This is a genomic window from Sulfitobacter sp. EhC04 (assembly GCF_001650875.1).
Taxonomy (GTDB): domain Bacteria; phylum Pseudomonadota; class Alphaproteobacteria; order Rhodobacterales; family Rhodobacteraceae; genus Sulfitobacter.
Genome location: NZ_LXYI01000045.1, coordinates 1 through 114,294, shown reverse-complemented (window position 1 = coordinate 114,294; position 114,294 = coordinate 1). Strand labels below are relative to the sequence as shown.

The window sequence follows — 114,294 nt, the reverse complement described above, 5'->3', positions numbered from 1 at the left end:
GTGCAGGGCAAGTTGTCGTGATTGATCCCGGAGGGCAAGATGGCAATTGTAGAGACCCGACGTCACGACGCAGTGATGCACCTGACGATGAACGCGCCGGAACGGCTGAATGCGCTGTCCGACGAAATGCTGGCCGCGCTGATGGAAATGCTGGATGCCTGCGCCGCGGACCCCGACACGCGGGTGATCACCCTGGCCGGCACCGGCAAGGGGTTCTGCGCGGGCCACGACCTGCGCCAGATGACCGCCATGCGGCAGGCAGAAGATGGCGGGGCCGCGGGTTTCAGCGATCTGTTCGAACGATGCAGCAGGTTGATGGCGCGCATCCAGTCGATGCCGCAGCCGGTCATCGCGCAGGTTCACGGCATTGCCACCGCTGCCGGGTGCCAGTTGGTCGCCACCTGCGATCTGGCCGTCGCCGCCGCAGACACGCGCTTTGGCGTCAATGGCGTGAACATCGGGCTGTTCTGTTCCACCCCCATGGTGGCGCTGAGCCGCAATATCCCGCGCAAGCAGGCCTTTGAGATGCTGACCACGGGCGAATTCATCGACGCCAGCCGCGCCCGTGAAATCGGGTTGGTCAACCGCGTGGTTCCGCCGGAACAGCTGGCCGATGAAACCGCAGCCCTTGCCAATCAGATCGCCGGAAAACTGGGCGCCGCCGTCAGGATCGGCAAACAGGCGTTTTACGCGCAATTGCAGATGCCTGTGGCCGACGCCTATGCCTATACCGGCGAGGTGATGGCAGAGAACATGCTGCGCGCCGACACCGCCGAGGGGATCGACGCCTTTCTCGGCAAACGCGATCCGAACTGGGATCAGTGAATGTTTCCCGTGGTGCAGGCCCTTGTTTTCGCAGGTTTGGCTGGAAATGACCGGTGGTTTTGGGCAAATTGCCCGCAAAGGTTTTGAGGGGAAGAGGGTGCGCGGCGCGCTGACGGCAGTATTTATAGGCTTTCTGGCACAACCGGCGCTGGCAGATCCCCTGCCCGCACCCGTCACTGACGCCGACTTTCCCAGCTTTCCGATGGAACAGATCCTGCTGGGCCGGGACCTGTTTTTTGACCCCGTGCTGTCGGGCAACCGCAACATCGCCTGCGCGACCTGCCACCATCCGACGCTGGGCACGTCGGACGGCATGTCGCTGTCGATTGGCGAAGGCGGGCTTGGCCTGGGTGCCCAACGCAAGGCCACTGAGGACAACCGCCCGCATGCGCGCATCCCGCGCAATGCGCCTGCCCTGTTCAACATCGGTGCGCGGGAATTCACCGTGATGTTCCACGATGGCCGGGTGGAGCTGAGCAATGACGCCATATTTGGCATCCGCATGCCCGAGGGGCGGACACTGGAAAAACCCATGCCCTCCGCGCTGGCCGCGCAGGCAATGCTGCCGATCCTGTCGGCGGATGAAATGTCGGGCCAGGCGGGCGAAAACGACGTGGCCACCGCCGTGGACGCGGGCCGCATCCATGGCAGCGACGGGGCATGGGCCATTCTGGCCGCGCGCATCGCCGCGATCCCTGCCTATCGCGACCGCTTTGCCGCGCAGGGCGTGCAGGAACCGCACATCACCGATATTGCCCAGGCGCTGGCGGCCTTCATCACCAATGAATTCCGCGCCATCAACAGCCCCTTTGACCGCCACCTGCGCGATGGCACGCCGCTGGCACCCGCGCAGAAGGCCGGGATGGACCTGTTTTATGGCAAGGCCCGTTGCAGCACCTGCCACAGCGGTCCTTTCCAGACCGATCACGGATTTCACGCCATCGGCATGCCCCAGTTCGGACCGGGCAAGAACACCGACAGCGCCTATGCCCAATATGCGGACCTGGGCCGCGGCATGGTCACCGGCGTTGCGGCGGATTATTACCGCTTTCGCACCCCATCCCTGCGCAATGTCGCGCTGACAGCCCCCTATGGCCACAACGGGGCCTATGCCCGGCTGGAAGACATCCTGCACCACCACATGGATGCCCTGGCGGGGCTGACCGGCTATGACCGCAGCGCGGCATTGTTGCCGGGCGGGGCGCAGCAACAGGATTTTGTCGCCCTGGATGACACCGAGGAGATGATCCGAATCGCCGCCGCCATCGAAATCCAAGATGTTGCCCTGACCGAAGGCGAAATTGCGGAGCTTCTGAGCTTTCTCGACGCGCTGACGGACGAGCGCGCGGCCCTTGGTGCCCTGGGTGCCCCCGATGCCGTGCCCTCCGGTCTGCCGATGGACAGCCAGTAGAGGCTGTTCTGCCCCCGAAGACTGTTTCCGAAATGTCGCTGAATTGTTGACGGATTTTCTGCTTTCAAATCTGGCGTAATTAGGGCATAAATCAGACAGCATCCGAGGATGTGTACATATTTGGGTCGCCGTCGGCGGAAGGTCCCTCCAGGTCAGCCTCTCACTGACCGGCCATTCCCGCAGCGGCGACCCCAAATCAACGAACTCCCCAGAAATTTCCCCCGCCGCGAATGCTTGCCTGTCGCGCCGCGCTGCCCTACATCGCTGTCATGACACAGACACTTCATATCGTGGGCGGCGGCATGGCCGGGTCCGAGGCCGCCTGGCAGGCCGCAAACGCAGGCATCGACGTGGTCCTGCACGAGATGCGGCCCAAAGTTGGCACATTCGCGCATCAGACCGGCCTGTTGGGCGAGATGGTCTGCTCAAACTCCTTCCGCTCGGATGATGATGAACAGAACGCGGTCGGCCTGCTGCATTGGGAAATGCGCGCGGCGGGCGGGTTGATCATGGCCTGCGCCGACAGCAACAAACTGCCTGCGGGTGGTGCCCTGGCGGTGGACCGCGACCCCTTTGCCCAATCGGTGACAGATGCGCTGATGGCGCACCCGCGTGTGACGGTGGAATATGGCGAAATCACTGAATTGCCGAGTGAGGGGCATTGGATCATCGCCACCGGGCCGCTGACCTCCGGCAAACTGGCCGATGCTATCGCACAGCGCACCGGGGCCGAGGCGCTGGCGTTTTTCGATGCCATTGCGCCCATCGTCTATTTCGACAGCATCGACATGTCCAAGGCCTGGATGCAATCGCGCTATGACAAGGGCGAGACCGAAGAAGAACGGACCGCCTACCTCAACTGCCCGATGGACAAGGCGCAATACGACGCCTTCATCGACGCCCTGCTGGAGGCCGACAAGACCGAGTTCCGCGAGGGCGAGACGGCAGGCTATTTCGATGGCTGCCTGCCGATTGAAGTGATGGCCGAACGCGGCCGCGAAACCCTGCGCCACGGCCCGATGAAGCCCGTGGGCCTGACCAATCCGCACCAGCCCGAAGTCAAGGCGCATGCGGTGGTACAGCTGCGCCGCGACAACAAACTGGGCACGCTCTATAACATCGTGGGCTTCCAGACCAAGATGAAATACGGCGCACAAGCAACGGTTTTCAAAACAATTCCGGGGCTAGAGAATGCCAGCTTTGCGCGGCTTGGCGGGATTCACCGCAATTCATTCATCAATTCGCCCACCTTGCTGGACAACCAGATGCGCCTGCGCAGCCAGCCCAACATCCGCTTTGCCGGGCAGATCACCGGTGTCGAAGGCTATGTGGAAAGCGCCGCCATGGGGCTGCTGGCCGGGCGCATGGCCACGGCGGAAATTCAGGGCACCGATGTCGCACCGCCCCCCGACACCACCGCCATGGGTGCGCTGGTCACCCACATCACCGGCGGTGCCGAGGCCAAGACGTTTCAGCCGATGAACGTGAACTTTGGCCTGTTCCCCCCGGTCGAGGGGCTGCGCGGTGGCAGGCGGGGCCGCAAGGACAGGTACAAGGCCTATACCGACCGCGCCAAGGCCGACTGGCAAGGCTGGCTGGACAGGATCGCTGTCCCGGCATAACCTGCGTGCATGACAGGATTTCTCGACAAGGCTTACGGGACCAAGGATACAGCTGCCACGCGCCGGCTCTATGACGATTGGGCTGCGAGTTACGATGCCGAGATTGCCGAAAACGGCTATGCCACGCCGGGCCGCTGCGCCGCTGCGCTGGCCGGGTTCACCACGGATAAAACCGTCCCCATTCTGGATTTCGGATGTGGCACGGGCCTGTCCGGCCTTGCGCTGAAACTGGCCGGTTTTACCGTGATCGACGGGCTGGACCTCTCCGCCGACATGCTGGCCGAAGCGCGCAAAAAGGGCATTTACCGCGACCTTTCGGTTGTAGCGGGTACAGGCGCACCGCCCATTCCGAAAGGTCAGTACAGCGCCATTGCGGCCATCGGCGTGATCGGGGTCGGCGCGGCCCCAATCCATGTGCTGGACGACCTGATGCGCGCGCTGCCACGGGGCGGGAAATGCGTTTTCTCCTTTAATGACCATGCCTTGCAGGACCCTGTTCACGAGGCACGGGTGATGGAATGGACCGATTGCGGTGCCGCACGGCTGCTGTTTCGCGAACATGGCGACCACCTGCCCGGCATCGGCGTGAAGTCCAACGTATATGTGCTTGAAAAAGCGTGACTTTCAGAACCCGTTTTGCACCATCGCCCACCGGGCCACTGCACCTGGGCCACGCCTATTCCGCGATTCTGGCGCATGACATGGCGCGGGCGGCGGGTGGAGATTTCCTGCTGCGCCTCGAAAACACCGACCGTGAGCGCAGCAAGGCCAAGTGGGAGGCGCTGATCCTTGAGGATCTTGCCTGGCTTGGCCTGACCTGGACGGAACCGGTGTTGCGGCAGTCCGACAATCTCGACAGCTATGAAGAGCCGCTTGCACGTCTGCGGGAGATGGGACTGCTCTACCCCTGTAACTGTTCGCGCAAGGACATCCGTGCCGCCACCACCGCGCCGCAGGAAGGGGCGTTGCCCGATGTCTATCCCGGCACCTGCAAACACCGCGATGTCGGCTCCTGGCAGCCCGGTGACGCGCTCCGTTTGCATATGGACCGGGCGCTGGCGTGTTTTGGCGGCAATCTTCCCGGCTTTTCCGAAGATGGCGAAAAAAACGCCGGGTTTCACCGGATCGAGGCTGAATCCGCCCTGTCGCAGGTTGGCGATGTGGTGCTGTATCGCAAGGACGACGCGGTCATCGCCTATTTCCTCGCCTCGGCGCTGGATGATGTCGCACAGCAGATCACCCATGTTGTCCGTGGCGAGGATCTGTTTGATTTCACCCAGATCCAGGTCCTGTTGCTGGCATTGCTGGACCTGCCGGTTCCGGATTATCACCACCATAAACTGATCCGCGACGAAACCGGCAGACGTCTGGCCAAGCGTGACGATGCGCGGGCCATTTCCCTGTTCCGTGCGGATGGCGCAACACCCGAAGATATTCGTGAAATGGTAAGGCTTTAGAGGCAGGTCCTAACCCGGAAGGCTGCGCCAGGGCTTGGGCATGATCACCCAGCGACCATTGAGGTAGATCAGCCCGTCAAAGGCCAGACCCAGCGTGTCGCCGCTGGTCACGAATTTGAACCGCACAATCGGCACATCGACTTTAAAGTATTGCAGTACATCCTTGTAACCACCGGGAAATTCATTCAGCACCGGGCGTTTCTCTGCCAGTGCGCGGGTTGTGGTGTGGACCACGATGATGTCGTTGTGGTCGGGTTTTGGCCCAAAGGCGGTGCCGGGGCCGATCTGGCTGCTCAGGTCCGCCCATAGCGCGGAGCCAAGCGGCTCGGCATAGACCGCGCGCACGTCCGCCTCTGTCGGCAGCAGTGCCTGGGTCAACGCGAGGTAGTTCGCACCCGGCTCAAAATACTGCATCAAAAGCGCGCGCGCCTCGGCCTCGCTGCCCGGTGCCGGGCCTGCGGAGGGCACGGGTGCAGCGGCGGCGGGTTTGCTGTTGGCGGACACGATATCAAGCAGGCTGGCCCCCGCATTCGCCTGACAGGCCTTTGCGATATTGCCCAGCAGCACCCCGTTGTTCTGCGAATCGACCGGGCGGACATTGTCGGCGTTGGCCGCGAGATAGCCAAAGGTCCAGGCGGCGATCATAACCTGCTCTGCTTCCGTGGCGCCGCCCAAAAGTATCGAACAATCCGCGCGCGGGTCGAACCCTTCTGCCTGCGCGGCACCCGCCAGCCCCGCGATCAGGCCAACAACGACCCACTTTCCGGCAATTCTGTAAAACATGACTTTCCCCCCAAATGACTGCGGCAAAGGCTACAACAGCTTGGCGGGTGTGCAAAACTCAAAGTGGCGCAGAAAGCTCGACTGTCTCGCCGTCCCGGACCGCACGGTAAAAACAGCTGCGCCGCCCGGTGTGGCAGGCAGGCCCGGTCTGGCGAACCAGCACCAGCAGGCAATCGCTGTCACAGTCGAAACGAAAATCCACCAGCTCCTGCACATGGCCGCTGGTGTCGCCCTTGACCCAGAATTCCTGCCGCGACCGGCTCCAATAGGTGACGCGCCCGGTTTCAAGCGTCTGGCGGATGCTGTCGGCACTCATCCAGGCCATCATCAGCACCTCGCCGGTCTCGGCCTCCTGCGCGATGGCGGGGATCAGCCCGGCATCGTTGAAAACCAGTTGATCGGGACTAAAGGACATGGGGACCTCACGTAAAATTTTTTGCATCTTCGGCTTGGGCGTTTATGTAGGGATCAGGCGGCAAAGGGAACAGCATGTCGGACGAAACAGACCTGATCAAACTCTACTCGGCGCGGATACTGGCGCTGGCGTCAGAGATCCCGCACCTTGGCAGGCTTGATGCGCCCGACACCACGGTCAAGCGCCGCTCGCCGCTCTGTGGGTCGACCGTGACGGTAGATGTCGTGATGCAGGATGGCCGGGTGGCCGCATTTGGTCAGGATGTGAAGGCCTGCGCGCTGGGACAGGCCGCTGCCGCCGTGACAGGTGCTGCGGCCATCGGCGCCACGCCGGCGCAATTGATCAAGGCCCGCAACCAGTTGCGCGCGATGCTGAAAGAAGCGGGCCCGGTGCCCGATGCCCCCTTTGACGGGTTCCAAGTGCTGACCCCGGCCACCGGCTACAAGAACCGCCATGCCTCCATCCTGCTGGCCATCGAAGCACTGTCCGAAGCGGCTGAAACTGCAGATGCCGGCGCGAAAATTAACGGATTGTAAGTCAGTTTCTGCAAAGTCAGGGAAAAGGGTTTCACTGGCCGGAGCATGACATGACAGCGCACATGCGCCTCGATGCAGATACACAAATGGATTCATTGGCGGTTGCTGCTGCCGCTTTGGGGTACGAGATTGTCGATATCTCCGGGTTTCTCGACCTTGTGGCGGAACACGGGGCATCGCAGAAGAACGCATTGCGCGGCCTTGATCAGAATGCCAACGAAATGGCCGCCGCCAACAGCGACGCGACCCGGCTGGTCGAAGGGTTGAGCGAAACCTCAAATCGCGCTCTTGAAACGGTCAAGTCCTCGGTGACCCTGGTCCGTGACGTCGGCACCAAGACACGCAGCGTCGCAGGCTGGGTCGAAGAGGTCCATGCGCGGTCAGGCGGTGTGTCCATCACCCTGGCGGCGGTAAAGGCGAACAACAGCCAGATCGCGACCATCGCAACTCAGGTCAACACACTTGCCATCAATGCCAAGATTGAAGCGGCACGTGCCGGTGACGCCGGGCGCGGATTTGCCGTGGTGGCCGAAGCGATCAATGATCTTTCGCAAAAAACCAGCCTGGCGGCCAAGCAGATTTCAGACAATATCGAAACGCTGACAGACTGGATTGCCAAGCTCGGCAAGGAGGCTGAATCTGTCGCAAGCGACGCCCGTGAAGTGCTGGAACGGTCGGCCGAGACCGACAGCGCGCTGAGCCAGATGGAGGAAACCATCATCAGGGAACATGGGCAAAGCGCGGAAATCGCGGCGAACACCAGCCGGGCGAAAGAGGCGGTCGAGAAACTCCGCCCCGCGGTCGCAGACATCAGCGAGACGGTGCGCGGCACCTCTGCCAGCATCGAAAAGACCAAGGAACGGATGCACAATCTGATCGAGGCGTCGGAAAAGATCGTGCAGGTGTCGGCGGCACTGGGGGGCGCATCCGTCGATGCCCCCTTTATCACCTATGTCACACAGATGGCCCGCGACATCTCCGGGGCGCTGGATGCATCGGTGGCAAATGGCACCATTGGGCTGGATCAGTTGTTTGATCGCCAATACCAGCCGATCCATGGCAGCAACCCGCCCCAGATGACAACCCGCGCGACAACATTCCTGGATGGTGTTTTGCCCGCATTTCAGGAGCCCGCGCTGAAATTCGACCCCAAGGTCGTGTTTTGCGCGGCGGTCGATGTGAACGGCTATCTGCCAACCCATAACAAGAAATTCTCGCAGCCGCAGGGCAAGGACGTGGTGTGGAACACTGCCAATTGTCGCAACCGCCGGATATTTGACGACAGGGTCGGGCTGAAAGCCGGGCGGAACACGGAGCCCTTTCTGCTTCAGGTGTATCGCCGTGACATGGGTGGCGGCAACTTTGTCCTGATGAAAGACCTCTCTGCCCCGCTGTGGGTCGGCGGCCGCCATTGGGGTGGCCTGCGCCTGGCCTATCGTTATGATTAAGTCGCCCCGCCCTAAACTTGAATCGCCAATACCCTGCCGCGCTGCGCGCTCTCGGGACATTGGCGAAGTGATATGCCTCAGGTTAAAGGCGGGTCGCTGAAAAGGCAGGTGCGAAATTTCTGCGTGATCCGCCCCTGTCCTGAAACATTCCTTGTCCCGAAACATTCGTTGTCCTGAAACATCATCACACAAAAAAAGCGCCGCACATCCAAAGGGATGGCGGCGCAAGGATCGCGTTACTCGCGTGGGACCCGGAGACATTCGACGGGGCGGCAAACCCCTGGGCTGAACGAGGCAGGCAGAGCCCCCAGCCGCATCAATTGGGACGGATGCGTCGAACGCCCGGCGCGAGAGCGCAGGCAGAAATCAAACAAATGACGGCAGGTGCAATCCGACAACCAGCATGACAACCAATGCTGCCGCACCAACGGCATCCTGCAGCAACGTATCCTGGGACCGTGTCGCGATGGATTTGAGTGTCTTGAGTATTGTCATCGGAGCCTCCGTATCTGTTGCTCCTTTGTTCTCATGTAATTAACCGCCTGTAAAGAACTTTTTGAGAACATTTGCGAACAAAATGGGACAAAAGGCGCTAACCCACTGAAATCAAACGAATGGCCTCATCCTGCCGCATCAGCCACAGAAGAACACGCGCGGCCCTGCCCCTGTCCGTTTCAAGGGTGGGATCCTCTGCCAGCAATTTGCGCGCGTCCGATTGCGCCACAGCCATCAACCCGGCCTGTCGTTCCAGGTCGGCCACACGAAAGCGCGGCACCCCGGATTGTGCCGTGCCGATCAGATCGCCGGTGCCGCGCATCTTAAGATCGGTTTCCGCGATGACAAACCCGTCCTCGGTCTCGCGCAGAACCTCAAGGCGCTTGCGCCCGGTCTCGCTGAGGGGTTGCTGGAACATCAGCAGGCAGGTCGATGCGCCCTGCCCGCGTCCGACGCGCCCGCGCAGCTGGTGCAATTGCGCCAGCCCGAATGTTTCGGCCCGTTCGACCACCATGATGGTGGCATTGGGCACGTCCACGCCCACCTCGATCACCGTTGTGGCCACCAGCACCTGAGTTTCCCCCTGCTGAAAGGCGCGCATCGCCGCGTCCTTGTCCGCCGGGGGCATCTGGCCATGCACCAGCCCCACGATCCCCTCGCCCAAGGCGGCGCGCAGGCGCTTGAACCGCTCTTCCGCCGCGATCAGGTCGCTGACCTCGCTTTCCTCGACCAGCGGGCACACCCAATAACATTGGCGACCCTCGGCAATCGCCGCGCGCAGGCGGTCCACCACCTGATCCATCCGGTCGGTGCTGACCAGCGCGGTCTTGATCGGTTGGCGTCCGGGCGGCTTTTCATCCAGCACGGAGACATCCATATCGCCATATTGGGCCAGCGCCAGCGACCGCGGAATCGGCGTTGCCGTCATCACCAGCACATCCGCCTGCCGCCCCTTTTGCCCCAGTTCAAGGCGCTGGCGCACGCCGAACCGGTGCTGTTCATCCACCACTGCCAGGCGCAGATCGGCAAAGCTCACGTCGGCCTGAAACACCGCATGGGTGCCAACCAGCACCTGTATCGCGCCGCTGGCAAGCGCGGCCAGCTTGGCCTGCCGCTCTGCCCCCTTGTCCCGGCCGGTCAGAATTTCCAGCACCACGCCGGCCTCTTCGGCCAATGGCTGCAATCCTTGCAGATGCTGCCGGGCCAGAATCTCTGTCGGGGCCATCAGCACGCCCTGGCCGCCCGCCTCGACTGCGCCCAGCAGGGCCAGGAAGGCGACCAGCGTCTTGCCCGCGCCGACATCGCCCTGCAACAGACGGTTCATCCGCTGCGGGCTGGCCATATCGGCGGCAATCTGGGCAACCGCGCGGGTCTGCGCCCCGGTGGGCGCAAAGGGCAGCGATGCCAGAACGCGGGCCTGCAGATGACCGTCACCCCTGGTTTCGCGGCCCTTCTTGCGGCGTTCCTTTTGCCGCGCGAGGGCAAGGGTGATCTGGTGGGCGAAAAGCTCATCATAGGCCAGACGCGCCCGCGCCGGGGCGGTGATCGCCAGATCACCCAGCGTTTCGGGCGCGTGGGCCGTCGCAACCGCCGTCCTGAAATCGGGCCAGACTTCCTGCGCCTTCTGGCCGGGGTCGATCCATTCGGCCAGATCGGGGGTGCGCGCCAATGCGGCGCGAGTCGCCTTGAACATCAGTTTCTGGGTGATGCCACCGGTCAGCGGATAGACCGGCTCGAACGCCGGGATGTCCGCCGCCGCCTCCTCCGGCACCGCGAAATCGGGGTGGACCATCTGGGGGATTCCGTCGAAAAGCTCCACCCGGCCCGAGACGATGCGCCGCGCGCCGGGCGGCAATTGGCGTTTCCAGTAATCGCCCCGCGCATGGAAAAACACGAGCTGAAAGCTGGTTTCCGCGTCCTCGACGTGAATGCGATAGGCCCCGCCCTTGGTCCTTGCGGCGTGATGGGCACCAATTGTCACGGCCACGGTCAGCACGGCGGGCAGATGCGCGTCCCTGACCGTTGTGCGCAGGCTGCGGTCAATGCCGGAATAGGGCAGCGTAAACAGCAGGTCCCGCGGCGCAATCACACCCAACTGCCCCAGGGTCTGCGCGGTCTTGGGGCCCACGCCCTCCAGCGTCTCAAGCCCCGCAAAAAGCGGGAACAGCGTTTCGGGCCTGCCCTTCATGAAACGCCGATCAGGGCCAGCCAGCCATCCTCGTCCAGGGTTTCGATCCCCAGTTCCGCCGCCTTTTTCGCCTTGGAACCGGCACCGGGACCGGCCACCAGGATATCGGTCTTGGCGCTGACGGACCCGGCCACCTTGGCCCCCAGCCGTTCGGCGCGGGCCTTGGCCTCTGCCCGTGTCATTTTCTCAAGGCTGCCGGTAAACACCACGGTTTTGCCCGCCACCGGGCTGCCGGAGGTGTCGGCGCGCCTGGCCTCGGCCACGGTCAGATGGTCCACCAAACGGTTGATGGAGGCACGCTCGCGCTCTTGCGCGAAGGTGTTGACCAGCGATCCGGCCATGACCGCGCCCACGCCGTCAATACCGATCAGGTCGTCCCATGCCGCACCGGTCTGACCGGCGGCGGCATCCATCGCGGCCTCCAGGTCATCCCAGGTGCCGTAATGCAGCGCGATCAGGTTCGATGCCGCCTCGCCCACATGGCGGATGCCCAGGGAGAACAGCAACCGGGAAAACGGGATATTGCGTTTATCCTCAATCGCCTGAAACAGGTTTGTCGCTGATCTTTCGCCCCAGCCTTCGCGGTTCTTGAGTTGTTGCACGCCCGACCCATAGCGGTCCTGCAGGGTAAAAATGTCGGCGGGTTCCGCGATCCAGCCGTCGGTATAGAATTGTTCGACCTGTTTCGCGCCCAGCCCTTCAATGTCAAAAGCCGCGCGGGAGACGAAATGTTTCAGTTTCTCCACCGCCTGGGCGGGACAGATCAAGCCGCCGGTGCAGCGCCGGACCGCATCGCCCGGCTCGCGCAGCGCGTCAGAGCCGCATTCGGGACAGCTGGCGGGAAAGACGTATGGCTGGCTGTCCTCGGGGCGTTTGGACAGGTCCACATCCGCCACCTTGGGGATCACATCGCCCGCGCGGTAAACCTGCACCCAGTCGCCGATGCGAATATCCTTGCCGCCGCGAATTTCCGTGCCCTTGCTGTCCAGACCCTTGATGTAGTCCTCGTTATGCAACGTCGCGTTTGAGACGACGACGCCGCCCACCGTCACCGGATGCAGCCGCGCCACCGGCGACAGCGCGCCGGTGCGGCCAACCTGAATGTCGATCCCCTCCAGCCGGGTCCAGGCAAGTTCCGCAGGAAATTTATGGGCGGTGGCCCAGCGGGGGGTTGTGGAGCGGAACCCCAGCCGCTCCTGCAGGTCCAGGTCGTTCACCTTGTAGACCACGCCGTCGATATCATAGCCCAGCGTGGCGCGCTGCGCTTCGATCATGGCGTAATGGTCGAGCATGTCCTGCGGGCCGTCGCAGAGGGCGGTCAGCGGATTGGTCGAGAACCCCAGTTCCTTCAAGCGCTCGATCGCCCCCATCTGGGTGTCGGCAAGCGGGGTGCTGAGCGCGCCCCAGGCATAGGCAAAGAACCGCAGCGGGCGCGATTTGGTGATGCCGGCGTCCAGCTGCCGCAGCGATCCGGCGGCGGCGTTGCGCGGGTTGGCAAAGGGTTTGGCCCCCGCTGCGACCTGGCGTTCATTGAGCGCCTCGAAATCCGCGTGGCTCATATAGACTTCGCCGCGCACTTCCAGCAGGTCCGGCGCGCCGTCGATCCGGGCGGGTATGTCGTCGATGGTGCGGGCATTTGCGGTGACGTTTTCCCCCACCGTGCCGTCGCCGCGTGTGGCCGCCTGCACCAGCGCACCGTTTTCATAGCGTAGCGACAGGGACAGCCCGTCGATCTTGGGCTCAGCGGTATAGCGCAGCGGTGCCGCTTCCCCCAACCCGAGGTATTTCCTGATCCGACCATCAAATTCCATCACATCGGCCGCCTCAAAGGCATTCGAAAGCGACAGCATCGACACCGCGTGGGTGATCTTGGAGAATCCTTCCGCCGGGGCCGCGCCAACCTGCTCTGACGGGCTGTCATCCCGTTTCAGATGGGGGAATCGCGCTTCAATCGCGGCGTTGCGCCGCTTGAGCCGGTCGTATTCTGCGTCAGACAGTTCCGGCGCATCCGCGCCGTGGTAATCGGTGTTTGCCGCCGCAAGGGTCCGGGCCAGTTCCGCAAGTGCCGCGCGCGCCTGGTCCTCTGTCAGCGTTTCGATTTCAGATGTCAAAAGACCCGCCTCCCGAACGTCACCATACCCGCTTTAGATATGTTGCCCGGATTGGCAGGTCTAGCTCATTTTCAGCCGATTGGAGTCAGCCGGTGGCGGCCAGGTTCATCTCTGCCGGTTCGGGGTCGCGCAGGACATAACCCCTGCCCCAGACCGTTTCGATATAGCTTTGCCCGCCTGTCGCAGCACTCAGTTTCTTGCGCAGTTTGCAGATGAAAACGTCGATGATCTTCAGCTCCGGCTCATCCATGCCACCATAGAGATGGTTCAGGAACATCTCCTTGGTCAGGGTTGTCCCCTTGCGCAGGGACAGCAGTTCGAACATCTGATATTCCTTGCCGGTCAGATGCACGGCCTGGCCGTTCACGCTGACGGTCTTGGCATCCAGGTTCACCGCGATCTGGCCGGTTTCGATCACAGACTGTGAATGCCCCTTTGAGCGGCGGATGATCGCATGAATGCGCGCCACCAGTTCCTCGCGATGAAACGGTTTGGTCAAATAGTCATCTGCGCCAAAACCAAAGCCCTTGATCTTGTTTTCCGTATCGTCGGAGCCGGACAGGATCAGGATCGGAGTCTCGATCCGGCTGACGCGCAACTGACGCAAGACTTCGTGGCCATTCATGTCCGGCAGGTCGAGGTCCAGCAGGATCAGATCGTAGTCATAGAGTTTGGCGAGGTCGATGCCCTCTTCACCCAGATCGGTGGCATAGACATTCAGATTGGCATGAGTCAGCATCAGCTCGATGCTGCGTGAGGTCGTTGGGTCATCTTCTACAAGCAGTACACGCATTACAATCTCCGGCTCTCTGACTGGTACTTCCGGAATAGATCGTGAACAAGAAAGGTTAACCACCCGTTACCGTTTGCCCAAGTTTACAACGAACAACCTAAAGTTGTCTATACTTTTGCAGCGCTGTCGTCTTCAACGCGGCCTCCCCATGGTCCGTCACGGCGCGCAGCCATTCAATGAACTCTTCTTCGCTCAACTGGTAGCGCTCCAGCGCCTCTTCCTGCGTGATCAGCCCGTATACAACGCCCCGCACCACCGCCGCCTTGCGTGATGCCACCCAGCGGCGGGTGGTGGACGCGGGCAGATCAGCGCGCGACAGGACCGTCCCATCGGCCAGTGTGACCGAGCGCGGTCCATGGACTTTCTTGAGGTACATCAGTTCATTCCGTCGTTGCACCCGTCCAATCTGTCGTTTCGACCTTAACGCGGGATGAAGCTGCCCCTTGTGAGTAGGTTGCATTTTCCTATATTCGCAATGAAACCCCCGGAGAAAACGATGCCCCTTGACCAGACACCGCCCCTGAACTCGCTTGGCTTTGCCAAGGCACCCGCCGACACGCGGGTGGTCGTGGCCATGTCGGGTGGTGTGGACAGTTCGGTGGTCGCCGCGATGCTGGCCGAAGAAGGTTACGATGTGGTTGGCGTGACGCTGCAACTTTATGACCATGGCGCGGCTCTGGCCAAAAAGGGCGCCTGCTGTGCCGGTATCGACATCCACGACGCCCGCCGCGTGGCCGAGGACATGGGCTTTCCGCATTACGTGCTGGACTATGAAAACGTCTTCAAGGACGCGGTGATCGACGAATTCGCCGACAGCTACCTTGGCGGGGCCACGCCGGTGCCCTGCATTCGCTGCAACGAACGGGTGAAGTTCAAGGACCTGCTGGAAACGGCAAAGGATCTTGAGGCCGACTGCATGGCCACCGGTCACTATATCCAGCGCAAGATGGGCACAAACGGCCCCGAACTGCACGCCGCCGCCGACGCCAGCCGCGATCAAAGCTATTTCCTGTTCTCGACTACCCCGGAACAGCTTGCCTACCTGCGCTTTCCGCTGGGCCACCTGCCCAGCAAGGACGACACCCGCGCGCTGGCCGCCAAATACGGGCTCAGCGTGGCGATGAAACCTGACAGTCAGGACATCTGCTTTGTGCCCAACGGCGATTACGCCAGCGTGATCCGGAAGTTGCGGCCCGAAGCCGACGATCCCGGCAATATCGTGGACACGGACGGCACTGTGCTGGCCCGCCACGACGGCGTGATCAACTATACCATCGGCCAGCGCCGCGGCCTTGGCATCGGCGGCTTGGCCGATCCGCTCTACGTGGTCAAACTGGACGCAGAACGCAAGGAAGTGGTTGTAGGCCCCAAGGCGATGCTGGCCACCCGGACGGTGCCTGTGCGCGAAATCAACTGGCTGGGCGATGCGCCGCTGACATCCCGCGCCGAATGGCCGATCGCGGTGCGGGTCCGCTCGACCCGCCCGCCGCGCGACGCCATCCTGCGCCCGCTGTCGGACACAACAGCCGAGGTCGAACTGCTGACCCCGGAGGAAGGCGTGTCACCGGGTCAGGCCTGCGTGTTCTACGACCCCGACAGCAGCCGCATCTTCGGCGGCGGATGGATTCACAAGGGCTGACATTTCGGACATTTAACGATAATTTAAAAATATTGCCAAAAATCAAAGAATCAAACTATTGTCGGACGATCCTAGGGGGATCACGAATGAAGCCGAAGAAAAAAGTTATTTACAACAGCATGGACGATATTGAGAAAGACCCATCATTACGGGTATCAAGATTTCACTCGCTTCTGATAGTGGGATGTTTCGCCATTCTACTGATGGTGACTCAGGCAATGGCATTCTAAAAGAATGGCTGATTGCTGGTTTTTAGATTGGACGGCGTCCGCCAGCGCCCCGTGGTCTAGTGCTGTGATCAAGGGCGAAATTTTAGTCGAAGACGCAGATTTCTTGCGCAACGGTGACAGGCTCCCCAAAGTTGTCCAGTATTGGCGGCGAATAGATGGTGTATTTCTATATCAGCTTAATTTGTTAGACCAAGATTCCGACGAGGATCTAAGCGTCTCAGAGATGCTTAAGTTGGCGTCGCTCGTGAGCAGCCTGATAAAACGGAAGGAAGGACCGCAGAATGGAACTATTTCTGCGACCTTGGCAGAAATTGAATCGAGAACCGGCTCTTTTCCTACAATATCGGTCTCTCCGATAAAACTTCATTCAAGTTGTAACCTATCTGTTGAAAATGTGGCAGAGCATTTGGAGTCTGAGGAAAAACTCCTGTCTCTCTCGGCAAAGCCGATAGGCCGCAGACTGAAGTCACTTCATCCTGCACTCTATTTGATGCGACGACAGTTTGCTGGTGCCTTTGACAAGGCATATCAAGTTAAGATTCTACTTAAATCCCAAAGAGTTGAAAACCCACTCAATCGGCTTTCGCATAAGAGACCACGCTATCTTTTTCGGAAATACACATGGCACGCTCCGGTTTGCATCTATGCAACTTTCGTTCTAGTTTTGTCGCTTATTGATATTGGTAGATTTCTTCAACGGCTGAATGGTGCGCAGGCAAGCGTCAAGGATGTCGCTGAACAAGCATTTATTGAATTCGTAGATAAAGCGCTCGTTCTGGGGTTTCTTGTAACTTTCGCATTATTCGTGGTTGTTATTCTAATCCGCCGGGCGAAGACGCTGAAAGCAATTGACCGGTCTTTGACAGTTTTGCAATTGGGCAACATCTATTGTTCTGTCTTGACTGATATCGCAAAACGGGCAGGCAAGCCGCAGACTGATGCTGACTTCTCTTCAGCCATCGAAGCTTTACGGGATATGAAACGCATTGAAGTTGAAAAGCGAGCGCAGAATCTGGCCATTATGTTGCCGGCGGCAGCGATTTGCTGGGTGCCGCTGGCACATTACGCAAACGAAAACGTAAAGGTGTTGGCCCGTCTGGGTGAGATTATTAAGGAAGCTTTTACGTTACCATTCGTTTGAGAACCGCCCGCGCGGCGCGCAGGCCCGGTGCCTCGCCGCCTTTGCCCAGACGCTCCATCGTCAACGCCATGGCGGCCTTTTGCGCCTGTGGGTTTTCCAGCACCGCCTGCAAGCCTTCGGCAATCCCCTCTGCCGTGCAGTCGGGGCCCAGGTATTCCGGCACCACGCGGGTGTCGCTGACCAGATTGACCAGCGTCACCGTGTCGATCAGCGCAATCGCCTTGACGATGCGGAAGGTCAGCCAGTTCACCCGGTAGCCGATCACCATCGGCGTGGCTGCCGCCGCCAGTTCCAGCGAGACCGTGCCGGAGGCCGCCAGTGCCAGATCTGCCGCACGGAAGGCCGCGAGCTTGCGCGCCTTGCCATCCCCCCCATCGCGCGGGTCCAGCACCAGCGGGTCACCGGGCCAATCCGCCACCGCCGCGCGCACCTCATCGGCGACCGACACGGCGGCAGGCACAACAATGCGCATCTGCGGACGCCGCGCCAGAAGCAGCCCCAACGCATCGCCAAAGACCGGACCCAGCCGCGCCACCTCTGCCTTGCGGGACCCCGGCAGGACCAGAATGAAAGGCGCATCGCCGATCCCGCTTTCAGCGCGGAAGGCGGCGACCTCCGCATCCGTCGCAACAGGGTCGGAGACCACCGGATGGCCCACGAAATCGCATTCCATACCGGCCGCCTGCATCAGGGGCGGCTCGAAGGGCAGCAGCGCCAGCACATGGTCGATGTATTTCGCCATATGCGCCGCCCGTCCGGGCCGCCAGGCCCAGACCGAGGGGGCAACGTAATGCACCGTCCGGATATTGCTTTTCGCCTTCACCAGCTTTGCCACGCGCAGGGAAAAATCGGGGCTGTCGATGGTGATCATCACATCGGGCTGCATTTGCAACACCGCATCGGCGGTCTGGCGGATGCGCGCCTTGAGCGCGCGATACTTCGGCAGGATCTCGGCCAGCCCCATGATGCTGAGTTCGGCCATGTCGAACCGGCTTTGCAGCCCTTCAGCCGCCATCTCTGGCCCGCCGATCCCTTCAAAACTCACATCCGGGCGCAATGTCTTCAGCCCGGCCATCAGTGCCCCGCCCAACCTGTCGCCCGAGGGTTCACCGGCAAGGATAAAGACCTTCACTCCTCGCCCCCGCGCCGGGACCACAGGACAAGGCCGAATTCATCGGCCAGACGCACGCACTCCTCGCGGTCCAGAACAATCACATCGCCTGCATCCACGATCACCCCGGCCAGACCGGCGGCATGGGCCGCGCGCAGTGTCTCGGGGCCGATGGTGGGCATGTCGATCTCGCGGATCTGGCCGGTCTTGGGGCCCTTGCAGAGGATTGCGTTCATTTCTCGGGCGCGGGGTGGCAGGGTGTCCAGCAGATGCGCCGTGCCGCCCATGGCCTCGACGCCCAGAACCTGTTCCCCCCCGATGACACAGGCCTGACCGATATCGAGCGGGGCGAGCCCGGCCAAGACTGCCTCGCCGCGCGCGGCGTCGCGGCGCATCTGCGCGTCGGGCCATGCGTCGGACAACACCCCCGGCAGGGCAACAAGATCGGGCACCAGCATGTCGGCCCCCAGTACCTCGAACCCGGTCTGCTCGAAGATTTCCTTGATCACCTGCAAGGCGCCATTGTCCCCGGCGGCCAGCGCCTTTTGAAACATCGGGACCAGCGGCTGGGTTTCCGCGTCCAGCGCCCCCGGATCAAGCGTGGGCCGGTCCACGCCGCCGCAGAAACACACCTGCGTCACCCCGCGCTGGCCGAGTTCGATCAGCAGGGAGCCCAGCGTTTCCAGCCGGAAGGTCAAATCCACCGCCAGCATATCCGGCGGCGTGCCCTCCAGCGCGCAGATCAGCGGCGGCTGTGCCTGCGCTGCCACCACCTGCGCCGGCAGTCTGCCGCGTCCTGCTATCAGCGCCAGCGTCATTTTGGAGTCAGGAAATGGCGGTCCGTCTGGGCCGTGATGAAGTCGACGATCCGGCGCACATAATCGCTTTCGGTCTCTTCACCCAGGCGGACGGCACGGTCCTGAAAGGTGCCTTCACCCTGTGCCAGCATCTGATAGGCCGCCCTGAGCGCGGTGATATCGGCACGCGACACGCCCTTGCGTTTCAGACCGATCAGGTTCAGCCCCTCCAATTCGCCCTTGGGGGCCTGGACAAGGCCATAGGGGATCACGTCATTGGTGATTTTTGTCATCGCACCGATGATGGCACCACGGCCCAGGCGGACCCATTGATGCACACCGGAGAGACCGCCCAGAATAACGTCGTCCTCGACCACGCAATGCCCGGCAAGGCCCGAGTTGTTCACCATCACCACACGGTCCCCGACGATACAGTCATGGGCCACGTGACAACCCGCCATGAACAAGCCGTCATCACCGACCCGCGTGATGCCGCCGCCCGCGTCGGTCCCGCAGTTCATCGTCACATGTTCGCGGATGCGGTTACGCTCTCCGATCACAAGGGCCGTCTTTTCGCCGCGGAACTTCAGGTCCTGGGGGATCTCGCCGATCACCGCAAAGGGAAAGATCACCGTGCCTGCCCCGACCACGGTATTGCCGGTGACCACCACATGGCTTTTCAGGATCACATCCGCCTTCAACACAACCTCGGGGCCAACCACGCAAAACGGGCCGATCTGCACCGATGCGTCGATCTGCGCGCCGTCCTCGATGATGGCAGAAGGGTGAATGTTGCTCATGATGCGTCTTTCGGAAGATCGACCATCGCCATGAATTCGGCCTCGGCGGCCATCTCGCCATCTACTGTGGCAACCCCGGAGAAACGCCAGACCTTGCCACCCGGCTTGCCGCGCAATGTCTTGAGGTCCATGCGCAACACGTCGCCCGGCACCACCTTGCGGCGGAATTTGCATTTGTCGATCGACATGAAATAGATCAGCATGTCACGGTCCAGAATATCAAGCGCAACGCCCAGCATGACCCCTGCCGTCTGGGCCATCGCCTCGACAATGGTGACGCCCGGCATGATCGGTGTGCCGGGAAAGTGGCCCTGGAAATGCGGCTCGTTCATGGTGACATTCTTGTATCCGACAGCGGAGGCGGTTCCGTCGATCTCCTTTACCTTGTCCACCAGCAGAAATGGATAGCGGTGCGGCAGGATACGCTGAATCATCTGGATGTCAGCGCTTTGTTTTTCTTGGTTCATTTTACGTCCTTCGCGTCACGTACCGTACAGGGCTAGCAATTCTGTGGCACCGGGGCAATATCGGCTCAGCGGTCTTCCGCACCGGTTCCGTCACCCAATGTTTCATTCAGCAGTGCAATCGCCTCTTCGGTGATCTCGACCACGGTGGCGCTGGCAAAGACCGACCGCCGTTCAAGGATCACGGCGGCACCGGCCTCGCGCATCAATTGCTCGAACACGGGCGCTGCGGCCTGCTGGAACTTGACCCTTTCGGCGTCGAACTGGGCGCTCAGTTCACGAAATTTGGTATCCTGCGCGGTGCGCGTCTCCTGAACCTTGGCGTCAAACGCGTCCGCCAATACCCGGAAGGCCTCCGGCGTCATCTGTGCCCGTTTTTCGGTCAGCGCACGTTCTTCGGTCTCAAGCTGGGCTTCGATCTCACGGTTTTCGCTTTCGAGCGCCGAGAGCTTCTCGCGCTCCTCCGCCGCCACCCGCTGGCCGAAATCGCTTTGTTGAAAGACCCGCTCGGAATCAATTGTCAGGACCGGGCTGACAACGGATCCCCGGTCAGCGGCCACCGGACCCGCAGCCGACTGGGCGGCCAGGGGTGCGGCGCAGAAAAGCGCCAGCACCAGTGCCATGCAATGGGCCAAGCGCCCCATCGGATCAGAATTCCGTGCGCAGCGTGAATTCGAAGCTTTGTTCCTTGTCGAAGACTTCTTTCTTCAGCGCCTTGGAGAAGTTGAACTGCAACGGACCAACCGGCGTTTCCCAGAACAGCGAGACGCCGACCACATGCCGGAACGATCCGCTTTCCCCGACCACGGTGCCGCCGTTGTAGTTGACATCGCTCAGGTCCCAGAGGTTCCCGACGTCATAGAACAGACCGCCGGAAATGCCGTATTCCTCGGGCAGGCCAAGGGGGAATTCCACATCAAACCGCGCCGCCAGATAGAGGTTGCCCCCCAGCGGATCGTTTGCGGTGCCGCCGATGTCGCGCGGCCCGATGCCGCCCGTTTCAAAGCCGCGCATGATCGAAGGTGTCAGCAGAAAGCGGTCGGTCACGCGGTTGTTGCCGCTGCGCCAGGCCAAAGCCCCGCCTTCAAGTGAGGCGCGCAGGGTGATGTCTTCGTTGAAGACACGTTTTTCGCCCACGATCTTTGCCGTTGTCTTGATGAATTTGTTGTCACCGCCCAGGCCGGCAAAATCCTGGCCGAATTCCAGCAGGACACCGGAGGTCGGGTCCAGCCCCGACAGCCGCGTGTCGTAAGTGTAGGTATAGCCCAGCGAGGACGAGAACAGCGCACCCGAGGCGATGTCATCAGCAATGGTCAACCCATGTACCGGCACGTCGCGTGGCAGCATTTCAAGCTCTTCGGCGGTGTAGCGCACCTGCAACCTGCTGTTCTCCGACAGCGGGAAGGTCAGCGACGGTTTGATCAGCAGGCGGTTGGTATCATAGGAGGTAAAGGAGGAATCGGTTTCCGCATAGTCCAGCGTCAGACCAAAGGACAGATCGCGGCCCAGGAGCCTGGGTTCGACAAAAATCACGCCATAGCGGGTCGCGTCCTCGGCGGTCGAGACTGTCAGCGTCAGCCGCTGTCCCCGCCCGAGAAAGTTCTGTTCGGCAAAGCTGACCGCGACGCCAAGCCCATCGCTGCTGGAGAACGAACCACCGAAGTTGAGAGAGCCTGTGGGCTTCTCTTCGACGTCCACATCCACAACAACCTGCTCGCCGCTGCTGCCCTCGCGGGCGTTGACCTCGGCCGTCTCGAAATACCCCAGGGCGCGGATGCGTTCCGCCGACTGCCGGATTTCGCGCGGGTTGAAGGGGTCGCCTTCAACGCTGTCGAATTCGCGCCGGATGACCCGGTCAAGCGTCGTGGTGTTGCCTTCGATGTCGATCCGCTCGACAAAGACGCGCGGACCCTTGCTGAGCACATAGGTGACATTCAAGGTCAGATCACGATCGTTGCGGTCGATGCGCGGCTCAACCCGCATGAAGTCCACGCCATCGCGGATGGCCTGCCGTTCGATGCGAGCGATATCCGTCTCGATCAGGGTTGGTGAATAGACAACCCCTGACCGGATCTTGATGATATTGCGGTATTTCGCGGCGTCCACGCCGTTCATCTCCGAGACAACATTGACCTCACCGAACTTGAACTGCTGGCCTTCGGTGATGTTGTAGGAAACGAAATAGCCGTCACGCTCCTGGGTGAGCTCGCCGTTCACCGCCGTGGTGCGCATGTCCACATAGCCGCGCGACAGGTAGAAGTCGCGCAACAATTGCTTATCCGCTTCGACCCGGCCTTCGACAAAGGTGTCACGCTTGATCAGGCGGCGGAACAGGCCCGCTTGCTTGGTGCCCAGGACCTGACGCAACCGGCGGTCTGAATACTTGCGATTGCCGACAAAGCTCAGCCGTTCAATCTCGACGTTGTCGCCTTCGAAGATTTCAAACACGAGGTCGACGCGGTTCTGGTCGCGGCGAATGATGCGCGGCTGAACCCGTGCGGAAAGCCGGCCATCGTTGCTATAGGCTTCGGCGATGGCGGCGGCATCCGCCTCGGCCTGTGTCGGGTTGAAGACACGACGTTCCTCGGACCCGACAATCTGCGTCAGGACCTCGTCCTTGATCCGCCGGTTGCCCTCGAAGCTGACCCGGTTCAGCGTCGGCAGTTCCGTCACCGTGATGACCAATGTACCGCCGCGCGGCTCAATGGCCACGGTTTCGAACAATCCAGAGTTCTGCAAAGACTGATAGGCGTCGTTCAACTGGCCGCCACTGATCGGCTGACCGCGTCTGATTCCGGCCCGCGCGATGATGGCGCTGTCGCCGATCCGCTCGTTTCCGATGATCTCAACCGAATCGAAACGGTATTCCTGTGCGGTTAATTCCGCGGCTGGCGCCATCCAAGCTGCTGACAAAAGGGCATAAACCGATGCCCCCCGCAAAAACGCGCCGACACGCCCTGCCCTCGTCTGCTTGCCAGGACCACCGCCCTTAGTCCTCAGTCTCATGGTTCAAACCCAATTTTACGACATCATTAGAGACCTGAGTACGTAGATTATCCGCCTTTGTCAAAAGCACAGCGCCAAAAAATGCACCACATTATGCAGTGCATTTCAAAGTTGTAACATCATTCAGTGGTGGGGTGGTCCAGATCAAAGAGATCCGACATAGGCACCGGCTGCCAGAGCAAGCACAATCGTGCTGACATAAAGCGCACGGTCCCAGTTAAGGTCCATCAAAAGGCTCAGGCCGCGATAGGATCTTTGAATGGCTTGCATGGGGGCATTCCTTTGATTGTGCATGACACGTAACAAGTGAATATGACCGGAGTGGGACGAAATCTGGCTTTTTCATGGCAAGGGATTTTTTCAGGGCAACTGGGCTTTCAAGGGGAAATGGCTTTCCAGGGGCAATTCGAAATCTGACAGGAATAGCAAATGGCAAAACATGCATTGATACCGCCTCAGGTCCAGGCCGCCGCCGAGGCCTTGCAGATGTCCCCTGGCATCGTTTCCGGCAATCTGATCTTTCTCACCGGCACCACCGGTTCGGGCCCGGATGGCCAGATGCCCGCCTCCGCCGAAGCGCAGTTCCGGGCGGCTTTCGAAAAGATCGGCTTTGTTCTGGGCCATGCCGGTGTGGACCTGAACGCCGTGGTCGAGATGACCAGCTATCACATCGGTCTGCGCGACCACTTCGACCTTTTCGACAAGGTGCGGCGCGCGGTCTTTGCCGCGCCCTACCCGGCCTGGACGGCTGTGGAGGTGGCGGGCATCCGGCGTCCCGGCGCAGTTGTGGAAATCAGGATCATCGCCGCACTGGACGGCTGAAGATCAATAGACTCCTGACCCTACGGACAGAACAGATCGTTCCCCAGCGCAAAGACCATCAGCGACAACACCAGCGCCAGCCCGATGGTCATCAGGATGCGCAGCGCGCCATCGCTGGGCGGTTTGCCGGTCACCGCCTCATAGGCGTAGAACGTCAGATGGCCGCCATCCAGCGCCGGGATCGGGAACAGATTCAACAATCCCACCGCCGTGCTGAGGACCGCAATGAAATAGATAAACGACGTGGCCCCCTGGCTGGCCATCGCACCGGAGGCCTGGGCGATGCCCACCGGACCGCTGAGGTTGCAGGTGCTGATATTGCCGATCACCATCTGTTTCAGTCCCGAGATCGACCCGGTGACGATGCGCCAGGTATTGGCGACACCTGCGGTCAGGGCCTGCCCCACACCGGGCGATTCCGTCGCCGGGGCAAAGGACATGCCGCCCGAGATCCCGATCCGCAGATTGCGCTTGAAAGTGCCATCCGGCTGCGGCTCGTCCGTGGCCTTGGGGGTCATGGTAAAATCCAGCGTCTCGCCGTCGCGCCAGACGGTCAGCGCCAGCGCCGCCCCGTCAGAGGTTTCGACCGCATTCTTGAGCTGGTCAAAGGCGAAAACCGGCTGCGCGTCGATCGCGGTGATCACATCGCCCGCCTTCAGCCCGGCCTCATAGGCGGCGGATTGCGGCAACACCTGGTTGACCATCGGCGGCAGGATAAACGGCCCTTCAACGCTTTGCTCGGTCCCGTTGCGGACCACGTCATAGGTCAGTTCCGGCACCATCGGCAGATTGTCAAAGAACGCGCCATAGGCCGCCGGATCGTTCTGCGGCAGGGCGGTGCCGTTGATCCCGAGGATTTCGTCCCCCGGTGCCAGCCCGCGCTCTGCCTGCGGCATCGGGCGCAACTCGCCCACTGTCAGCGGGGTGCGCTCGACGCCGGTGGTAAAGGCGACGGCAAAAAAGACCAGAATGGACATCGCAAAATTGAACGCGGGGCCAGCGGCAACAGTCAGCGTCCGCGCCCAGAGCGGCGCACCGTGCATCGTGTGGCGCAGCGCGGCCGGGTCGTCCGCCAATGCCTGCATCGCGGTTTCGTCCTTGCCCGACGCCGCGTTCGCATCGCCTGCGAATTTCACGTAACCGCCAAAGGGCAGCGCCGCGACCTGCCACTTGGTGCCGCGCCTGTCCATGCCGGACCACAGGACCGGGCCGAAGCCCAAGCTGAACACATCCGCCTTGATCCCGCACCAGCGCCCGACGATGTAATGGCCGTATTCGTGGATCGCGACGATCACCGACAGCGCCACGACAAAGGCCAGCAACGTCCAGATCAAGCCGCCAAATTGCGGTATCAGCCCCATAATATCCAAAACGTCACCCTGCTCTTTTATCTATCGCGGCTTTTGCCGCCTTACGTGCCAGATGGTCAACCCGCAGGACGTTATCAAGTGTCATCGTGGCACCAATAAGACCATCTGACGCATTCTTGTCTTCAAGCGTCTGCGCAACCACGTCCGCCATCGCCGTAAAACCGATCCGTCCCGAGATGAACCCATCCAGCGCGGTTTCCTTGGCCGCGTTGAACACCGTTCCGGTCATGCCGCCCGCCGCAATCGTCTCGCGGGCAAGGCGCAGGGCGGGCCAGCGCCGCTCATCCGGGGCGCGGAATTCGAACTGGCCGATGGCGGCAAGGTCCAGCCGTTCCACCGGCAGGGGGCGGCGCTGCGGGTAATGCAGGGCAAAGCCGATGGCATGGCGCATGTCCGCCGGCCCCACATGGGCCATCAGCGCGCCGTCATGGAACCCCACCAGCGCGTGAATCATGGATTGCGGATGCACCAGGACTTCGATCTGATCTGGTTGGATCGGGAAAAACTCATGTGTTTCTATGACTTCCATCGCCTTGTTGAACATCGACGCAGAGTCGATGGTGATCCGCTGCCCCATGTCCCAATTGGGATGGGAGGAGGCCTGCGCCAGGGTCGCCTGGGCCAGGTTCTCAAGCGGCCAGTCGCGGAAGGCACCGCCCGAGGCGGTAATGATGATCCGTTCGACCGCTGCCGCATCTTCGCCGATCAGCGCCTGAAAGATCGCGGAATGTTCGCTGTCCACCGGCAGGATGCGCGCGCCGTGGCTCTGCGCGGTTCCAAGCATCAGTGCGCCTGCGCAGACCAGCGATTCCTTATTGGCCAGCGCCAGCGTGGTGCCGTGGCGCAGGGCCGCCAGACCGGGGGCCAGCCCCGCCGCCCCGACGATGGCCGACATGATCCAGTCCGCAGGGCGCGCCGCGGCCTCGCTTATTGCCGTGGCCCCTGCCGCCGCCGCCACATCGCTGCCCTTGAGCGCGGCGCGCAGCTCGTCCAGCAGATCGTCGCGCGCGGTGACGGCAATCTCTGCCTTCAGGTCAATCGCGTCACGGGCGAGTTGCCCGATATTGCCCGCCCCGGTCAGCGCCACCACGTCATAGTCCTGCGGCGCGCGGCGGATCAGATCAATGGTATTCTGGCCGATGGACCCGGTGGCCCCCAGAATTGAAACACGACGCGCCAAGGGGTTATCCCAGACCAAAGGGCAGACCGATGAATTGACCGATCACCAGCAGGAACATCGACGCGCCCAGCATGCCGTCGAACCGGTCCATCAGCCCGCCATGGCCGGGGATCAGGTTGGAACTGTCCTTGACGCCCAACTTGCGCTTCATGCCGGATTCCGCGATATCGCCCATTTGCGATGCCATTGAAATCGCAACGGAAATCCCCATCAGTTGCAGGCTTGCCCCGGTGTTGATGGAAAACAGCAGACCCACCAGCGCGGCACCGGCCCAGCCAGCCGCCGTCCCGGACCAGGTTTTCTTGGGGCTGACCTTGGGCCAGAACTTTGGCCCGCCAATGGCACGCCCGGCGAAATAGCCCACCACATCGGTGGTCACCACAACCACTACCAGCCACAGCAACCAGCCAAAGCCGTAATCGTCGCGCACCTGCATCATCCCGTAGCCCGCCATCAGGATCATCGCGGTGAAACTGAGGTAGATCGTGCGGTGTCGCTCCAACTGTCCAAAACCGATCAGGGCGGGTGCCAGAAGGATCGGCAGGCCAAGGCCCACCGGCAGATAGATCGAGACAAGGACGGCCAGGCCGGTCAGCGCGCCCAGTTTCAGCGGAAGATAGGCGTCGCCGGGGCGCAACATGGCCACCAGTTCCCAGACCATGATGCCACAGATCAGCGCCACCAGCAGGTGGAACACATGCCCCCCCATCCAGATTCCGAACAGGCCGACCAGCACCATGACGGCACCGGCCCCCATCCGTGCCTTCAGATCGGACCATTGGTCGTTGCGATTGGCCATGAGGTGTCCCTTCCCCAGTCAGGTCTTGACCGCGCCGAAACGCCGGTCGCGGCCCCCATAGGCGGCACAAAGGTCGCCGAATTCGGCCTTGGTGAAATCGGGCCAGAGGGTATCAATGAATTCATATTCCGCATAGGCCGATTGCCACAGCAGAAAATTCGAAATCCGGGCCTCTCCGCTGGTGCGGATCACCAGGTCGGGGTCCGGCAAAACGTAGGTATCAAGATACCTTGGAAGGGTTTCCTCATCCACCGCGCCGGGGTCCAGCTTGCCCTCTGCCACATCCAGCGCCAGACGTTGGGTGGCACGGGCAACCTCGTCGCGGCCACCATAGTTCAGCGCGATGGTCAGATGCACGCGGGTGTTATGCGCGGTCGCCTCTTCCAGCTCGTTCATCAAGCGGATCAGCTTGTCATCCAGCCGCACCCGGTCCCCGATAAAGCGGACCCGGACGCCGAATTCACTCAGGCTGCGGGTCTCTTTGGAGATATAGCGCCGGAACAGGCTCATCAGTCCCGCGACCTCCACCTGGGTGCGCTTCCAGTTCTCGGTCGAAAAGGCAAAGACCGTCAGGTATTCGACACCGAAGTCCGGACAGGCCTCCACGATCTCGCGCACGCGCTTTGCGCCCGCATGGTGGCCGAACAGACGCGGCCTGCCCCGCTGCGTGGCCCAGCGGCCATTGCCGTCCATGATGATCGCCACATGGCGCGGCCCGCCGGGCGCGATCTTTGGTTCGGTAGGGCTGCTGCCCTTGGGAACGGTTGGCATGACGGGTCTTTCAAGCTGCGTTTCAGTTGGTTCTGACGGTGCGCCGCAGTCAAGTGCCTGCGACAGACCCGGACCGGCAAGGCATTGATCGGGGCGCTGGCTCAGACCTGCATGATCTCGCCCTGCTTGGTCTCAAGCGTCTCGTCGATCAGGGCGATATACTGGTTGGTCAGATCCTGCATCTCGCTTTCCCAGAGCTTCTGGTCATCCTCGGACATGCCGTCGGCCTTGGCCTTCTTGATCTGGTCCATCCCATCGCGGCGGATGTTGCGGATCGAGACGCGCGCGTGTTCGGCATAGCCCCCCGCAACCTTGGTCAGCTGGGTGCGGCGTTCCTCGTTCAGTTCGGGGATCGGCAACATGATGATGGTGCCGTTCATCTGCGGATTGATCCCCAGCCCGCTTTCGCGGATGGCCTTTTCCACCTTGTTCACCAGACCCTTGTCCCAGACATTAATCGTCACCATGCGCGGTTCCGGCACGTTGACCGTGCCGACCTGGTTGATCGGTGTCAGGGCACCATATGCGTCAACCATCACGGGTTCCAGCATGGAGGCAGAGGCACGCCCGGTCCGCAATGATGCAAATTCGGTTCTCAGCGACGCGATGGCGCCTTTCATGCGCCGCTCAAGGTCGTCGGTATCGAGCATAAAGTCGTCAGACATGGTTTCTCCGGTCGTGGATAGGTCAAATTTCTTGTCGGCCTGATATAACGTCAACCGCACCGGATTGTATAGATGCACCGGCGCTGCCTTGCCGCCTGTATTGAAGTGCTGGAAATCCCCGACAGATGCGCCATATTCCATTTGTCGCGTTTATCTTTCGCGTTCAGAAGAGTTTCAAAGCGACCGCATTATGGATAACGACCACGTTAGAAGCAGATCAGAAGAGTATCATTGAATGGCTGACGGCGAGAAAGTCCCAACCCATCCCCTGCCCACCAATGTGGCGGTTGCCGCAATGACGCGAGCGCCCTTTGCACTGGTGCTGACGAACCCGCAACTGCCCGACAACCCCATCGTCTATGTCAACCGCGCCTTCGAAGAGATGACCGGGTACAACAGCGATGTGGTCCTGGGCCGAAATTGCCGTTTTCTTCAAGGCGATGACACCGACCAGCGCGGGGTGGAAAAGCTGCGCAAGGCCATCAAGGACCGTGAGGAAGTCACGGTGATCCTGCGCAACTACCGCGCCGATGGCAGCAAGTTCATGAACCGCCTGATGGTGGCCCCGCTGACGGTAGACGAACACGAGGTCCCCTATTTCATGGGCGTCCAGACCGTCTATAACGATGACGAGCCGACCGACGAGGACACCCAGGAGGCGCTGGAAGAGATCCAGCATCGGGTGAAGAATCATCTGTCGATGATTGTCGGCATGATCCGCATGCAGGCCCGCGATTCCAAATCGACGCCAGGCAAGGAATTTGACACGCTGGCCCGCCGGATCGAGACGCTGCAACTGCTTTACGAGGAAATGAATTCGGCCACCGGTGCGCGTAATTCCGGGCAGGACAAGGTCAATCTGGGCGCCTACCTGACCCGTGTGGCGAATGCGATTGCCTATCTGGACGGCCGCCAGGGCGTGCGCGTGAATATTGACGCCGACGAGGACAGCGTGCCAATCAACACCGCGACGCAACTGGGGCTGGTGCTGTCCGAGGTGATGACCAATTCCATGCAACACGCCTTTGACGGCCGCGAGGCGGGTCTGGTCGATGTCCGGATCAAGAAGCTGAGCGAAGGGCTGCTGCGCCTTCAGGTGGCCGATGACGGCATCGGCATTCCCGAAGGGGTGGAATGGCCCAAAAGCAATTCACTGGGCGGGCGCATCGTGACCCAGCTGGTGCGCAGTTTGAATGCCAAGATCTCGGTCGATCGCGAGGTTTCCGGCACCATGATCGTGATCGACATCCCCAGCAATCATACCGTCACGGAATGACCGGGGGGCCTGCTTGACCTCTGTTCTCGATACGCAGAAAGGCAGCGGCAAGCTCGGTGTGACGTGAGGTGCCATGCCGGGCAGGTTCGCTTTTGGCTGCTTGCGACGCACCCGCGGGACCGCAGCGCGTCCCGGTGAGCGAAATGTGGCATTCAACGGGGGTGGTCTGCAACCTGCCGCGCGTTATCCCTGAACGCGGGTATAGGTGCCTTCGCCCGCGAGGATGCCCTTGAACCCGCCCGGCTCATCCAGCGAAAAGACGATGATCGGCAGGTTGTTGTCCCGCGTCAGCGCGATGGCAGAGGCATCCATCACCGCCAGCCGCTTTTGCAGCACATCGTCATAGCTGACGGTATCATAGCGCTTTGCATCGGCAAATTTCTTGGGGTCCTTGTCATAGACCCCGTCGACGCCGTTCTTGCCCATGAAGATCGCCTCGCAGGCCATCTCGTTGGCCCGCAGGGCCGCTGCGGTGTCGGTGGTGAAATAGGGGTTGCCGGTGCCCGCGGCAAAGATGCAGACCCGCTTTTTCTCAAGGTGGCGCACCGCGCGGCGGCGGATATAGGGTTCGGCGACCTCATTCATGGTGATCGCGGAAATCACCCGCGTGTGGATGCCCAGACTTTCCAGCGAGGATTGCATCGCCAGCGCGTTCATTACCGTGGCCAGCATGCCCATGTAATCGGCGGTGGTCCGTTCCATCCCCTGCGCAGAACCTTGCAGCCCGCGAAAGATGTTGCCGCCGCCGATGACCATGCAGATCTCGACACCCAGATCATGCACGCTTTGCACTTCGTGGGCGATCCGCTCGACGGTGGGCGGATGCAGGCCGAACCCCTGGTCCCCCATCAGCGCCTCACCGGATATCTTCAGCATCACACGTTTGAAGGTGACGTTGGAGGCGTCTTGGGACATGTGCGGAACCTTTCGGGAGGGCTGGAGTCATCGGCAGTTTAACTTTTGCGCAAAATGTAGCAAATGAAGGCAAGGTTCAATGCACGGCGGGAAGGTTCAGACAAGAAATGTCCTTTACCGAAGTTTTACGCGGCTTGTCGCCGGAAATGCCGGTGTTGATCGCAGGCCCCACCGCAAGCGGCAAATCGGCGCTGGCGCTGGACATCGCGCAGGATCAGGGCGGCGTTATCGTGAACGCGGATGCCAGCCAGGTCTATGACTGCTGGCATGTGATCACGGCACGGCCGAGTGCCGAGGAGGAGGCGGCGGCCCCGCACCTGCTTTATGGCCATGTCGCCGCGACACAACCCTATTCGACGGGCCATTGGCTGCGCGAGGTCGCGGGCATTCTGAACGCCGGACAAAGGCCGATCATCACCGGCGGCACCGGGCTTTACTTCAAGGCGCTGACCGAAGGGCTGGCCGATATTCCTGCCACGCCCGAGGAGGTCCGGCATCGGGCCGACGGGATGGATCTGGACAGCCTGCTGGCGGGGATCGATGCCGAAACCGCCTCCGGGATCGACACGGGCAACCGCGCGCGGGTGCAGCGCGCCTGGGAAGTGCAGCAGGCCACGGGCCGGGGGCTGGCCGCCTGGCAGGCGCAGACCGGTGCGCCACTGCTTCCTGCAACGCAGGCCCGCCGGATCGTATTTGATGTCGACCGCGATTGGCTGAACGCCCGGATCGCGCGGCGCTTTGACCAGATGATCGCGCTGGGCGCGCTGGAGGAAGTCCGCCGCGTCGCGCCAGTTTATGACCCTGCCCTGCCCGCGCACCGCGCCATCGGGGTGCCGGAACTGATGGCGCATCTGGCGGGCGACTTGACGCTGGATCAGTCGCGCGAACGTGCGGTGATCGCCACCCGGCAATTCGCCAAGCGCCAGCGGACATGGATGCGGTCGAAAATGGCGGACTGGCATAGGGTGACGCCGCATTAACCTGCCCACTTTACTTTTTTCAACTTTCGGTCAAGGTAGTTGGGTGTAAGCCGCTCTTCAACATTATCAAATGCGACCATCGCCATGAACTTTGCCCTTTCCGACATCAAGGTGATGACCCTGCCCCAGCTTACCGGCGGACAGGACTGGCGGCTGCTGCTGGCGCAGGACCGTCCGCATCACCTGCTGATCTGGATCACGCGGGGCCAGGGCCGCGCGCTGCTGGACGGGCAGCGGCGTGGCGTGGGCACGCATAATGCGCTCTGGGTGCCGCAGGGGTCGCTCTTTGCGCTGGATCCGGGGCGTCAGGGCATGGCGCAGGCGGTGATTGTGCCGCCCGGCACGCCGTTGCGCCTGCCCGAAATGCCGCGTCATTTGCGCATCCGGGATGTGGCGGTGCAGAGCGAACTCAGCGGGTTGATCGAAGCCGCCGCCCGCGAACTGCAAAAGGACCGCCCCCTGTCCCAGGACGCGGCAGAAGCCCATGCCGCGCTGATCTCTGTCTGGCTGCGCCGACAGATCATGCTGGAGGAACATGTGCCGCCGCGCCGCAATGCCGCCGCCCGGCTGAGCAAGCTCTATTGCGATCTGTTGCCGCACCGCTTCCGCAGCGGCGCGTCTATGTCGGATTATGCCGGGACACTGGGTGTCACCCCCACGCATCTGACACGGGCGGTCAGGGCCGCGACCGGCAAGACGGCGGCGGACCTGCTGACCGAACGGGTGCTGGCAGAGGCGCGTCACCTGCTGATCGAAACCCGCCAACCCGCGCAGGACATCGCCCGCCACCTCGGTTTTGGCTCTGCCGCCTACTTCACCCGTTTCATGCAACAGCATACCGGCCAGCCGCCTAGCAAGCTGCGCGGCGCCACGCGGTAGCAACTGGATCGCCCCGATACCCCTATGCGTGCGGGTCGCTTTTGGGAAAGTTGCATGTCGCAAAAAGACCATCAAGAGGCGGAAGATGACATTGACCTTGGGGGCCTCTTCATGCCTTCATACCAGACATCAGATGTGCACAAGACACATATACGACGGTCGGGCACAACCGCGCCGCGTGAGGGGAAGACCAAAAAAAGACGCATCCTCCCGCGCTGATGCCGCCGCCCGTCTTGAAAGTTCGAAAGGCCCATGGGCCAAACCAAAAACCGGTGGGCAAACCCGCCGCGCCACCAACAGGGGCACTGAATGGGACTATTTATTCTGCGTCGGCTGGGCGTGATGATACTGACGGCATTGTGCCTGACATTCATCGTGTTCTGGCTGACCAATCTATATCCGAACCTCGAAAAGCTCGCCAAGACGCAAGGCAACTTCCGCATGTCGGACGAGGCCGTGACCTCCTATCTCGGGGACCGGGGCTATCTGCAACCATTGCCGGTGAAATTTGGTCAATGGCTGGGGGTACTGCCGGGCTGGGTGACGGAGAAACCGGAAGGCAAGACCTTTGGCCGCTGTTTCGCGGCCGGCACCCCCGACATCGCGCGCCCGACCCGCTGTGGCATCCTTCAGGGTGACTGGGGGTTCTCCACCGTCTTCAGGGAACCGGTGGGCGGCACGGTCCTGACCCGTCTGGCGCTGACCGGCAAGCTGATGCTCTGCGTGCTGTTGCTGATGGTGCCCTCTGCCCTGCTGGTGGGGGTGCTGGCGGGCATGCGGGAAGGATCGAAACTGGATCGGTCCCTGTCGACCTTTTCCATCGCCACCACGGCAACGCCTGAATATGTGTCGGGTGTGATCTTTATCGCGGTGCTGGCCTCTTCCAAGTTCGGATTGTCGCCGCTGCTGAACGACTGGGGGCTGATCGACAGCAAGACGCTGTTTCTGGGCTCTGCCACCTCTGCCATGGCGGATGCGACCTTCTGGAATTTCTTCCTGCCGGTGCTGACCATCTCGCTTTATGGCATGGGCTATATCGCTCGGATGACACGCGCCTCGATGACCGAGGTGATGACGGCGCAATATATCCGGACGGCGCGCCTGAAGGGCGTGAAATTCTCCGATATCGTGTTGAAACATGCGCTGCGCAACGCGCTGATCGCGCCATTCACCGTGATCATGCTGCAGATCCCCTGGCTGCTGAACGGCGTGGTGATCGTGGAAACCCTGTTCAACTACAAGGGGTTCGGGTGGCTTCTGGTGCAGGCGGCGGGCAACAACGACATCGAATTGCTGCTGGCGGTCTCGGTTGTCTCGGTTGCGGTGGTGCTGCTGACGCAGCTCATTTCCGACATCGGGTATGTCTATCTCAACCCGCGCATCCGCATCGCCTGAAGGAGCTTTGACATGGAACCATTGACATGGACGGGCTCGCTTTCGGGGCTCAACATCATCTTCTACCTTCTGGTCGGGCTGCTGGCGCTGGCAATTGTCGTGCAGATCCTCGCCGCTTTCGTGCCGGACAGTTCGGCGCGCGCGGTCAGCGCCGACGGCACCCTGGCCGGCAGCACCGGTCTGGCCGGTTTCCTCAACCAGATCATCGGCTGGCTGTTCTACGGGGTGATCGCGCTGATCCTGATCTACCTGGTCGGGGGCATCTTCATGGGGCCTGCGGCAGGGATATTCGGCGCCATGGCCCAGCAGATGATCCCGGTCTGGATTGCGCTGGTCGTCACCTTTGCGCTGTCGATCACCTACAAACGCAAGCTGGGCCTCTATGGCAAGCTGTTCGACAGCACCGTTGGCATGATCGGTTTTGCCATCGTGATGTTCTGGGTGTTTACCGGCATTCTGGGCGGTGGCTTTGATCTGCTGGTGACCCATGACAGCCTGAGCCAGGTGTCCGGCATGAAGAACAAACTGCCCGGCACGCCGCTGGCGCGGGCCGAGGAAGGCGAATACGCGTGGTTTCTGCTGGGCGGCGACAACCTGGCGCGCGATGTGTTCTCGCGGCTGATCAAAGGCTCCTGGGTGGTGGTCAAGATCGCACCCTTTGCGACGCTGTTTGCCTTCATGGTGGGGATCACGCTGGGCCTGCCTGCCGGATATTACGGCGGTCGGCTGGACACCTTCCTGAGCTTTCTGGCCAACCTGATCCTGGCCTTCCCGGTGATCTTGCTGTTCTACCTGCTGGTCACGCCGGAGATCGTGCTGACCGGCATTCCCAACTACATGGCGCTGTTCCTGTTTGTCTTTCCGCTGATCTTCCTTGCGATCCTGCTGAATTCGCGGTTCTACACGCAACCGTCGTTCCGCACGCCGCTGCTGATCGTCGTTCTGGGGATTGGCACCTGGTTCTACCTTGCGCTGGTGTCCAGCAACGGCACCATTGTGGAAACGCCGACCTATGTCATTCCGGGGCTGCCTGTTTTTCTTGATCCCTTCGATCTGGGGCCGGGCATTCTGGTGGTCTTTGTCTCGGTCGTCTTTGTGAACGCGCCCACCGTGTTCCGGATCGTCCGGGGCCTCGCGCTGGACATCAAGACGCGCGACTATGTGGCGGCGGCGCAGACGCGGGGCGAAGGCCCGTGGTACATCATGCTGTGGGAGATCCTGCCCAACGCGCGCGGCCCGCTGATCGTCGATTTCTGCCTGCGGATCGGATACACCACGATCCTGCTGGGCACGCTGGGCTTCTTTGGCCTGGGACTGGAATCGGAAAGCCCGGACTGGGGCAGCACGATCAACGCCGGGCGGCGGCTGCTGTCGCTTTATCCCCATGCGGCGATTGCCCCTGCGGTAGCCTTGTTGACGCTGGTGCTGGGGCTGAACCTGCTGGCAGACGGGTTGCGTGAGGAATCCTTGCGGGATTGATCCAGACGAGAGTTCCGGGGGTTCTACCCCCGGACCCCCGGGAATATTTATGGCCAAAAAGAGCGACAAGGGTTTCTCTGGTTCGGCCGCTCCAACAAGGAGAGACAAGAATGGTAAAAGAAAAGTATGACGGGCCGATCCTTGAGATCGACAAGCTGTCGATTTCGTTCTTTACCCGGTTGCGGGAAATCCCGGCGGTGATGGATTTCTCGGCCTCGGTGATGCCGGGAGAGGCACTGGGGCTGGTGGGAGAATCCGGCTGCGGCAAATCCACCGTGGCGTTGGGGGTGATGCAGGACCTTGGCAAGAACGGGCGCATCGTGGGCGGGTCGATCAAGTTCAAGGGCCGCGATCTGGGCGAGATGAGCGATGACGAGCTGCGCGACATTCGCGGCAGCGAGATCGCGATGATCTATCAGGAGCCGATGGCATCGCTGAACCCGGCCATGCGGATCGGCAAGCAGCTGATGGAAGTGCCGATGATCCATGCGGGCATGTCCGAAAAGGACGCCTATGACCGCGCCTTGCAGGTGGTGACGGATGTGAAACTGCCGGACCCGGAGCGCATCCTCAAGGCCTATCCGCACCAGCTTTCGGGCGGCCAGCAGCAGCGCATCGTGATCGCGATGGCGCTGATGTCGGAACCGTCGCTGCTGATCCTGGACGAGCCGACAACCGCGCTTGACGTGACCGTGGAGGCGGCGGTGGTCGAACTGGTCAAGGACCTGGGCAAGAAATACGGCACCTCGATGCTGTTCATCAGCCACAACCTCGGGCTGGTGCTGGAAACCTGCGACCGGATCTGCGTGATGTATTCCGGCGAAGCGGTGGAGCGCGGCAGCATCGAGGATGTCTTTGACGAGATGCAGCACCCCTATACCCAGGCGCTGTTCCGGTCGATCCCCCTGCCCGGCGCCGACAAGAACGCGCGCCCGCTGATTGCCATTCCCGGCAACTTTCCCCTGCCTCATGAGCGCCCGCCGGGCTGCAATTTCGGCCCGCGCTGTGACTATTTCGAGGCCGGGCGCTGTGATCAGGGCACCATTCCGATGTCGGTGATCGGCGGCGAAGACCGGCACCACACCCGCTGCGTGAAATATGACGAAATCGACTGGAACGCGCCGTTGGAACTGGCCGCGACCAAGACCAAGGGCGAGGTCGGGGATGTGGTCCTGAAAATGGACAAGCTCAAGAAATACTACAAGGTGGCGGCCAACGCGATGTTCGGCGGCGGCGACACCAAGGTGGTGAAGGCCAACGAAGAGTTGACCTTTGAAGCGCGCGAGAGCGAGACGCTGGCGATCGTGGGCGAATCCGGCTGCGGCAAATCCACCTTTGCCAAGGTCCTGATGGGGCTTGAGACAGCGACCGAGGGCCAGGTGCTGCTGGACAACCAGAACATCGGCGACGTGCCCATCGAAAAGCGCAGCACAAAGAACGTGGCGGATGTGCAGATGGTGTTCCAGAACCCGTTCGACACGCTGAACCCGTCGATGACGGTGGGGCGGCAGATCGTGCGGGCGCTGGAAATCTTCCGCATCGGTAACAATGAAAAGGACCGCTGGCAGCGGATGCTGGAACTGCTGGATCTGGTGAAACTGCCGCGTGAATTCGCCACCCGGATGCCGCGCCAACTGTCCGGCGGGCAGAAGCAGCGTGTCGGCATCGCACGGGCCTTTGCCGGTGATGCACGCATCGTGGTGGCGGATGAACCGGTGTCGGCGCTGGACGTGTCCGTGCAGGCCGCCGTGACCGACCTGCTGATGGAAATCCAGCGTCAGCACAAGACGACGCTTCTTTTCATCAGTCACGATCTGAGCATCGTGCGCTATCTCAGCGACCGGGTGATGGTGATGTACCTGGGCCATGTGGTCGAACTGGGCAGCACCGATCAGGTGTTCTCGCCCCCCTATCACCCCTATACGGAAGCCTTGCTGTCGGCGGTGCCGATTGCGGATACAAGGGTCAAGAAAAAGCACATTGTGCTTGAGGGCGACATCCCGTCAGCGATGAACCCGCCGCCCGGCTGTCCGTTCCAGACAAGGTGCCGCTGGAAATCCCAGGTGCCGGGCAATCTGTGTGAAAGGGAAGTGCCGCCGCAGCGGACCATGGCCGACGGTCACCAGATCAAATGCCACCTGTCCGACGCCCAGTTCAGCGAGATGGAGCCGGTGATCGAAATCACCGTGGCCGCCGAATAAAGCGTTTCGGGGAATGGTTTAGGCTCTGGACCCATTAATCTTATATGCTCAGCGGCGATTTCACGAAATTTCAAGGGTTTGGGGCGTGCTGCCAATAGTGGTTCTATTTGAAAACGACCCAAGACGTTGAAATGAAGTGAAATCGCCGCCCTTCGGGTTTGACGGATTTTCCCGCAGCCTGCGTCACATCTGCTTGAAATAGAACCACTATTCTTGCGCAGATGCTTCTTGTCTGCGAAAAACCTGGCAAACTGAGCATGTACGATTAATGGGTCCAGAGCCTAAGCACAAGCATCGCAAATGTCCTGAGAACGCAAAGCGTGGCAAGGTATTTGCGATTCAACATTTTCCCGAAACGCGCCCGCAGAAAAAGGGCGCGTACCGGGGGAAGTGGTGCGCGCCCGAGGTCGAAAAAGACCTCTGATCAGACCGGCGGGGGAATGGGTGCCGGACTGAAGGAGAAGATGGTTTACCGCGTCACGGTATCGCCACCGGTGTTCACATTGCCCAGTTCCTCTGCAACGCGATCGGCGAAGGCCCCGATCATAACGTTGTAGAAATCATCCGTCGAAGGTTGGATCAGCACCGTGCCCTCTGGCACCGGCGTGTCGGCGGCGAGAGCCGCAATGCTTACCGGAAACGACCGGCTGCCCGTGCTGGTGCCATCCGCCTCGATGGAAACCACACCCTCCAATTCGTTGAATTCACCGGCATCGTTCAACATCATGTTGCCGTTCAGCGATACCTTGCGCACGTCCACCTTGATCCGGCTGTCAGCGGCATCCGACGAGGTCGGCACGCGCTCGGCGATGGCAGCCTGAAGGTCGGTTGCGATCTCGGGGAACTTCTCGGCCGCATTGGTGTCGGTTGCGGCGGCATAGGTGGTGCCGACGTCAATCGCCGAGATCGGCGGCAGGTCTGCTGCACCGGCATAGCTGCTCAGGGCGAACAGGCTGACGCCAGCGGCCAGACCCAGTTTTTTCATATGTTTGAACATCTTGTGCTCCTCATGTTTTTGCGCGGCGCAGGCCGGATGATCCGAACCTGCGGCGCTCTGAGCAGACAACACCGTCGCGTATGGAAAGGTTCCCCCCGGTGGCGGACCTTTGCCGTAGAGCCTTGGCTTGAAATGACATTATCCCTTTGAAACAGTATCTTACTGTCCCAATATGACCTTCACGTAATTCCGTGTCTCGGCGTAGGGTGGGACGCCGCCGTATTTCTGCACGGCCCCCGGACCGGCATTGTAGGCGGCCAGCGCCAACTGCCAGTCCCCGAAGGTGCTGTATTGTTGCTTGAGGTATCGCGCGCCGCCTTCGAGGTTCTGCGCCGGGTCGGAGGGATCGACCCGCAGCCGCGCGGCCGTGCCCGGCATCAGCTGCGCCAGCCCCAGGGCGCCCTTGTGCGACACTGCATTGTGGTTCCAGCCGCTTTCCTGCTGCACCAGACGCAGGAACAGATCGACCGGCACGCCGTGGCGCGTCGCCGCTTCGCGCGCGATGATCAAAAACTGGCCTTTGTATTTGCCGTTGTATTTCGGCGTGTCCCACTTTGTCGGGGTGTTGACGGTGGGGGGCTGCAACCGGACAGAGGCCGAATATTGCTTGGACGCCCGATTATCGAGCAGGTTCTTCTGCGATTTGAAAAGCGCACGGCGGTTGCTGGAAGAGAACACATCCGCATCCGCTGATGGCGTGCTGCCAAGAACAAGGCTGGCTGCGCCAAGGGCCGCCACAAATATCGTTCTGCGCATTCCCCGCGCTCCCGCCTGTTTGTTTTGGGCACCCTATACCAAACCAGGCTCATGGCACCAGACCCCGTTTCAAGGGATATCAGGGTGGAAACCTGATGTTAACCGTGATCCAGCCAGTTTATAAGCGACCAACGGCCCTTGCGGATTCGCAACCGGGCGTGCGACATAAGCTGCGACAACAAAGGGGGCAATATGGCCGGCTCAGTGAACAAAGTGATCCTTATCGGTAACCTGGGGCGCGATCCCGAAGTGCGATCGTTCCAGAACGGGGGCAAGGTCTGCAACCTGCGGATCGCCACTTCCGAGACATGGAAGGACCGCAATACCGGCGAGCGCCGCGAAAAGACCGAATGGCATTCTGTGGCCATCTTTCAGGAAGGACTCGTGCGCATCGCTGAGCAATATCTGAAAAAAGGGTCCAAGGTGTATATCGAAGGCCAGTTGCAAACCCGCAAATGGCAGGACCAGTCGGGCCAGGACCGGTATTCCACCGAAGTTGTGCTGCAAGGTTTCGGCGGCACCCTGACCATGCTGGACGGTCGCGACAGCGGCGGTTCGGGCGGCGGATATGGCGGCGGCGGGTCCTCCTCAGGCGGGGATTACGGCGGCGGCTATGAGGGCGGCGGTTACGACAGCGGCGGCTCCTCTTCCGGCGGCAGTGGTGGCGGTGGCGGTGGCGGCTCGCGCGATCTGGACGACGAAATTCCGTTCTGATGAACGACACTGCCGTCCGCGCGCTTGATCTCACGGACGCGGCGCAGGATATGATACATTACAGTGTCCCGCCTTTAACCTGATACACTCCGTATCGCCGATGTCCCGAGAGCGCGGCAGGGTATCGGCGATTCAAGTTTAAGGCGGGGCGCTTTAAGATGAGCGGCTGGCGGCCCGACCTACCGGGCCGCCAGCGCTTCGCGCAACTGTTCCAGCACCGTATCACGCGGCACGTCGCTGGTGACAAAGGCATCCCCGATCCCGCGCGCCAGCACAAAGTGCAGTTTGCCGTCCATCACCTTCTTGTCCTGCCCCATCAGATCCAGCAGCGCCTCGGCCCCCGGCAGATCACCGTCGATGTCGGCCAGGTCGGTCTTCATCCCCATCGCCTTGAGATGCGCGCGCACCCGGCTGGGGTCTTCCTGCGCGCAAAGACCCAGCCGGGCGGACAATTCGAACGCCATCGCGCAGCCAATCGCGACCCCCTCGCCATGCATCAGCCGGTTGCCATAGCCGGTCGCGGCCTCCAGCGCGTGACAGAAGGTATGGCCAAGATTCAAAAGCGCCCGATCGCCCTGCTCCGTCTCGTCGCGGATGACGATATCGGCCTTCATCTGCACGGAGCGCTGCACGGCCTTCACACGGGCCCCGCCATCGCCGCGGGCAAGTTGTGGCCCCTGCGCCTCCAGCCAGTCGAAAAACGCGGCATCCCCCAACAGCCCGTATTTCACGACCTCACCATAACCGGCCAGGAAATCGCGGGGTGTCAGTGTGTCCAGCAGGGCGGTATCGGCCAGCACCAGCGCCGGTTGGTGAAACGCGCCGACAAGGTTCTTGCCATGGGTAGTGTTGATCCCGGTCTTGCCGCCCACCGAACTGTCCACCTGCGCCAGCAATGACGTGGGGATCTGCACAAAGCGCACCCCGCGCCGCAGGATGGCCGCGGCAAAGCCCACCAGATCGCCGATTACCCCACCGCCAAAGGCAATCACGACATCGCGCCGCTCGACCTTTTGGGTCAGCAGCCATTCGGTACAGCGGATCAGGTTGTCCCAGTTCTTGGTCCCCTCGCCGGGCGAGAGCTGCAGCGCCTCCATCGTGATGCCCTGCGCCGCAAGACCCGCGCGCAGGCTGTCCAGATGCAGCCCCGCCACGGTTTCATCGGTGATCACCGTGACATGCGGACGGCCCAGCAGCGGTGCAATCAACGCACCGGCCTCTTGCAGCAGGTCCGGCCCGATCACAACATCATAGGCCCGCCCCGGAAGGGCGACATTCACGATCTCACGCATCTTGCGTCTCCAATACATCCGGCCGGTCAGCCAGGGCCGCAATCACCCGCGTCGCCATCGCCTCGATGCTCAGAGACGGCATGCAGATGACTGAAATATCGGCTTTTTCATAAACAGGGACCCGCGCGCGATAGATTTCGGCCAAAGTCCCATAGGGGTTTGGGGTGCGCAGCAGCGGGCGGCTTTCCTTGTGGCGCACGCGCTGCCAGAGCAGCGCAAGGTCCGCATTGAGCCAGAGCGATACACCATGACGCGAGATCATTTCCCGGTTGCCTTCCGCCAGAAAGGCCCCGCCGCCGGTGGACAGGATGCAGCGCTCTTGCCGGAGCAGCCGTCCGATCACCTCGGATTCGCGCTTGCGAAAGAAGGCCTCGCCGTCGCGTTCAAAAATCTCGGGCACGCTCAGGTTGGCGGCAGTCTCGATTTCCGCATCGCTGTCGAGGAACGGCACAGCAAGGCGCGCGGCCACCGCGCGGCCCACTGCCGTCTTGCCCGCGCCCATCATACCGACCAGTACAACCGTCTTGTTCAGACGATATTCGGGATGATGCCTTTCGCCGTCGGCCATGGTTTGCTCAATTCCGCTCATTTTGCCTTGAATGACGTGATCTTGTCGAAAAGGCCATATATAGATTGCATAACAAATCGGAAACCGAGCAGGCAGAATTCATGGGCAGATTGATCAAGTTTTTGATATTCCTACTAATCGTCGGATTTATCGGGCTGGCTGGCTATGCCTATGTCGGTCCGTTCTTCGGCGCGGAGTTTGCGCCACCTCAGGTTGAAATGCGTGAACCCGTCACACTTTCCGGGCAATAGAGCCTTGCGCGGGGACATTTGGAAATCGCGTGCCCTTGGTGCGCTGCTTTTATGTGCGGCGCTTGGGGCGGGCCCAGTTTCGGCACAGAGCAGGGCGCAGGAATCGCCGCTGTCGGTCATCGACTGGCTTGGCACCCAGGCCACGCCGCAACCCGCGGCGCGGCGCCAGCCGAACAGGGCCAATCCGAACGAAGCGCCGGTGACAAAATCGGCGCTGCCGCCCAGGGTCACGGTATCCCCGCTGGGCGTCGGATCGCCCCGTGCCATCGGGCTGGTGCCGAACACGGTCACCGGACTGCCGCAAAACCTCTGGTCGGGCAGCACCGCTGAGGATCTGATCGACCAGATCGAGGACTTGCCGGAACTGCGCCTGCCCGCCGCGCAATCGCTGCTTTACACCGTTCTGCTGGCGGAGGCCTTTGCGCCGCAGGGCGACGGGCACGCGGGCGATGAACTGGCGCTTGCGCGGGTGCGCAAACTGATCCGGCTGGGCGCACTGGACCCGGCCCTGTCGCTGATCGAACAGGCCGGTGTGACCACCTCGCCCGAACATTTCGACCTCTGGATGGACATCAGCCTGTTGAGCGGAACCGAAGACCGCGCCTGTGACGTGCTGGGTGTCTCGCCGCATCTGACGCGCAACTACGCCACGCGTATCTTCTGTGCCGCCCGCGCCAGCAACTGGGACAATGCCGCGCTCACCTTTGGCTCCGCACAGGCGCTGGAATTGCTGCCGCAGGAACAGCTTGCCCTGCTGGACCGGTTCCTGCACCCGGAGGAATTCGAAGGTGCGCCACCCCTGCCGGCCCCGCGCAGCATGGACCCGCTGAGCTTTCGATTGTTCGAAACCATTGGCGAGCCGATGCCCACCGGCACCCTGCCCCGGCCCTATGCGGTGGCCGATCTGCGCGACATCGCGGGATGGAAGGCGCAGCTTGAAGCGGCAGAGCGTCTGACGCGGGCCGGTGCGCTGCCGGACAACCGGCTTCTGGGTCTTTATACCGACCGCGCGCCCGCCGCATCCGGGGGGGTCTGGGACCGCGTTCGGGACCTGCAGCGGTTTGAGACCGCCCTGGCCACTAGCAGCCCCGATGCGGTGGCAAAGACATTGCCGGCGGTCTGGATCGGCATGCAGGAAGCCGGGCTTGAGGTCGCTTTTGCCACCCTCTTTGCCGAAGGCCTGTCCAAGATCGCGCTCGAAGGACGCGCGGCGCGGATCGCATTCGATGTCTGCATGTTGTCACCCCTTTACGAGGTGGCGGCGACGACCCCGTCCAAGGACATCGCAAATACCGCGCTCCTGCGGGCCATCGCACGGGGAGAGGCCCCGGCGGCAAGGCCGGAGGGTGCCCTGCCCGGTGCGATCCATGACGCGTTCAAGGGCGCGCCGCCGCGTGAACATCTGGTGGCCGGGGCACGCGACAACCGTCTGGGTGAAGTCATCCTTCAGGTTCTTGCAATGTTGCAAAAGGGCGCGCAGGGCGACACCACCGCAATGCGCGATGCGCTGGCCACCCTGCGGGCCCTGGGGCTGGAAGACACCGCCCGGCGCGCCGCCCTCCAATCCCTCCTGCTGGAGCGTTGAGCCCGATGCAAACGCCGACCTTTCACTGGATTTCGACCTTTCTGGAGGCGCAGGCCGCCGAATTGGGGGCCTCCACCAATACGCAGCTTGCCTATGGCCGCGACCTCAAGGATTTCGACGCCTATCTTGACCGCAGGCACCTCGATTTCCTGTCTGCGACGCGCGGCACGGTGGAGGACTATCTGGTTCATTGCGATGCGCAGGGGCTGGCCAAATCCACCCGCGCGCGGCGGCTGTCGGCTATCAAGCAACTTTACCGCTTTGCCTTTGAAGAAGGGCTGCGCAGTGACAATCCGGCAATCCAGATCTCCGGCCCCGGCCAGGACAAACGCCTGCCCAAGATCCTGAGCGAGGCCGAGGTGGACGCGCTGCTGGAGGCCGCGCGCGCCTCTGGCCGGTCGCAGTCCGACCAATGCCGCAACACCTGTCTGATGGAACTGCTTTATGCCACCGGCATGCGGGTCAGCGAGCTGGTCAGCCTGCCGATTGCCGCCACCCGTGGCGATCCGCGCCTGCTGCTGATCATGGGCAAGGGCGGCAAGGAACGCATGGTGCCGCTGTCCCCACCCGCCCGCACGGCGCTGGCGGAATGGCTGGTGCTGCGCGACCGTCTGGACGAGGACGCGCGGGCCAAACGGCTGCCGCTCTCGCGTTTCCTGTTCCCCTCGCGCGGCAAGCTGGGGCATCTGACCCGGCACCGGTTCTACCTGCTGATCAAGGAATTCGCGGTCGCGGGCGGCGTGAACCCTGCGAAAGTCACCCCGCACACCCTGCGACATGCTTTTGCCACCCACCTGCTGGCCAATGGCGCCGACCTGCGCGCGATCCAGACCATGCTGGGCCACGCCGATGTCGCCACCACCGAAATCTATACCCATGTTCTGGAAGAACGCCTGTCGGAACTGGTGCTGGAGCATCACCCGCTGGCGAAGGACGGCACCCGCAAACCCATGGGCAAGATAACTTCGGAGGGCCAGTAGCCCGCCAGCAGCGCCCCGTGCCGCTCTCTCGAATACTGATGCCGTTTGTTGCCCAATCTTGCCTCCTGCCCTTGAATGGGGCATGGCGGATCATCATAGTCCGACAGACACATCATATGGATACCAACCGAAATGGAAACCGGCACGACGCTGTTCGACAGCGCATTCTGGATTAGCTGCAGCATCATTCTGCTCCTTCTTATCCTTTCGGGGTTCTTTTCGGGGTCCGAGACGGCGCTGACCGCCGCCTCGCGCGGCAAGCTGCGCGCACAGGCGGACAAGGGCTCGCGCGGCGCGGAACGTGCGCTGAAGATCACCGAAGACAACGAAAGGCTGATCGGTTCTGTCCTGCTGGGCAACAACCTGGTCAACATCCTGGCGGCCTCTCTGGCCACCGCGCTCTTCACCCGGTTGTTCGGGGAAAGCGGCGTGGCGCTGGCCACGCTGGTGATGACACTGCTGGTGCTGGTCTTTTCCGAGGTGTTGCCCAAGACCTATGCAATCACCAATGCCGAAACCGCCGCTGCCCTTGTGTCGCGCCCGATTGCGCTGGTGGTGCTGGTGTTCTCGCCCGTGGTCTCTGCCGTGCGCTTTTTTGTGCGCGGGGTGCTGCGGCTTTTGGGCGTGACCGTGGACCCTGACAGCAACATCCTTGCGGTGCGCGAGGAAATCGCGGGCGCGTTGCAACTGGGCCATTCCGAAGGGGTGGTGGAAAAGGAAGACCGCGACCGCATCCTGGGGGCGCTCGACCTGCGCGAGCGCGCGGTGGAAGAGATCATGCTGCACCGTTCGGGGATCGAGATGATCGACGCGGACATGCCGCCGCAGGAGATCCTCCAGCAATGTCTGGAATCCAACCACACCCGCCTGCCGGTCTATCGCGAGGATCAGGAGAACATCATCGGTGTGATCCACGCCAAGGATCTGCTGCGCGCGATGTACAAACTGATCGGCGGACCGGATGGCGATGCCTCTGCGCTGAAAAACTTCGATGTCTCGACCGTGGCGATGAAACCCTACTTCGTCCCGGAAACCTCGACGCTGGACGAACAAATGCGCCAGTTCCTGCGCCGCCGCACGCATTTCGCGCTGGTGGTGGATGAATACGGCTCGCTTCAGGGGCTGATCACGCTGGAGGACATCCTGGAAGAGATCGTGGGCGAGATCACCGATGAATTCGACCCCGATGGGGAACATCTTCTGGCACCGGGCGAGGACGGTCACTACTACGTCGATGGTGCCATGACGATCCGCGACCTGAACCGCGCCACCGACTGGTCCCTGCCCGATGACGAGGCGAACACGCTGGCGGGGCTTGTGATCCACGAGGCGCAGATGATCCCGACGCCGGGCCAGGTGTTTTCCTTTCACGGGTTCCGGTTCGAGGTGATGGCCCGCGACGGCAACCGGATCACGCAGTTGAAGATCAGGCCGCTATAGGCGCAGCGCCGCGCGCGGGTGGAAATTAACTGCCATGGGGCCTTGCCCTCGGCGCTGAACGCGGTAGGTCTGCAACCGTGAAATCAAGGACGGGCGCAATGACCATATCGGGCAAGTTCTTCAAGCCGGTGCACCGCGTGGGCCATGGGGTTCGCGCATTCCTGATCGCGGCGTCACGAATGATACGGTCCGACATGGCCAAAGCCGCATGAGCGACCCACAGCCCCCCACGCCGCGCGACTTTTCGCTGCTGCAGCTTCTGCCCAACATCCTGACCGTCACGGCAATCTGCGCGGGCCTGTCGGCGATCCGCTTTGGTGTGCAGGGCAATTACGTGCTGGCGGTGCAGCTGATCGTGGCGGCCTGCGTGCTTGACGGCGTGGACGGACACCTGGCCCGGCTGTTGAAGAGCGACAGCAAGATGGGAGCCGAGCTGGATTCCCTGGCCGATTTCGTGAATTTCGGCGTCGCCCCGCCGCTGGTCCTGTACTTCTGGGCCTTGCAGGACATGCGCAGTGCCGGATGGCTTGCGGTGCTGTTCTTTGCGATCTGCTGCGTCCTGCGGCTGGCGCGGTTCAACGTTGCGAGCCGGGAACCACAGGCGGCGGACCCGCGCGTGCCACCGGCCTATTTCACCGGCATCCCCTCGCCCGCCGGAGCGTTGCTGGTGCTGTTGCCCATGTCAGTATCATTTGCCTTTGCAAACGGACCGCTGCTGCCCGATATCGCGGTCTGCCTGCACATGGGGGTGATCGGCCTATTGATGATCAGCCGCGTGCCGACCTGGTCGATCAAGGCACTGCGTATCCACCGCGCGCAGGTGCCCTATGTGACCCTGGGCATCGTCCTGCTGGCCGCCGCCCTGCTCACCTTCGCCTGGATCACGCTGGTGATCCTCTGTTTTGCCTATATTGCAACGGTGGTCTGGACCTTGATCGCCGGCTTGCCAACCCCACCCCGAAAGGACAGTTGAGATGGATCTTGACGCAGTTACCCGTTCCTATGCCCGCTGGGCACCGATATATGACCGCACTTTTGGCGCGATCACCCAAGGGGGCCGCCGCCGGGCGGTCGCGCATATCAACGCGCGCAACGGCAGCGTGTTGGAGGTCGGTGTGGGCACGGGGCTGTCGCTGCAACAATACGGGCCACACCTGAAGGTCACCGGCATCGACTTTTCGGACGAGATGCTGGAAAAGGCACATGGGCGGGTAAAGGCGAAAGGCCTCGACCATGTGGCCGAGCTGCGACAGATGGATGCGCGGCACCTCGAATTTCCCGATGCCAGCTTCGACACGGTCGCGGCGATGCATGTGCTTTCGGTCGTGCCCGAACCCGAGCGGGTGATGGCCGAGATTGTCCGGGTGCTGAAACCCGGCGGCCAGGTGGTGATCACCAATCATTTCACCCGCGAGGACGGCGTGCTGGGTGCGATCGAGCGGCTTACTGCCCCATTCGCGGACACGCTGGGCTGGCATTCGGATTTCCGGGTCGAAACCGTGCTGCAACAGCCCGCGCTGCGCATCGTGGCGCAGGACGACCTGCCGCCTCTGGGGATGATGACTTTCCTGGTACTGGAAAAGACGGGCGGCTGAGCGCTGGCCCCGGAGTTTTTGAAAACTCCGGACCGAATTCTTCGAAGAATTCGGGTGCGCGGCCTACCCCTGCAACCGAATGCCCTTGCGGCAACCTGCGCTGCGCATCGTGGCCCAAGACGACCTGCTGCCCCTGGGCATGATAACCTTCCCGCAGGCTCCGGAGTTTTTGAAAACTCCGGGCCGAATTCTTCGAAGAATTCGGGTGCCCGAGCCTTACGCGCGCAGCCGAATACCCTCAGGGTCAAAGGGCGGTTCCGCCAGAACCGTCGCACGGTGGGGCCTGCCCAGCACCATCACCTCGACCCTATCGCCCGGCCCCGCGTCACGAACGAACCCCAGCGCCAGCGACATGCCGACCGAATAACCATAGGCACCCGAAGTCACCCGCCCGATTCCCTTGCCATCCTTGAAGATCGGTTCGCCCCCGGTTGCATCCGCGTTGGAGGCATCGGTTTCAGCGCCGTCAAGCGCAAGGATCACCAGATGCTCCCGCGCGGGCCTGGCAAGGGTCTGCATTACAGCTTCCTTGTTCAGGAAATCCTTGTCGGTCTTGCACAGCCGGTCCAGCCCGACCTCCTGCGGCCAGTACTCCGGCGAATACTCGCGGCTCCAGGACCCATACCCTTTCTCGATGCGCAGCGACATCAGGGCGCGGCTGCCGACGGGGCCTGCGCCCATGTCGCGACCCGCGTCCAGTAGCGCCTCCAGCAGGCGGGTCTGATCGGCAGCAGCGCAATGCAGCTCCCAGCCCAGATCGCCGGTAAAGGACACCCGCAGCGCCAGCACCTCGATCCCCGCCAGCGTGATCCATTTCGACCGCATGAAGGGGAATTCCGGCGTTGCCAGCGACGTATTGGTCAGCTTTTGCAGCAGATCGCGCGATTTGGGTCCCGCGACGTTGAAGCCGCAGAAATCCACCGTCAGGCTGTCGAATGTCGTGCCCTCAGGCAAGGGCAGCGCGCCAAAGAACCGCTGGTGATAGCGTTCAGCCATGCCCGATCCGATGATCCAGAACTCATCCTCAGCCAGCCGCGTCACGGTGAAATCCCCGGCGATCCCGCCCCGCGTGCCGATCAGCGGGGTCAGACAGGACCGACCCACGGCCTTGGGCATGGTATTGGCGAAAAGCCCGTTCAGCCAGCTTTCCGCCCCCGGCCCCTTGCAGCGGTACTTGGCAAAGTTCGAGATGTCGATGATGCCCGCGTGTTCCCGCAGCATCCGCGCCTCGCGGCCCACCTGCGCCCACCAGCCCTGCCGGGTGAACCCGTGGGTTTCATCCTCTGCGCCCACCGGCTGGCCATAATATAGCGGATGTTCCCAGCCGTAGTTCAGGCCGAACACCGCGCCAAGGTCACGTTGCATCCCATAGGCCGGACGCATCCGCACGGGGCGACCCGCGCTGCGTTCCTCGTTGGGAAAGTGGATCTTGAAGCGGTTGGCATATTGGTCGCCCACCCGCGCCCTGGTAAAGGCCGCATCGGCCCAATCGCCAAAACGCGCCATGTCCCAGGCAAACATGTCATAGCGGCTTTCCCCGGTGACGATCCAGTCCGCCGCCAGCAAGCCCATGCCGCCAGACTGGGAAAACCCCGGAATGATGCCGTTGCAGCAGAAGTAATTGCGCAGTTCCGGCACCGGGCCAAACAGCACGTTGCTGTCCGGCGACCAGATCATCGGGCCGTTGATCACCCGCTTGATCCCCGCCTCACCCACCGCAGGCACCCGCGCAATCGCGCGCATCATGTTTGGCTCGATCCGCTCAAGGTCATCGGCAAACAGCTCATGGCCAAATCCCTGCGGCGTGCCACCCTCGGCCCAGAAGCGCAGGTCCTTCTCATAGGCGCCGACCAACAGGCCCTTGCCCTCCTGACGCAGATAGTATTCGCCATCGCGGTCCGCGACCGATGGCAGGCGGCGGTCCATGCCGGCGATCTCCGCAATAGTCTCGGTCACGAAATACTGGTGCTCGGTCGGTTGCAGCGGCAGGGTGATCCCCGCCAATGCCGCCACTTCGCGGCCCCAGAGACCGGCCGCATTGACCACCCATTGCGTCGCGATGTCCCCCTTGACCGTGCGCACGATCCAGCTGCCATCGGGCTGCTGTTCGGTCCCGGTGACAGGGCAAAACCGGATGATCTCTGCCCCGTTCTGCCGCGCCCCCACGGCATAGGCGTTGGTGACGCCCGAAGGGTCCACGTTGCCGCCGTTTTCCTCGTACATGATGCAGCGGATTCCGTCGAAATCGACCAGCGGATGCAGCGCCTCAGCTTCGGCGCGGTCCACCTCGCGAAACGGCAGCCCATAGTATTTCGCCTTGGCCGCCTGTAGCCGCAGCTGATGCTCGCGCGCCTCTGTCTGCGCCAGATAGAGCGATCCGGGCTGGAACACGCCACAGCTTTGGCCGGTCTCGGCCTCCAGCGCATTATAAAGGTCCATCGTGTAGTTCTGGATCCGGGTGATGTTGTTGTTGTCATGCAGCCCGTGAATATTCGCCGCCGCATGCCATGTGCTGCCGGAAGTCAGTTCCGAGCGTTCCAGCAACACCACGTCCGTCCAGCCCAGCTTGGTCAGGTGGTACAGGATGGAGCAGCCGATAACGCCGCCCCCGATGACGACGGCCTGGGCATGGGTGCGCATGATATGTCCTGACTTGGGTTGCGTTATTCACAACCTCTACGGGCTTGCATCGGGCTGATTGCCAGAAAGCGACATCTGTCGTCGCTCGAATATAATTCGACGCCTCAGTGATCCGGATTTATTAACCGTCGCAGGCGCAACCGGCACCTTTTCGACATGTATATGAGCGACTAATACAAGAGTCGCCGCAGGCCTTGCCCTTCGAACACACTTTACAACACGCCGCATTCACCGGCGATTTTCCGTTTAATGCATTCAACACATTCAGGAAATCAGCAGCGGGTATCTTCGGAACCGACATTGGCCCTGCCCCTGCAAGGACAACCACACCAACCACAAGAAACAATGCCCGTATCACAAACATGAAAATAATCCTGATCAATCTATAAGACTGACGGATACCACGCCGTTAACTTATTGTTAACTTTATTGATCAGTGGCCGTTTTTAAACAGTCCCGCACCTCGGCGCTGGCCGCAGCCAGCACACGGTCCTGATCCGGCTCAAAGGGGATCGCCTGCACCGCACGGCGCAGATACAGCACGGCCGCCTCTTTTGCGGCACGGCTCAACTCTTCATCAGGGTGGCGCATCAGCCCGGCCAAGGCATTCTGCAAGCGCTGCTGCACCTCGACGATCTGCACCCCGTCCCGCGCCAGCGCGCCAAATCCGTCCTCGATCAGGTCGCCCGGATCAAGCGGCGGGACGTAGAGCGCATCAAGCACCTCGTCTTCGCGGTCCTGGGCCTCTTCATCCTTGTAAAGCGACAGGATGCGCCCGATGCGGCCGATCACGTCAATCGCTGTACCGGGGTCGTTGACCCCCGGCGACAGCGCCTTGGAGGCAACTTCGCCCATCACCACAAGACCAAAGCGCGGGTCCTGATCATAAGTGCGCAGATCACCCAGCACGATGCAGTTGCGCACCGCCTTTTCAACCGCGTCCCTGTCCCCGTCTTGCTTGTCATAGATGACCGCGACAAGCGGTTCGTTGACAAAAACATAGCCACCGATGTTGCGCAGAAAGTAGATGCGCGCGCCCTGCTCCGACGCGATCTCATTCAACGCCTCGGGATAGATGTGCTGGATATAGCCACTTTCGGCGGCCAGCACCTGTTCGGCCCCGTCGGGGACCGCATCGGTCAGGGCATTCGCGCCCAGGCAAGGGTTCTGCAACCGCTCCTTGAACCCCGAAACGGTCACTGTCTCGACCTGGCGCGTCACATCCATGAGGCTGCCGAAGGTCTGCAGGTGCAGGACCCAGCGGATCAGGTAGATCACAATCACCGCCAGCACCAGAACGGTCATGACAAACAGCACAAAGGCCCGGTCATCCACGTAAACCCCTAGTTCGCGCAGAATGATTGCCATCAGCGCATAGACATAGGCCCCGATGAAAACGGCCAGGGTGTTCTGGGTCGTCGGGTCTTCCAGGATCAGACGATGCACCCGCGGGGTCCACTGGGTCGAGGACGCGCGGTAAACGGTCACCATGACAGTGAGCGAGAATGTCGTGACCGCCAGCATGGCATTGGCAATGATGTTCAGCAGCCGGTCCGCCGCATCCCCATGCAGCATGGTCGCGATTTCGTCGGGTACGAACCCTTCGATCAGCTGCGTCAGCCCCAGCGCCACAAAAGACAGCAACCCCATGATCGCGACACGAACCCACAGCTTGCGGGAATACGAGCGGGCCTCTCTTAGAATGGTCTTGGGGGTCAATGCGGAAAGGTCCATGCCGCATGATTTAGCACGGCTGCACGAAGGTCCATAGCGTGAGCTGCGAATATGCAGTGTTTCGGAAACGAAACCACTCACCGGTTGTCCGGCCTCTCGCGACATGTTTTGTCGTTAACGGACCAGAGGTGTTTCCTGCGCCCCGTCAATCTGCGGCAAAAGCCAACCGGAGTTTCCACATGCAAACCACCACCCGTGTCCTGATCATCGGCGGCGGCGTCGTCGGCGCGTCCTGCCTGTACCACCTGACCAAGCTGGGGTGGTCGGATGTGATGCTGGTGGAACGGTCGGAACTGACCAGCGGCTCCACCTGGCACGCGGCGGGCGGGTTTCACACGCTGAACGGCGACACCAATATGGCCGCACTTCAGGGCTATACCATCCGGCTCTACAAGGAACTTGAGGAGATCACCGGCATGTCCTGCGGGTTGCACCATGTGGGCGGTGTCACATTGGCGGACAACCAGGACCGGTTCGACATGTTGCTGGCCGAACGGGCGAAACACCGTTTCATGGGGCTCGACACGGAAATCGTGACGCCGGAGGAGATCAAGAAGATCGCGCCGGTGACCAATATCGAAGGCATCATCGGCGGGCTTTATGATCCGCTGGACGGGCACCTTGACCCTTCCGGCACCACCCATGCCTATGCCCGCGCCGCGCGGATGGGCGGAGCCACGATCGAAACGCACTGCATGGTGCGCGAAACCAACCAGCGCCCCGATGGCACCTGGGACGTGGTCACCGACAAGGGCACGATCCATGCCGAACATGTGGTGAACGCAGGCGGCCTCTGGGCGCGCGAGGTGGGCGCGATGGCGGGGGTCTATTTCCCGCTGCACCCGATGGAACACCAGTATATCGTGACCGAGGAGGTGCCGCTGATCGCCGAGATGATGGCCGAGGGCCGCGAGCATCCCCATGTGATGGACCCGGCTGGCGAAAGCTATCTGAGGCAGGAAGGCCGGGGCCTCTGCATCGGGTTCTACGAACAGACCTGCCGCCCCTGGTCGGTCGATGGCACGCCATGGTCCTTTGGTCAGGACCTGTTGCAGGACGATTTCGACAAGATCGAGGACAGCATCACCTTTGCCTATCGCCGCTTTCCCGACCTGGAACGCGCGGGCGTCAAGAACGTGATTCACGGCCCCTTCACCTTTGCCCCCGATGGCAACCCGCTGGTCGGCCCGGTGCCGGGGATGCGCAACTATTGGTCGGCCTGCGGCGTGATGGCGGGGTTCAGCCAGGGCGGCGGCGTCGGACTGACACTGGCGCAATGGATGATCGAGGGCGAGCCGGAGCGCGACGTGATGGCGATGGATGTGGCGCGGTTCGGCAAGTGGATCACGCCGGGCTACACCCTGCCCAAGGTGATCGAAAACTATCAGAAACGTTTTTCCGTGTCCTACCCGAACGAGGAACTGCCCGCCGCAAGGCCACACCGCACGACACCGATGTATGACATCTTTACCGCGAAGGGCGCGGTCTGGGGCCAGCAATTCGGGCTGGAGGTCGCGAACTATTTCGCCACGGGTGACGAGCCGGCCTATGAAACACCCTCCTTCCGGCGCTCGGATGCCTTTGACGCCACCGCGCGCGAGGTGCTGGCGGTGCGCAACGGGGTGGGCATCAACGAGGTGCAGAACTTTGGCAAGTTCCTGGTCACCGGGCCAAATGCCCGCGTCTGGCTGGACCGGATCATGGCGGGCCGCGTCCCGGCGAAAGGCCGCCTGTCGCTGACCCCGATGCTGTCGGAAAAAGGCAAGCTGATCGGAGATTTCACCATCTCATGCCTTGACCCGCAGAGCTTCCAACTGACCGCCTCCTACGGCGCGCAAGAATATCATTATCGCTGGTTTATCAATCACCTGGAAGACGGTGTTGAGGTGCAGAACATCTCGGACAAGCGCACAGGATTCCAGATTGCGGGGCCGAAGGCACGCGAGGTGCTGCACGCCTGCACCCGCACCGATGTGACGGACATGAAATTCCTCGACGTCTGGCAAATGACCATCGGACAGACCGCCTGCATCGTGCAGCGCGTCAGCTATACCGGCGATCTGGGGTTCGAGATCTACTGCGACCCGATGGACCAGCGCGCGCTGTGGTCGGTTCTCTGGGCGGCGGGACAGGCCCACGGCATGGTCCCCTTTGGCATGCGCGCGATGATGTCGCTGCGGCTGGACAAGTTCTTTGGTTCCTGGATGTCGGAATTCTCGCCCGATTACACGGCGGCGGAAACCGGGCTGGACCGGTTCATCGCGTGGAAAAAGAACGTGGATTTCATCGGTCGCGCCCCGGCGGAAGCGGAAAGGGCAACACCGCCCGCACGGCAGCTTGTGGCATTCGACGTCGATGCAACGGACGCGGATGTGCAGGGGTACGAACCGATCTGGCTCGATGGCGCGGTTGTGGGGTTCTGCACCTCGGGGGGCTATTCGCATTTCACCGGAACCTCCGTCGCCATGGGGTTCTTGCCACGCGACCGGGTCGCGGAAGGGCTGAAGGTCGAGATCGAAATCCTGGGCCAGATGCGCCCTGCGACGCTGATCACATCGCCGCTTTTCGATGCGGATGGCACGCGGATGCGTGGCTGACGGGATGGCGCTCGGCTCTGGGCGGCCCTAGGATGTCCGCATGAACCACCTGATGCCGATCATTATTCTTGCCGCGGGCGGATCGACCCGGATGCAGGGGCGCGACAAGCTGCTGGAAACGGTGGATGGCACGCCGCTGCTGCGCCTTCAGGCGGGCAAGGCGCTGGCGCTGGGCTGTGGTCCGGTCATTGTGGCGCTGCCGCCTGCACCACATCCAAGATATGCAGCGCTGGACGGTCTTGACCTGCGCGCCCTGCCCGTCCCGGATGCGGAGGAAGGCATGAACGCCAGCCTGCGCGCCGGTATCGCCGCCCTGCCCGACGGGGCCGCCTGTGCGATGCTCCTTCTGGGGGACCTGCCGGATTTGACCGCGGCAGACCTGGCTCAGGTTGCCGATGCGGTTGATACGGATGGCCCCGCCCTGATCTGGCGCGGTGCCACGGCAGAGGGGGCACCGGGCCATCCGATCGTGTTCAAGTCTGACCTGTTCCCGGCATTGGCAAAGCTGACCGGCGACAGTGGCGGGCGCGAGGTGGTGGCGCAGGTCAGCGACCGTGTGGTACTGATCCCCCTGCCCGGCAGTCGCGCTCGGCTGGATCTGGACACGCCGGAGGCCTGGGCGGACTGGCGCGCGCGGCGGGATGGCGGCGCGCCATGACAACGGTTAGGCTCTGGACCGCAGGTTTGGAACGTCACACATCATTGCCTCGACGCAGCGGGCGGCGTTGCGCAGTACAGGCCCAAACATCAAGAATTTCTCACCCATACCGGCCCTTGGGCGCAGGATGGGTCAAGGTCCGGTTCGCGGGACGTTGTTGCCGTGCCATTGGCGCGGTGCCTACCCCCAAGCGCCTCCGCCCGGCGTCAGCCGGGCATCGCCCGACCTCCCCCCGGAGGGCGATTTTGCACCGTCAGCCAAGCCATGATCCGGTCTGCGGGCTGAAACGTTTCCCATCACATACAGGTCTGGAACGCCCTCCAGGTCGGGCGATACCCGGCTGACGCCTCATGTCACTCTGGGCTCCTTCCCGCCCTTCGCCGCCTTCCGCGCGAGGGTCCGGTTTTCCCCTTCGGATCAGTTTATGACGTGACGGCCAAACTCATCTGACGCTCAGCAGCAGGCAGCTTCAATCGCGCGCCGCCGTGTCCTGCGAAAAGACATTGCGCCAGCCGTCCAGCCCGCGTTGCCAGATCGAGCTGATGTACATCGCCTCTGACCTGCGCCGGCCAGCCCGCAAGAAATCCGCACGATAGGACAAGACCGCGTGATCCACGCCCAGCCGCATCACCCGGTGGTCGGTCAGCTTGTAGCGCGTGACGGTCGGCCCGTCGTCAAGCTGCGCGGTATGATCCGCCTTGGCCGCAAAGCCGGTCGAATAGACGCCGAGGAAATCGGCATGCAGCATTTTTTCGTCAGCAGAGATGTCGCCGTCGACAAGCGCCTCCCAGACCCTTTCCTCGCAGGTGGTCAGTTCGGCCAGAAGTTCATTGTCCTGTTCCATGCCCTACCGATACCCTGCATCGCTCATGCCGTCACCCGGCAAAAGGAAAAGCGGAGTGGTTGCCCACTCCGCTTCCCTGCGCTTTCTGACCGAGGCCAAAACAGCAGCTGCATATATCGGTTGTGCGGCCCCCGAAGGGGCCACAAAATGTCTTGGGATTACTTGGTCAGAAGCTTGGCTTCGTGCTTTTTCAGCGACCGGCGGGCCGAGGCATAGGCTTCGATGCCGTCCTGTGTCGCCAGCTCCGGGAACAGTTCCAGGATCTCCTGACGCTGCGCGTCGCCGATACCCGCCAGCGACATGTCGCCCGGCTGGAAGCTTTCGGTCCATGCGCCGTCCGACAGGATCACCTCGTGCTGGTCGAACATGATGTGCACATAGGTGGTCGAGGACACATCCACAACGTCCACCCCTTCCATGCCGGTCAGGTGCTTGGCCGCGACCAGAACTTCACGCTCTTCAAAGTAGAGCGCGGTCTTGTCGTTGGCCACCAGAACGCGGTGGTTGGGCGATACCATCATGTCACGCTCGGGCAGATCGTTGCCAAGCGCACCCTGACGGATCAGGACCGGCTTCAGGTGCACCGCTTTTTCGAATTCGGCGGCGCTCATGTCGCGCTTGCCGACCCAGCGGATGACCTGGATGCCGTTGTCACGGGTGATCACGCGGTCACCCACCTGCAGCTCCTCGACACGGCGCTCGCCCTTGGGTGTGGCGATCTTTGTGCCGGGGGTGAAACAGGGGATGATATTCTCGATTTCCTCGAACACCAGCTGGCCTGCGTCGTTGCCGTCTGCGTCAAGGTAGTTGACGATGCCGTCTTCCTCGTCCGCCGACGTGTAGGTGATGGAGAAACTGCCGCCCGGTGCGGTGGAACCGCGCAGGTCGAGCGTATCATAGTCCACCGGACCCGAACCGCCATCAACCACGTCACCCGCGTTGACGTTGACAAATGTATCCTGACCCGCACCGCCGGTCATCGTGTCATTGCCCGCGCCGCCGTCCAGAAGGTCGTCGCCCTGGCCGCCCATCATGTCGTCGTCGCCGTCGCCGCCGTAAAGCTCGTCGTCTTCGCCGCCGCCATCAAGGCTGTCGTCGCCGTCGCCGCCCATCAAGGTGTCGTTGTCACGGTTGCCGCGCAGGGTGTCGTCACCCTCGCCGCCTTCGATCAGGTCATCACCCTGGCCACCGGTCACGCTGTCATCGCCCTGGCCGCCCAGCAATGTGTCATTGCCGGTGTTGCCCTCGATGATGTCATCGTCGATCTGACCGTCGATAAAGTCATCGCCGGAGCCACCGGTCAGGGAGTCGGCATCGTCCGCACCATAGATCACGTCATCGCCAGCGCCGCCGTGGACAGTATCCATGCCGTTGTTGGGGTTCCGGTCGGGCGAAAAGCCGCCTGTGTCTTCGTCGGTGATGTTCACAACGTCGGGGATCAGGTCTGGGTCGTTGCCCGCATAGATCGTATCGTTGCCCGCACCGCCAAGGATGCTGTCGTTGCCTTCTCCGCCGACAATCCGGTCGTCGCCGGTGCCGCCGTCGACGATATCGTCGTCGATACCTGCGTTGATCACGTCATTACCGGCACCGCCATTGATGGTGTCGCGGTCGTCGCCGGTGCGGATGGTGTCGTTGCCATCGCCGCCGTCCACGCTGTCACGGTCGTTTTCCGGGTCGGCGTCGGGGTCATAGCCCAGCGGATCGGTCGCCGCGAAGGGATAGCCCAGGTCGGGGGCCAGATCGCCGCCATCGGTGTCGATGTTGTCGTCGCCGTCACCACCTTCGACGGTGTCATTGCCCTGGCCGGTGATCACGGTGTCGTCACCGCCGCCTGCACGGACATAATCGTCATCGGGGTCTGTGCCCGGCAGGATCGCGTCCGGGTCGTTGACACGGTCGCCGTCGGGGTCGCCCAGGTAATCCTCGTCGATCAGGTTGCCATCGTCGTCGCCGTCCACGTAGCCGTCGAGCGCCGGGCCATCACCCACGGTGACCGTCGCGGTCCCCTCGTCGGTCAGACCTTCGGGGTCACGCACGGTATAGGTGATCGTCGCCGGGCCGGTGAAACCGGCAGCCGGGGTGAAGGTGACAGTGCCGTCCCCATTGTCCACAAGCGTGCCCTGTTCGGCGGGGACAGTCGGATCAACCAGCGTCAGCTCGTCGTTGGTGTTGTCCACGTCGGTGTCATTGCCCAGCAGGTCAACAACAACAGGTGTCTCGAAGTCGGTCGAGGCGGAATCGTCCACTGCCTCCGGCGCGTCGTTCACCGGATTCACGGTGACGTCCACGGTGCCCGTGTCGGTGCCGCCATTGCCGTCGGAGACGGTATAGGTGATCGTGGTCGGCCCGTTGAAGTTTTCGTTCGGGGTGAATGTCACGTCGCCATCGGGTGTGAAAGTCACCACGCCATCGGGGCTTTCTGCCCCTGTGACGGTCAGCGTGTCGCCATTCGGATCGGTATCGTTGGTCAGCACGTTCACCGTGTCGGTGGTGTCTTCGTCCAGGATCAGCGTGTCATCGACCGCGTCGGGATCATCGTTGCCGCCACCGTTGAAGTTGGGATCATCGAAGGTCACGTTGTCCACCGCGCCGGAACCGGGAAAGCGGACTTCGCAGCGGAATGTGCCGGGCACGAACAGTTGCAACGTCACTTCGCCGCCGTCGCCTGTCGGCTGCACAAAATGGTTTTCGATGACATCGCCAGCTTCGTTGTAAAAGATCAGCCGTGTGCCTTCGCCGCCGGTTTCCTCAATGTCCTTGAGGGTGATCGACTTCATCCGCACTGCGTTGTCGAAGTCAAAGAAGATGCTGCCACCCGCGGCGTTGTCGTCGGGGTCGCTGCTGTCACCGTCTTCGGAGACGATCAACACACCGCCCAGCGTATCGGAGCCGAGGTCGTCGTCGCCCCCTGTCGGGTTGGCGCTGTCAAAGACCATCGCCTGGCCGGAGCCGCCGGTTGCGGAAACGGTCACGCCTTCATACTCGTCGTCGATGACGGTGCCTGCGGCGAATGGATTGAAATCAAGCGTTCTAATCATGGTCTGGTCTCCTAAGCGTTGCGACGCGCGGCGCGCAGCGCGGCCGGTCTGGAAAATGGTGCAAATTGCGTGTGGGGCCGTTCAGCCGCATACGAAGCAATGCGTCCCGAGGACGCCTTTGGATTGATTTGTGGCCTTGGCACACCGTTCATCTTCATCTCACTCCGAGCAGCTTACGCACCCCCGTCAGCAAAGCCTCTGGCCTGGGCGACACACACAAAAGCACCATGAATGGGGAGAACCGCAGCAGACGGCACGGATCATGCACGTGATGATCCCGTCGTGAATACATTCGCAAACGTCGCGGCGTACACACGTTCTCCCGCATCCAGAAAAGATGCGCAAAAGTGCGGCCGCCCCCGTGACCTACAGACTTTGCCCCCCAGTTGGGCAAGACCTAGATACCTGCTGTGATTGCTCTAACAAAGTGAAAAATGTTCGAAATATGTTTCTACCGCCCCTCTAAGGCCCAGTTTACGGCCCTGTTTTACCAAGATTTTCCGAGAAATGAGGCGCGATTGTTTCCAAATGAAGCATCCTCAGCCAGACCCCTCCTCATAATAATAAGGCCTCTGCGCGACCGTCGCGAAAGAACAGCCAGAAAACAGCGCGGTAATTGTCCGGAAAGCGGAAACAATAGGGGTGCCCAAAAAATCATCCCGGCTTCGCCCAATTATCGCCTAGGTTGTCGGAGGGTTGTTTTCGACGGGGAACCAATCAACCGGAATGGCCAGAACTGGTGCTGGAATCAACCGCCAGATCCCGAAATTGATCGAATCAAATCCTGAAAAAATTGGAATTGAGGCCAAAACACGCCGACGCGCGCCTCGTCGGACCGGGGCAGTGCAAAGCCGGTCCGAACCTGCGCATATATCCAATTAAATGGTACCCGAGGCCGGACTTGAACCGGCACGCCTTGCGGCAACGGATTTTGAATCCGTCGTGTCTACCATTCCACCACTCGGGCACACGGCGACCGCTTTAACTTGCGCTTGAAGCGGCGGCAAGGGGCTTTGTGCATTCCAGGCCCTTGACCCCGGCCCCGCCACATGATGTTGCAAGGCAGACGAGTGGTCGGGACTTACGAAATGATCCAACGCCTTTATGACTGGACGCTGAGCCTGGCCCAGCATCGCCATGCGCTCTGGGCGCTGGCCTTTGTCGCTTTCATCGAAAGCTCGGTGTTTCCGATCCCGCCCGACATCCTGATGATTCCGATGATCATCGCCCGGCCCAACCGCGCCTTCCTGATCGCCTTTGTGGCGCTGGTCGCCTCCGTGCTGGGCGGTTTGCTGGGCTATGCCATCGGCGCATTCGCCTTTGAAACCCTGGGCCAACCTATACTTGCCGCCATGGGCAAGGCCGATGCGATGGCCGAATTCTCCGACCGCTTCAACGATCTGGGGTTCTGGGCGGTGCTGACCGCTGGTGTCACGCCCTTTCCCTACAAGGTGATCACCATCATGTCCGGCTGGACCGGCATGCCGCTGGGCACCTTCATCGCCACTTCAATCCTGGCGCGCGGCCTGCGGTTTTTCATCGTGGCCGCCTTGCTGTGGAAATTCGGCGCGCCGGTAAGGGAATTCATTGAACGCAGGCTGGGCCTGATGTTCAGCCTGTTTATCGTGCTGCTGGTCGGCGCCTTTGTCCTGGTGAGGTACATATGACCCGAAAAACCCTGATCCTGCTGGCCACATTCGGCTCCGCCGCCCTGTTGCTGGGGGCCTTCGGGTTTCAGCATCTGGGCGGGCTCGCCCCCTGCAAGCTGTGCCTGTGGCAGCGCTGGCCCCATGCGGCGGCGATCCTGATCGGGGCGGTTCTGCTGGCAGGCGGGCATCGGCTGCTGGCGTGGCTGGGCGCGCTGTCCGCCGCAGCAACGGCAGGCATCGGCGCCTATCACGCGGGTGTCGAATGGGGCTGGTGGCCCGGCCCCACCTCCTGCACCGGGGGCGGCATGGACCTTGGCTCCATGACCGGCGGCGACCTGCTGTCGATGGACGGGCCCATGGGCGTCGTCATGTGCGACGAGGTTGTCTGGCAGATGGCCGGGCTCTCCATGGCCGGCTGGAATGCCGTGATCTCGCTGGGGCTGGCCGCGATCTGGATAGCAGCCGCGCGCCGCTCAGCCTGATTTCCGGGTCTTCAGGAAAAGACTGGTCTCGCTTGCCACCACGCCATCCAGCCGCCTGATCTGGGTCAGGGCGGCGTCGAAGTGTTCCAGCGTTTCGCTGCCGATTTCCACAATCACATCCCAACGGCCATTGGTGCTGTGCACCGCACGCACCTGCGGCATGCTGCCCAGCTGTCGGGTGATCCGCTCGGTGCCTCGCCCCTCGATCCCGATCATCATCATGCCGCGCACCGGGTCGCGCGCGACATCGGCGCGGGTCACCACCGTGAAACCGATGATCTCGCCGCTCTCGCGCAGTTTCGCGATCCGCGCCCGAACGGTTGTGCGCGACAGGTTCAGCGTGGTGGCAAGGTCCGACAGCGCCGCCCGCGCGTCATGACGCAGGGCCGCGATCAGGCGTTGATCCGTTTTGTCCATTTCGACTGTCCATATTGATCACATATGGCTCAATACGGCCAGTTTGACCGCTTGTCCACGCCCGGTTCTGCGCGATATCCACATATCAACAACAAAGGGACCCTGCACATGACCACACGCAACTGCATTCTGATCGGCGCGCCCATGGATTCCGGCAAACGCAGCAAGGGCTGCCTGATGGGCCCGGACGCCTACCGCACCGCGGGTCTGCCGCAAGCCCTGCGCGATCTGGGCCATAGGGTCAAAGACCGGGGCAATGTCGCCCCCGCCCCCTTTACCGCCAAACCGCATCCCAAACTGATTGAGCTCGACGCAACCATCGCCTGGACACAAAGCCTCGCCGATGCCGCCGAAGCCGGGATGCAGGACGGGCTGCCGATCTTCCTTGGCGGCGATCATGCGCTGTCGCTCGGCTCCGTTCTGGGGGTGATGCGCCACGCCCGCCAGGCCGCGCGCCCGCTTTTCGTACTCTGGCTGGATGCACACAGCGACTTTCACACCCCCGACACCACCGACAGCGGCAATCTGCATGGCACCCCGCTGGGCTATGTCACCGGGCGCGAAGGCTTTGACGGCTTTCCCGATATCGGCACCCCGCTGCCACAGGAAAACGTCGCCATCATCGGGTTGCGCTCTGTCGATGCGGCGGAACGCGCCGCCCTGCAGGGCAGCGCCATCACCCATGTGGACATGCGCGAGATAGACGAAAGCGGCATCGCGCGACCCTTGCAGGCGTTCCTCGACCGTGTCGCGGCGGCAAACGGGTTGCTGCATGTCTCCCTCGATGTCGATTTCCTCGACCCGGCAGTGGCCCCCGCCGTGGGCACCACCGTACCGGGCGGTGCCACCGTGCGCGAAGGCCACCTTGTGATGGAAATGCTGCACGACAGCGGGCTGATGACCTCCCTCGACCTGGTGGAGCTGAACCCTTTCCTCGACGAACGCGGCAAGACCGCAACCCTGATGGTCGATCTCGCGGCCTCCGCCCTTGGCCGCCGCGTCTTTGACCGCCCCAACCGCGCCTATTGAAGGAACAGATCATGATGACCCCCTCTGACAAGGCGCTGGTGCCTTTCGTATCCGTCGATCACATGATGAAGCTGATCCAGCACATCGGGCTGGAAGAAATGCTGAAAGGTCTTGCCGACTACATCGAAGCCGACTTCAGGCGCTGGGAGCTGTTCGACAAGACCCCCCGCGTCGCCAGCCATTCCGAAAAAGGCGTGATCGAACTGATGCCCACCTCGGATGGCGAGGATTACGGTTTCAAATACGTCAACGGTCACCCCAGCAACACAAAGGACGGGCTGCAGACCGTGACTGCCTTTGGCCTGCTGGCAGATGTGGCATCGGGCTATCCGGTGCTGCTCAGCGAGATGACGATACTGACGGCCCTGCGCACCGCTGCCACCTCGGCGCTGGTGGCGCGCCTGCTGGCCCCGAAAGGCGCGAATGTGATGGCGATGATCGGCAACGGCGCGCAATCGGAATTCCAGAGCCTCGCGATGAAGGCGATCGCCGGCGTGGACGAGGTCCGCCTCTACGACACCGACCCCGCCGCAACCCGCAAATGCGCCGCCAACCTTGCGGATCAGGGCCTCAGGGTGGTCTCCTGCACCAGCGCCGAAGAGGCGATGCTGGGCGCGCAGATCATCACCACCTGCACGGCGGACAAGCAATATGCCACCATCCTGACCGACAACATGGTCGGCAGCGGCGTGCACATCAACGCCATCGGCGGCGACTGCCCGGGCAAGACCGAACTGGCCCCGGCCATCCTGCATCGGGCGGGCATCTTTGTTGAATACCCCGAACAGACCCGCATCGAAGGCGAGATCCAGCAGCTTGACCCCGACCACCCGGTCACGGAAATCTGGCAGGTTCTGACCGGTCAGGCGCAGGGCCGCACGGATGACCGGCAGATCACGCTTTTCGACAGTGTCGGCTTCGCCATCGAAGATTTCTCCGCCCTGCGCTACATCCGCGACAAGATCACCGGCACAGGCCTTTTCCTGCCCCTTGACCTGCTGGCGGACCCCGATGATCCCCGCGATCTATTTGGCATGCTGCAACGGTCAAAGACCCAAAACTGACCCGCTTCCCGCCGCCTGCTGGTCTGGCGCCGCCCTTGCTTGAGACCGTCAGGGTGCCAGACGACCGGATTGCCAAGCACAATCGCCGAGGGGCCCCCGAAAGGGGGATACGGCTATTGTGCTTGGGAAGACGGGCGGATGGTGCCATAAAGAGATCAATCAAGGGTGGCACCAGACCTTCTGGGATGGTGGGCCCGCAGCGAAAATCAATAATGCCGTGCGGCGCAGCCGCGCCTTTGGATCACGCCTGCGTCACGTCATGCCCGTAAAGCCAGTCAAAACCGCCCAGCATCATGCCCGGTGCCACGCGGCTGACCAGACCAAGGCCCAGATGCGCCGCCATCCGGACAGGTCCCGGACGCAGATGATAGCGCCACGCATTGCGTGACGCCGCGGCAATCACCCGGCGAACCCGCGGCTGCCGTGCCGCCTGATAGGACGCCAGCCCCGCCTGCCCGCGCCCCGTGATCGCTTCGGCCAGGACCCAGGCATCCTCCAGCGCCATATTGGCCCCCTGGGCCAGAAACGGCAACGTCGGATGGGCGGCATCGCCCAGCAGGGCGACCCCGTCGCGGTGCCAGCACTCCGCCACCGGATGCTGGTGCAGGCCCCAAAGGGTCACGTCGCGCACCGCCGCGATCATCTCTGCCGCCGGGCCAGAAAACCCGTCAAATGCGGCGCGCAGATGTGCAGGTTCATCCGCGTGATTCCAGCCTTCCGCGGCCCAGGTCGCGCGCTCCTCCACCGCAACAAGGTTGACGTGGCTCCCGCCCCGGATCGGATAGCTGACCAGATGGCGGCCCGGCCCCATGGCCACATGCGCCTCTGCCGGGTGGCCATGAGTGTTCTCGACCAGGGCCCGCCAGGCCACCTGCCCGGTGAACGCCGCCTTGTCCGCCCCGTTCAGGACAGACCGCGCAACGGAATGAATGCCATCGGCGGCCACCACCACCTCTGCCCGCCGGGTGCCGCCGCCCGCAAGCTGCACCTGAGGCAAGCCGCCGGGCCGCACGCTTGCCACTTTCGCGCCGAATTCGAAACTGACATTGGCGCGCCGCGCCACGGCGGCCAGCATGTCGACCAGATCGGCGCGGTGCAGAAAGAAATAGGGCTGATCGGGGCGCAGGCGCATCAGGTCAAGCCGCGCCACCTCGCGGCCCTTCTCGGTCTGCAACACAACCGCCCGGCCCGCGACCGCCTGCTTGCGGCTCAATTCCGGCTCCAGCCCAAGCGCCCGCAGGACCGCCATACCATTGGGGCTGACCTGCAGGCCCGCGCCGACCTCGCCCAGCCTGTCCGCCTGTTCCAGCACCGTAACCGCAACACCGCGCCGCGCCAGGGCGGCGGCGACCGCCAGCCCGCCGATCCCGGCACCGATCACAATGGCATTAGAAATCCGCATCCTGCCTCACATGAAAACGCCGGGGCATTTGCCCCGGCGAAGGTATCCTTGATACTGCGGTCCGCCGCTCACTCGTCTCGGTGTACCTTCTCGCGTCGCTCATGCTTTTCCTGCGCCTCAAGGCTCATCGTGGCGATGGGCCGCGCATCCAGCCGTTTGAGCGAGATCGGGTCGCCGGTGACCGAGCAATAGCCAAACTCACCCTCGTCGATCCGCCGCAGGGCCGCGTCGATCTTGCCCACCAGCTTGCGCGCGCGATCCCGTGTGCGCAGTTCAAGCGCGCGGTCAGTCTCTTCGCTGGCGCGGTCGGCCACGTCCGGAATGTTCCGCGTACCGTCCTGCAACCCTTCGATGGTGTCGCGGCTGCCTGCCAGCAATTCGGATTTCCAGTTCAGCAGCTTGCGACGAAAATATTCGAGCTGCCTGTCATTCATGAATGGTTCATCTTCGGCCGGCGAATAATCGTCCGGCAGGAAAACTTCCTGTTTCATCGATTGTCCCTCAAGTGTATTTAGACCTGGCATTGTGAGACTTATCTCCCCGAGATCGCGCCCTGCCGCAGCGTCTACCTCAGCCTTTCAGTTTTGTCACTACACAATCCTTTTGAATTTTGGTTAAAGGCTTCAAGCCAAACTCGGGATCACAGAGGATTGAAAGCAAATGAAATTTCAAGGCACCGCCGATTACGTCGCCACGGACGATCTGACGATCGCGGTTAATGCCGCCGTGACATTGGAACGTCCCCTGCTGGTCAAGGGCGAACCCGGAACCGGCAAGACGGAACTGGCACTACAGGTTTCTGCGGCGCTGGGTCTGCGGATGATTGAATGGAACATCAAATCGACCACAAGGGCGCAACAGGGCCTTTACGAATACGATGCGGTCAGCCGGTTGCGCGACAGCCAGCTTGGCGAAGAGCGGGTGCATGATGTCAGGAACTACATTCGCAAGGGCAAGCTCTGGGAGGCCTTCGAGGCCGATGAAAAGGTTGTCCTGCTGATCGACGAGATCGACAAGGCGGACATCGAATTCCCCAACGACCTGCTGCAGGAACTCGACAAGATGGAGTTCTACGTCTACGAGACCGGAGAGACGATCAAGGCGCGTCAGCGCCCCATCGTCATCATCACCTCGAACAACGAAAAGGAACTGCCCGACGCCTTTCTGCGCCGCTGTTTTTTCCACTATATCCGTTTCCCCGAAATGGAGACGCTGAAAAAGATCGTCGAGGTGCACCATCCGGGGATCAAGCAGAACCTGCTGACCACCGCGCTGACGCAGTTCTACGAAATCCGCGATCAGGCCGGGTTGAAAAAGAAACCCTCCACCTCCGAAGTACTGGACTGGCTGAAATTGCTGTTGGCCGAGGACATGGAAGCCAACGACCTGAAAAAGGACGGCAGCAGCGCGCTGCCCAAGCTGCACGGCGCCCTGCTGAAAAACGAACAGGACGTGCATCTGTTTGAACGGCTTGCCTTCATGGCGCGCGGACAACGCTGACGGGACCGGGGCTGCCGAAGCCCCGGCCGTTGTCCGGCAAGGAAACGGTGCCTTTGCGCCGCACGAGAAATGGGATGATGACCGCAAGACGGCGGTCTTCGCCACCCAGAAACGGGCGTCAGCAGGACCATATGCTGACCTAAAAGCCACATCGCGCCGGACTGCCCCAATTTGCGGGATTTGCCTCCATTTTGCCTCAATTGCTCCCTAGTCAAGACGGGTTGGCAGGTGAAAAGGGCCGCAAATCGACAGCTAAAAAGCGCAGGCAGGCAAAAATGACCCTCAGGACCCCTCAATTGGCGCAGGCATTCACCGCGACGCCAGATGGAAAGATTTTCGGCAACCCCTTGTTCAACCAAGGGTTCTTTCTGTGAAAGGTCGCGTCTTCCTGCCGCTTGTGTTGCTGTTGAACGCCTGTGTCCCTGCGTCCAATCCCGATGTCGCCACCCGCGCGGCCTTTGACACCTCGGCCAGCAGCCTGCCGCCGATGAAGAATTTTGCAACCAGCCTGCCCGAGGCCCCCGTCCGGTCCAACAACGATCTTGCGCTCGATTTCATTGAACTGTCCTTTCAGATGGAAAGCGGTCGCAGCCTGCCGGTGCTGACCCGGTTCGAAACGCCGATTTCTCTGCGGGTCGCAGGCAGCCCCCCGCCCACGCTGCTGCCTGATCTGCGGCGCTTGATCGGGCGTCTGCGCAATGAGGCCAGGATCGACATCCGCGAGGCGCGGTCCGGCGAAGCCAATATCACCATCCAGGCGGTCAGCCGCGAAGAGATCCGCCGGGTTCTGCCCCAGGCTGCCTGTTTCGTGGCCCCCAACGTGTCCACGATCGAGGAATACCGCAGTGCGCGCCGGCAGGCCAAGACCAACTGGACCTTGCTGAAAAGCCGCGAAAAGATCGCGATTTTCCTGCCCAACGATGCCAGCCCCCAAGAGGTGCGCGATTGCCTGCACGAGGAACTGGCCCAGGCGCTGGGACCCTTGAACGATCTCTACCGGCTGCCCGATTCCGTCTTTAACGATGATAACGTCCATACGGTGCTGACCGGCTTCGACATGCTGATCCTGCGGGCCTATTACGACCCCGCGCTGCGCTCGGGCATGACGCGGGGCCAGGTGGCCGCCGCCCTGCCCGCGATTCTGGCGCGTATCAATCCACGCGGCAACCGGCAGGCAGCGCGCTATGCCACCCGCACCCCGCCGGAATGGAGCAAGGCGATCCAGACCGCGCTGGGGGGCCGGTCGCTTTCCTTTGCCAGCCGTCAGGCCGCCGCACAGGACGCCATCCGGATTGCCAGCGCGATGGGCTGGCAGGACCACCGCCGCGCCTTTGCCCATTACGCCATGGGCCGCGTGATGCAGGCCAGCGATGCGGAAATGGCCCAGAAACACTATCTGATCGCCGACCGCTACTATGCGATGTCTCCGGGCACCAGGCTGCACCGGGCCTATGTCGCGACCCAATTGTCGGCCTATGCCATCACCAAGGGTGACGGCAACCGTGCCCTGCGGCTGATCGCCCCACATGTGGACACGGCGATCCAGTCGGAAAATGCCGCATTGCTGTCCACCCTGCTTTTGCTGCGCGCAGAGGCGCTGGAACTGGAAAACCGCCCGACAGAGGCCCGTGGCGTCAGGCTGGACAGCGTCGGCTGGGCGCGCTACGGCTTTGGCCCAGACTGGGCCGTGCGGGCCAAGCTGCGCGAGATCGCCTCGCTGAACCCGCTCAAGGGCTCGTAACAACGGGCGGAAGAATATGATCGCAATCGTTATGGCGCTTGTCGGGGCCCTGATCGGCGGGCTGACCGCACGCAAGCGCGCGGGTAACCGCAAGGACATTGCGCAATACGCCGCAGGTTATGGCATTGCCTTCATGATCGTGGGGATGGTCCTGACCGTTCTTGTCGACCGCATGTTGCTGGGCTGACCGATGTTTCTTCCCTTCTTCGAACAGCTACGTGCTCACAAGGTTCCCGTGTCGATGCGGGAATTCCTGGCCTTCCTGGACGGCATGGCCGCCGGAATCGCCACCTATGACGTGGAGGCGTTCTATTACCTCGCGCGGGTGTCGATGGTGAAGGACGAGCGCAACATCGACAAATTTGACCAGGCCTTTGCCGCAGCGTTCAAAGGCTTGGAAAACATAAGCTTGGACGACGTTCTTGAAGCTGTCGACATCCCACGCGACTGGCTGGAAAAGATGGCGGAAAAGCATCTCACCGACGCCGAAAAGGCCGAGATCGAAGCATTAGGTGGCTTCGACAAGCTTATGGAAACGCTCAAGAAACGCCTTGAGGAACAGAAAGGCCGGCATCAGGGGGGCAACAAGTGGATGGGCACTGCCGGCACCTCGCCCTTCGGTGCCTATGGCTACAACCCCGAAGGCGTGCGCGTCGGCCAGAAGGAAAGCCGCCACCAGCGCGCGACCAAGGTCTGGGACAAGCGCGAATTCCGCAACCTTGACGACAGTGTCGAACTGGGCACGCGCAACATCAAGGTGGCGCTGAAACGCCTGCGCCGCTGGGCCCGCGATGGCGCGGAGGAGGAGCTGGACCTGAACGGCACCATCCGCGCCACGGCGGAACACGGCTATCTGGACGTCAAAACCCGCCCAGAGCGGCGCAATGCGGTCAAGGTGCTGTTGTTTCTCGACGTGGGCGGCTCCATGGACCCGCATGTGAAGGTGGTGCAGGAACTCTTCAGCGCGGCCAAGGCCGAGTTCAAGCATTTCGAATATTTCTACTTTCACAACTGCCTCTACGAAGGCGTCTGGAAGGACAACCGCCGCCGCTGGGATGCGCAACTGAGCACCCATGAGATTCTGCGCACCTATGGCCCTGATTATAAATGCATTTTCGTTGGGGACGCTTCCATGTCGCCCTATGAAATCGCCTATCCGGGTGGTGCCAATGAGCACTGGAATGCCGAAAGCGGCGCCACATGGCTGACCCGCGCCCGTGACCAGTGGAACAGCAGCCTCTGGATCAACCCGGTGCCGGAAAAATACTGGCCCTACACTCAATCCATCTCGATGATCCGCGATATTTTCGGCCCCGAGGCGATGGTCCCGATGACCCTTGAAGGCCTGTCGCGCGGGATCAAGACGATGACGCGCTGAAGCCGCGCTTTTGATCTTCCGGCGAAGCCGTCGGGTCGGCGGGAAATCCTGCGGTGTATGTGGAGATTATTTTCTTTTTAAAACAAGAACTTGAACCAATAACCTAAAGTGATACGTGAACATGTCGGGTCACCCCAACCTGCCGCCGGTTCGCGATCATTCGCCTTTTTGTACCAAACTGTCTGCGTGACGGAACGCAAAGCGCATCGGTGCGTTGATCTTGCGGAAAAAAGGAAAGGACGACATCATGGCAATCAAGAAATCAGGTTCGGCAAAATGGTCCGGCGATCTGAAAACCGGCAAGGGGTTTGTTTCCACCCAGACCGGCGTGCTTGCTGATCAGCCCTATGGCTTCAACACACGCTTCGAGGACGGCAAGGGCACCAACCCCGAAGAACTGATCGGGGCGGCACATGCCTCCTGTTTCTCCATGGCGCTGTCCATGGTGCTTGAGGGACATGACCTTGTCGCCGACAGCATCGAGACCAAGGCAACCGTGCATCTGGAGCAGAAGGACGGCGGTTTCCACATTCCCAAGGTGCATCTGGACGTGACGGCAACCATTCCGGAGGCCACGGAAGAGCAATTTGCCGAAGCGGCCAAAACCGCCAAGGAGAATTGCCCGATTTCCAAACTGTTGACCGCGGAAATCACCATGGATGCCAAACTGGCCTAGGGCCGCGCAGACCGCGCTTGCCGCAAGCATCCCGCCTGTCAGCCCCCTGAATGGCTGACAGGCTTTGGTGATGCCCGCCGCTTAAATACAGTTGGCCCCCGACTGCGCCTGCCCTAGGATCGCCGCATGTCCAATGCGCCTGTCTTTTCGCTCGACCCCGCCAGCTTTGCCGCTGATCCCTATCCCATACTGGCCCGGATGCGGCGGGAGTCCCCCATCGCCTATGTGCCGGAACTGGACGCAACCCTGCTGACCCGGCGCGATGACATCCACCGCGAGGAAAAGCGGATCGAGGTGTTTTCCTCCCGTCAGCCAGACGGCCTGATGACCCGCCTCATGGGCGAGAACATGATGCGCAAGGACGGGACCGACCATCAGGCGGAGCGGCGCGCGCTGTTTCCCGCGCTCAGCCCGCGTACTGTGGCGCAGCACTGGGCACCGGTCTTTGAAGCATCGGCCCGGCGCATTCTTGAGGATCTCGCGCCGCGCGGCTCCTGCGACCTGGTGGCGGATTATGCCATGCCGGTCTCTGCTTCGGCGCTGATCGCCATCACCGGGCTGTCCGAAATGTCCTGTGCGGAAATGGACCGGGTCAGCCAGCACATGATCGACGGCTGCGCGAATTACACCGGGGATGCCGGGATCGAAGCGCGCTGTCACGCGGCCACCGCCTTGATCGACAGCCACATCGGCCGGGCATGTGCCAACCCCGCCCCGATGAGCGCCCTTGCCGTTCAACAGGACGCAGGCCTGCCGATGGACAGCCTGCGCGCCAATATCAAGCTGGTGATCTCGGGCGGGCAGAACGAGCCGCGCGATGCCATCGCCGGCATTGTCTGGGCCTTGCTGACCCATCCCGAACTCTTGCAGCGCATCCAGCGTGGCCAGAACAGCTGGCAAGACGCTTTTGCCGAATACGCGCGCTGGATCAGCCCCATCGGCATGTCGCCCCGCATCGTGGCGCGTGCGGACCTTGTAGGCGATGTGCAGTTTGATCCCGGCGACCGGGTCTTTTTGATGTTTTCCTCCGCCGGGCGGGACGAGGCGCATTTTGACCGACCGGATGATTTTGACATCACCCGCGACACCGGTGCCGCCATTCCCTTTGGCGCTGGGCCCCATTTCTGTGCCGGGGCCGCCGCCGCGCGCTGGCTGATCACGCAGGTGGCGCTGCCATTGCTGTTCGACGCGCTGCCGTCCCTGCGGCTGACCGGCCCGGTGCCCTTCAAGGGCTGGGCCTTTCGCGGACCGACCGCCATGCCGGTGGCATGGTGAGGGCAAACGCCCGTCACGGCAATATCCCGACAAACCGCTTGTCCCCGCACGGCCTGCCCCCATATTGAACCTATGATCCGTGTCCTTCCCATCCTTCTGGCCATTCTCTATGCGCTGGCGATGTATCGCTTTTCCACCTGGCGCACGGCGCGGGAACTGGATGCGAAATCGACCCGGCTGGCCGATCCCGCCCTCAAGGAAGTCAGCGACAGGCTGGCGCGCGCGCTCGATCTGCCGCTGATCAAGGTGCATATCTACGAGATCGACCCGGTGAACGGGCTGGCCGCGCCAGACGGGCGCATCTTCATCACGCGCGGGTTCTACAACAAGTTCCGGTCGGGCGAGGTTTCTGCCGAAGAGATTGCATCGGTGATCGCGCATGAGCTGGGCCATGTGGCGCTGGGGCATTCGCGGCGGCGGATGATCGACTTTTCCGGCCAGAATGCCATCCGCACTGTGCTGGCCATGGTGCTGGGCCGTTTTATACCGTTCGCCGGCGTCTGGATCGCCAATATGATCACCACGCTGCTGGCCGCGCGCCTGTCGCGGGGCGATGAATACGAGGCGGACGCCTATGCCGCGGCGCTGCTGACCAAAGCCGGGATCGGCCTTGCCCCGCAGATATCGCTGTTTCGCAAGCTGGAGGCCCTGACGCAAAGCAATCATGGCACCGCGCCTGCGTGGCTCCTGAGCCACCCAAAGACCAACGAGCGGGTGGCAGCACTGCAAAAGCTGGAAGCGCGCTGGAACCGGTGAGGCTGCCGAAAAATTGGAATTTTTCGGGCCGGAATTTTTGAAAATTCCGCCCGCCCTACCGTGTCAGCGCCTTGCCCAGACGCGGCAGACGCGCCTTTTTCAACAGCGCGCGCATGTCCCATGCCTCGCCCGACAGTTCCCTTGCCGTCCGCAGGACGTTTTCGGCCACGCTGGTGATCTTACTGGGATGATCCTGCCAGAGCCTTGTCAGAAAGTGATCCGGGTCGATCCTGTCCAGCCCTTCCTCGGCCAGGGTTCCCTTGGGAAAATCCTTGGCATTCAGGGTCATGATAGCATCGACACCGGCATCCACCGCGACCGCCAGGACATGAATGTCATCCGCGTCCGGCAGCCAGAGCCGCGCGGCAACACCGGGGGCCGCAGGGCGTTCCGCCGCAGGCCAGTCGCGGCGCAGCAGGGCGATTTCGGCGCGCGCCTGTGCTTCGCCTTCCGGACCCAGCTTGATGGCGGCACGGGCCCATTCCTCAAGGATGCGCGCCGACCAGACCGGTTCGAACAATCCCTGCGCCGCCGCGCCCAACACCATTTCGCGCATGACCGTCGGATACAGCACGCAGGTGTCGATCAGCACCCGCATCAGAGGCGGAAGAACAGCGATTTCAGATAGCCGCTTTCGGCCAGTTGCGGCAATTGCGGGTGGTCCGGGCCGGCAAAGCCGGTGTGCAGCAACACGCCTTTGCGCCCCGCGCGCCCGATGCCGCGCACGCTGGCGACGCGGAACTGTGACAGGTCGGCGGCGTGTGAACAGGAACAAAGGCCCAGAATGCCGTTCTCGGCCACCAGCGGTGCAGCCAGCCGCGCGATACGCTCATAAGCGCGCAGGCCCGCCTCCAGCGCGGGGCGTGCGGGTGCGAATGCCGGGGGGTCGCAGATCACCACGTCAAATTCGGCACCTTGCGCGCGCAGATCGGTCAGCACGTCAAAGGCATCGCCTTGCCGGGTCTCGAACCGATCGGCAAATCCCGAGGCCTCTGCCCCGCCCTGCGCCAGTTCCAGCGCCGGGGCCGATCCATCCACTGCCAGCGCGCTTTGCGCACCCGCCGCCAGCGCCGCAAGGGAGAACCCGCCGACATGGGCAAAGACATCCAGCACGCGGGCACCCCGCGACAGGCTGGCCGCAAAGGCGTGGTTCGGGCGCTGGTCATAGAAAATGCCGGTCTTTTGCCCGCCGGTGAGGTCGGCAAGGTAGGTGGCCCCGTTCATCTGGACCGGCACCGGGCCGGTCGGGGCGCTGCCCGCCAGCACCGCGTTCACATCGTCCAGCCCTTCCAGCGCACGGGTGCGTCCGGCGGCGTTCTTGAGCACATGGGTCACGCCGGTGACAGCAACCAATGCCGCGCAAAGCGGCTCCAGCAGCGCCTCGGCCCAGGCCGCGTTGGGTTGCACCACGCAGGTGTCGCCGAAACGGTCGATCACCACACCGGGCAGGCCATCCGCCTCCGCATGGATCAGCCGATAGAACGGTGCATCGAAAAGCTGCGTCCGCAGGTGCAGGGCGCGGGTGATGTGGCCCTCGAACCAGCGCTGGTCGATGATTGCCGCCGGATCGCGGTCAAGGACGCGGGCGATGATCTTGGAATTCGGGTTGACCGACACCAGCCCCATCGGCTGCCGGTCGTTGTCTTCCAGCAGCGCCAGCGTGCCGGGGTCCAGCTTGCGGGTCCGGCGGTCGGTGACCAATTCGTTTGCATAGACCCAGGGAAAGCCGTGGCGGATGGCGCGGGCATTGGCCTTGGGCAAAAGCCTCACGACGGGCAGATCTCCCGAAGGTGCTGCGTCAGAGGGGCGGGAGGGGGAAAGGGGCGCTGTCATAGCGCCCCGTCTAGTGCTTTACCGCGACCTGTGAAAGCCCGGAATTATTCGGTCAGGGCTGCCAGCTTGCGTTTCGGCGCCGGTGCCACCGAGGGCTTGGCCAATTCCTGGCGGATCACCTCGGCCAGGTAGCCGCTGACGCGCACGATCTGGGTCTGGCCCCGGCGGTCGGCTTCAAGCGCCTGCTTGCCGCCAAAAGCGGGCAGGTTTGCCTCGACCTGCCGGGTCGGGGCCAGCGGCAGACCGGTTGCCGCCGAACGGACCGTCAGGTTGAATTCCATGTTGTGCACACCGCCCACGCTGTAGCGGGTCTTTTCCGTGACCGAATGAAACCGGGTCACCTCGACGTCCAGCACCACGTCCGATGTGCCTTGCATGTCCCTGGTGCCGTGCAGAAAGGCCTGTTCGAAGATTTTCTGGACCTGTGCGTGGCGGTTGCCGATCGGCTCGCCGCGCCAGACGATGTCGGCACGCGGATAATAGACGTTTGCCTCGGACACCTTGAGGTTGCCCGGCACCCGCACGTTGATCGCGGAAACCTTGAGCGATTGCGGCAGGGCCATCTGCGGCTGCGCATCCGGCGCGACCTGCTGAAAGGCCAGTTGCGGGGTCGCCTCGAAGGGTGCGTTCCGGCTGGCGATATCCGGCACGGACGAACAGGCAGAAACCATTGCACCCAGTCCAATCGCGGCAATCACTTTCAAAGTCTTCATCAGGTCCTCCTTCGGGGCAACGCGAGGTCGCCCGGCTGTGGCGTTGAGGGACATTCACCTGAAATTGAGGCACCTTTTAGCCAAAACGTAATTGATAATGGGGCCATTCGGCGGCGGCATCGACATCCTCAGTCAATATCAGGCGCGTCAAGAGCGGACGTTCAGACTGAGCAGGTCAGGTGCCCGTTACGCGGGGCGAAGCGGCCGTTGATCAGAGGAACGCGAAGCCCGGAACAAGCCGAAGGCGATGGCCCGGCTTGCGCTCTATGTCGGCGGTGGAGAGAGACTCGAATCTGACCTTCACCGCGCGTTCCGCGAACGGCAGTTTCCGGTCGTTGCGAAAGCAAGCCTCTCGGCTTTGGCTGACAACATCTGTCGGTCTTCCGGGCATTTGCGTGATCGCATGACGCAACTCGGCCGCCAGAGCGTCCGACCTTGAACATGAACCACTTGTTCGCTGCCTTCGCCTGCGGCGGGGCGCGAAAAGTGATCTGCGATGCTTCAGGTTAAAGGCCGGACGTTCTAGTTGCGGGTCCGACCGCGCCAGCCGCCCCGGCGTCTGGGGGCCGTCATGCCGCCCTGCCCCTCGCGCAGCACCTGCGACATCGGGTGATCGGGCGCGTCACCGGCATAGCGGTCCAGCAAGGTCTTGATCGCGGCACCCGTGTCCTGTTCCAGCGGCAGGCTGAGCGCCCAGTCCAGAAAGATCGAGCGGCATTCAGACAGGGTGATCCCTTCGATCTGGTAACTTTCGTGTATCAATGCCTTGGGGTCCTCTGCCGTGCCTTTTGCTTTGCTCATGCGGTTTCAGCCCCTTTTGGCCTGGAAAAGGCATGGTCGATCACGGCCGCCGCCGCGTCATAGGTTCTGGTGACCTCCGCCTCAAGGCCGCACAGATCGGGCGCGTTCAAGGTCCGGGCCAGAAAAGCCGCACCCGCCTGGCCCAGCGTTTCCTCCACCAGCGGCTTGGCCGACAGCAGTCGGCCTGCGCATTGCAGCGCCCAGCAATGGCCGTAGGCCTGTTTCAGCGTCTTGGCCCCCTGTGCGTCGATCAGCCCCACGGTGCAGGCGGCGGTCAGCCCGTCAGGAATATGGCGCGCGGTGGTCCCGGCCAGCAACGCCCCGGCCTGGGCCAGAAGTTCGATGTCCTGCAACCGCCCCGGCCCGATCTTGGCATCCCACGGGCCTGACGGGGCCTTGGCCTGGGCGATCCGGCTGCGCATCTCAGCCACTTCGGTCTGCACCTTTCCCGGTTCGGTGGGCCGGGCGAGGATTTCATCGCGCAGCGCATGAACCGCATCTGCCAGGTCGGACGGCCCTGCCACAACTTCGGCGCGGGTCAGGGCCAGATGTTCCCAGACCCAGGCCTCTGCCCGCTGATAGCTTTCAAAGCTGGCCAGCGAGGTGGCCACCGGCCCCTGATTGCCCGAGGGGCGCAGGCGCATGTCGATCTCGTAAAGCTTGCCCTGCGACATCGGCGCGGTCATTGCCGTGACCATGGCCTGGGTCAGCCGTGCGTAATAGCTGCGCGAGGCGAGCTGGCGGGGGCCATCAGAGGCCTCTTGCCCCTGCGCGTCATAAATCACCAGCAGGTCCAGATCGGAGGTCGCGGTCAGCCGCCCTGCCCCCAGCGACCCCATCCCAAGGATCACAGCGCCCCGCCCCGGCGGCGGGCCATAGCGTTCGGCGAACTGATCCACCACCACCGGCCAGAGACAGGTCAGGACCGCACGGGCCAGATCGGCATATTGGCGGCCCGCCGTCTGCGCATCGGTCAGGCCGCGCAGCAGATGCACCCCGATGCGGAAATGCCATTCACGCGCCCAGCGGCGGGTGCCGTCCAGCCGCGCCTCGTAATCGGGTTCGCGGGCCAGAACTTCGGACAGGGCCTCGGTCAGGGCCGCCTGCCCCGGCCAGTCGCTGAAAAAATCGCCACCAATCACCGCATCCAGCACCTGCGCGTTGCGCGACAGATGCGCCGCCAAGGCCGGTGAGGTGCTGACCACGTCGATCAGCAGGTCCGCCAGTTGCGGATTGGCCCCGAGCAGGGAAAACAACTGCACCCCCGCAGGCAACCCTGCCAGAAAACCGTCAAAGGCAAGCAAGGCTTCGTCCGGCTTGGCGGCATCCGCAAGTCGTGCCAGCAATTCCGGCTTGAGCCGCTCGAAAATCGCTGCCCCCCGGACCGAGCGCAGCGCAGGATAGCTGGGCCAGCGATCCAGGATTGCGCTGTCAAAGGCATGCGGTTCGACGGGCGTTTCCGCGCCCTTGCGCGAGGCGGCAAAGAACCCTTCGGTCATTTCGTGCACCGCACTCAGGCGGCGGTGCAGATCTTTCTCCAGCGCCCGCACGTCCATGTCCATCATCGCCGCCAGCCGCGCAAACCCGTCCTCCGAACCCGGCAGGTCATGGGTCTGTGCATCGCGCACCATCTGCAAGCGATGCTCCACCGTGCGGTGGGCGCGGTAATGGTCCGTCAGGGTCTCAGCCACGTCCTGCGGCACCCAGCCCTTTTCGGCCAGCACCTTGAGCCCGGCACAGGTGCCGCGCTGGCGCAACTCGGGGTCGCGCCCGCCTGCGATCAACTGCCGGGTCTGGGTAAAGAACTCGATCTCGCGGATGCCGCCGCGGCCCAGCTTCATATTATGCCCCGGCAGGGTGATCGGCCCGCCCAGCCCCTTGTGCTCGCGGATCGCCAGACGCATGTCATGGGCATCCTGAATGGCGGCAAAATCCAGATGCCTGCGCCAGACAAAGGGGCGCAGATCCTCAAGGAACCTTTCGCCCGCCTTCACGTCCCCCGCACAGGGGCGCGCCTTGATATAGGCGGCGCGCTCCCAGGTCCGGCCCAGGGATTCATAATAGCGCTCGGCGGCTTCCATGCCCAGACAGACCGGGGTCACCGAAGGGTCGGGACGCAGCCGCAGGTCGGTCCGGAACACATAGCCCTGCCCGGTCAGATCGCCAAGCGTGGCCGCCATCGCCCGCGTGGCGCGCACAAAGGCGCTGCGGGCCTCGTGAAACACCTCCGGGTCGAACCGGGTCTCGTCAAACAGGCAAATCAGGTCGATGTCAGAGGAATAGTTCAGCTCATGCGCGCCCATCTTGCCCATGGCCAGCACCACCATGCCGCCTGACTCCCCCAGATCGTCCAGTGTCACCCCCGGCAGCTTGCCACGTTTGACCTGCACCACCAGCCCCGCGTGCAATGCCGCAGCACAGGCCGCATCGGCATAATCGGTCAGCGCACCTGTTACCTGCTCCAGCTCCCAGGCCCCGCCCAGATCGGCCAGCGCCGCCATCAGGGCCACGCGCCGCTTGCCCTGCCGCAACCCGTCTGACAGGCCTTCGGGTGCCAGTTCGCCCGCGCCCCGGATCACCGCACGCAGCGCGCCTTCCGGGTCGGCAACGGCATCCGCCAGCCAGTCGCGTTCCTTTTCCAGCAATCCCGCCAGATAGGGCGCAGAGGCCCCGGCCCCGACGGCAAGGTCACGGACACGCGGCGGCAGGTCGCCCGCCAGCGCCTTGATATCCGCCACACGGCCCTGATCATGGGGCCGCGGGCATCGGGTGACACGGGCTTCGAGCGTACTTGTCATGCCCCCAGCTTTGCGACAGTCTGCGGCCATGAGCAAGAGCCTGAAACGAGTCCGCGCCGCCCTGGATGCTGCCGGTGTTGCTGTCGACATCCGCGAAACCATCCTGGCCCGCACCGCCGCCGATGCTGCCGCCGCCGTGGGCTGCGAGATCGACCAGATCGCAAAATCCATCGCATTGCGGGGCGAAAGCTCCGGCGACGCGGTGGTCTTTATCACCGCCGGGGGCAATCAGGTTGACCTGGCCGCCGCCACCGCCCTGGCCGGAGAACCCCTGGGCAAGGCCGATGCCGCGCTGATCCGGGCGCAGACCGGCTTTGCCATCGGCGGGGTTTCCCCGGTCGGCCATATCAATCCCTGCCGCATGTGGTTTGACCGGCGCTTGCTGGATTTTGCAGAAATCTGGGCCGCAGCCGGCACGCCGCACCACGTTTTTCGCCTGACACCGCAGGAAATGATGGCAATTTCGGGCGCGCAACTCGCTGATTTCGCTCAAATTTCAGAGAAAATGTAAAAAGTATTCACATAGACCCTTGCAAGAATCGCGGCAATGCCCATCTTGGATGATGTAAAAGGCATTCACATAAGACCTTTTGATCCCGAGGCCGCAGTCAGGCCTTACCACGCAGAAAGGCTTGTCACATGACGACCATGACCGATACTTCTAGCTACGGCACCCGCCAGAACTGGTTCGCCCGGACCGAGGGTTGGCTGGACGACAAGGGCAAAGGTGCCTGGATCGCCGCGATGGTGCTTGGCTTCATCTTTTTCTGGCCTGTCGGCCTCGCCCTTCTTATGTACATGATCTGGAGCAAACGCATGTTTTCCGGCCCCTCCTGCGCCAAGCGCAGCAAACGCACGATGATGAGCACCCGCAACACCGGCAACGCCGCATTCGACGCCTACAAGGCCGACACCCTGCGCCGTCTTGAGGAAGAGCAGACCAATTTCGAATCCTTCCTGGAGCGGCTGCGCGAAGCCAAGGACAAGGCCGAGTTCGACCAGTTCATGGACGAGCGCGCCAAACGCAGTGATGGCCCGGCAGAGGCCTGAAACACCACGGGGCGGCCCCTGTCCGGGCCGCCCCATTCTTCCACCGCCCCCGGACCCTGCCGGGGGCCTTTGCGCCCCATAGGACCAGCAATGACACCCGACCCTTTCGACCAGCCGGAATTCTACGACGGCATCCTTGCAAAGCGCTTTTTCGCCTGGGTGGTGGACTCTATCCTGATCGTCGTTCTGTGCCTGCTGGTGCTGCCGTTCACCGCCTTCACCGGCGTGTTCTTTTTCCCCGCGCTGATTCTGGTGATCGGGTTTCTCTACCGGCTGGCAACCCTTGCAGGCGGCTCGGCCACATGGGGTATGCGCCTGGTGGGAATGGAACTGCGCGACGGACAGGACCGGCGCTTTGACGGCGGCACCGCCTTCCTGCACACAATGGGCTATACGGTGTCGGTCGCTATGGCCCCGCTGCAACTGATCTCGATCGTGCTCATGATCACCTCCGCACGTCGGCAGGGGCTGACCGATATGCTGATCGGAAGCGTGCCGCTGAACCGGCGCGCATGAGACCGGGTAAATAAGACCGGGCAAATCTGTCTGGGCAAATCTGTCTGGGCAACTCTTTACCATTTTATTAAATGGCCCCTTGGCGCGTGGCGGGACGGCGGTTATCATTTCGTCAACCAAAGGATCTCCATGCGCCACACTCTTCCGCTCACACCGCAGTTCTATGTGACCGCGCCGCAACCCTGTCCCTATCTAGAGGACCGGATGGAACGGAAATTGTTCACGGCCCTGCAGGGTGAGGCCGCGACAGAACTGAATGACAGCCTGTCCGCGCAGGGGTTTCGCCGCTCGCAGAACGTCCTCTACCGGCCCTCCTGCGCCGATTGCGCCTCCTGCCTGTCCGCGCGCATCGACGTGGCCGCCTTCAAACCGTCCAAGGGCCAGAAACGCACGCTGAAACGCAACCGGCATCTGGTGCGCCGGGCGACCTCGCCCTGGGCGACAGAAGACCAATACGCCCTGTTCCGCCGCTATCTCGACAGCCGTCACGCGGACGGCGGCATGGCGGACATGGACATCTTCGAATTCGCCGCAATGATCGAGGAAACGCCGATCCGCAGCCGGGTGATCGAATATGTCGACCCCGACAGCGGCGCGTTGATCGGCGTCTGCCTGACCGATGTGCTGGCCGACGGGGTCAGCATGGTCTATTCCTTCTACTCTCCCGACCTGCCCCGCAACGGGCTGGGCAATTACATCATTCTCGATCACATCGAGATCGCCCGCGCGGCGGGCCTGCCCTATGTCTATCTGGGCTACTGGGTCCCCGGCAGCCCCAAGATGGGCTACAAGGCGCGCTTCTCCGGGCTGGAAATCTACCTTGGCGGTCGCTGGGAAAAACTGCGCGACCCCGAAAGTTTTGAGCCGGAACAACACCCGCTCAGCAACGATCCGATTGCCGAACAGGTGGCCAATATCGCCCTGCCCGACATGGCGCGCCACCGCCGCTGACAGGCGCAGGGGCCTTCCCGCTTCTTTATGCCAAAAATACTCAGGGTGTCCGGGGGACAAAGTTCCCCGGCAAATATTGATTTGGGGCGAAGTCCTCCGGTATCATCTGAATCGCATGAGGGCGCCCATCGGGCGCCCTCTGCTTTGGCCAATACCTTGCGCTGTCGCGCGACGCCTCAGTTCGGCATCAGCTCCGGTACGATGGTCACAATCGCCGGGAAGAACCACAGGATCGCCAGCCCCGCCACCTGGATCAGCACGAAGGGCACGATGCCACGATAGATGTGCTGCGTCGTGACGCTCGCCGGGGCGACCCCGCGCAGATAGAACAGCGCAAAGCCGAAGGGCGGCGTCAGGAAAGAGGTCTGCAGGTTCACCGCGATCATGATCGTCACCCATTTGGGGTCAAAGGTGCCACCATAGATCACCGGCCCCACGATGGGGACGACGATGTAGATGATCTCAAGGAAGTCGAGCACGAAGCCCAGGATAAACAACACCAGCATCACAAGCAGGAAGACCGTAAGCTCGTTGTCGAAAGACCGCAGGAATTGCTGAATGTAATGTTCGCCGCCAAAGCTGATCACCACGAGGTTCAGCAATTGCGAGCCGATCAGGATGGTAAAGACCATCGAGGTGACCTTGGCCGTCTCCCGCACCACCGGCGTCAGCACGCCAGAGGTATATAGCACCCAGCAAGCGAACAGCAGCCCGAACACGGCATAGATATAGGCACCGTATGCCACAAAGAAGGCGACCCAGCTTTCAAAGCTCACCCCGTCCTGGTTGATCCGCAAATCGAAATTCACGCCGACCAGGATGCAGATGATGATCGCCAGCGTTGACCAGATGATGATCTTGGGGCTGCGGTCCTGGTCCTTGAGCTTGCGATAGGCCGCCAGCATGATCGCACCGCCCGCCCCCAACGCCGCAGCCGGCGTCGGGTTGGTGATCCCGCCCAGGATCGACCCCAGCACCGCAACGATCAGCATCAGCGGCGGGAACACCACCCGGATCAGCTCGTTGCGGGCGCATAGCTTGGTGGCATAGACCACCCCGTACATCGCCAGGGCAAAGGGCAGCGCCATCAGCACCACCATCACCCCCGATGAGGTCACCGGCCCGATCAAAAGGATATCCACCAGCACCATCAGCACCAGGCCGATTGCGCCGAGGATCAGCGGCCTGCCATCGGCAGAGGGTGACACACCCCGTCCGGCGCTCAGCACCAGACCCAACAGCACAACGATGATCGCCACGCCGGTCCCGATGGGGGCCGCGGCGGCAATCTTGGCCGCAGTTTTTTCTGCAAGGGCTTCGGTCGACAGCCGCTCGCTGGTTTGAACACCGCCTGCCGCGTCGATCTCGGCCTGTTGCGCCACCGCGCGATCCCATTCTTCCTGCCCGTGCAGGTCGATCATCGCGGCCTGACAGTCCGGTCCCACATTGGTCCGCAGGCTCGCGGTATCCCCGGATTCAGAGAAGCTGGACACAATCGTCGACTGGCTGCCAACCCCGCCGAGGTTACCCAGCAGGATGGTCCCGACAATCAGCAACGCAGGCGCGCCGATGAACCAGGTAAAGGCTTCGCGGCGGGTGATTGCCTCGCTGCTGGTTGTGCCCAGTTCGACCGCCGGGGCCTTTTCGGGATTAAGCAGCGCGTAGCAGAAGGCATACAGCGCATAGAGCAACGCCAGCAGAATGCCCGGCAACAAGGCCGCCTGAAACAGGGTGCCCACGGAAACCACCGCAGGTTCACCGAGGAAGGTCAGCGCGTCGCTACAGCCCGCAGCGGTGGCCCGCGCCTCCTGTGCGGCGGAATAAAGGTCGCCCGCCAGCGTCCCCAGCAGAACAATCACGATCGAGGGCGGAATGATCTGCCCCAACGTGCCGGAGGCCGCGATGACCCCCGTTGCCAGTTCCGGCGAATAGCCGCTGCGCAGCATCGTGGGCAGGGCCAGCAGACCCATGGTGACAACCGTGGCCCCGACAATCCCGGTTGAGGCGGCAAGAAACGCGCCCACAACCACAATCGACACCGCCAGACCGCCCGGCAGCGGCCCGAACACCCGCGCCATCGTGGTCAGCAGGTCATTGGCGATCTTGGAGCGTTCCAGGGTGATGCCCATCAGAACGAACATCAGCACCGCCAACAGTGTCTCGATGCTCTGGCCCGCAAGCACGCGTTCGTTCATCCGGTTGACGATAAAGCTAACGTTCCGGTCCAGCGCGGTTTCCCAGCCCTGCGGGAAGACCGACTGCGCCACCCGCGGCAGGTCAGGGTATCGGAAGATGGATATCGCGTCGTTCTTGACCCCTGTATTGACCAGCGCCCGATAGGCATCGGATGAGGTGTCGATGGCCTGGTGGATCAGCAGACCGGCGCTGTCCATCGCCGCGATGATCCCGAAAGAGATGATCCCCGCGCCGCCGATGGCAAAGGCCACCGGAAACCCCGAAAGGATGCCACCGAACAGACAGATGAAAACGATAAGCAGGCCAACCTCGACCCCGTCCAGACCAAACAGCATGGGATGTCCCCTGATTACTTGCCGAAATTAATGGGTGCCTTCATAGGCTTCTTCGCCCTCGCCGAGCGAGTCGCGGTCGAGATAGCGGCCTTCGCTTTCCGGGCCCTCACGTAGTTCCCGCCAGGACCGATAGGCCACCGCAATCGCTTGCAGGAAGACCATCGCGCAGAACAGGCACAGCAGGACCTTGAACAGGAAATACCCGTTGAACCCGCTGGGGCTGAACCCGGTAGTCTCCACGTTCCAGCGCAACGCGCGGGCCTTGTTGACCAGCCGGTCCAGCGAATCCGAGGCCGATGGATTAGGCACGATCAGGTGACGCCACATGAAGAACCAGCCGTAAAGCCATGTAAGCACAGCGAAAGGCATCATGAAAAAGATCGCGCCGAACATGTCGAGGATCTTTTTCGTGCGGAATTTCACGCCGGCATAGATCAGGTCCACCCGCACGTGCCCGCCCTGCACAAAGGTATAGGCCACGCAGAAGACAATGATCATCGCGTTATAAAGCTTCAGCTCCTCCGCGTACCATGAGATGTCGAATTGCAGCGGCACACCAAAACCGATGACGATATCAGGCCGGGCAAAGATGCGTTGCATGAAGACGATGATGATCTGTTGCAGCACCATGATCAGCCCCGCCCAGGCAAAAAACCGGCCAAGCCCGTTTGCAAATCCTTCAAGGCCCCGCACCACGGCCCACATGAGCTTGGGTCGCAGCATGCAGATGACCGTGAGGATCAGCAGCACGTCGAAGATCACAAAGAACAATTCGATCGACGCGCCGTAATAGACAAATCGCATGATCGCCGTCTTGTCGCTCCAGTCCAGCCAGAGCCCCGGATGGGTCACGGCGTAGCCGAAGTTGTAGAACGCCATCGCGATGTTGGAAAAGAACCACCATATGCCATCAAGCATCTAGACGGACTCCCGTTTGATTGCGCCAACACAGGCCGCGCCACCCCTGGAGGTGTCGCCGCCCGTGCCAAGTCTCACCGGAAAACGGCCCCCGTGTCGGGGGCCGTATCTGGTTACTCCATCGCCGCCAGCACGCGGTTACGCTCGGTGGCGTATTTGCTGTCAGACACCGCCAGCCATTCGCCGGCTTCACGCATCGACTTCTGGGCCGACTCGTGAATTTTCTTGAACAGGTCGTCACTGGTGAACTCGTTCAGAACCTCGACGGAGGCCTTGCCGAAGGCATCCCAGATGTCATCCGAGAATTCCAGGACCTGCGCGCCGCCGGACTTCAGACGTTGCAGCGCCGGACCGTTGTTGGCGATGAACAGCGCATAGTTCTGCTGGTGCGCATCGGCACAGGACACTTCGATGGCGCGTTGCTGCGCAGGTGTCAGGCCTTCGAACACATCGAGGTTGGTCGCGACCGACAATGCCGCACCCGGCTCGTGGAAACCGGCAGGATAGTAGTAGTCGCAGACTTCCTGCAGACCCAGCTTTTCGTCGGACCAGGGGCCGATCCATTCGGTGCCATCCAGCGCGCCTGTGGACAGGGCCTGATAGATTTCACCGCCCGGCAGAACCTGAACGGAGGCACCCAGCTTGGACAGCGCCTGACCACCAAGGCCCGGCATACGGAACTTCAGACCGTTGAAATCGGCAGCCGACTTCATTTCCTTGCGGAACCAGCCGCCACCCTGCGCGCCGGTCTGGCCCGCGATGAACGACTTGATGCCAAAGACTTCGCCCAACTCGTGGTGCAGCGCCTTGCCGTCCTGACCGTAGTACCATGTCATGATTTCCGGCGCGGTCATGCCGAAGGGCACAGCGGTGAAATAGGCAAACGCCGGGTGCTGCCCGGTAAAGTAGTAGTCAGCGCCATGATACATGTCGGCCTGGCCAGAGGTCACAGCGTCGAACACCTCGAACGCGCCGACGAGTTCGCCCGCACCTTTCGGGTCGATGGTGATCTGACCGTCTGTGATGTCAGAGACGTTCTGCACCACACGCTCGACCGAATCCCAGACACCAGCAAGGCCGCGGGGCCATGTGGTCACCATTGTCAGTGTGCGTTTGCCCTGTGCATAGGCGGGTGCGGCCAATGTGGTCGCTGCAGCGGCGGTGCCGCCAAGTGCAGACGTCTTCAGAAATGAACGACGGTCCATAGGTAGTTTCCTCCCGGATAGAATGCCCGTGTTGCCCTTGGGGCCACGGATCGTTGCGAATGACCGCACTTTAGCGCTCAACCGGCAATTTGGAACACCTTCTTCTGTCTTGACGTCCATAAGATGGATGATTTCCCGTATAAGTTGCATTCGAAAGCTGTTTTCACCCCATGAAACAGAAGCCTGTGATGAATTCCTGAGCGGTGGGGGTTAATTCAGCAATTCCCGCGCCGAATCAGTTGCTTGCAGCCCGAATCTAACGAATTGTTACAAGCCAGATTCGGGACCGGAACCGGGGATGTCACGAAACCGCAAACCTCCGCGGCCGGATGACGCTGGCGCATTGCATTTCCAACCGAAAGTTACGCAGCAATGCATTGCGGCGCAACAATATGTCGCAAAATCGGCATCGGGCGACACGAATGTGGATATTTGTCTGTTGACGCTCCCGGCGGACGAACATAATGTCTCCGCACGCTTAAAGGAGCCTCAGGGCATGACCGCACTAGTCGTCATTGTAGGACACACGCGCATGGGCCGGTAACGGTAGACCATAATCTGACCCATGCGCCCCCGCCAAAACGGGGGTTTTTTTATGCGCACCTTGAACCTGCTGAAACGGAGAAAAGCAGATGACACGCCAGATGACCGGAGCGAAGATGATCGTTCAAGCCCTGATAGACCAGGGTGTCGATACCGTATTTGGGTATCCCGGCGGCGCTGTCCTACCCATTTATGATGAGGTGTTTCAGCAAAACTCGATCAAACATGTTCTGGTGCGCCACGAACAGGGCGCGGTGCATGCCGCCGAAGGCTATGCGCGTTCCACCGGCAAGCCGGGCGTTGTTCTGGTGACCTCGGGCCCCGGTGCCACCAATGCGGTGACCGGACTGACCGATGCGCTGCTCGATTCCATCCCGATCATTGTGCTGACCGGCCAGGTGCCGACCTTCATGATCGGGTCCGATGCCTTTCAGGAAGCCGACACCGTGGGCATCACCCGGCCCTGCACGAAACACAACTGGCTGGTGAAAGAGACCGACAAGCTGGCGGGCGTGCTGCATGAGGCATTTCATGTCGCAACCAGCGGCCGCCCCGGCCCGGTTCTGGTGGACATCCCCAAGGACGTGCAATTCGCCACCGGCAGCTATGAAGCGCGCAAGCCCTCGACCTCGCATTACCAGCCGCAGGTCAAGGGCGACATGGAGGCAATCACCGAACTGGCCGCCGCCATCGAAAAGGCCAAGCGCCCGGTGTTCTACACCGGCGGCGGGGTGATCAACTCCGGCCCCGGCGCCAGCCAGCTGCTGCGCGAACTGGTGGAGGCGACAGGATTTCCCATCACCTCGACGCTGATGGGCCTGGGCGCCTACCCCGCGTCGGGTGAGAAATGGCTGGGCATGCTGGGCATGCACGGGCTTTACGAGGCCAACATGGCGATGCACGGCTGCGACCTGATGATCAACATCGGCGCGCGTTTTGACGACCGTATCACCGGCGTGATCGACGCCTTCAGCCCCAAATCGAAGAAAGCGCATATCGACATCGACCCCTCGTCGATCAACAAGGTCATCCGCGTCGACATCCCGATCATGGGGGATGTGGGCCATGTGCTGGAGGATCTGCTGAAGATCTGGAAATCACGCGGCCGCAAGACAAACGGCGAGGCGCTGGCGAAGTGGTGGAAACAGATCGACGAATGGCGCAGTGTGGATTGCCTCAAGTTCAAGCAGTCGGGCAAGACGATCAAGCCGCAATATGCGCTGCAACGGCTTGAGGCGCTGACCAAGGACCACGACCGCTATATCTGTACTGAGGTTGGCCAGCACCAGATGTGGGCCGCGCAATACCTCGGCTTTGAGGACCCGAACCGCTGGATGACATCCGGGGGTCTGGGCACCATGGGCTATGGCTTTCCGGCCTCCATCGGCGTGCAGATGGCGCATCCCGAAAGCCTGGTTATCAATGTGGCGGGCGAAGCATCCTGGCTGATGAACATGCAGGAAATGGGCACCGCCATGCAGTACAACCTGCCGGTCAAGCAGTTCATCCTGAACAACGAACGTCTGGGCATGGTGCGCCAGTGGCAGGAGTTGCTGCACGGCGAACGCTATTCCCATTCCTGGTCGGAAAGCCTGCCCGATTTCGTGAAACTGGCCGAGGCCTTCGGGGCCAAGGGCATCCTGTGCAAGGACCCTGCCGATCTGGACGACGCGATCATGGAGATGCTGAACCACGACGGGCCGGTGATCTTTGACTGTCTGGTTGAAAAGCACGAAAACTGCTTCCCGATGATCCCCTCGGGCAAGGCGCATAACGAAATGCTTCTGGGCGAGGCCGACACCCAGGGCGTCATCGACGCCAAGGGTTCGGTGTTGGTGTGACCATGGGCGCGCTTTCGAACATCCTGTCCGAGCATCTGAAGTTTGCGCCCCGCGACAGTGCCGAAGGGCACCGGGCGGCGACACCGCTGGAACTGTTCTTTGACCTTGTTTCGGTCATCGCGATTGCGGCGGCTGCGGCGGGCCTGCATCATGCGGTCGCCGAAGGTCACGCGATGGAAGGGCTGCTGCGCTATCTGCTGGCGTTTTTTGCCATCTGGTGGGCCTGGATGAACTACACTTGGTTCGCCTCGGCCTATGATGACGATTCCGTGGCCTATCGCCTGCTGACCATGATCATCATGTTCGGCGCGCTGGTCATGGCCGCCGGTCAGACACTGCTGTTTTCCGAGTTGAACCTGACCGTGGTGATCATCGGCTATGTGATCATGCGTGTCGGCATGATCGCGATGTGGCTGGGGGCTGCACGCGGTGATGCGGAACGGGCCAAAACCGCCAAACGCTATGCTGCGGGCATCGGCATCGCACAGATATTCTGGCTGGTCCTGCCCTTGTTGCTGGCCTTCGGCCTGCCGCTGGCTCTGCTGGTGGTGATCGGTGTGGCCCTGGAACTGGCCGTGCCGGCCTTTGCCGAACGTGCCGCCACAACCCCGTGGCACCGGCACCATATCATCGAACGCTACGGCTTGCTGACCATCATCGTTCTGGGCGAGGCGCTGCTGGCCGGATCAATGGCGATCAGCACCGCAACAACCGACGGTCTGTCCCTTGGCCTGATCTGGATGGCCTTCTGCGGCGTGGTCATCACCTTTGCCCTGTGGTGGCTGTACTTTTGCAAAGAAGACCACCTGACCTCGACCAAGCTGAGCCGCGCGCTGAGCTGGGGCTATGGCCATTATATCGTCTTTGGCGCAGGTGCGGCCATGGGCGCGGGTCTGGCGGTTCAGGTCGAACTGGCCACGCATCACGCCCATACCACCCAGATGGCGGGCGACATGGCAGTGGCCCTGCCGATGGCGGCCTTTCTGCTGGGCCTGTGGCTGGTGCGGGACCGTCACCTTGCCAGCGGCACCGCCTTGCTGCTGTTGCCCGCCATGGCCGTGGTCTGCGTGATCTGCGCGGTGCTGCCGTTCTCCATGACGCTGCTGGCCGCGGCGGGTGCGGTCACGGTCTGGCTGCGCAACCACCCGGCCTCCCCGGCCCATATCAACAGTTAAAATACCCTGCATTTCCAAAGGAATGTTCCATGTCAGCTCTGAAAATCAAAAAAGGCGCGACCAGCCATTCCGCCTATAACCTGCGGCCCAACTTCTCTGACGTGATCGAGCGTCACACGCTGGCCGTGCTGGTCGAAAACGAACCGGGTGTGCTGGCGCGGGTCATCGGGCTGTTCTCGGGGCGTGGCTATAACATCGACAGCCTGACCGTGGCCGAAGTGGATCACACCGGCCATCTGAGCCGCATCACCATCGTGACCTCGGGCACGCCGCAGGTGATCGAACAGATCAAGGCGCAACTGGGCCGCATCGTGCCGGTGCATGAGGTGCATGACCTCACGGTCGAGGGCAAGAGCGTGGAACGCGAGCTTGCGATGTTCAAGGTTTCCGGCAAGGGCGAGCACCGCGTCGAAGCGTTGCGGCTGGCCGATATCTTTCGCGCCAACGTGGTGGACAGCACCTTGGAAAGCTTTGTCTTCGAGATCACCGGCGCGCCGGAAAAGATTGACGCCTTTGCCGATCTGATGCGCCCGCTCGGCCTGACCGAAGTGGCCCGCACCGGGGTCGCCGCATTGTCACGAGGCGATTGACACAGCGCCGTCAAGCCCGGATCAGGGGCCATTCCTTTCAGGCATTGCGCTTGCGAAACTGGCAGTGGACGACCTGTGGCACAGACGGCGAAACAAACGACAGAATCCGTTTGCCCCCCGCCGGCGTCTTTGCCGGCGCCTGCGACGTGTCGCGCAGTTTTTCGGGCAGATCGGCACAGACCTGTTCCTGCACCAGTGTGACGTCACGCGCTTTGCGCAGTTTGCCAACGATATCGGTGGAGAACGTCACCATGTCCCCCGCATCAAGAAAACCGTCGCATGGGTCTGTCGCCGGTCCGGCAGCATAGAACGCCAGATCCCCCTGGTCCTCGCACCAGAAGACTGCCTTTCGGTCAACAGGATCACTCCAAAGGACCACACCCAACATCAAATAACCTAAATTAGTTCTATCTTAATCTAACTACATCAACCCTACGGAGAGTATGAACAATTTCCGTCAGATTGCTTCAAATTGAGGCGATCTGGCGTCTGGCTGACACAAGTAAGCAACAGGCTTGACGTTGAACAGCTTCGAAATAATTATCATCATTCAAATACGACAATTGAACGCCATAAAATCATCCTGTTTTTTCCACCTCAGCGAGAATATGGAAGCAAGTAAACAATCTCCTGCAGAATTGCGCAATGTTTTTGGTGCGAACCTGCGGAAGCTTGCCGAAAGCCATGCCTCAATTTCCGACCTGGCGCGGCAATTGTCGATCAACCGGACCCAGTTCAATCGCTATCTTTCCGGAGAGAGTTTTCCCCGGCCGGACATATTGGCCCGCATCTGCTGTTTCTTTGGGGTCGATGCACGCGTCCTGCTCGAACCGGTTGAAAGCCTCACCTGCGGGCCGGGTGTGATTTCAAGCCCATATCTGCGCGATTTCATTGGCCCAGGCACCCGGCAGGTGTCAGAGGAATACTTCCCAAGTGGATTCTACCGATTCTCCAGGCGCAGCTTTGTCGATCCGGACCGGTTTGTTGTGTCGCTGGTGCTGGTCGGGCGGGATCGGTCAAACACCCGGCTGCGCGGATTTGAGACTAAAGAGGCAATGCGCATCCAGGGCCTGCCCACCAACACCAAATCGCGTGAATTTCGTGGTGCGGTCATGCGGCAGGACGAAGGGATCACCATTATCGCCGCACGCGCCAACGCCATGACCATGTCTTTCAACTATCTCGGTCGTGCCGCATCAATCGAAAACAACTTTTGGGTCGGCTATGTGACCCGGACAGTGCCTGAATCCGCAGGCGGGATACGCGTGACCCGGCTGGTCTATGAATACCTTGGCCCAAAGGTATCTGATGCCCTGCCCGCAGCCCGCACCTCCGGCCTGCACGACCTGGACGGATTGCAACCGTTCCACAAGCGGCTGCTGCGTCCGGACGTGCCGTTTTCCTGATCCGGCACGCCCATCTGCCCCAGGCCGGGATGTCGCCCGTGATAAAAACGGGTCGCTGCGGGAAACACGCGCGCGCGCGCTTCTGCTAACGTCGTTCCAGCAGCAGGAGAGCAGCATGGCCCAGCACCGGACCGACCTGAGCAGTGTCAGACGCCCTATCGCGCAGGCAAATGGCCTGCCGAACCCCCATTACATCGACCCCGCAGTCTTTGCCGAGGAACGACAGGCCGTCCTTTTCGACAATTGGGCAGGGCTGGCCGTGACCGCCGATGTTCCCAACATTGGCGATGCGGTGCCCATCACCTTTCTCGGCATGCCCCTGCTGATCGTCCGCGACCGCCAAAGCGCGGTGCGCGTGTTCCAGAACACCTGTCGCCACCGGGGCATGATCCTGGTCGCGGAGCCGCGCAATATCGAAGGCGCAATCCGCTGCCCCTATCACAGTTGGTGCTATGCGACGGATGGCCGTCTGGTCAGCACCCCGCATGTGGGGGGACCGGGCCAGAACACCCATGAGGGCATCGACCGCGCTCTGCTGGGTCTGGTGGAAATCCGCAGCCACATCTGGATGGAGGTGATTTTTATCAACGTCTCCGGCCAGGCCCCGGCCTTTGCCGATGCCCATGCTGACCTGCTGGCCCGCTGGGCCGAATTCGACCAGCCCCTGTACCACGGCGGCGATGACAGCCGTTTCCAGATCCCCGTCGATTGCAACTGGAAACTGGCGGTCGAGAACTACTGCGAAAGCTACCACCTGCCCTGGGTGCACCCCGGCCTGAACAGCTATTCCCGGCTGGAGGATCATTATCACATCGAGGCAGCGGGCCGGTTCTCCGGCCAGGGCACGCTGGTCTACCGGCAGCTCAAGGATGAGGCGGGCCAAAGCTTTCCCGATTTTGCCGGTATAAGCGACAAATGGGACACGGCAGCGGAATACATCACCGTTTACCCCAATGTCCTGATGGGCGTGCACCGCGACCACAGCTTTGCCATCATCCTGGTTCCCGAAAGCCAGGAACGCACGGTCGAACAGGTGCATATCTTCTATGCCCGGCCCGAGACGGACCCGGCACTGCGCAGCCGCAACGCCGCACAATGGAAAGAGGTCTTTGACGAGGATGTCTTTGTCGTCGAGGGCATGCAGCGGGGGCGGCACGCCCCGACCTTCGATGGCGGACGGTTCTCGCCTGCAATGGACGGGCCGACCCATCTGTTTCACGACTGGGTCGCCGCACAGGTTGAACGACACCGCAGCCTGCCGCAGGCCGCCGAGTGATCGAACTGGAACGGGAATTGCTGGCAGCCCATGCAGCGAAAGACCTGCGGGCGCTGGTGACCCTTTACCAACAGGCCGCCGCGCAGGCGCAGGCACCCGACCGCGCGGCGTTCTATCTGACCCACGCCCATGTCTTTGCGCTTGAGACGAACCACCCTGACGCCGCAATGCTGCGGGCACTGCTGGTGGCGCAGGGCCGTGAAAGCGCCCTGCCCGCGCCAAACCCGCCGTTCAGATAACCGGGGGTCTTTTCTGCGGCCAATCGGTCGCGCCATGCCATTGCTGCGCCAGCTGCAACAATTGCGCATCGCTGCCGCGCCGCCCGATCAGTTGCAGCCCCAGCGGCAACCCGTTCTCGCCAAAGCCTGCGGGAATGTTCACCACCGGCAGACCGATCAGGCTGGCTGGCACCACAACCTGCATCCAGCGGTGATAAGTGTCCATCACCTGCCCGGCAATCTGCACCGGATGGGTCAGGGTCACGTCAAACGGCCAGACCTGCGCCGAGGGCAGCACCAGCACATCCAGCCTGTCGAACAGGTCGGCCGCAGATCTGAACCAGTCCGACCGCACCTCGCTTGCGCGGTGGACCGTCATCGCATCCATCGCGAGGCCCCGCCCGATCTCCCATTGCGCGGCCTCCTTCAGCGCGCCACGGGTTTGCGGGTTCAGATAGATCTCTGCCAGCCCTGTCGCGACCGAAAAGGACCGCAGGGTGATCCAACTGTCCCACATCGCATCGGCCGGGAACGGAGGCGCCAGCGTCTCGACCTGATGGCCCAGATCGGAAAATTGCGCCAATGCCGCCTCGCTCCCGGCCAGTATCCCCGGCTCAAAGGGCAAGGCACCGCCCCAATCCCCCAGCCAGCCAATCCGCCGACGGCCCGGCGGCATGTCGATCTGCGGCAAGGTATCTGCGGGGCTTTGACCATGGGGATGGCGCGGATCGGCCCCGGTCATCGTGTCCAGCAACGCCGCGAGGTCCGCCGGGCTGCGTGCCATCGGGCCCAGGGTCGCCAGTTGATGCAGGAACATCTCCCGCGCGGGTTCCGCAGGCACATCCCCCCAGGAGGGACGCATGCCATAGACATTGTTCCATCCTGCCGGGTTGCGCAGCGATCCCATCATGTCGGACCCATCCGCGACGCTCAGTATCCGCGCCGCCAGCGCCGCCGCCGCCCCGCCAGAGGAGCCTCCCGCCGACCGGGTCGCATCATAGGGGTTCGTGGTGGCCCCGTAGACCGGGTTGAACGTATGGCTGCCCAGGCCGAATTCCGACGTATTGGTCTTGCCGATGATCAGCGCCCCCGCCGCGCGCAAGCGGCTGACAATCAGGTCATCCTTCGGGGCAACCATATCGGCCAGCAGCGGCGAGCCGCTGGAGGTGGTCAGCCCCGCCACATTCGCCAGATCCTTGATCGCCATCGGAATGCCGTGCAGCCAGCCCTTGCGCGGGGCCGCATCCGCCGCCCGTGCCTCCTGCATCAGCACATCAGCATCGCGCAGGGCGACCACCGCATTCACGGTCCCGTTCACCGCCGTGATCCGCGCCAGCGTGGCTTGCATCAGATCGGCGGCGCTCAGCTCGCCCGCTTCAATCGCCGCCGATTGCGCCAGCGCATCCATGTCCAGAATATCCATGAAAACACATGAGCACTTCTTTACAAGAAGGCGCAATCCCCTTGCCTCTTTATGCCAGAAATACGCGCGGGGGTCCGGGGGCAAAGGGCCCCCGGCGCTCAGCCGCCCTGCGCTTCGGCCCGGCTCTTGCCACTGACGGCCAGCGCCAGCGTGGCCCCCATCAGCCCGTCAAGATCACCGTCCAGCACGCCCTTGGTGTCCGAGGTCTCGTAGTTGGTGCGCAGATCCTTGACCATCTGGTAGGGCTGCAAGACATAAGACCGGATCTGGTTGCCCCAGCCCGCATCGCCCGCGCTTTCATGCGCTTCGTTCACCAGCGCGGACCGTTTGTCCAACTCCATCTGGTAGAGCCGTGATTTCAGCGCCTTCATCGCGATGTCGCGGTTCTGGTGCTGGGATTTCTCGGAGGAGGTCACCACGATGCCGGTGGGATGGTGGGTGATCCGCACAGCGGAATCCGTGGTGTTGACGTGCTGGCCGCCCGCCCCCGAAGACCGATAGGTGTCGATGCGGATATCAGAGGGGTTCACTTCGATCTCGATGTTGTCATCCACCACCGGATAGACTTTGACAGAGGTGAAGGACGTGTGCCGCTTGGCCGCTGAATCGAACGGGCTGATCCGCACCAGCCGGTGCACGCCGCTTTCGGATTTCAGCCAGCCATAGGCGTTATGCCCCGCGATCTTGTAGGTGGCGGATTTGATCCCCGCCTCTTCACCGGCGCTTTCGGCCTGAAGCTCGACCTTGTAGCCCTTCTTTTCCGCCCAGCGGACATACATCCGCGCCAGCATCTGCGCCCAGTCGCAGCTTTCGGTGCCACCGGCACCGGAGTTGATCTCAAGAAAGGTATCATTGCCGTCGGCCTCGCCGTCCAGCAGCGCTTCAAGCTCTTTCTGCGCGGCCTTTTCGGCCAGCGCCTTGAGCGCGCGCTCCGCGTCACCGACCACCTCGGCGTCGTCTTCCATTTCGCCCAGTTCGATCAGTTCGATATTGTCGGCCAGGTCCTGCTTGATGCCCTCATAGGTGTCGATGGCATCCACCAACCCTTGCCGGTCGCGCATCAGTTTTTGCGCCGCCTCCGGATCGTCCCAGAGGTTCGGGTCCTCGACACGGGCGTTGAACTCTTCCAGCCGGTGCTGGGCGGTCTCGACGTTCAGCCGTTGCGCCAGCAATTCCAGCGACTTGCTGATTTCGTCGACGGTGTTTTGTACCTCTGCGCGCATGCTTGCCTGCCTTTGATTGGGTCCTTCGCAGATAAACCAGCGCCGCGACAGGGACAAGCGGTTGAGCCGGGAATAAACCCGGCACCGCGCCTTGGGTGGGGGTCACCCACCCGCGTCTGTCAATAAAGACCGCCCGAGGACAGCGTGCCAAAGCTCGCCTTCGGCCCGACGGTCGCCTTGCGCCCGGTAGAGGTGGTGACCTGCCGCGAGGCCTGTCCCAGTTCCTCGACCAGCGGCAGATCGGCCCCCATGGCAAAACCGCCATCGAAGGTGATGCCGAAAATCGGCTCCTCGCCATCGCGGAAACATTCGGACACGACATTGCCGCCCGATGCGCTGTCACTCAGCCGCGCGCCCGAGAAACGGTCGATCTTGATGAAATTGCACAGTTCCGGCACCTTGAAGTCACCGCCGCCGTATTTCTTGACGGCCTCGCTCATGAAGCGCTGGAACACCGGACCGCACATGCTGGCACCATAGGCACTGCGCCCCAGCGACCTGGGATTGTCGAAGCCGATGTAGCAGCCCGCAACAACATTGGACGAAAAGCCGATGAACCACACGTCCTTGGCATCGTTGGTTGTGCCGGTCTTGCCCGCAATCGGCACCGGCAGGTTGATCGCCCCCGCCGCCGTGCCCCGATCCACCACGCCCTTCATCATCGACGTCAGCTGATAGGCTGTGACCGGGTCCATCACACGCTCGCGGTTCGAGATGATGCGCGGGGCGGTCCCCGGTGCAAGACTTGCCATTTTGCAATCGTTGCAGATGCGCTGGTCGTGTTGGTACACGGTGCGCCCATAGCGGTCCTGCACCCGGTCCACCAGGGTGGGCTGCACCCGCTCACCACCGTTGGCGAACATCGCATAGGCTGCGGCCATCTGGTAGAGCGTGGTCTCCTGGCTTCCCAGCGCGTTGGCCAGCACCGGGGCAAGATCGTCGTAGACGCCAAAGCGTTCGGCATAGCTGCCCACCACATCCATCCCGACCTCCTGGGCCAGCCGGATCGTCATCAGGTTGCGCGACTGTTCGATGCCGGTGCGCAGCGGCGTTGGCCCGTAGAACTTGTTGGAAGAGTTCCGGGGCCGCCAGACGCCCTGCGGCGTGTTGATCTCGATCGGCGCATCCACCACGATGGTGGCGGGGCTATAGCCGGAATCGAGCGCCGCGGCATAGACGAACGGCTTGAAGGACGACCCCGGCTGCCGCTGTGCCTGCGTCGCCCGGTTAAAGACCGAATCCTGGTAGGAAAATCCGCCCTGCATGGCGATCACGCGGCCTGTGTTCACGTCCATCGCGACAAATGCGCCCTGCACTTCCGGCACCTGCCGCAGTGTCCAGCGAATAAACGCTCCATCCGCATCCGCCGTCATCCGGCGCACCAGCACCACATCGCCGACCGCAACCAGATCACCGGCGACACGCGCCTTGCTGGCCAGCTTGCCGTTTTCCAGTCGCTTGCGCGCCCATTGCACATCCTTGGCCGGAATCCAGTGGCCATCCGCGTCTTCCTCGATCCCCTCGATGCCGATGCGCGCATCGCTGTCACCGACGTCCAGCACCACAGCCGGATACCATTGGTTCTCAAGGTCGATGTCGCGCGGCACGCGGATGTCCGCCAGCGCAGCACGCCAGCTTTCCTCCGACGTCAGCTGTTCCGCCGCGATTTTCTTGCCGGTGCCGTTCCAGACACCACGTCCCCGGTCGTATTGCTCAAGCTGAAGGCGCAGGGCATTGGCGGCAATCGGCTGCATCTCGTTGTCGATGGTCGCCCGCACGGTCAGCCCGCCGGTAAAGAACTCGCCCTCGCCAAAGTCATTGGACAACTGGCGGCGGATTTCATCGGTGAAGTAATCGCGCGGCGGCAGTTCCGCCTTGAAGCTTTCGAAATCGCCGTTCTGGACCGACCGCAGCGGCTGCGCACGCTCGCTTTCGTAGACCGCTTCAGAGATGTAGCCGTTGTCCTCCATCTCCTTCAGCACATAGTTGCGCCGGGCGATCAGACGGTCCTTGCGGCGCACCGGGTGGTAATCCGACGGGGCCTTGGGCAGCGAGGCCAGAAAGGCGGCCTCATGCGGGGCCAGTTCGGCCAATGTCTTGTTGAAATAGGTCTGGCTGGCCGCTGCCACACCATAGGAGTTCTGTCCGAGGAAAATCTCGTTCAGGTAAAGCTCCAGGATCTTTTCCTTCGGCAGCGATTCTTCCAACCGCGCGGCAAGGATGATTTCCTTGATCTTGCGCTCCGCCCGGCGGTCGCCGGACAGCAGGAAGTTCTTCATCACCTGTTGGGTGATGGTGGAGGCACCGCGCACGTCGCGCCCCCGCGATTTCACCGCATCAATGGCCGCCGCCGCGATGCCACGCAGGTCATAGCCTTCGTGGCTGTAGAAATTCTTGTCCTCGGCGGAAATGAACGCCTGTTTCACCAGATCGGGGATCGTGTCGGCAGGGGCGAACAGGCGGCGCTCCTTGGCGAATTCGTCAATCAGGCGGCCCTGCCCCGAATAGATCCGGCTGATCGTCGGCGGCGTATATTGCGCAAGGCTTTCATGGCTGGGCAGGTCGCGCCCGTACATCCAGAAGATCGCACCAATGGTCAGCGCCACCATGCCGATGCTCATCGTCAGGGTCGTAAAGATGCCGCCAAAGAATGACAGGATGAATCGGAACACGGCGCATAGCCCTTCTGGTCACGGAAAACTCTGCGAACTTATATCTGTCCGCGCCGGAATGGTCAAAACAGCAAAGCCCCTTCACTGGGCTGTTTACCGCCCAGAGCCTAAGAACGCGGTGTTATTGTCGCACCAGCGGGGCGCGGGCCTCATCCGCGTCGCGCCATGCCAGAATCGCATCCGCCAGACCGTTGACCATGACCGACCGCCACACCGGGTCGCGCAGGTTGTTCAGGTCGCGTTCGTTGCTGAGGAACCCCACTTCGATCAGCACCGACGGGATGTCGGCAGATTTCAGCACCGAAAAGCCCGCGCGGCGCATCGGTCGGCGGTTCATCGGGCCGCCCGCCTTGGTCATGCCCTCCACCAACACCTGCGCCAGGGCGGCGGATCGCGGCTCTGTCTCTTGTCGGGCAAGGTCCAGCAGGACGCCTGCCACCTGATCGTCGGAGCCGGTCAGGTCAGCGCCCGCAATGATGTCGGCCCGGTTGTGGCGCGACGCCAGATGTTCCGTTGCCGCATCGCTGGCCGCATCCGACAGGGTATAGACGGTGGCACCCTTGGCCCCGCCCTGGCTGAGGCTGTCGGCATGAAGCGAGATGAACAGATCGGCGTCCTGCTGATGGGCGATGGCAACGCGGTGTTCAAGTGCGACAAAGATATCTTCGTCACGGGTCAGCACCGCCTCGACGCCTGCGCGCACCAGCGTGTCGCGCAGCGCCCGCGCGAAACTCAGCATCAGGTCCTTTTCGGCGATCCCGTCGCTTTCCGCGCCGGGGTCGATGCCACCATGGCCGGGGTCCAGAACCACCACGAAACGGTCCTTTTCCGTTCCCTTGGGCCTGGGCGGAGCGACCAGCGCCTTGGTCCAGGCCGGGTCCACCGGCGCACCGGCGGCGGCTTTATAGGCTTCGGCGTCCACTTCCTTCAGGGCAATTTCAAGCGTTGCATTCCCGCTGGCTGCGTCCACCGGCATGCCGATCTCGGTCGGGATCATCGGCACCGCCAGATCCGCCACCAGCCGCGACCAGCCGGGCTGGAACGCGCCAAACCGCACCGCCGACACCCGGCCCGGTTCAGCGAGCAACATCTGCGGGGTGATCCCGGCCCAGTCGGCCTCGCGGAAATCGACCACCAGCCGCGCGGGATCATCCAGCAGGAACACCCGGAACGGCACCCCCTGGCTCAGGCCCAGCGAGATATCGGTCTTGCCGAACCAGCCATCGGTGATTTCGCTGCGCGCGCCGTCCACACGGGCCAGCGCGGTCAGTTCCTGTGCCGGGGCGGGTGCCGCCCAAAGGATCAAAGCCAGAAATGTCGAAAATAATGCCCGCATGTGCCACCGCTTGACGCTGTTGTTGTGGCAAAGGTAGCACCAATGCCGCCCTGCCGCCAGCCTCAGCGCGCCGCCATGAAGGCCTTGAGCCGCGCCAGCCCTTCGGCAATATCCGCCGTGCTGCGGGCATAGGAGAACCGCAAGGTCGACAGCCCCCGCGCCGGGTCGAAATCAAGCCCCGGCGTCACCGAAACCCCCGCCTTTTCAAGGATTTCTGCGGCAAAGCTGCGGCTGTCACTGGTCAGGTCAGAGACATCGGCATAGACATAGAACGCACCATCTGGCGGTGCGATCTTGGTAAACCCGGCCTCGATCAACCCCTCCAGCATCAGCGCGCGGTTGGCGCGGTAGACATCCATGTTGCCCTGCAACTCACCATCGCATTCCATCGCGGCCAGTGCTGCGATCTGGCTGGCATGGGGCGCGCAGATGAACATGTTCTGCGCAATCCGCTCAATCACGCGCACATGATCCTCGGGCACCACCATCCAGCCCACGCGCCAGCCGGTCATGGAGAAATACTTGGAAAACGAGTTGATCACATAGCAGTCATCGGTGACCTCAAGCGCGGTGACCGCCTTCTTGTCATATTCGATGCCGTGATAAATCTCGTCCGAGATAAACGAGGTGCCCGCCGCGTCGCAGGCCCCGACCAGCGCCGCAATCGCGTCGCGGTCCAGCATGGTGCCGGTGGGATTGGCGGGTGAAGCGACCATCAACCCGGCCAGGTCCATGCCGGAAAAGTCAGCCGGAACAGGCTGATAGCGGTTCTGTGGCGATGTGGGCAGGTCCACCGGTTGCAATGCCAGCGCCTTGAGGATCTGGCGGTAGCTGGGATAGCCCGGCGCGCCGATGCCAACCCTGTCGCCGGTATCGAAAAGCGCGGTGAAGGCCAGAATGAACGCCCCCGAAGACCCCGGCGTGATCACCACCCGGCCCGGATCAAGATCGACGTTGTACCAGTCGCCATACATCTGCGCGATGCGCGCGCGCAGCGCGGGCAGCCCCAGCGCGACAGTATAGCCCAGTGCCCCCTGCTCCATCGCCTGCCCCAGCGCCGCCACCGCGCCCTGGGGCGCGCCGGTGCCGGGCTGTCCGACTTCCATATGGATGATATGACGGCCCGCGGCCTCTGCTGCCGAGGCGGCCTGCATCACATCCATCACAATAAAGGGATCGACAGCCGACCGGGTTGAACTTCGCATGGGCTTGCTCCTAATGTTGCGCAACGTTTCACCCTGTCATCGGTGCGCCGTCAACCCGCGCCCCTAGGAAAGATTTGCCATGATGCCCCGCCTGATCGCCCCTGTCTCTGCCGTCGTCCTTGCCGCCGCCCTGGCCCTGCCCGCCAGCGCCATGGACCTGACCGAACTGACAGACGCGGAACGCGCGCAATTCCGGGCCGAGGTGCGCGCCTATCTGATGGACAACCCGCAGGTAATCATGGAAGCGGTCGAACTGCTGCAAACCCGCGAAGCCGAAGCACAGGCCGAAGCCGATGTGAACATGGTCTCGGACAACGCCGATGCGATCTTTGACGATGGCTATTCCTGGGTCGGGGGCAATCTGGAAGGCGACATCACGCTGGTCGAATTCCTCGATTACCGCTGCGGCTATTGCAAACGCGCCCATGGCGAAGTGGCCAAACTGCTGGAAACAGACGGAAACATCCGCATCATCGTCAAGGAACTGCCGATTCTGGGTGACGAATCCGTGCTCGCCTCACGCTTTGCCATCGCGACCAAACAGGTGGCAGGCGGCGATGCCTACAAGGCGATGAACGACGCGCTGATGGCCTATAGCGGCTCTGTCACCGTGCCGGCAATGCGCCGGATGGCAGAAACGCTGGAACTGGATGCGGACGCCATCGAGGCGCAGATGGACAGCAAAGAGGTGACGCAAGAGATCGCGCAGACCCGCGCGCTGGCGCAGACCCTGCAGATTTCCGGCACGCCGACCTTTGTGGTGCACGACGAAATGCTGCGCGGCTACCTGCCCTACGACCAGATGCGCGCCATCGTGGACGACAAACGGGGATGACCCTTGCACAAAACCCTGATGTTGGCCGCCTTTCTAGCGGCCGGTCCCGGCTGGGCTGAATCGGATATCTTCAATCTGACGGCGGCGGAACGTGCCGCATTTCGCGCTGAGATCAGGGCGCTGCTGCTGGCTGAGCCGCAAATCGTCGACCGGGCGCTGAATCCGCAAAATCCTGCTGCACAGGAAATCCGGCAAGAGATCGAAGACGATCAACAGCTTTTGCGCGCGTTGGAGACTGAAATTCTGGTTGATCGCCAGATTGCCCTGTTCATCGGAACCGATTGCGCGGAATGCACGAGGGCGGTGAATGAAATGCGCGCAATATCAAAAGATTACGGGGCGACATTCACCTTGCATGACGTTGCAAACCCAACTTCGGCGGCGCTGGCAGAGAGACTGGGGATGGCAGACCTGCCCTTTTACGTACTGCCCGGCATGATCCTGCGGGGCCACATCCCGCCCGTGGTCTTGCGGCGTTACCTGGGCTGATTACTCCGCCGCCTCGACCTCTTGCGCGTCGATCTCGGCGGCGCGTTTTTCAACCTGTTCGACGATATGGTCGATCATGCCGTCATTGCCCAGTTTGTGGCTCTGCTTGCCCGCAAGATAGACCATCCCGGAACCCGCCCCGCCGCCGGTAAAGCCCACATCGGTCATCAGCGCCTCACCCGGGCCATTGACCACACAGCCGATGATGCTGAGGCTCATGGGCGTCTTGATGTGGTCCAGCCGCTTTTCCAGCGCCTCGACCGTCTTGATCACGTCAAAGCCCTGGCGCGCGCAGCTGGGGCAGGAAATGATGTTCACGCCCCGGTGCCGCAGGCCCAGCGATTTCAGAATTTCATAGCCGACCTTGACCTCTTCCACCGGGTCGGCAGACAGGCTGACGCGGATCGTGTCGCCGATGCCCATCCACAGCAGGTTGCCCAGCCCGATGGCCGATTTGATGGTGCCGGAGGTCAGCCCCCCCGCCTCTGTGATCCCGAGATGAATGGGCGCATCCGTGGCCTCTGCCAGTTGCTGATAGGCGGCGGCGGCCATGAAGACGTCAGAAGCCTTGCAGCTGATCTTGAATTCGTGAAAATCGTTGTCCTGCAATATCTTGATGTGGTCCAGACCGCTTTCCACCATCGCGTCCGGGCAGGGTTCGCCGTATTTTTCCAGCAGGTGGCGTTCCAGCGAGCCTGCATTTACCCCGATGCGGATCGAACAATTGTGATCGCGCGCGGCCTTGATGACCTCGCGCACGCGTTTCTCGTCACCGATGTTGCCGGGATTGATGCGCAGGCAGGCCGCGCCCGCCTCTGCCGCTTCGATCCCGCGTTTGTAGTGGAAATGGATGTCGGCCACGATCGGCACGGAGACCTCCGGCACGATCTGCCGCAGCGCCCTGGAAGATGCCTCGTCCGGGACCGAGATGCGCACGATATCCGCGCCCGCATCCGCCGCCGCCTGCACCTGCGCAATCGTCGCCTTCACGTCGGTGGTCAGCGTGTTGGTCATAGTCTGGACCGTGATCGGCGCATCGCCCCCCACTGGGACATTGCCCACCATGATCTGACGGCTTTTACGACGGTAGATATTGCGCCATGGACGTATGTGATTGAGCGACATTACGGCTTCCCGAGGCTTGCGAATTCATCGGGAACCTAGACATTCGGCAGTCTGTTCGCAATGGGTGTGACCGGTTGTTCTACCGGGTCTGGCAGGGCATCGCCGCCAGTATCGCGGGGTCGATGTCGCTGCCCGCAAGGTCGGCAAACATCCGGCTCAGCGGTTGCTCCTGCGTCGGGTCGACCGGCGCGTAGAGTTCAGCAAGCGCTTCGTGATGCAGCGGCAGGTTCGACGTGATGGCACCGCGCGCACCCACCGGGCCGACACAGGCATCCGCCAGCGCGAAATAGAGCGCCCCGGATTCCCCGGTGCGCAGGGTTGGCGGCTCTTCCGTGGCGGGAATATCGTAGGTATCGCCCTTGTTCATCACCTTTTCAAAGATGACAGAGCCATTTGCAGCCGTCACACGCACCCAGGACGGATAAGCGGCAACCATGCGCACGGTCCCTGCGGCCCCTTCCACAACCTGTGGGACGGCACCACCCTGACCAAGCGTCCCCGGCACAGCATCCAGCGTCAGGTCTGCGGTCTGGATCACGGCAGGCGACCCGGTGGTGGACAGGTCCGGGAAATTCCCGACAGAGCGCGGGTCAATGGTGGAAATCGGGGCGTCGCGGGCGACCAGCACAGGCACATCCAGCGCCTGCGGGCGATAGAGCCGGTCCAGCGCATCGGCGCGGGGCGCGTCAATGGCTTCCGGCGCGTCCGAGGAACCGCCGGTTTCGGGTGCCGCCGACAGCGCACCGTCCAGCGGATCGAGATCCGACAGGACAACGGGGGTCTGGTCCACCGGGGCGACCTGCACGCGCTGCACTTCCTGCAACACGCTCCACCCGCCGAACCCGATGGCACCGATCAGCACGACCAGCACCAGCATCGACCCGATGGCAGAGGGTTCGATCCGGCTGAGGATACTGTCCGCAACGGGGGTGAAAGGCGTGTTCGGACGCGCAAAAAGATCAGCCTCCGACGGGCGCTTGCGGCGTTCTTCAAAGCTGGGTTTCTTGATCACCGAGGCTTCGGCGGACATCCCATGCGCCACGGCAAAACCGGATTCGGTGCAAAACGACGTAAAGGCCTTGTCAGGGTCCATGTTCAGGTAGCGCGCATAGGACCGCACGTAACCGGCGATGAAACCGGGCGTGTCAAAGGCATCCGGGTCGGCATTTTCGATGGCGGCGATATAGGAGGCCTTGATCCGCAGTTCGCGCTGAACATCCAGCAGGGATTTGCCCATGGTGGCGCGTTCACCGCGCATGACATCGCCCAGGCGCAGGTCAAAGTCGTCAAACCCTTTGGGTTCAACTATCTCGTCTTCTATGACCTTGGAGGACCAACGCCCGATCATATGCCATGCCCCGTCGTTTCTATGCCTGCAGCCTTAACCCGATACCGTGCAGCCGATTCGAGTCTGACCTTTTGTTAAGTCAAAACTAGCACAAGGCAACGGGCAATACGAGTTTTAGCTGCTTAGCCAGCGGCTTCGGCACGATTCAGCGCACAATGCGACCACAAACCGTCCATCGCATGGACCAGCGCATCCATTTCCCGCGGGCCGTGAACCGGGGACGGGGTAAAGCGCAGCCGCTCGGTGCCGCGCGGCACCGTGGGATAGTTTATCGGCTGTACATAAATGCCGTGGTCTTCCAGCAGCATGTCAGACAACAGCTTGGTATGAACCGGGTTGCCCACCATCACGGGCACGATATGGCTGCCATGGTCAATGATTGGCAGGCCCAGACCTTTCAGCCGCAATTTCAATGCCTTGGCCTGCTGCTGATGCTTTTCGCGCAGGTCCGTCGCCCGCTTGAGATAGGCCACCGAAGCCGCAGCACCCGCCGCAATCGCAGGCGGCAGCGAGGTGGTAAAGATAAAGCCGGGCGCATAGGAGCGGATCGCATCGCACATCCTGGCAGAGGCCGCGATATAGCCGCCCATCACGCCAAATGCCTTGGCCAGCGTGCCGTTGATGATGTCCAGCCGGTGCATCAGCCGGTCGCGTTCGGCAACCCCGCCGCCGCGTGGGCCGTACATGCCGACAGCATGCACTTCGTCGATGTATGTCAGCGCGCCGAATTCATCCGCCAGGTCGCAGATTGCCTCGATCGGGCCAAAATCACCGTCCATCGAATAGATCGATTCAAAGGCGATCAGCTTGGGCGCGGCAGGGTCGTCGGCCTCAAGCAGCTGGCGCAGATGTTCCACGTCGTTGTGCCGGAAAATACGTTTCGCCCCACCATTGCGGCGCACGCCCTCGATCATGGAGGCATGGTTCAGCGCGTCGGAATAGATGATCAGACCCGGAAAAAGCTTGGGCAAGGTCGACAGCGTAGCATCATTGGCGATATAGGCCGAGGTGAACAGCAACGCGCCTTCCTTGCCATGAAGATCGGCCAATTCCGCCTCAAGCCGCTTGTGATAGACCGTGGTGCCGGAAATGTTGCGTGTCCCGCCCGAGCCCGCGCCGGTGGCCTGCAACGCTTCTTGCATGGCGTCCAGAACGATGGGGTTCTGCCCCATGCCGAGATAGTCGTTTCCGCACCAGACGGTGATGTCCTGTTCGGCCCCGTCCGGACGGGTCCAGACCGCATGGGGGAAATGTCCGTTGCGCCGCTCGATATCAATGAACGTGCGGTAACGACCTTCTTCGTGCAGACGCGCAATCGCCTCATCCAGCTTTGTCGTGTAGTCCATGCGCCTCTCCAGTCCTGGCAACCACGAGATCAGGCAAGGCAGCCGAAATCGTGTTCTTTTTAGAACGAATATAGAAACACCCTCAAACATTCAACTTCTCAAGAGTGTACGTGGTGTCGCAGGGCCGCGAAAGTCAGGAATGCCCTACCAGCCGGGCCGTGCGCTCCGCAAATGGCTGCCATGACGGTGTTGAGCATTGCACAGGCGGGCCGCTTGGGCGAAAGAAAGACATGAAAGTTTCTAAACCTGCCCCCTCCCTCGTCGAATTCATCGTCCTGACCGCCCTGATGATCTCGCTGGTTGCCTTGACCACCGACATCATGCTGGCCGCACTGGGGTTGATCGCAACCGATCTGGGGCACCCCGACCCGATGGACGGACATCTTGTCATCTCGGTCCTGTTTGCCGGATTCGCGGTGGGGCAGCTTCTGGTCGGGCCGTTGTCTGACAGTTATGGCCGCAAGCCGGTGATCCACATCAGCTATATCGTGTTCTGCATCGGCACACTCATGTGCCTGCTGTCGGCCAGTTTCGAAGTCATGCTGGCGGGGCGGCTGTTGCAGGGTGTGGGCATGTCCGGCCCCCGGATCATCGCGGTGGCCATCGTGCGGGACGGTTACGCAGGCCGGAAAATGGCGCGGATCATGTCTTTTGTCATGGCTGTCTTCATCCTGGTGCCCGCTATCGCCCCCAGCATCGGGCAAATCCTGATCTCATTCTCTGGTTGGCGCGCCACCTTTACGCTGCTGCTGATCATGGCGGGCGTGACCTGGATATGGTTCACCCTGCGCCAGGTCGAAACCCTGCCTGCCACGGCGCGCCGCCCGCTGTCGGTTGGCAACCTGGTTTCGGGGATGAAGACGATCCTGACTACCCCGGCCGCCATCGGCTATACGATCTGCGCCGGGCTGATCTTTGGTCCCTTCCTGGCCTATCTGAGCCTGGCCCAACAGATTTTCCAGGTGACCTATGACACCGGGCTGTCCTTCACGCTATGGTTTGCCGCCGGCGCGTTCTCCATCGGGGTCGCCGCGATCGTGAACTCTGCGCTGGTCGAGCGCCTTGGCATGCGCTTTCTGTCCAATATCGCATTGAGCGGCGTTATTCTTGGCGGCTGTGCCTTTGGGGCCGTGGCGCTGGCCACCGACGGGCTGCCGCCCTTCGGGCTCTTCATCGCATGGCTGGTGTGCAACTTCTTTTTCATGGGGCTGCTATTCGGCAACCTCAACGCCCTGGCGATGGAGCCATTGGGCCATATCGCCGGGCTGGGCGCTGCCGTGGTGGGCGCATTGTCCACCGCCATCTCCATCCCTGTGGGCACCATCATCAGCGAGAACTACACAGGCAGCCCGGCCCTTCTGACCCTGTCCTTTGCAACCTCCGCAACCCTGTGCCTGGCGCTGGGATGGGCCATCAGCCGCCGCCAGAGCGTGTCGCGTTTGCACTGAAGCATCTTCTGCCGCCTGACGCGTTTAAGACCCATGGCATCTGGCAGCGTCCGGGGGGTCACCTGTAGCAGGAAGCGCCATGGCGGCCCCGGACATTTTCCCGCCCGATCTGCCGGTTCCTTGCAAATGAAGACATGTCAAAAATGACATGTCTTCATTTACAAAGTTCCCCTGGCAAGCGCATTTTCCGTTCGCGCATACCGCCCCGAGCCTGCCCGTCTCTGGACACTGCCGACCTGCCTGATACGGTCGCGCCAAACAGCCTGACAACCGGAGAATACCCATGACCCTAGACGCCGTCCTCGCCCGTATCGACGCCGAATTGCCCGCCGCGACCGACCGCCTGCTGGACCTTCTGCGAATCCCCTCCATCTCGACCGATCCCGCGTTCAAACCCGATTGCGACCGCGCCGCCGACTGGCTGGTCGCCGATCTGACCGCCATGGGCATCGACGCCAGCAAACGTCCCACGCCGGGGCATCCGATGGTGGTGGGTCACCTGGGCGACACGGGCCCGCATCTGCTGTTTTACGGCCACTACGACGTGCAGCCCGTCGACCCGCTGAACCTGTGGGACCGCGACCCCTTCGATCCCGAAATTCAGGACACCGCCAAGGGCAAGGTGATCCGGGGGCGCGGCTCGTCTGATGACAAGGGCCAGCTGATGACCTTTGTCGAGGCGCTGCGCGCATGGAAAGAGGTCAAGGGCGGTTGGCCCTGCCGCATCACCTTTTTCCTTGAAGGCGAAGAGGAATCCGGCTCCCCCTCACTGGTGCCCTTCATGCAGGAGAACGCCGAGGAACTGAAAACCGACATCGCTCTGATCTGCGACACCGGGTTGTTCGAATCCCGGACCCCCGCCATCGTGACCATGCTGCGCGGCCTGCTGGGCGAGGAACTGACGGTAACCGCCGCCAACAAGGACCTGCATTCCGGCATGTACGGCGGTATTGCGATGAACCCGATCCGCGTGCTCAGCGGCATTGTCGCGAATCTGCACGACGAGACCGGCCGCGTCACCATCCCCGGATTCTACGACGGCGTGCCGGAACTGTCCGATGAGCTGGAGGCGCAATGGCAGGGTCTTGCCTTCGACCACGAAGGGTTCCTGGGCGATGTCGGCCTGAGCATCCCGGCGGGCGAGCAGGACCGCACCCCACTTGAGATGATCTGGTCGCGCCCCACCTGCGAGGTCAATGGCATCTGGGGCGGCTACACCGGCGACGGGTTCAAGACCGTCCTGCCCGCAATGGCCCATGCCAAGATTTCATTCCGCCTTGTCGGCACCCAGGACCCGCTGGCAATCCGGGAAAACTTCCGCGCCATGGTGCAGAACGCCCTGCCCGCCGATTGCGAGGTCACGTTCCACGGACATGGTGCAAGCGCCGCCTCCGGTGCAGATATCTCGGGGCCGATGTTCGAAAAGGCGCGTCAGGCACTGTCGGATGAATGGCAGATCCCGGCGGCCTATATCGGCTGCGGCGGGTCGATTCCGATCGCGGGTCACTTCCAGCAGATCCTCGGCACCGAACCGATGCTGATCGGCTTTGGCAAGGACGACGACGCGCTGCATTCTCCGAACGAGAAATACGACATGGAAAGTTTTCATAAGGGCATCCGGTCCTGGGCGCGCATCCTGGATGCGCTGACCTGATGCGGATCGGCTGACCTGGAAAGACAGGGACCGGCACGCTCGGGAGGAGGTGAGCGTGCCGGTCTGTATAACGGCTTCAGGGAGGAAGCACCGTTAAGGTCGGCACCCGGTGTTCTCTGGGAGGAGCGAGACCGGTTGCCTGGCAACGGCGCACGCATCAATGTGGCGCACCGTTGATCTGTGGGCGCGGGGTGAGCCGCGCGAAATTCTGTCAGACCTTCTTAAAGGCCGTCGTATTCATATTCGATCAGAAGAGCCGCGTGCTGCGGGATGTCCGCGCGGGTGATACCCATCGCTTCAAGCTGCTGGTCGCTGCTTGCGCTCAGAACCGAAAGCATACGGCCATATTGCAACATCTTGAATCCGCGACGGGCGGATTTGCCAAATTTGCGGGTCAGCGACGCGGCATTGCGTGCCAGCAGGCCCGGAAGATCTGCGGCGCGGTCAAGGAATGCGCCATGGTTGTCGATTGTGCTGTGATCGGCCATCTTAATTCTCCATGCCTGCGGCTTCGCTGGCAACGCGGCGGATGTGCGCGCGCGGGATGCCAAGATCGGCCAGTTCACGGTCGGTCAGACCGACCAGTTCATTGACAGTGCGCCGGTAAACGGCCCGACGCCTCTGGGCCAGTTTGAGGGCGGCGCCCAGGTGCTGAAAACGAATGCTCAGATAGGTGCCGAAACCTTGTGCGAGAGGTTGGTTGCGATGTGTTGCAGTTGCCATTACGACCACTCCTTTTCTTGATTATGCTGCGGTGCAGTATTATGCTGCAATGCAGAGATAGTCGGCAACCAGCTGAATTAGAACCCGTCAAATGCGCATAGGGGCTATGCCGAACAGGAAAGGTTTCGCAACGTCATGGACGTTTCATCGCAGATGTTGGCCTTTGTGAGGGTGGTCGAGATGGGCAGCATCTCGGCCGCCTCGCGCACCAGTGGTCAGACCCCTTCGGCGGTCAGCAAACAGATCGGCCATCTGGAGGACCACGTGGGCCACCGCCTGTTGCGGCGCACCCGCGCGGGCGTGTCGCTGACCGACGAGGGCAAACGGTATTATGAAAAATGCCGCGCCGTGGCAGAGAAGTTCTATGAGGCCGAAGACTATATCAGCAGCTTCAGTGACGCGCCCTCCGGCCCGTTGCGCGTGGCCTCCAGCGTCGCGTTCGGCAAGTCCCAACTGATGCATGTCCTGCCGGAATTCCTGGAAAAATACCCGGACATCAAGTTTTCGCTGGAACTGACCGACCGGACCATCGACATCGAGGAAGAAAGCTTTGACGCCGCCATCAGCTTTGCCGAACAACTGACCAACCCCAATGTGATCGTGCGGCGGATCATGCGCAACGAACGCATCCTTTGCGCAGCCCCCAAATTCATCGCGCGCCACGGCAAACCTGCCGCCTTTTCCGATCTCACCCGGTTCAATTGCCTGCGTACATCGAACGCGCGCGGACGCAACGCCTGGCATGCGGATCTGGACGGTATCCGCTATTCGGTGGAGGCGGACGGCAATTTCGAGGGCAACAGCGCCGATGCCGTCTTTATCGCAGCACTTTCCGGCCTGGGGATCGCGCGCCTGTCGACCTATCTGGTGGAGGACAAGATCGCATCTGGCGACCTGATCCGATTGTTCCCGGAATATACGCAAAACCACGCGGATGTCGCTGTAAGCTATGCGCAGAAACGTAACTTGTCGCCGACGATCCGGGCCTTCGTGGATTTTCTGGTGGCCCGTTTCGACCGCCGCGAATCGCGCGCGATGTCACACGCGGCGGACTGACTTGCGCTGCCCTTCGCGCACAAAGACATAGATCCCCGACCCGATCACGACAGCGGCCCCGACAAAGACCATCGGCGCGGGCCATTCGCCGAATATCGTCCAGCCCCAGAACAACGCGTAGATCAGCAAGGAATATTCGAACGGGGCCACCGCCGAGGCCGGGCTCAGCCGATAGGCCTGCGCCATGAGGTAACCCACGCAGGCCGCGACCAGCCCGAGAAGCGTAAGAGGCAGGAAATCATCCACCGGCGGCCAGACCCAGGCCCGCAGCAGGAACCGGATGCTTTCATTTTCGGTGTCTGCGGCAAACCGCCCGTCCCCCGCCACCAGAAAAACGCAGGCGCTGACGGCGATAAAGGCGATCTGCATGTGCAGCGCCAGCGCCGAGGCGCGGCTGGTCGCCCCCAGTTTCCGGGTCAGCACCGACATGGTTGCATAGCCCGCAGCGGCCAATACCGGCAGGATCACCACCCATCCCAAAGCGCCCTCTCCGGTGCCCAGTTGCGACGTCATCATCAAAAGCACACCACCGAACCCCAGCCCGATCGCGGCAAAGCGGCGCGGCCCGACCTTTTCGCCCAGAATCGGGATCGACAGCAGCGTCACGAAGAGCGGTGCCACGAAATAAAGCGCATTGGCCGTGGCCAGCGGCATGGCCACGATGGCGGCATAGATCATGGTGTTTGCAAAGACGATCAGCAAGGCCCGCAGCAGGTGCAACAGCGGCCTTCCGGTGCGCAGCAGGCGCCAGCCCCCCTCGATCCTCAGCAGGAAAAGGGTAAAGACCAGCCCGACAACCGAGCGGAACATCACAAGCTGGTGCAGCGGATAGCCCCCCGACAGGGATTTGATCAGCATATCGTTGACGGAAATCAGAAACATCCCCGCCAACATGCAAAAGATGCCCAGCCGGGCATGGGGAATGGCGGAAATGTTCATGCCCTCCTCTTACACGGTGGAATAAAGGATTGTTAAGGCCCTGCAGGGCATCACATCGGTGACGGGCGGTCAGGCTTCCCCGCCCAGGCACTCATCGCCAAACCCCTGATACAAAAGCAAAAAGGCCCCCGAAACGGGAGCCTTTTATGCAGCGGTGGCGCGGTTGACGGGGCTCGAACCCGCGACCCCCGGCGTGACAGGCCGGTACTCTAACCAACTGAGCTACAACCGCCCACTGCAGCTCCGGGGCAGGCCCCGAAGCGTTTGGTGGTAATATGAGCGCGGGCGCTAGGCGTCAAGACGCAAACCCGACGAAAATGCAGAAATATTCACCGACGACAAAACCACGCCTGCCGCGCCCCCATCCGGCCCTATCGCGCGGGGGCGGGGATGAATTCAGTATCGTCGCCCGGCGGCAGTTTGAAGCGGCCATGCGCCCAGTCGCCCGCGCGCCATGCTTCCTTTGCCGCGTCGATCCGGTCTTTCGAGGAGGCCACGAAATTCCACCAGATGTGGCGCGGCCCGTCCATCGTGGCCCCGCCCAGCAACATGACCCGCGCGCCCTGCCCCCCTGCACGCGCGCTGATCCGGTCGCCGGGGCGAAACACCAGCATCTGGCCCGCTTCGAAATCCTGTCCGCTGACTGTGACGCTGCCCGAGACCACGTAAAGCCCCCGGTCTTCGTGATTGTCCGGCATCGGGATGGAGGCCCCCGCCTCCAGCAGCGCGTCGGCATAGAAGGTCTCTGAGAACACCCTGACCGGTGCCGTCTCGCCATAGGCATCGCCCAGGATCAGGCGCACATGTTTGCCTTCGCCCTCCAGCAGCGGCAGCTCTTCCTTGGCGGCATGCTGGAAATCGGCGGCCTCATCCTCGTATTTTTTCGGCAGTGCAACCCAGGTCTGCAAGCCGAAAAGGCTGTGCGGTGCCTTGATCATTTCGCCATCGGCCCGTTCGGAATGGGTGATGCCCTGGCCTGCCACCATCCAGTTGACCGCGCCGGGTTCGATCCATTGATCGGTGCCAAGGGAATCGCGGTGGTGGATCTTGCCCTTGTAGAGATAGGTCACCGTCGCGAGGCCGATATGCGGATGCGGGCGCACGTCGATCCCCTTGCCGGTCAGGAATTCTGCCGGGCCCATCTGGTCGAAAAAGATGAAGGGACCAACCATTTGCCGCTTGGGCGCAGGCAGCGCACGGCGGACTTCGAAGCCGCCCAGATCACGGGCGCGCGGGACGATCACGGTTTCAATGGCATCCACGGCATCGCCTGTGGGGCAATCGGGGTCGAGGGCGGGGTTCCAGCTCATGTCAAGTCTCCTGTTGCTTGGACATAAGTTAGGCGCGGGACGCCGTTTTGCAAAGCTGGGTTAGATGCACAGTGTCTGTGCGGCATGGGATGTCGCGGTGGTCTCAACGCAGGTATTTGCGCATCGCACCGCCGGGCAGCACCCCCCCGGGACCAGGCCGGGCATCAGCCAGAAAGCGGTGCGCCGGACGTCAGCCGAGGCTGACCCCGAATATCATGCCGACACCGGCGGTCGCGGCCATGGCAAGCGCGCCCCAGAACATGACACGCGCTGCGCCCTTGATCAGCCCTGCACCGCCCACGACAGCCCCAAGCGCGCCCAGTACGGCAAGTGCGACCAGCGTGGTCAGCGCGACCAAAAGACCGATCTGCCCGTATCCGGCAAGGGCCGCGACGATCAGCGGGATCACCGCCCCCGCCGCAAAGGTCACGGCAGAGACAAGCGCCGCCTGCACCGGCCGGGCAGAGCCCGTGTCGCCAATGCCCAATTCGTCCCGCAGATGTGCGCCGAGGGCGTCTTTCTCGGTCAATTGCACCGCGACCTGCCGCGCAAGATCCGGATCAAGGCCCCGTTCGACGTAGATCTGGGTCAGCTCATCCAGTTCCGCCTCAGGCGCAGCCTGCAATTCCTGCCGCTCGCGGCTGATGTCGGCCGCTTCGGTGTCCGCCTGCGAACTGACAGAGACATATTCCCCCGCCGCCATCGACATGGCCCCCGCCACCAGCCCCGCAA

The 114,294-nt window shown here is 62.2% G+C and carries 104 protein-coding genes and 2 tRNA genes; 51 read left to right on the top strand and 55 right to left on the bottom strand.

The window, feature by feature from the left end; all coding sequences use genetic code 11:
* Nucleotides 1-39 precede the first annotated feature (39 nt).
* The 5 genes from A8B82_RS17945 to gluQRS all read left to right on the top strand — a co-directional run bounded on the left by A8B82_RS17945 (nucleotide 40) and on the right by gluQRS (nucleotide 5,315).
* Complete coding sequence (locus A8B82_RS17945; RefSeq protein ID WP_067295524.1) at nucleotides 40-825, top strand: enoyl-CoA hydratase; 786 nt, start codon at nucleotides 40-42, stop codon at nucleotides 823-825.
* A 46-nt stretch (nucleotides 826-871) separates the two neighbouring features.
* A complete protein-coding gene (locus tag A8B82_RS17940) occupies nucleotides 872-2,236 on the top strand; it encodes a cytochrome-c peroxidase (RefSeq protein ID WP_082899367.1) in 1,365 nt (454 codons plus the stop codon).
* A gap of 269 nt (nucleotides 2,237-2,505) precedes the next feature.
* The gene (gene trmFO, locus A8B82_RS17935; protein WP_067295835.1) at nucleotides 2,506-3,858 is read left to right on the top strand and encodes a methylenetetrahydrofolate--tRNA-(uracil(54)-C(5))-methyltransferase (FADH(2)-oxidizing) TrmFO; all 1,353 of its coding nucleotides are present in this window, start codon (nucleotides 2,506-2,508) and stop codon (nucleotides 3,856-3,858) included.
* 9 nt (nucleotides 3,859-3,867) lie between these two features.
* Nucleotides 3,868-4,479 carry a class I SAM-dependent DNA methyltransferase gene (locus tag A8B82_RS17930; protein WP_067295521.1) on the top strand — a complete coding sequence of 204 codons (612 nt, stop codon included), beginning with the start codon at nucleotides 3,868-3,870 and terminating at the stop codon, nucleotides 4,477-4,479.
* The gene (gene gluQRS / locus A8B82_RS17925; RefSeq protein WP_067295518.1) at nucleotides 4,476-5,315 is read left to right on the top strand and encodes a tRNA glutamyl-Q(34) synthetase GluQRS; all 840 of its coding nucleotides are present in this window, start codon (nucleotides 4,476-4,478) and stop codon (nucleotides 5,313-5,315) included. The genes A8B82_RS17930 and gluQRS overlap by 4 nt, the downstream gene beginning before the upstream one ends.
* Before the next feature lie 9 nt (nucleotides 5,316-5,324).
* Here gluQRS and A8B82_RS17920 read toward each other — a convergent pair whose 3' ends face one another.
* Both A8B82_RS17920 and hisI read right to left on the bottom strand, forming a co-directional pair.
* Nucleotides 5,325-6,098 carry a hypothetical protein gene (locus A8B82_RS17920; RefSeq protein WP_067295515.1) on the bottom strand — a complete coding sequence of 258 codons (774 nt, stop codon included), beginning with the start codon at nucleotides 6,096-6,098 and terminating at the stop codon, nucleotides 5,325-5,327.
* 58 nt (nucleotides 6,099-6,156) lie between these two features.
* Nucleotides 6,157-6,513 carry a phosphoribosyl-AMP cyclohydrolase gene (gene hisI / locus A8B82_RS17915; RefSeq protein ID WP_067295512.1) on the bottom strand — a complete coding sequence of 119 codons (357 nt, stop codon included), beginning with the start codon at nucleotides 6,511-6,513 and terminating at the stop codon, nucleotides 6,157-6,159.
* A gap of 74 nt (nucleotides 6,514-6,587) precedes the next feature.
* Between hisI and A8B82_RS17910 the strand changes: the two genes are divergently transcribed.
* Complete coding sequence (locus A8B82_RS17910) at nucleotides 6,588-7,049, top strand: iron-sulfur cluster assembly scaffold protein (RefSeq protein WP_067295510.1); 462 nt, start codon at nucleotides 6,588-6,590, stop codon at nucleotides 7,047-7,049.
* A gap of 50 nt (nucleotides 7,050-7,099) precedes the next feature.
* Nucleotides 7,100-8,497 carry a methyl-accepting chemotaxis protein gene (locus A8B82_RS17905; RefSeq protein ID WP_067295507.1) on the top strand — a complete coding sequence of 466 codons (1,398 nt, stop codon included), beginning with the start codon at nucleotides 7,100-7,102 and terminating at the stop codon, nucleotides 8,495-8,497.
* Between the two features lie 366 nt (nucleotides 8,498-8,863).
* On the opposite strand, the gene A8B82_RS24695 is transcribed toward A8B82_RS17905, so the two are convergent.
* The 5 genes from A8B82_RS24695 to sciP all read right to left on the bottom strand — a co-directional run bounded on the left by A8B82_RS24695 (nucleotide 8,864) and on the right by sciP (nucleotide 14,460).
* The gene (locus A8B82_RS24695) at nucleotides 8,864-8,992 is read right to left on the bottom strand and encodes a hypothetical protein (RefSeq protein WP_268873842.1); all 129 of its coding nucleotides are present in this window, start codon (nucleotides 8,990-8,992) and stop codon (nucleotides 8,864-8,866) included.
* A gap of 97 nt (nucleotides 8,993-9,089) precedes the next feature.
* Nucleotides 9,090-11,180 (bottom strand): ATP-dependent DNA helicase RecG, encoded by a 2,091-nt coding sequence (recG, locus tag A8B82_RS17900; RefSeq protein ID WP_067295505.1) that lies wholly within the window; start codon nucleotides 11,178-11,180, stop codon nucleotides 9,090-9,092.
* Nucleotides 11,177-13,291, bottom strand: coding sequence for an NAD-dependent DNA ligase LigA (ligA, locus tag A8B82_RS17895; protein WP_067295503.1), 2,115 nt, complete (start codon nucleotides 13,289-13,291; stop codon nucleotides 11,177-11,179). Before ligA ends, recG begins: the two co-directional genes overlap by 4 nt.
* An 85-nt stretch (nucleotides 13,292-13,376) precedes the next feature.
* Nucleotides 13,377-14,084, bottom strand: a complete 708-nt coding sequence (ctrA, locus tag A8B82_RS17890; RefSeq protein WP_067295500.1) for a response regulator transcription factor CtrA — start codon at nucleotides 14,082-14,084, stop codon at nucleotides 13,377-13,379.
* Between the two features lie 97 nt (nucleotides 14,085-14,181).
* Nucleotides 14,182-14,460, bottom strand: coding sequence for a CtrA inhibitor SciP (sciP, locus tag A8B82_RS17885; protein ID WP_067295498.1), 279 nt, complete (start codon nucleotides 14,458-14,460; stop codon nucleotides 14,182-14,184).
* 120 nt (nucleotides 14,461-14,580) lie between these two features.
* Here sciP and mnmA point away from each other — a divergent pair, with 120 nt between their 5' ends.
* Nucleotides 14,581-15,723: a tRNA 2-thiouridine(34) synthase MnmA gene (gene mnmA / locus A8B82_RS17880; RefSeq protein WP_067295496.1), complete on the top strand. Its 1,143-nt coding sequence runs from the start codon at nucleotides 14,581-14,583 to the stop codon at nucleotides 15,721-15,723.
* A 234-nt stretch (nucleotides 15,724-15,957) separates the two neighbouring features.
* Nucleotides 15,958-17,094, top strand: coding sequence for a hypothetical protein (locus A8B82_RS17875; protein ID WP_067295493.1), 1,137 nt, complete (start codon nucleotides 15,958-15,960; stop codon nucleotides 17,092-17,094).
* Here the strand turns inward: A8B82_RS17875 and lpxB are convergent.
* The 7 genes from lpxB to A8B82_RS24690 form a co-directional block, all read right to left on the bottom strand.
* Nucleotides 17,075-18,169, bottom strand: coding sequence for a lipid-A-disaccharide synthase (gene lpxB / locus A8B82_RS17870; RefSeq protein WP_235604731.1), 1,095 nt, complete (start codon nucleotides 18,167-18,169; stop codon nucleotides 17,075-17,077). The two genes, A8B82_RS17875 and lpxB, sit on opposite strands and share 20 nt — an antisense overlap.
* 53 nt (nucleotides 18,170-18,222) lie before the next feature.
* Entirely contained in the window at nucleotides 18,223-19,023 is an 801-nt protein-coding gene (locus tag A8B82_RS17865; protein ID WP_067295488.1) for an LpxI family protein, read from the bottom strand.
* Complete coding sequence (gene lpxA, locus A8B82_RS17860) at nucleotides 19,020-19,802, bottom strand: acyl-ACP--UDP-N-acetylglucosamine O-acyltransferase (protein ID WP_067295486.1); 783 nt, start codon at nucleotides 19,800-19,802, stop codon at nucleotides 19,020-19,022. Before lpxA ends, A8B82_RS17865 begins: the two co-directional genes overlap by 4 nt.
* A complete protein-coding gene (fabZ, locus tag A8B82_RS17855) occupies nucleotides 19,799-20,269 on the bottom strand; it encodes a 3-hydroxyacyl-ACP dehydratase FabZ (protein ID WP_067295483.1) in 471 nt (156 codons plus the stop codon). The genes lpxA and fabZ overlap by 4 nt, the downstream gene beginning before the upstream one ends.
* A gap of 65 nt (nucleotides 20,270-20,334) precedes the next feature.
* Complete coding sequence (locus tag A8B82_RS17850) at nucleotides 20,335-20,910, bottom strand: OmpH family outer membrane protein (RefSeq protein WP_082899358.1); 576 nt, start codon at nucleotides 20,908-20,910, stop codon at nucleotides 20,335-20,337.
* A gap of 4 nt (nucleotides 20,911-20,914) precedes the next feature.
* Nucleotides 20,915-23,164, bottom strand: coding sequence for an outer membrane protein assembly factor BamA (bamA, locus tag A8B82_RS17845; protein ID WP_067295482.1), 2,250 nt, complete (start codon nucleotides 23,162-23,164; stop codon nucleotides 20,915-20,917).
* 252 nt (nucleotides 23,165-23,416) lie between these two features.
* The gene (locus A8B82_RS24690; RefSeq protein ID WP_268873838.1) at nucleotides 23,417-23,542 is read right to left on the bottom strand and encodes a hypothetical protein; all 126 of its coding nucleotides are present in this window, start codon (nucleotides 23,540-23,542) and stop codon (nucleotides 23,417-23,419) included.
* A gap of 159 nt (nucleotides 23,543-23,701) precedes the next feature.
* Here A8B82_RS24690 and A8B82_RS17840 point away from each other — a divergent pair, with 159 nt between their 5' ends.
* Entirely contained in the window at nucleotides 23,702-24,094 is a 393-nt protein-coding gene (locus A8B82_RS17840) for a RidA family protein (RefSeq protein ID WP_067295479.1), read from the top strand.
* Nucleotides 24,095-24,114: 20 nt separating this feature from the next.
* On the opposite strand, the gene rseP is transcribed toward A8B82_RS17840, so the two are convergent.
* From rseP to frr, 5 genes are all read right to left on the bottom strand, one after another.
* Nucleotides 24,115-25,464, bottom strand: a complete 1,350-nt coding sequence (gene rseP / locus A8B82_RS17835; RefSeq protein WP_067295476.1) for an RIP metalloprotease RseP — start codon at nucleotides 25,462-25,464, stop codon at nucleotides 24,115-24,117.
* Nucleotides 25,465-25,468: 4 nt separating this feature from the next.
* Nucleotides 25,469-26,644: a 1-deoxy-D-xylulose-5-phosphate reductoisomerase gene (gene dxr / locus A8B82_RS17830; RefSeq protein ID WP_067295473.1), complete on the bottom strand. Its 1,176-nt coding sequence runs from the start codon at nucleotides 26,642-26,644 to the stop codon at nucleotides 25,469-25,471.
* Nucleotides 26,645-26,648: 4 nt separating this feature from the next.
* Nucleotides 26,649-27,443, bottom strand: a complete 795-nt coding sequence (locus A8B82_RS17825) for a phosphatidate cytidylyltransferase (protein WP_067295471.1) — start codon at nucleotides 27,441-27,443, stop codon at nucleotides 26,649-26,651.
* 18 nt (nucleotides 27,444-27,461) lie between these two features.
* Complete coding sequence (gene uppS / locus A8B82_RS17820; protein WP_067295469.1) at nucleotides 27,462-28,214, bottom strand: polyprenyl diphosphate synthase; 753 nt, start codon at nucleotides 28,212-28,214, stop codon at nucleotides 27,462-27,464.
* Between the two features lie 101 nt (nucleotides 28,215-28,315).
* Nucleotides 28,316-28,879, bottom strand: a complete 564-nt coding sequence (gene frr, locus A8B82_RS17815; protein WP_067295830.1) for a ribosome recycling factor — start codon at nucleotides 28,877-28,879, stop codon at nucleotides 28,316-28,318.
* A 235-nt stretch (nucleotides 28,880-29,114) separates the two neighbouring features.
* Here frr and A8B82_RS17810 point away from each other — a divergent pair, with 235 nt between their 5' ends.
* A complete protein-coding gene (locus A8B82_RS17810; RefSeq protein WP_067295466.1) occupies nucleotides 29,115-30,155 on the top strand; it encodes a sensor histidine kinase in 1,041 nt (346 codons plus the stop codon).
* Between the two features lie 183 nt (nucleotides 30,156-30,338).
* Here A8B82_RS17810 and pyrH read toward each other — a convergent pair whose 3' ends face one another.
* The gene (gene pyrH, locus A8B82_RS17805; RefSeq protein WP_067295465.1) at nucleotides 30,339-31,070 is read right to left on the bottom strand and encodes a UMP kinase; all 732 of its coding nucleotides are present in this window, start codon (nucleotides 31,068-31,070) and stop codon (nucleotides 30,339-30,341) included.
* Between the two features lie 107 nt (nucleotides 31,071-31,177).
* Between pyrH and miaA the strand changes: the two genes are divergently transcribed.
* The 5 genes from miaA (at nucleotide 31,178) to A8B82_RS17780 (ending at nucleotide 38,004) form a co-directional block, all read left to right on the top strand.
* A complete protein-coding gene (miaA, locus tag A8B82_RS17800) occupies nucleotides 31,178-32,050 on the top strand; it encodes a tRNA (adenosine(37)-N6)-dimethylallyltransferase MiaA (protein WP_067295462.1) in 873 nt (290 codons plus the stop codon).
* An 84-nt stretch (nucleotides 32,051-32,134) separates the two neighbouring features.
* Nucleotides 32,135-32,929: a helix-turn-helix domain-containing protein gene (locus tag A8B82_RS17795; protein ID WP_067295460.1), complete on the top strand. Its 795-nt coding sequence runs from the start codon at nucleotides 32,135-32,137 to the stop codon at nucleotides 32,927-32,929.
* 309 nt (nucleotides 32,930-33,238) lie between these two features.
* A complete protein-coding gene (locus tag A8B82_RS17790; protein WP_067295457.1) occupies nucleotides 33,239-34,324 on the top strand; it encodes an ABC transporter permease in 1,086 nt (361 codons plus the stop codon).
* 12 nt (nucleotides 34,325-34,336) lie between these two features.
* Complete coding sequence (locus A8B82_RS17785; RefSeq protein WP_067295455.1) at nucleotides 34,337-35,803, top strand: ABC transporter permease; 1,467 nt, start codon at nucleotides 34,337-34,339, stop codon at nucleotides 35,801-35,803.
* 110 nt (nucleotides 35,804-35,913) lie between these two features.
* Nucleotides 35,914-38,004 (top strand): dipeptide ABC transporter ATP-binding protein, encoded by a 2,091-nt coding sequence (locus A8B82_RS17780; RefSeq protein WP_067295453.1) that lies wholly within the window; start codon nucleotides 35,914-35,916, stop codon nucleotides 38,002-38,004.
* A 469-nt stretch (nucleotides 38,005-38,473) separates the two neighbouring features.
* Here the strand turns inward: A8B82_RS17780 and A8B82_RS17775 are convergent, their stop codons facing one another.
* Together A8B82_RS17775 and A8B82_RS17770 are read right to left on the bottom strand one after the other, a co-directional pair.
* Nucleotides 38,474-39,001: a hypothetical protein gene (locus tag A8B82_RS17775; RefSeq protein ID WP_067295450.1), complete on the bottom strand. Its 528-nt coding sequence runs from the start codon at nucleotides 38,999-39,001 to the stop codon at nucleotides 38,474-38,476.
* Between the two features lie 159 nt (nucleotides 39,002-39,160).
* A complete protein-coding gene (locus tag A8B82_RS17770; protein ID WP_067295448.1) occupies nucleotides 39,161-39,757 on the bottom strand; it encodes a lytic transglycosylase domain-containing protein in 597 nt (198 codons plus the stop codon).
* A 192-nt stretch (nucleotides 39,758-39,949) separates the two neighbouring features.
* Between A8B82_RS17770 and A8B82_RS17765 the strand changes: the two genes are divergently transcribed.
* Nucleotides 39,950-40,471 carry a single-stranded DNA-binding protein gene (locus tag A8B82_RS17765; RefSeq protein ID WP_067295445.1) on the top strand — a complete coding sequence of 174 codons (522 nt, stop codon included), beginning with the start codon at nucleotides 39,950-39,952 and terminating at the stop codon, nucleotides 40,469-40,471.
* Between the two features lie 179 nt (nucleotides 40,472-40,650).
* Here A8B82_RS17765 and aroB read toward each other — a convergent pair whose 3' ends face one another.
* A complete protein-coding gene (gene aroB / locus A8B82_RS17760) occupies nucleotides 40,651-41,763 on the bottom strand; it encodes a 3-dehydroquinate synthase (RefSeq protein WP_067295442.1) in 1,113 nt (370 codons plus the stop codon).
* On the bottom strand, nucleotides 41,756-42,331 hold the full coding sequence (locus A8B82_RS17755; protein WP_235604726.1) for a shikimate kinase: 576 nt from the start codon (nucleotides 42,329-42,331) through the stop codon (nucleotides 41,756-41,758). The genes aroB and A8B82_RS17755 overlap by 8 nt, the downstream gene beginning before the upstream one ends.
* A 101-nt stretch (nucleotides 42,332-42,432) precedes the next feature.
* Between A8B82_RS17755 and A8B82_RS24380 the strand changes: the two genes are divergently transcribed.
* From A8B82_RS24380 to A8B82_RS17725, 6 genes are all read left to right on the top strand, one after another.
* The gene (locus A8B82_RS24380; protein ID WP_162841718.1) at nucleotides 42,433-42,582 is read left to right on the top strand and encodes a hypothetical protein; all 150 of its coding nucleotides are present in this window, start codon (nucleotides 42,433-42,435) and stop codon (nucleotides 42,580-42,582) included.
* 4 nt (nucleotides 42,583-42,586) lie between these two features.
* Complete coding sequence (locus A8B82_RS17745) at nucleotides 42,587-44,167, top strand: hypothetical protein (RefSeq protein WP_235604725.1); 1,581 nt, start codon at nucleotides 42,587-42,589, stop codon at nucleotides 44,165-44,167.
* A 5-nt stretch (nucleotides 44,168-44,172) separates the two neighbouring features.
* Complete coding sequence (locus A8B82_RS17740; protein ID WP_067295435.1) at nucleotides 44,173-45,147, top strand: site-specific tyrosine recombinase XerD; 975 nt, start codon at nucleotides 44,173-44,175, stop codon at nucleotides 45,145-45,147.
* Between the two features lie 132 nt (nucleotides 45,148-45,279).
* The gene (locus tag A8B82_RS17735) at nucleotides 45,280-46,587 is read left to right on the top strand and encodes an HlyC/CorC family transporter (protein WP_067295433.1); all 1,308 of its coding nucleotides are present in this window, start codon (nucleotides 45,280-45,282) and stop codon (nucleotides 46,585-46,587) included.
* A gap of 208 nt (nucleotides 46,588-46,795) precedes the next feature.
* Entirely contained in the window at nucleotides 46,796-47,560 is a 765-nt protein-coding gene (pssA, locus tag A8B82_RS17730; protein ID WP_067295431.1) for a CDP-diacylglycerol--serine O-phosphatidyltransferase, read from the top strand.
* 1 nt (nucleotide 47,561) lies between these two features.
* A complete protein-coding gene (locus A8B82_RS17725) occupies nucleotides 47,562-48,182 on the top strand; it encodes a class I SAM-dependent methyltransferase (protein ID WP_067295428.1) in 621 nt (206 codons plus the stop codon).
* Between the two features lie 216 nt (nucleotides 48,183-48,398).
* Here the strand turns inward: A8B82_RS17725 and A8B82_RS17720 are convergent, their stop codons facing one another.
* Together A8B82_RS17720 and A8B82_RS17715 are read right to left on the bottom strand one after the other, a co-directional pair.
* Nucleotides 48,399-50,822 carry a GcvT family protein gene (locus A8B82_RS17720; protein WP_067295425.1) on the bottom strand — a complete coding sequence of 808 codons (2,424 nt, stop codon included), beginning with the start codon at nucleotides 50,820-50,822 and terminating at the stop codon, nucleotides 48,399-48,401.
* 426 nt (nucleotides 50,823-51,248) lie between these two features.
* Nucleotides 51,249-52,556, bottom strand: a complete 1,308-nt coding sequence (locus tag A8B82_RS17715; protein ID WP_067295423.1) for a DUF2254 domain-containing protein — start codon at nucleotides 52,554-52,556, stop codon at nucleotides 51,249-51,251.
* A 179-nt stretch (nucleotides 52,557-52,735) separates the two neighbouring features.
* Between A8B82_RS17715 and A8B82_RS17710 the strand changes: the two genes are divergently transcribed.
* Nucleotides 52,736-55,153: a GcvT family protein gene (locus A8B82_RS17710; RefSeq protein ID WP_067295422.1), complete on the top strand. Its 2,418-nt coding sequence runs from the start codon at nucleotides 52,736-52,738 to the stop codon at nucleotides 55,151-55,153.
* Between the two features lie 40 nt (nucleotides 55,154-55,193).
* Nucleotides 55,194-55,811 (top strand): nucleotidyltransferase family protein, encoded by a 618-nt coding sequence (locus A8B82_RS17705; RefSeq protein ID WP_067295419.1) that lies wholly within the window; start codon nucleotides 55,194-55,196, stop codon nucleotides 55,809-55,811.
* Between the two features lie 469 nt (nucleotides 55,812-56,280).
* Here A8B82_RS17705 and A8B82_RS17700 read toward each other — a convergent pair whose 3' ends face one another.
* From A8B82_RS17700 to A8B82_RS17690, 3 genes are all read right to left on the bottom strand, one after another.
* Nucleotides 56,281-56,655, bottom strand: a complete 375-nt coding sequence (locus tag A8B82_RS17700) for a nuclear transport factor 2 family protein (RefSeq protein ID WP_067295417.1) — start codon at nucleotides 56,653-56,655, stop codon at nucleotides 56,281-56,283.
* 158 nt (nucleotides 56,656-56,813) lie between these two features.
* Nucleotides 56,814-59,696: a Hint domain-containing protein gene (locus tag A8B82_RS17695; RefSeq protein WP_067295414.1), complete on the bottom strand. Its 2,883-nt coding sequence runs from the start codon at nucleotides 59,694-59,696 to the stop codon at nucleotides 56,814-56,816.
* A gap of 883 nt (nucleotides 59,697-60,579) precedes the next feature.
* Nucleotides 60,580-60,663: transfer RNA gene (locus tag A8B82_RS17690), tRNA-Leu, on the bottom strand.
* Between the two features lie 121 nt (nucleotides 60,664-60,784).
* Here A8B82_RS17690 and A8B82_RS17685 point away from each other — a divergent pair.
* Both A8B82_RS17685 and A8B82_RS17680 read left to right on the top strand, forming a co-directional pair.
* Nucleotides 60,785-61,363, top strand: coding sequence for a YqaA family protein (locus A8B82_RS17685; RefSeq protein WP_067295413.1), 579 nt, complete (start codon nucleotides 60,785-60,787; stop codon nucleotides 61,361-61,363).
* Complete coding sequence (locus A8B82_RS17680; protein ID WP_067295410.1) at nucleotides 61,360-61,827, top strand: disulfide bond formation protein B; 468 nt, start codon at nucleotides 61,360-61,362, stop codon at nucleotides 61,825-61,827. Before A8B82_RS17685 ends, A8B82_RS17680 begins: the two co-directional genes overlap by 4 nt.
* Here A8B82_RS17680 and A8B82_RS17675 read toward each other — a convergent pair.
* Nucleotides 61,819-62,244, bottom strand: a complete 426-nt coding sequence (locus tag A8B82_RS17675) for an Lrp/AsnC family transcriptional regulator (RefSeq protein WP_067295406.1) — start codon at nucleotides 62,242-62,244, stop codon at nucleotides 61,819-61,821. The two genes, A8B82_RS17680 and A8B82_RS17675, sit on opposite strands and share 9 nt — an antisense overlap.
* A 108-nt stretch (nucleotides 62,245-62,352) precedes the next feature.
* Here A8B82_RS17675 and rocF point away from each other — a divergent pair, with 108 nt between their 5' ends.
* Both rocF and A8B82_RS17665 read left to right on the top strand, forming a co-directional pair.
* The gene (gene rocF / locus A8B82_RS17670) at nucleotides 62,353-63,273 is read left to right on the top strand and encodes an arginase (RefSeq protein ID WP_067295824.1); all 921 of its coding nucleotides are present in this window, start codon (nucleotides 62,353-62,355) and stop codon (nucleotides 63,271-63,273) included.
* A gap of 11 nt (nucleotides 63,274-63,284) precedes the next feature.
* On the top strand, nucleotides 63,285-64,337 hold the full coding sequence (locus tag A8B82_RS17665) for an ornithine cyclodeaminase (protein WP_067295400.1): 1,053 nt from the start codon (nucleotides 63,285-63,287) through the stop codon (nucleotides 64,335-64,337).
* Nucleotides 64,338-64,578: 241 nt separating this feature from the next.
* Here A8B82_RS17665 and A8B82_RS17660 read toward each other — a convergent pair whose 3' ends face one another.
* Both A8B82_RS17660 and dksA read right to left on the bottom strand, forming a co-directional pair.
* Nucleotides 64,579-65,739, bottom strand: coding sequence for an FAD-dependent oxidoreductase (locus A8B82_RS17660; protein ID WP_067295398.1), 1,161 nt, complete (start codon nucleotides 65,737-65,739; stop codon nucleotides 64,579-64,581).
* Between the two features lie 68 nt (nucleotides 65,740-65,807).
* Nucleotides 65,808-66,263 (bottom strand): RNA polymerase-binding protein DksA, encoded by a 456-nt coding sequence (gene dksA / locus A8B82_RS17655; RefSeq protein WP_082899357.1) that lies wholly within the window; start codon nucleotides 66,261-66,263, stop codon nucleotides 65,808-65,810.
* Between the two features lie 136 nt (nucleotides 66,264-66,399).
* Here dksA and A8B82_RS17650 point away from each other — a divergent pair, with 136 nt between their 5' ends.
* The 7 genes from A8B82_RS17650 (at nucleotide 66,400) to A8B82_RS17620 (ending at nucleotide 73,065) form a co-directional block, all read left to right on the top strand.
* On the top strand, nucleotides 66,400-67,239 hold the full coding sequence (locus A8B82_RS17650) for an AAA family ATPase (protein WP_067295393.1): 840 nt from the start codon (nucleotides 66,400-66,402) through the stop codon (nucleotides 67,237-67,239).
* A gap of 370 nt (nucleotides 67,240-67,609) precedes the next feature.
* Complete coding sequence (locus A8B82_RS17645; protein ID WP_067295391.1) at nucleotides 67,610-68,980, top strand: DUF2927 domain-containing protein; 1,371 nt, start codon at nucleotides 67,610-67,612, stop codon at nucleotides 68,978-68,980.
* A 16-nt stretch (nucleotides 68,981-68,996) separates the two neighbouring features.
* On the top strand, nucleotides 68,997-69,167 hold the full coding sequence (locus A8B82_RS17640) for an apolipoprotein acyltransferase (protein WP_067295388.1): 171 nt from the start codon (nucleotides 68,997-68,999) through the stop codon (nucleotides 69,165-69,167).
* 3 nt (nucleotides 69,168-69,170) lie between these two features.
* On the top strand, nucleotides 69,171-70,358 hold the full coding sequence (locus tag A8B82_RS17635) for a vWA domain-containing protein (protein ID WP_067295386.1): 1,188 nt from the start codon (nucleotides 69,171-69,173) through the stop codon (nucleotides 70,356-70,358).
* A gap of 247 nt (nucleotides 70,359-70,605) precedes the next feature.
* Nucleotides 70,606-71,034, top strand: coding sequence for an OsmC family protein (locus A8B82_RS17630; protein ID WP_067295384.1), 429 nt, complete (start codon nucleotides 70,606-70,608; stop codon nucleotides 71,032-71,034).
* A 126-nt stretch (nucleotides 71,035-71,160) separates the two neighbouring features.
* Nucleotides 71,161-72,309 carry a cytochrome P450 gene (locus A8B82_RS17625; protein ID WP_067295382.1) on the top strand — a complete coding sequence of 383 codons (1,149 nt, stop codon included), beginning with the start codon at nucleotides 71,161-71,163 and terminating at the stop codon, nucleotides 72,307-72,309.
* 72 nt (nucleotides 72,310-72,381) lie between these two features.
* Complete coding sequence (locus A8B82_RS17620; protein ID WP_067295380.1) at nucleotides 72,382-73,065, top strand: M48 family metalloprotease; 684 nt, start codon at nucleotides 72,382-72,384, stop codon at nucleotides 73,063-73,065.
* A 55-nt stretch (nucleotides 73,066-73,120) separates the two neighbouring features.
* Here the strand turns inward: A8B82_RS17620 and A8B82_RS17615 are convergent, their stop codons facing one another.
* From A8B82_RS17615 to A8B82_RS17595, 5 genes are all read right to left on the bottom strand, one after another.
* The gene (locus A8B82_RS17615) at nucleotides 73,121-73,663 is read right to left on the bottom strand and encodes an RSP_2648 family PIN domain-containing protein (protein ID WP_067295377.1); all 543 of its coding nucleotides are present in this window, start codon (nucleotides 73,661-73,663) and stop codon (nucleotides 73,121-73,123) included.
* Nucleotides 73,663-74,898, bottom strand: coding sequence for an RSP_2647 family RNA methyltransferase (locus A8B82_RS17610; RefSeq protein ID WP_067295374.1), 1,236 nt, complete (start codon nucleotides 74,896-74,898; stop codon nucleotides 73,663-73,665). Before A8B82_RS17610 ends, A8B82_RS17615 begins: the two co-directional genes overlap by 1 nt.
* Nucleotides 74,899-74,942: 44 nt before the next feature.
* Nucleotides 74,943-75,611 (bottom strand): DUF6778 family protein, encoded by a 669-nt coding sequence (locus tag A8B82_RS17605; RefSeq protein WP_067295372.1) that lies wholly within the window; start codon nucleotides 75,609-75,611, stop codon nucleotides 74,943-74,945.
* 522 nt (nucleotides 75,612-76,133) lie between these two features.
* A complete protein-coding gene (locus A8B82_RS17600) occupies nucleotides 76,134-76,412 on the bottom strand; it encodes a hypothetical protein (RefSeq protein WP_067295369.1) in 279 nt (92 codons plus the stop codon).
* Nucleotides 76,409-79,210, bottom strand: coding sequence for a glutamine-synthetase adenylyltransferase (locus A8B82_RS17595; protein WP_067295366.1), 2,802 nt, complete (start codon nucleotides 79,208-79,210; stop codon nucleotides 76,409-76,411). Before A8B82_RS17595 ends, A8B82_RS17600 begins: the two co-directional genes overlap by 4 nt.
* 28 nt (nucleotides 79,211-79,238) lie before the next feature.
* Here A8B82_RS17595 and A8B82_RS17590 point away from each other — a divergent pair, with 28 nt between their 5' ends.
* From A8B82_RS17590 to A8B82_RS17575, 4 genes are all read left to right on the top strand, one after another.
* Nucleotides 79,239-79,721, top strand: coding sequence for a YbaK/EbsC family protein (locus A8B82_RS17590; RefSeq protein WP_067295363.1), 483 nt, complete (start codon nucleotides 79,239-79,241; stop codon nucleotides 79,719-79,721).
* 128 nt (nucleotides 79,722-79,849) lie between these two features.
* Nucleotides 79,850-80,260, top strand: a complete 411-nt coding sequence (locus A8B82_RS17585; RefSeq protein ID WP_067295361.1) for a DUF2852 domain-containing protein — start codon at nucleotides 79,850-79,852, stop codon at nucleotides 80,258-80,260.
* A gap of 90 nt (nucleotides 80,261-80,350) precedes the next feature.
* Nucleotides 80,351-80,776 carry an RDD family protein gene (locus A8B82_RS17580; RefSeq protein ID WP_067295358.1) on the top strand — a complete coding sequence of 142 codons (426 nt, stop codon included), beginning with the start codon at nucleotides 80,351-80,353 and terminating at the stop codon, nucleotides 80,774-80,776.
* A gap of 129 nt (nucleotides 80,777-80,905) precedes the next feature.
* Nucleotides 80,906-81,727 (top strand): arginyltransferase, encoded by an 822-nt coding sequence (locus tag A8B82_RS17575; protein ID WP_067295356.1) that lies wholly within the window; start codon nucleotides 80,906-80,908, stop codon nucleotides 81,725-81,727.
* A 176-nt stretch (nucleotides 81,728-81,903) separates the two neighbouring features.
* On the opposite strand, the gene A8B82_RS17570 is transcribed toward A8B82_RS17575, so the two are convergent.
* The 3 genes from A8B82_RS17570 to A8B82_RS17560 form a co-directional block, all read right to left on the bottom strand.
* Nucleotides 81,904-84,258, bottom strand: a complete 2,355-nt coding sequence (locus A8B82_RS17570; protein WP_067295353.1) for a TRAP transporter large permease — start codon at nucleotides 84,256-84,258, stop codon at nucleotides 81,904-81,906.
* 27 nt (nucleotides 84,259-84,285) lie between these two features.
* The gene (locus tag A8B82_RS17565) at nucleotides 84,286-85,176 is read right to left on the bottom strand and encodes a TRAP transporter small permease subunit (protein ID WP_067295349.1); all 891 of its coding nucleotides are present in this window, start codon (nucleotides 85,174-85,176) and stop codon (nucleotides 84,286-84,288) included.
* 113 nt (nucleotides 85,177-85,289) lie between these two features.
* On the bottom strand, nucleotides 85,290-86,381 hold the full coding sequence (locus A8B82_RS17560) for a TRAP transporter substrate-binding protein (protein ID WP_067295346.1): 1,092 nt from the start codon (nucleotides 86,379-86,381) through the stop codon (nucleotides 85,290-85,292).
* A gap of 632 nt (nucleotides 86,382-87,013) precedes the next feature.
* Here A8B82_RS17560 and A8B82_RS17555 point away from each other — a divergent pair.
* Genes A8B82_RS17555 through ilvN form a run of 3 tightly spaced genes read left to right on the top strand, consistent with a single transcriptional unit; the run spans nucleotide 87,014 to nucleotide 90,530 of the window.
* The gene (locus tag A8B82_RS17555) at nucleotides 87,014-88,765 is read left to right on the top strand and encodes an acetolactate synthase 3 large subunit (RefSeq protein ID WP_067295343.1); all 1,752 of its coding nucleotides are present in this window, start codon (nucleotides 87,014-87,016) and stop codon (nucleotides 88,763-88,765) included.
* A 2-nt stretch (nucleotides 88,766-88,767) separates the two neighbouring features.
* Nucleotides 88,768-89,940 carry a low temperature requirement protein A gene (locus A8B82_RS17550; RefSeq protein WP_067295341.1) on the top strand — a complete coding sequence of 391 codons (1,173 nt, stop codon included), beginning with the start codon at nucleotides 88,768-88,770 and terminating at the stop codon, nucleotides 89,938-89,940.
* Between the two features lie 29 nt (nucleotides 89,941-89,969).
* Nucleotides 89,970-90,530, top strand: coding sequence for an acetolactate synthase small subunit (ilvN, locus tag A8B82_RS17545; protein ID WP_067295339.1), 561 nt, complete (start codon nucleotides 89,970-89,972; stop codon nucleotides 90,528-90,530).
* Nucleotides 90,531-90,567: 37 nt separating this feature from the next.
* Here ilvN and A8B82_RS17540 read toward each other — a convergent pair whose 3' ends face one another.
* Nucleotides 90,568-90,918 carry a hypothetical protein gene (locus A8B82_RS17540; protein WP_067295336.1) on the bottom strand — a complete coding sequence of 117 codons (351 nt, stop codon included), beginning with the start codon at nucleotides 90,916-90,918 and terminating at the stop codon, nucleotides 90,568-90,570.
* Between the two features lie 220 nt (nucleotides 90,919-91,138).
* On the opposite strand from A8B82_RS17540, the gene A8B82_RS17535 reads away from it, so the two are divergent.
* The 3 genes from A8B82_RS17535 to A8B82_RS17525 all read left to right on the top strand — a co-directional run bounded on the left by A8B82_RS17535 (nucleotide 91,139) and on the right by A8B82_RS17525 (nucleotide 93,451).
* A complete protein-coding gene (locus tag A8B82_RS17535; protein ID WP_067295333.1) occupies nucleotides 91,139-91,936 on the top strand; it encodes a helix-turn-helix domain-containing protein in 798 nt (265 codons plus the stop codon).
* Between the two features lie 115 nt (nucleotides 91,937-92,051).
* Nucleotides 92,052-93,212 (top strand): aromatic ring-hydroxylating oxygenase subunit alpha, encoded by a 1,161-nt coding sequence (locus A8B82_RS17530; RefSeq protein ID WP_067295330.1) that lies wholly within the window; start codon nucleotides 92,052-92,054, stop codon nucleotides 93,210-93,212.
* Entirely contained in the window at nucleotides 93,209-93,451 is a 243-nt protein-coding gene (locus A8B82_RS17525; RefSeq protein ID WP_443069347.1) for a hypothetical protein, read from the top strand. The genes A8B82_RS17530 and A8B82_RS17525 overlap by 4 nt, the downstream gene beginning before the upstream one ends.
* Here A8B82_RS17525 and A8B82_RS17520 read toward each other — a convergent pair.
* From A8B82_RS17520 to A8B82_RS17500, 5 genes are all read right to left on the bottom strand, one after another.
* Nucleotides 93,444-94,853, bottom strand: a complete 1,410-nt coding sequence (locus A8B82_RS17520) for an amidase (protein ID WP_067295327.1) — start codon at nucleotides 94,851-94,853, stop codon at nucleotides 93,444-93,446. The two genes, A8B82_RS17525 and A8B82_RS17520, sit on opposite strands and share 8 nt — an antisense overlap.
* A gap of 98 nt (nucleotides 94,854-94,951) precedes the next feature.
* A complete protein-coding gene (gene prfB / locus A8B82_RS17515; RefSeq protein ID WP_067295324.1) occupies nucleotides 94,952-96,076 on the bottom strand; it encodes a peptide chain release factor 2 in 1,125 nt (374 codons plus the stop codon).
* A gap of 119 nt (nucleotides 96,077-96,195) precedes the next feature.
* Nucleotides 96,196-98,748 carry a penicillin-binding protein 1A gene (locus A8B82_RS17510; RefSeq protein ID WP_067295321.1) on the bottom strand — a complete coding sequence of 851 codons (2,553 nt, stop codon included), beginning with the start codon at nucleotides 98,746-98,748 and terminating at the stop codon, nucleotides 96,196-96,198.
* Between the two features lie 121 nt (nucleotides 98,749-98,869).
* On the bottom strand, nucleotides 98,870-100,084 hold the full coding sequence (locus A8B82_RS17505) for an N-acetylmuramoyl-L-alanine amidase (protein ID WP_067295319.1): 1,215 nt from the start codon (nucleotides 100,082-100,084) through the stop codon (nucleotides 98,870-98,872).
* Nucleotides 100,085-100,146: 62 nt separating this feature from the next.
* Complete coding sequence (locus A8B82_RS17500) at nucleotides 100,147-101,289, bottom strand: pyridoxal phosphate-dependent aminotransferase (protein WP_067295316.1); 1,143 nt, start codon at nucleotides 101,287-101,289, stop codon at nucleotides 100,147-100,149.
* Between the two features lie 82 nt (nucleotides 101,290-101,371).
* On the opposite strand from A8B82_RS17500, the gene A8B82_RS17495 reads away from it, so the two are divergent.
* Nucleotides 101,372-102,124: a DsbA family protein gene (locus A8B82_RS17495; RefSeq protein ID WP_067295819.1), complete on the top strand. Its 753-nt coding sequence runs from the start codon at nucleotides 101,372-101,374 to the stop codon at nucleotides 102,122-102,124.
* 3 nt (nucleotides 102,125-102,127) lie between these two features.
* Nucleotides 102,128-102,613, top strand: coding sequence for a disulfide bond formation protein DsbA (locus A8B82_RS17490; RefSeq protein ID WP_235604724.1), 486 nt, complete (start codon nucleotides 102,128-102,130; stop codon nucleotides 102,611-102,613).
* Here the strand turns inward: A8B82_RS17490 and ispG are convergent, their stop codons facing one another.
* From ispG to hemA, 3 genes are all read right to left on the bottom strand, one after another.
* Nucleotides 102,614-103,738, bottom strand: coding sequence for a flavodoxin-dependent (E)-4-hydroxy-3-methylbut-2-enyl-diphosphate synthase (ispG, locus tag A8B82_RS17485; RefSeq protein ID WP_067295313.1), 1,125 nt, complete (start codon nucleotides 103,736-103,738; stop codon nucleotides 102,614-102,616).
* Between the two features lie 79 nt (nucleotides 103,739-103,817).
* Nucleotides 103,818-105,086 (bottom strand): helix-turn-helix domain-containing protein, encoded by a 1,269-nt coding sequence (locus A8B82_RS17480; RefSeq protein ID WP_067295310.1) that lies wholly within the window; start codon nucleotides 105,084-105,086, stop codon nucleotides 103,818-103,820.
* A 122-nt stretch (nucleotides 105,087-105,208) separates the two neighbouring features.
* Entirely contained in the window at nucleotides 105,209-106,432 is a 1,224-nt protein-coding gene (hemA, locus tag A8B82_RS17475; protein WP_067295307.1) for a 5-aminolevulinate synthase, read from the bottom strand.
* Between the two features lie 230 nt (nucleotides 106,433-106,662).
* Between hemA and A8B82_RS17470 the strand changes: the two genes are divergently transcribed.
* Together A8B82_RS17470 and A8B82_RS17465 are read left to right on the top strand one after the other, a co-directional pair.
* Nucleotides 106,663-107,880 (top strand): multidrug effflux MFS transporter, encoded by a 1,218-nt coding sequence (locus tag A8B82_RS17470; protein WP_067295304.1) that lies wholly within the window; start codon nucleotides 106,663-106,665, stop codon nucleotides 107,878-107,880.
* 283 nt (nucleotides 107,881-108,163) lie between these two features.
* Complete coding sequence (locus A8B82_RS17465; RefSeq protein WP_067295302.1) at nucleotides 108,164-109,534, top strand: M20/M25/M40 family metallo-hydrolase; 1,371 nt, start codon at nucleotides 108,164-108,166, stop codon at nucleotides 109,532-109,534.
* 221 nt (nucleotides 109,535-109,755) lie between these two features.
* Here A8B82_RS17465 and A8B82_RS17460 read toward each other — a convergent pair whose 3' ends face one another.
* Complete coding sequence (locus tag A8B82_RS17460) at nucleotides 109,756-110,022, bottom strand: hypothetical protein (protein ID WP_067295299.1); 267 nt, start codon at nucleotides 110,020-110,022, stop codon at nucleotides 109,756-109,758.
* Nucleotide 110,023: 1 nt separating this feature from the next.
* Entirely contained in the window at nucleotides 110,024-110,257 is a 234-nt protein-coding gene (locus A8B82_RS17455; RefSeq protein ID WP_067295296.1) for a DUF1127 domain-containing protein, read from the bottom strand.
* Nucleotides 110,258-110,392: 135 nt separating this feature from the next.
* Between A8B82_RS17455 and A8B82_RS17450 the strand changes: the two genes are divergently transcribed.
* Complete coding sequence (locus A8B82_RS17450; RefSeq protein WP_067295293.1) at nucleotides 110,393-111,313, top strand: LysR family transcriptional regulator; 921 nt, start codon at nucleotides 110,393-110,395, stop codon at nucleotides 111,311-111,313.
* Here A8B82_RS17450 and A8B82_RS17445 read toward each other — a convergent pair.
* The 4 genes from A8B82_RS17445 to A8B82_RS17430 all read right to left on the bottom strand — a co-directional run.
* Nucleotides 111,296-112,252, bottom strand: a complete 957-nt coding sequence (locus tag A8B82_RS17445) for a DMT family transporter (protein ID WP_067295291.1) — start codon at nucleotides 112,250-112,252, stop codon at nucleotides 111,296-111,298. The two genes, A8B82_RS17450 and A8B82_RS17445, sit on opposite strands and share 18 nt — an antisense overlap.
* A gap of 155 nt (nucleotides 112,253-112,407) precedes the next feature.
* Nucleotides 112,408-112,484: transfer RNA gene (locus A8B82_RS17440), tRNA-Asp, on the bottom strand.
* Nucleotides 112,485-112,623: 139 nt separating this feature from the next.
* Nucleotides 112,624-113,562 (bottom strand): pirin family protein, encoded by a 939-nt coding sequence (locus A8B82_RS17435; protein WP_067295288.1) that lies wholly within the window; start codon nucleotides 113,560-113,562, stop codon nucleotides 112,624-112,626.
* Nucleotides 113,563-113,752: 190 nt separating this feature from the next.
* The coding region (locus tag A8B82_RS17430; RefSeq protein WP_067295285.1) for a VIT1/CCC1 transporter family protein at nucleotides 113,753-114,294 on the bottom strand (542 nt) is incomplete at its 5' end.

Coding starts and splice junctions, on each gene's coding strand:
- ilvN (WP_067295339.1), top strand. CDS start 89,970: ATGTCAGCTCTGAAAATCAAAAAAGGCGCGACCAGCCATTCCGCCTAT.
- A8B82_RS17945 (WP_067295524.1), top strand. CDS start 40: ATGGCAATTGTAGAGACCCGACGTCACGACGCAGTGATGCACCTGACG.
- pyrH (WP_067295465.1), bottom strand. CDS start 31,070: ATGTCCCAAGACGCCTCCAACGTCACCTTCAAACGTGTGATGCTGAAG.
- A8B82_RS17875 (WP_067295493.1), top strand. CDS start 15,958: ATGGCTGATTGCTGGTTTTTAGATTGGACGGCGTCCGCCAGCGCCCCG.
- A8B82_RS17570 (WP_067295353.1), bottom strand. CDS start 84,258: ATGCTGTTTGGTCTGGACGGGGTCGAGGTTGGCCTGCTTATCGTTTTC.
- ispG (WP_067295313.1), bottom strand. CDS start 103,738: ATGTCGCTCAATCACATACGTCCATGGCGCAATATCTACCGTCGTAAA.
- A8B82_RS17840 (WP_067295479.1), top strand. CDS start 23,702: ATGGCAAAACATGCATTGATACCGCCTCAGGTCCAGGCCGCCGCCGAG.
- A8B82_RS17630 (WP_067295384.1), top strand. CDS start 70,606: ATGGCAATCAAGAAATCAGGTTCGGCAAAATGGTCCGGCGATCTGAAA.
- frr (WP_067295830.1), bottom strand. CDS start 28,879: ATGTCTGACGACTTTATGCTCGATACCGACGACCTTGAGCGGCGCATG.
- A8B82_RS17740 (WP_067295435.1), top strand. CDS start 44,173: ATGCAAACGCCGACCTTTCACTGGATTTCGACCTTTCTGGAGGCGCAG.
- dksA (WP_082899357.1), bottom strand. CDS start 66,263: ATGCCAGGTCTAAATACACTTGAGGGACAATCGATGAAACAGGAAGTT.
- A8B82_RS17580 (WP_067295358.1), top strand. CDS start 80,351: ATGACACCCGACCCTTTCGACCAGCCGGAATTCTACGACGGCATCCTT.
- A8B82_RS17825 (WP_067295471.1), bottom strand. CDS start 27,443: ATGGCCAATCGCAACGACCAATGGTCCGATCTGAAGGCACGGATGGGG.
- A8B82_RS17795 (WP_067295460.1), top strand. CDS start 32,135: ATGAACTTTGCCCTTTCCGACATCAAGGTGATGACCCTGCCCCAGCTT.
- A8B82_RS17770 (WP_067295448.1), bottom strand. CDS start 39,757: ATGCGCAGAACGATATTTGTGGCGGCCCTTGGCGCAGCCAGCCTTGTT.
- A8B82_RS17625 (WP_067295382.1), top strand. CDS start 71,161: ATGTCCAATGCGCCTGTCTTTTCGCTCGACCCCGCCAGCTTTGCCGCT.
- A8B82_RS17480 (WP_067295310.1), bottom strand. CDS start 105,086: ATGATCGGGCGTTGGTCCTCCAAGGTCATAGAAGACGAGATAGTTGAA.
- A8B82_RS17735 (WP_067295433.1), top strand. CDS start 45,280: ATGGAAACCGGCACGACGCTGTTCGACAGCGCATTCTGGATTAGCTGC.
- A8B82_RS17565 (WP_067295349.1), bottom strand. CDS start 85,176: ATGCTTGATGGCATATGGTGGTTCTTTTCCAACATCGCGATGGCGTTC.
- A8B82_RS17530 (WP_067295330.1), top strand. CDS start 92,052: ATGGCCCAGCACCGGACCGACCTGAGCAGTGTCAGACGCCCTATCGCG.
- A8B82_RS17780 (WP_067295453.1), top strand. CDS start 35,914: ATGGTAAAAGAAAAGTATGACGGGCCGATCCTTGAGATCGACAAGCTG.
- fabZ (WP_067295483.1), bottom strand. CDS start 20,269: ATGAACCAAGAAAAACAAAGCGCTGACATCCAGATGATTCAGCGTATC.
- A8B82_RS17555 (WP_067295343.1), top strand. CDS start 87,014: ATGACACGCCAGATGACCGGAGCGAAGATGATCGTTCAAGCCCTGATA.
- A8B82_RS17755 (WP_235604726.1), bottom strand. CDS start 42,331: ATGGCCGACGGCGAAAGGCATCATCCCGAATATCGTCTGAACAAGACG.
- A8B82_RS17785 (WP_067295455.1), top strand. CDS start 34,337: ATGGAACCATTGACATGGACGGGCTCGCTTTCGGGGCTCAACATCATC.
- A8B82_RS17685 (WP_067295413.1), top strand. CDS start 60,785: ATGATCCAACGCCTTTATGACTGGACGCTGAGCCTGGCCCAGCATCGC.
- sciP (WP_067295498.1), bottom strand. CDS start 14,460: ATGTACCTCAAGAAAGTCCATGGACCGCGCTCGGTCACACTGGCCGAT.
- A8B82_RS17550 (WP_067295341.1), top strand. CDS start 88,768: ATGGGCGCGCTTTCGAACATCCTGTCCGAGCATCTGAAGTTTGCGCCC.
- A8B82_RS17600 (WP_067295369.1), bottom strand. CDS start 76,412: ATGAGCAAAGCAAAAGGCACGGCAGAGGACCCCAAGGCATTGATACAC.
- A8B82_RS17725 (WP_067295428.1), top strand. CDS start 47,562: ATGGATCTTGACGCAGTTACCCGTTCCTATGCCCGCTGGGCACCGATA.
- bamA (WP_067295482.1), bottom strand. CDS start 23,164: ATGGCGCCAGCCGCGGAATTAACCGCACAGGAATACCGTTTCGATTCG.
- A8B82_RS17930 (WP_067295521.1), top strand. CDS start 3,868: ATGACAGGATTTCTCGACAAGGCTTACGGGACCAAGGATACAGCTGCC.
- rocF (WP_067295824.1), top strand. CDS start 62,353: ATGACCACACGCAACTGCATTCTGATCGGCGCGCCCATGGATTCCGGC.
- A8B82_RS17620 (WP_067295380.1), top strand. CDS start 72,382: ATGATCCGTGTCCTTCCCATCCTTCTGGCCATTCTCTATGCGCTGGCG.
- trmFO (WP_067295835.1), top strand. CDS start 2,506: ATGACACAGACACTTCATATCGTGGGCGGCGGCATGGCCGGGTCCGAG.
- A8B82_RS17790 (WP_067295457.1), top strand. CDS start 33,239: ATGGGACTATTTATTCTGCGTCGGCTGGGCGTGATGATACTGACGGCA.
- A8B82_RS17910 (WP_067295510.1), top strand. CDS start 6,588: ATGTCGGACGAAACAGACCTGATCAAACTCTACTCGGCGCGGATACTG.
- uppS (WP_067295469.1), bottom strand. CDS start 28,214: ATGCCAACCGTTCCCAAGGGCAGCAGCCCTACCGAACCAAAGATCGCG.
- miaA (WP_067295462.1), top strand. CDS start 31,178: ATGTCCTTTACCGAAGTTTTACGCGGCTTGTCGCCGGAAATGCCGGTG.
- recG (WP_067295505.1), bottom strand. CDS start 11,180: ATGAAGGGCAGGCCCGAAACGCTGTTCCCGCTTTTTGCGGGGCTTGAG.
- A8B82_RS17700 (WP_067295417.1), bottom strand. CDS start 56,655: ATGGAACAGGACAATGAACTTCTGGCCGAACTGACCACCTGCGAGGAA.
- A8B82_RS17850 (WP_082899358.1), bottom strand. CDS start 20,910: ATGGGGCGCTTGGCCCATTGCATGGCACTGGTGCTGGCGCTTTTCTGC.
- A8B82_RS17675 (WP_067295406.1), bottom strand. CDS start 62,244: ATGGACAAAACGGATCAACGCCTGATCGCGGCCCTGCGTCATGACGCG.
- A8B82_RS17535 (WP_067295333.1), top strand. CDS start 91,139: ATGGAAGCAAGTAAACAATCTCCTGCAGAATTGCGCAATGTTTTTGGT.
- A8B82_RS17605 (WP_067295372.1), bottom strand. CDS start 75,611: ATGAAGACTTTGAAAGTGATTGCCGCGATTGGACTGGGTGCAATGGTT.
- A8B82_RS17520 (WP_067295327.1), bottom strand. CDS start 94,853: ATGGATATTCTGGACATGGATGCGCTGGCGCAATCGGCGGCGATTGAA.
- hemA (WP_067295307.1), bottom strand. CDS start 106,432: ATGGACTACACGACAAAGCTGGATGAGGCGATTGCGCGTCTGCACGAA.
- A8B82_RS17705 (WP_067295419.1), top strand. CDS start 55,194: ATGAACCACCTGATGCCGATCATTATTCTTGCCGCGGGCGGATCGACC.
- A8B82_RS17640 (WP_067295388.1), top strand. CDS start 68,997: ATGATCGCAATCGTTATGGCGCTTGTCGGGGCCCTGATCGGCGGGCTG.
- A8B82_RS17635 (WP_067295386.1), top strand. CDS start 69,171: ATGTTTCTTCCCTTCTTCGAACAGCTACGTGCTCACAAGGTTCCCGTG.
- A8B82_RS17590 (WP_067295363.1), top strand. CDS start 79,239: ATGAGCAAGAGCCTGAAACGAGTCCGCGCCGCCCTGGATGCTGCCGGT.
- A8B82_RS17680 (WP_067295410.1), top strand. CDS start 61,360: ATGACCCGAAAAACCCTGATCCTGCTGGCCACATTCGGCTCCGCCGCC.
- A8B82_RS17450 (WP_067295293.1), top strand. CDS start 110,393: ATGGACGTTTCATCGCAGATGTTGGCCTTTGTGAGGGTGGTCGAGATG.
- A8B82_RS17615 (WP_067295377.1), bottom strand. CDS start 73,663: ATGCGGGTGCTGATCGACACCTGCGTGCTGTATCCGACGGTCATGCGC.
- A8B82_RS17920 (WP_067295515.1), bottom strand. CDS start 6,098: ATGTTTTACAGAATTGCCGGAAAGTGGGTCGTTGTTGGCCTGATCGCG.
- hisI (WP_067295512.1), bottom strand. CDS start 6,513: ATGTCCTTTAGTCCCGATCAACTGGTTTTCAACGATGCCGGGCTGATC.
- A8B82_RS17595 (WP_067295366.1), bottom strand. CDS start 79,210: ATGACAAGTACGCTCGAAGCCCGTGTCACCCGATGCCCGCGGCCCCAT.
- lpxA (WP_067295486.1), bottom strand. CDS start 19,802: ATGAGCAACATTCACCCTTCTGCCATCATCGAGGACGGCGCGCAGATC.
- A8B82_RS17560 (WP_067295346.1), bottom strand. CDS start 86,381: ATGGACCGTCGTTCATTTCTGAAGACGTCTGCACTTGGCGGCACCGCC.
- A8B82_RS24690 (WP_268873838.1), bottom strand. CDS start 23,542: ATGCAAGCCATTCAAAGATCCTATCGCGGCCTGAGCCTTTTGATGGAC.
- A8B82_RS17775 (WP_067295450.1), bottom strand. CDS start 39,001: ATGTTCAAACATATGAAAAAACTGGGTCTGGCCGCTGGCGTCAGCCTG.
- A8B82_RS17715 (WP_067295423.1), bottom strand. CDS start 52,556: ATGGACCTTTCCGCATTGACCCCCAAGACCATTCTAAGAGAGGCCCGC.
- A8B82_RS17650 (WP_067295393.1), top strand. CDS start 66,400: ATGAAATTTCAAGGCACCGCCGATTACGTCGCCACGGACGATCTGACG.
- A8B82_RS17465 (WP_067295302.1), top strand. CDS start 108,164: ATGACCCTAGACGCCGTCCTCGCCCGTATCGACGCCGAATTGCCCGCC.
- A8B82_RS17660 (WP_067295398.1), bottom strand. CDS start 65,739: ATGCGGATTTCTAATGCCATTGTGATCGGTGCCGGGATCGGCGGGCTG.
- A8B82_RS24695 (WP_268873842.1), bottom strand. CDS start 8,992: ATGACAATACTCAAGACACTCAAATCCATCGCGACACGGTCCCAGGAT.
- A8B82_RS17460 (WP_067295299.1), bottom strand. CDS start 110,022: ATGGCCGATCACAGCACAATCGACAACCATGGCGCATTCCTTGACCGC.
- A8B82_RS17455 (WP_067295296.1), bottom strand. CDS start 110,257: ATGGCAACTGCAACACATCGCAACCAACCTCTCGCACAAGGTTTCGGC.
- A8B82_RS17865 (WP_067295488.1), bottom strand. CDS start 19,023: ATGACGCTGGCGCTGATAGCAGGACGCGGCAGACTGCCGGCGCAGGTG.
- A8B82_RS17665 (WP_067295400.1), top strand. CDS start 63,285: ATGATGACCCCCTCTGACAAGGCGCTGGTGCCTTTCGTATCCGTCGAT.
- mnmA (WP_067295496.1), top strand. CDS start 14,581: ATGCCCCTTGACCAGACACCGCCCCTGAACTCGCTTGGCTTTGCCAAG.
- A8B82_RS17720 (WP_067295425.1), bottom strand. CDS start 50,822: ATGCGCACCCATGCCCAGGCCGTCGTCATCGGGGGCGGCGTTATCGGC.
- aroB (WP_067295442.1), bottom strand. CDS start 41,763: ATGCGTGAGATCGTGAATGTCGCCCTTCCGGGGCGGGCCTATGATGTT.
- A8B82_RS17470 (WP_067295304.1), top strand. CDS start 106,663: ATGAAAGTTTCTAAACCTGCCCCCTCCCTCGTCGAATTCATCGTCCTG.
- A8B82_RS17695 (WP_067295414.1), bottom strand. CDS start 59,696: ATGATTAGAACGCTTGATTTCAATCCATTCGCCGCAGGCACCGTCATC.
- prfB (WP_067295324.1), bottom strand. CDS start 96,076: ATGCGCGCAGAGGTACAAAACACCGTCGACGAAATCAGCAAGTCGCTG.
- A8B82_RS17585 (WP_067295361.1), top strand. CDS start 79,850: ATGACGACCATGACCGATACTTCTAGCTACGGCACCCGCCAGAACTGG.
- A8B82_RS17710 (WP_067295422.1), top strand. CDS start 52,736: ATGCAAACCACCACCCGTGTCCTGATCATCGGCGGCGGCGTCGTCGGC.
- A8B82_RS24380 (WP_162841718.1), top strand. CDS start 42,433: ATGGGCAGATTGATCAAGTTTTTGATATTCCTACTAATCGTCGGATTT.
- A8B82_RS17765 (WP_067295445.1), top strand. CDS start 39,950: ATGGCCGGCTCAGTGAACAAAGTGATCCTTATCGGTAACCTGGGGCGC.
- pssA (WP_067295431.1), top strand. CDS start 46,796: ATGAGCGACCCACAGCCCCCCACGCCGCGCGACTTTTCGCTGCTGCAG.
- A8B82_RS17810 (WP_067295466.1), top strand. CDS start 29,115: ATGGCTGACGGCGAGAAAGTCCCAACCCATCCCCTGCCCACCAATGTG.
- A8B82_RS17905 (WP_067295507.1), top strand. CDS start 7,100: ATGACAGCGCACATGCGCCTCGATGCAGATACACAAATGGATTCATTG.
- A8B82_RS17540 (WP_067295336.1), bottom strand. CDS start 90,918: ATGTTGGGTGTGGTCCTTTGGAGTGATCCTGTTGACCGAAAGGCAGTC.
- ctrA (WP_067295500.1), bottom strand. CDS start 14,084: ATGCGTGTACTGCTTGTAGAAGATGACCCAACGACCTCACGCAGCATC.
- A8B82_RS17940 (WP_082899367.1), top strand. CDS start 872: ATGACCGGTGGTTTTGGGCAAATTGCCCGCAAAGGTTTTGAGGGGAAG.
- A8B82_RS17505 (WP_067295319.1), bottom strand. CDS start 100,084: ATGCGGGCATTATTTTCGACATTTCTGGCTTTGATCCTTTGGGCGGCA.
- A8B82_RS17610 (WP_067295374.1), bottom strand. CDS start 74,898: ATGACAGCGCCCCTTTCCCCCTCCCGCCCCTCTGACGCAGCACCTTCG.
- A8B82_RS17500 (WP_067295316.1), bottom strand. CDS start 101,289: ATGCGAAGTTCAACCCGGTCGGCTGTCGATCCCTTTATTGTGATGGAT.
- A8B82_RS17435 (WP_067295288.1), bottom strand. CDS start 113,562: ATGAGCTGGAACCCCGCCCTCGACCCCGATTGCCCCACAGGCGATGCC.
- A8B82_RS17575 (WP_067295356.1), top strand. CDS start 80,906: ATGCGCCACACTCTTCCGCTCACACCGCAGTTCTATGTGACCGCGCCG.
- A8B82_RS17445 (WP_067295291.1), bottom strand. CDS start 112,252: ATGAACATTTCCGCCATTCCCCATGCCCGGCTGGGCATCTTTTGCATG.
- lpxB (WP_235604731.1), bottom strand. CDS start 18,169: ATGGCCGGGCTGAAGACATTGCGCCCGGATGTGAGTTTTGAAGGGATC.
- A8B82_RS17495 (WP_067295819.1), top strand. CDS start 101,372: ATGCCCCGCCTGATCGCCCCTGTCTCTGCCGTCGTCCTTGCCGCCGCC.